Origin of the sequence: Yoonia litorea, assembly GCF_900114675.1 — a bacterium.
GTDB classification, from domain to species: Bacteria; Pseudomonadota; Alphaproteobacteria; order Rhodobacterales; family Rhodobacteraceae; genus Yoonia; species Yoonia litorea.
In genome coordinates this window covers 227,111-340,939 of the sequence record NZ_FOZM01000003.1, presented here as the reverse complement: position 1 = coordinate 340,939, position 113,829 = coordinate 227,111, and the positions used below count along the sequence as shown (strand labels likewise).

Annotated in this window: 113 protein-coding genes, 1 pseudogene and 1 riboswitch (1 of these 115 running past the window's edge); of the genes and pseudogenes, 65 read left to right on the top strand and 49 right to left on the bottom strand. The window is 58.0% G+C overall.

Features of this window, described 5'->3' with window-relative positions:
• The 3 genes from BM316_RS14825 to trxB form a co-directional block, all read right to left on the bottom strand.
• On the bottom strand, window positions 1–485 hold the start of the coding sequence (locus tag BM316_RS14825; protein ID WP_090210153.1) for a bifunctional sulfate adenylyltransferase/adenylylsulfate kinase. The gene continues 1,225 nt to the left of window position 1, outside the view; the window shows 485 of its 1,710 coding nt (coding positions 1–485); its start codon is at window positions 483–485; the stop codon falls past the left edge of the window.
• A 163-nt stretch (window positions 486–648) separates the two neighbouring features.
• Entirely contained in the window at window positions 649–1,173 is a 525-nt protein-coding gene (locus BM316_RS14820; RefSeq protein ID WP_090210151.1) for an RES family NAD+ phosphorylase, read from the bottom strand.
• A gap of 3 nt (window positions 1,174–1,176) precedes the next feature.
• On the bottom strand, window positions 1,177–2,145 hold the full coding sequence (trxB, locus tag BM316_RS14815; RefSeq protein WP_090210150.1) for a thioredoxin-disulfide reductase: 969 nt from the start codon (window positions 2,143–2,145) through the stop codon (window positions 1,177–1,179).
• 167 nt (window positions 2,146–2,312) lie between these two features.
• Here trxB and BM316_RS14810 point away from each other — a divergent pair, with 167 nt between their 5' ends.
• Window positions 2,313–2,813 carry an Lrp/AsnC family transcriptional regulator gene (locus tag BM316_RS14810; protein WP_090210148.1) on the top strand — a complete coding sequence of 167 codons (501 nt, stop codon included), beginning with the start codon at window positions 2,313–2,315 and terminating at the stop codon, window positions 2,811–2,813.
• A gap of 14 nt (window positions 2,814–2,827) precedes the next feature.
• Here BM316_RS14810 and BM316_RS14805 read toward each other — a convergent pair whose 3' ends face one another.
• From BM316_RS14805 to BM316_RS14770, 8 genes are all read right to left on the bottom strand, one after another.
• Window positions 2,828–3,283: a YtoQ family protein gene (locus BM316_RS14805; protein WP_090210146.1), complete on the bottom strand. Its 456-nt coding sequence runs from the start codon at window positions 3,281–3,283 to the stop codon at window positions 2,828–2,830.
• 16 nt (window positions 3,284–3,299) lie between these two features.
• Window positions 3,300–3,719: a GNAT family N-acetyltransferase gene (locus BM316_RS14800; protein ID WP_090210144.1), complete on the bottom strand. Its 420-nt coding sequence runs from the start codon at window positions 3,717–3,719 to the stop codon at window positions 3,300–3,302.
• Window positions 3,716–6,112: a phenylalanine--tRNA ligase subunit beta gene (pheT, locus tag BM316_RS14795; RefSeq protein ID WP_090210142.1), complete on the bottom strand. Its 2,397-nt coding sequence runs from the start codon at window positions 6,110–6,112 to the stop codon at window positions 3,716–3,718. The genes BM316_RS14800 and pheT overlap by 4 nt, the downstream gene beginning before the upstream one ends.
• 179 nt (window positions 6,113–6,291) lie before the next feature.
• Complete coding sequence (locus BM316_RS14790) at window positions 6,292–6,486, bottom strand: phenylalanyl-tRNA synthetase subunit beta (protein ID WP_090210140.1); 195 nt, start codon at window positions 6,484–6,486, stop codon at window positions 6,292–6,294.
• Window positions 6,486–6,920 carry an ASCH domain-containing protein gene (locus tag BM316_RS14785; protein WP_090210139.1) on the bottom strand — a complete coding sequence of 145 codons (435 nt, stop codon included), beginning with the start codon at window positions 6,918–6,920 and terminating at the stop codon, window positions 6,486–6,488. The genes BM316_RS14790 and BM316_RS14785 overlap by 1 nt, the downstream gene beginning before the upstream one ends.
• Before the next feature lie 180 nt (window positions 6,921–7,100).
• Window positions 7,101–8,174, bottom strand: coding sequence for a phenylalanine--tRNA ligase subunit alpha (pheS, locus tag BM316_RS14780; RefSeq protein WP_090210137.1), 1,074 nt, complete (start codon window positions 8,172–8,174; stop codon window positions 7,101–7,103).
• An 81-nt stretch (window positions 8,175–8,255) separates the two neighbouring features.
• Window positions 8,256–9,218, bottom strand: coding sequence for a hypothetical protein (locus tag BM316_RS14775; RefSeq protein ID WP_090210135.1), 963 nt, complete (start codon window positions 9,216–9,218; stop codon window positions 8,256–8,258).
• Between the two features lie 425 nt (window positions 9,219–9,643).
• Window positions 9,644–10,339 carry an RraA family protein gene (locus tag BM316_RS14770; RefSeq protein ID WP_090210133.1) on the bottom strand — a complete coding sequence of 232 codons (696 nt, stop codon included), beginning with the start codon at window positions 10,337–10,339 and terminating at the stop codon, window positions 9,644–9,646.
• 195 nt (window positions 10,340–10,534) lie between these two features.
• Here BM316_RS14770 and BM316_RS14765 point away from each other — a divergent pair, with 195 nt between their 5' ends.
• On the top strand, window positions 10,535–11,404 hold the full coding sequence (locus tag BM316_RS14765; protein ID WP_090210131.1) for an amidohydrolase family protein: 870 nt from the start codon (window positions 10,535–10,537) through the stop codon (window positions 11,402–11,404).
• 103 nt (window positions 11,405–11,507) lie between these two features.
• Here the strand turns inward: BM316_RS14765 and BM316_RS16760 are convergent, their stop codons facing one another.
• The 6 genes from BM316_RS16760 to pyk form a co-directional block, all read right to left on the bottom strand.
• Window positions 11,508–11,675, bottom strand: a complete 168-nt coding sequence (locus tag BM316_RS16760; protein WP_165606611.1) for a hypothetical protein — start codon at window positions 11,673–11,675, stop codon at window positions 11,508–11,510.
• A 471-nt stretch (window positions 11,676–12,146) separates the two neighbouring features.
• Window positions 12,147–12,509, bottom strand: a complete 363-nt coding sequence (gene rplT / locus BM316_RS14760) for a 50S ribosomal protein L20 (protein ID WP_090210129.1) — start codon at window positions 12,507–12,509, stop codon at window positions 12,147–12,149.
• Between the two features lie 18 nt (window positions 12,510–12,527).
• Window positions 12,528–12,728, bottom strand: coding sequence for a 50S ribosomal protein L35 (rpmI, locus tag BM316_RS14755; protein ID WP_090210127.1), 201 nt, complete (start codon window positions 12,726–12,728; stop codon window positions 12,528–12,530).
• Between the two features lie 150 nt (window positions 12,729–12,878).
• On the bottom strand, window positions 12,879–13,508 hold the full coding sequence (locus BM316_RS14750; protein ID WP_090210125.1) for a LysE family translocator: 630 nt from the start codon (window positions 13,506–13,508) through the stop codon (window positions 12,879–12,881).
• A gap of 84 nt (window positions 13,509–13,592) precedes the next feature.
• Entirely contained in the window at window positions 13,593–13,817 is a 225-nt protein-coding gene (locus BM316_RS14745; protein WP_090210123.1) for a hypothetical protein, read from the bottom strand.
• A gap of 33 nt (window positions 13,818–13,850) precedes the next feature.
• Window positions 13,851–15,296 (bottom strand): pyruvate kinase, encoded by a 1,446-nt coding sequence (gene pyk, locus BM316_RS14740; protein ID WP_090210121.1) that lies wholly within the window; start codon window positions 15,294–15,296, stop codon window positions 13,851–13,853.
• Window positions 15,297–15,529: 233 nt separating this feature from the next.
• On the opposite strand from pyk, the gene BM316_RS14735 reads away from it, so the two are divergent.
• Genes BM316_RS14735 through BM316_RS16850 form a run of 4 tightly spaced genes read left to right on the top strand, consistent with a single transcriptional unit; the run spans window position 15,530 to window position 17,203 of the window.
• Window positions 15,530–16,267, top strand: a complete 738-nt coding sequence (locus tag BM316_RS14735; protein ID WP_090210119.1) for an N-formylglutamate amidohydrolase — start codon at window positions 15,530–15,532, stop codon at window positions 16,265–16,267.
• A gap of 10 nt (window positions 16,268–16,277) precedes the next feature.
• The gene (locus BM316_RS14730; RefSeq protein WP_090210117.1) at window positions 16,278–16,571 is read left to right on the top strand and encodes a DUF1244 domain-containing protein; all 294 of its coding nucleotides are present in this window, start codon (window positions 16,278–16,280) and stop codon (window positions 16,569–16,571) included.
• Window positions 16,572–16,575: 4 nt separating this feature from the next.
• A complete protein-coding gene (locus tag BM316_RS14725) occupies window positions 16,576–17,025 on the top strand; it encodes a tellurite resistance TerB family protein (protein WP_090210116.1) in 450 nt (149 codons plus the stop codon).
• 49 nt (window positions 17,026–17,074) lie between these two features.
• Complete coding sequence (locus BM316_RS16850) at window positions 17,075–17,203, top strand: hypothetical protein (RefSeq protein WP_278246880.1); 129 nt, start codon at window positions 17,075–17,077, stop codon at window positions 17,201–17,203.
• A 2-nt stretch (window positions 17,204–17,205) separates the two neighbouring features.
• Here BM316_RS16850 and BM316_RS14720 read toward each other — a convergent pair whose 3' ends face one another.
• Window positions 17,206–17,910, bottom strand: coding sequence for an endonuclease/exonuclease/phosphatase family protein (locus tag BM316_RS14720; RefSeq protein WP_090210114.1), 705 nt, complete (start codon window positions 17,908–17,910; stop codon window positions 17,206–17,208).
• A gap of 46 nt (window positions 17,911–17,956) precedes the next feature.
• Between BM316_RS14720 and BM316_RS14715 the strand changes: the two genes are divergently transcribed.
• Complete coding sequence (locus BM316_RS14715; RefSeq protein WP_090210112.1) at window positions 17,957–18,598, top strand: DUF2238 domain-containing protein; 642 nt, start codon at window positions 17,957–17,959, stop codon at window positions 18,596–18,598.
• Here BM316_RS14715 and BM316_RS14710 read toward each other — a convergent pair.
• From BM316_RS14710 to BM316_RS14690, 5 genes are all read right to left on the bottom strand, one after another.
• Entirely contained in the window at window positions 18,595–19,461 is an 867-nt protein-coding gene (locus tag BM316_RS14710) for a D-amino-acid transaminase (RefSeq protein ID WP_090210110.1), read from the bottom strand. The genes BM316_RS14715 and BM316_RS14710 overlap by 4 nt on opposite strands.
• On the bottom strand, window positions 19,458–20,417 hold the full coding sequence (dgcA, locus tag BM316_RS14705) for an N-acetyl-D-Glu racemase DgcA (RefSeq protein ID WP_090210108.1): 960 nt from the start codon (window positions 20,415–20,417) through the stop codon (window positions 19,458–19,460). Before dgcA ends, BM316_RS14710 begins: the two co-directional genes overlap by 4 nt.
• A gap of 42 nt (window positions 20,418–20,459) precedes the next feature.
• Window positions 20,460–21,461: an N-acetyltransferase DgcN gene (gene dgcN / locus BM316_RS14700; protein WP_090210107.1), complete on the bottom strand. Its 1,002-nt coding sequence runs from the start codon at window positions 21,459–21,461 to the stop codon at window positions 20,460–20,462.
• Between the two features lie 234 nt (window positions 21,462–21,695).
• Window positions 21,696–23,003 carry an ammonium transporter AmtB gene (gene amtB, locus BM316_RS14695; RefSeq protein ID WP_090210105.1) on the bottom strand — a complete coding sequence of 436 codons (1,308 nt, stop codon included), beginning with the start codon at window positions 23,001–23,003 and terminating at the stop codon, window positions 21,696–21,698.
• Between the two features lie 25 nt (window positions 23,004–23,028).
• Entirely contained in the window at window positions 23,029–23,367 is a 339-nt protein-coding gene (locus BM316_RS14690) for a P-II family nitrogen regulator (protein WP_090210104.1), read from the bottom strand.
• 270 nt (window positions 23,368–23,637) lie between these two features.
• Between BM316_RS14690 and BM316_RS14685 the strand changes: the two genes are divergently transcribed.
• Window positions 23,638–25,797: a transglycosylase domain-containing protein gene (locus tag BM316_RS14685; protein ID WP_090210102.1), complete on the top strand. Its 2,160-nt coding sequence runs from the start codon at window positions 23,638–23,640 to the stop codon at window positions 25,795–25,797.
• Between the two features lie 3 nt (window positions 25,798–25,800).
• Here BM316_RS14685 and BM316_RS14680 read toward each other — a convergent pair whose 3' ends face one another.
• On the bottom strand, window positions 25,801–26,169 hold the full coding sequence (locus BM316_RS14680; protein ID WP_090210424.1) for a hypothetical protein: 369 nt from the start codon (window positions 26,167–26,169) through the stop codon (window positions 25,801–25,803).
• Between the two features lie 135 nt (window positions 26,170–26,304).
• Here BM316_RS14680 and BM316_RS14675 point away from each other — a divergent pair, with 135 nt between their 5' ends.
• From BM316_RS14675 to BM316_RS14645, 7 genes are all read left to right on the top strand, one after another.
• Window positions 26,305–28,044 (top strand): type I secretion system permease/ATPase, encoded by a 1,740-nt coding sequence (locus BM316_RS14675; RefSeq protein WP_090210100.1) that lies wholly within the window; start codon window positions 26,305–26,307, stop codon window positions 28,042–28,044.
• A complete protein-coding gene (locus BM316_RS14670; protein ID WP_090210098.1) occupies window positions 28,041–29,342 on the top strand; it encodes an HlyD family type I secretion periplasmic adaptor subunit in 1,302 nt (433 codons plus the stop codon). Before BM316_RS14675 ends, BM316_RS14670 begins: the two co-directional genes overlap by 4 nt.
• 57 nt (window positions 29,343–29,399) lie before the next feature.
• Complete coding sequence (locus tag BM316_RS14665; protein ID WP_090210096.1) at window positions 29,400–29,861, top strand: RidA family protein; 462 nt, start codon at window positions 29,400–29,402, stop codon at window positions 29,859–29,861.
• The gene (locus BM316_RS14660) at window positions 29,858–30,610 is read left to right on the top strand and encodes a glycerophosphodiester phosphodiesterase family protein (RefSeq protein ID WP_090210094.1); all 753 of its coding nucleotides are present in this window, start codon (window positions 29,858–29,860) and stop codon (window positions 30,608–30,610) included. The genes BM316_RS14665 and BM316_RS14660 overlap by 4 nt, the downstream gene beginning before the upstream one ends.
• Before the next feature lie 31 nt (window positions 30,611–30,641).
• Complete coding sequence (locus BM316_RS14655) at window positions 30,642–31,829, top strand: GNAT family N-acetyltransferase (RefSeq protein ID WP_090210092.1); 1,188 nt, start codon at window positions 30,642–30,644, stop codon at window positions 31,827–31,829.
• A complete protein-coding gene (locus BM316_RS14650; protein WP_090210090.1) occupies window positions 31,826–32,119 on the top strand; it encodes a 4a-hydroxytetrahydrobiopterin dehydratase in 294 nt (97 codons plus the stop codon). The genes BM316_RS14655 and BM316_RS14650 overlap by 4 nt, the downstream gene beginning before the upstream one ends.
• A gap of 177 nt (window positions 32,120–32,296) precedes the next feature.
• Window positions 32,297–33,766 (top strand): sensor histidine kinase, encoded by a 1,470-nt coding sequence (locus BM316_RS14645; RefSeq protein WP_090210088.1) that lies wholly within the window; start codon window positions 32,297–32,299, stop codon window positions 33,764–33,766.
• Window positions 33,767–33,889: 123 nt separating this feature from the next.
• Here BM316_RS14645 and ccoP read toward each other — a convergent pair whose 3' ends face one another.
• The 4 genes from ccoP to ccoN are packed head-to-tail and all read right to left on the bottom strand — an operon-like array spanning window position 33,890 to window position 37,342.
• Complete coding sequence (gene ccoP / locus BM316_RS14640) at window positions 33,890–34,762, bottom strand: cytochrome-c oxidase, cbb3-type subunit III (RefSeq protein WP_090210087.1); 873 nt, start codon at window positions 34,760–34,762, stop codon at window positions 33,890–33,892.
• Window positions 34,759–34,965, bottom strand: coding sequence for a cbb3-type cytochrome c oxidase subunit 3 (locus tag BM316_RS14635; RefSeq protein WP_090210085.1), 207 nt, complete (start codon window positions 34,963–34,965; stop codon window positions 34,759–34,761). Before BM316_RS14635 ends, ccoP begins: the two co-directional genes overlap by 4 nt.
• Before the next feature lie 12 nt (window positions 34,966–34,977).
• Entirely contained in the window at window positions 34,978–35,733 is a 756-nt protein-coding gene (gene ccoO / locus BM316_RS14630; protein ID WP_090210083.1) for a cytochrome-c oxidase, cbb3-type subunit II, read from the bottom strand.
• Between the two features lie 13 nt (window positions 35,734–35,746).
• Window positions 35,747–37,342: a cytochrome-c oxidase, cbb3-type subunit I gene (gene ccoN / locus BM316_RS14625; RefSeq protein ID WP_090210081.1), complete on the bottom strand. Its 1,596-nt coding sequence runs from the start codon at window positions 37,340–37,342 to the stop codon at window positions 35,747–35,749.
• 190 nt (window positions 37,343–37,532) lie between these two features.
• Between ccoN and BM316_RS14620 the strand changes: the two genes are divergently transcribed.
• Both BM316_RS14620 and BM316_RS14615 read left to right on the top strand, forming a co-directional pair.
• Window positions 37,533–38,393, top strand: a complete 861-nt coding sequence (locus BM316_RS14620; RefSeq protein WP_242649926.1) for a universal stress protein — start codon at window positions 37,533–37,535, stop codon at window positions 38,391–38,393.
• Between the two features lie 47 nt (window positions 38,394–38,440).
• Window positions 38,441–39,787 carry an MATE family efflux transporter gene (locus BM316_RS14615; protein WP_090210079.1) on the top strand — a complete coding sequence of 449 codons (1,347 nt, stop codon included), beginning with the start codon at window positions 38,441–38,443 and terminating at the stop codon, window positions 39,785–39,787.
• Here BM316_RS14615 and fnrL read toward each other — a convergent pair.
• Complete coding sequence (fnrL, locus tag BM316_RS14610; RefSeq protein WP_090210077.1) at window positions 39,784–40,503, bottom strand: transcriptional regulator FnrL; 720 nt, start codon at window positions 40,501–40,503, stop codon at window positions 39,784–39,786. The two genes, BM316_RS14615 and fnrL, sit on opposite strands and share 4 nt — an antisense overlap.
• A gap of 241 nt (window positions 40,504–40,744) precedes the next feature.
• A complete protein-coding gene (locus BM316_RS14605; RefSeq protein WP_090210421.1) occupies window positions 40,745–41,521 on the bottom strand; it encodes an IclR family transcriptional regulator in 777 nt (258 codons plus the stop codon).
• A 303-nt stretch (window positions 41,522–41,824) separates the two neighbouring features.
• Here BM316_RS14605 and BM316_RS14600 point away from each other — a divergent pair, with 303 nt between their 5' ends.
• The 5 genes from BM316_RS14600 (at window position 41,825) to BM316_RS14580 (ending at window position 46,982) form a co-directional block, all read left to right on the top strand.
• Entirely contained in the window at window positions 41,825–43,420 is a 1,596-nt protein-coding gene (locus BM316_RS14600) for a GMC family oxidoreductase (RefSeq protein WP_090210075.1), read from the top strand.
• A gap of 57 nt (window positions 43,421–43,477) precedes the next feature.
• Window positions 43,478–43,696: riboswitch (cobalamin riboswitch) on the top strand.
• Between the two features lie 99 nt (window positions 43,697–43,795).
• On the top strand, window positions 43,796–44,203 hold the full coding sequence (locus tag BM316_RS14595) for a DUF1636 family protein (protein WP_090210073.1): 408 nt from the start codon (window positions 43,796–43,798) through the stop codon (window positions 44,201–44,203).
• Complete coding sequence (locus BM316_RS14590) at window positions 44,200–44,985, top strand: ABC transporter ATP-binding protein (RefSeq protein WP_090210072.1); 786 nt, start codon at window positions 44,200–44,202, stop codon at window positions 44,983–44,985. The genes BM316_RS14595 and BM316_RS14590 overlap by 4 nt, the downstream gene beginning before the upstream one ends.
• A 6-nt stretch (window positions 44,986–44,991) precedes the next feature.
• Window positions 44,992–45,927, top strand: coding sequence for an ABC transporter substrate-binding protein (locus BM316_RS14585; protein ID WP_090210070.1), 936 nt, complete (start codon window positions 44,992–44,994; stop codon window positions 45,925–45,927).
• Window positions 45,927–46,982 carry a FecCD family ABC transporter permease gene (locus tag BM316_RS14580; RefSeq protein WP_090210068.1) on the top strand — a complete coding sequence of 352 codons (1,056 nt, stop codon included), beginning with the start codon at window positions 45,927–45,929 and terminating at the stop codon, window positions 46,980–46,982. The genes BM316_RS14585 and BM316_RS14580 overlap by 1 nt, the downstream gene beginning before the upstream one ends.
• Here BM316_RS14580 and BM316_RS14575 read toward each other — a convergent pair.
• On the bottom strand, window positions 46,979–49,306 hold the full coding sequence (locus BM316_RS14575) for an adenosylcobalamin-dependent ribonucleoside-diphosphate reductase (RefSeq protein ID WP_090210066.1): 2,328 nt from the start codon (window positions 49,304–49,306) through the stop codon (window positions 46,979–46,981). The genes BM316_RS14580 and BM316_RS14575 overlap by 4 nt on opposite strands.
• A gap of 115 nt (window positions 49,307–49,421) precedes the next feature.
• On the opposite strand from BM316_RS14575, the gene BM316_RS14570 reads away from it, so the two are divergent.
• Genes BM316_RS14570 through BM316_RS14560 form a run of 3 tightly spaced genes read left to right on the top strand, consistent with a single transcriptional unit; the run spans window position 49,422 to window position 52,271 of the window.
• Window positions 49,422–49,853: a DUF1489 family protein gene (locus BM316_RS14570; RefSeq protein WP_090210064.1), complete on the top strand. Its 432-nt coding sequence runs from the start codon at window positions 49,422–49,424 to the stop codon at window positions 49,851–49,853.
• 45 nt (window positions 49,854–49,898) lie between these two features.
• Entirely contained in the window at window positions 49,899–51,431 is a 1,533-nt protein-coding gene (locus tag BM316_RS14565; RefSeq protein ID WP_090210419.1) for an AMP-binding protein, read from the top strand.
• A 60-nt stretch (window positions 51,432–51,491) separates the two neighbouring features.
• Window positions 51,492–52,271, top strand: a complete 780-nt coding sequence (locus BM316_RS14560) for a YkgJ family cysteine cluster protein (RefSeq protein WP_090210062.1) — start codon at window positions 51,492–51,494, stop codon at window positions 52,269–52,271.
• On the opposite strand, the gene hisG is transcribed toward BM316_RS14560, so the two are convergent.
• The 3 genes from hisG to hisS are packed head-to-tail and all read right to left on the bottom strand — an operon-like array spanning window position 52,268 to window position 55,640.
• Window positions 52,268–52,957, bottom strand: coding sequence for an ATP phosphoribosyltransferase (gene hisG / locus BM316_RS14555; RefSeq protein ID WP_090210060.1), 690 nt, complete (start codon window positions 52,955–52,957; stop codon window positions 52,268–52,270). The two genes, BM316_RS14560 and hisG, sit on opposite strands and share 4 nt — an antisense overlap.
• Complete coding sequence (locus BM316_RS14550; protein ID WP_090210059.1) at window positions 52,957–54,030, bottom strand: ATP phosphoribosyltransferase regulatory subunit; 1,074 nt, start codon at window positions 54,028–54,030, stop codon at window positions 52,957–52,959. Before BM316_RS14550 ends, hisG begins: the two co-directional genes overlap by 1 nt.
• On the bottom strand, window positions 54,030–55,640 hold the full coding sequence (gene hisS, locus BM316_RS14545; protein WP_090210057.1) for a histidine--tRNA ligase: 1,611 nt from the start codon (window positions 55,638–55,640) through the stop codon (window positions 54,030–54,032). The genes BM316_RS14550 and hisS overlap by 1 nt, the downstream gene beginning before the upstream one ends.
• Window positions 55,641–55,829: 189 nt before the next feature.
• Here hisS and BM316_RS14540 point away from each other — a divergent pair, with 189 nt between their 5' ends.
• The 3 genes from BM316_RS14540 (at window position 55,830) to BM316_RS14530 (ending at window position 59,010) form a co-directional block, all read left to right on the top strand.
• Window positions 55,830–56,033, top strand: coding sequence for a SlyX family protein (locus BM316_RS14540; protein WP_090210055.1), 204 nt, complete (start codon window positions 55,830–55,832; stop codon window positions 56,031–56,033).
• A gap of 133 nt (window positions 56,034–56,166) precedes the next feature.
• Window positions 56,167–58,662 carry a GcvT family protein gene (locus tag BM316_RS14535; protein ID WP_090210053.1) on the top strand — a complete coding sequence of 832 codons (2,496 nt, stop codon included), beginning with the start codon at window positions 56,167–56,169 and terminating at the stop codon, window positions 58,660–58,662.
• Window positions 58,663–58,719: 57 nt separating this feature from the next.
• Entirely contained in the window at window positions 58,720–59,010 is a 291-nt protein-coding gene (locus tag BM316_RS14530) for a DUF6958 family protein (protein ID WP_090210051.1), read from the top strand.
• On the opposite strand, the gene BM316_RS14525 is transcribed toward BM316_RS14530, so the two are convergent.
• From BM316_RS14525 to BM316_RS14510, 4 genes are all read right to left on the bottom strand, one after another.
• Window positions 59,001–59,210, bottom strand: coding sequence for a hypothetical protein (locus BM316_RS14525; protein ID WP_242649925.1), 210 nt, complete (start codon window positions 59,208–59,210; stop codon window positions 59,001–59,003). The genes BM316_RS14530 and BM316_RS14525 overlap by 10 nt on opposite strands.
• Before the next feature lie 156 nt (window positions 59,211–59,366).
• A complete protein-coding gene (locus tag BM316_RS14520; protein ID WP_090210047.1) occupies window positions 59,367–60,449 on the bottom strand; it encodes an NAD(P)/FAD-dependent oxidoreductase in 1,083 nt (360 codons plus the stop codon).
• Window positions 60,446–61,378: an aldo/keto reductase gene (locus BM316_RS14515; RefSeq protein WP_090210045.1), complete on the bottom strand. Its 933-nt coding sequence runs from the start codon at window positions 61,376–61,378 to the stop codon at window positions 60,446–60,448. The genes BM316_RS14520 and BM316_RS14515 overlap by 4 nt, the downstream gene beginning before the upstream one ends.
• Entirely contained in the window at window positions 61,375–62,034 is a 660-nt protein-coding gene (locus BM316_RS14510) for a DUF2306 domain-containing protein (protein WP_090210043.1), read from the bottom strand. The genes BM316_RS14515 and BM316_RS14510 overlap by 4 nt, the downstream gene beginning before the upstream one ends.
• A 225-nt stretch (window positions 62,035–62,259) precedes the next feature.
• On the opposite strand from BM316_RS14510, the gene BM316_RS14505 reads away from it, so the two are divergent.
• Together BM316_RS14505 and dacB are read left to right on the top strand one after the other, a co-directional pair.
• Window positions 62,260–62,844 (top strand): nicotinate-nucleotide adenylyltransferase, encoded by a 585-nt coding sequence (locus BM316_RS14505; protein WP_090210418.1) that lies wholly within the window; start codon window positions 62,260–62,262, stop codon window positions 62,842–62,844.
• The gene (dacB, locus tag BM316_RS14500) at window positions 62,844–64,313 is read left to right on the top strand and encodes a D-alanyl-D-alanine carboxypeptidase/D-alanyl-D-alanine endopeptidase (RefSeq protein WP_311135672.1); all 1,470 of its coding nucleotides are present in this window, start codon (window positions 62,844–62,846) and stop codon (window positions 64,311–64,313) included. Before BM316_RS14505 ends, dacB begins: the two co-directional genes overlap by 1 nt.
• Here dacB and BM316_RS14495 read toward each other — a convergent pair.
• Entirely contained in the window at window positions 64,310–64,729 is a 420-nt protein-coding gene (locus BM316_RS14495; protein ID WP_090210039.1) for a tellurite resistance TerB family protein, read from the bottom strand. The genes dacB and BM316_RS14495 overlap by 4 nt on opposite strands.
• A 115-nt stretch (window positions 64,730–64,844) precedes the next feature.
• Here BM316_RS14495 and BM316_RS14490 point away from each other — a divergent pair, with 115 nt between their 5' ends.
• The 15 genes from BM316_RS14490 (at window position 64,845) to BM316_RS14415 (ending at window position 80,020) form a co-directional block, all read left to right on the top strand.
• Window positions 64,845–66,413: a lysine--tRNA ligase gene (locus BM316_RS14490; protein ID WP_090210037.1), complete on the top strand. Its 1,569-nt coding sequence runs from the start codon at window positions 64,845–64,847 to the stop codon at window positions 66,411–66,413.
• 72 nt (window positions 66,414–66,485) lie between these two features.
• Window positions 66,486–66,887, top strand: a complete 402-nt coding sequence (locus BM316_RS14485) for a DUF4864 domain-containing protein (RefSeq protein WP_090210035.1) — start codon at window positions 66,486–66,488, stop codon at window positions 66,885–66,887.
• 129 nt (window positions 66,888–67,016) lie between these two features.
• A complete protein-coding gene (locus tag BM316_RS14480; RefSeq protein WP_090210033.1) occupies window positions 67,017–69,305 on the top strand; it encodes a glycosyl hydrolase family 28-related protein in 2,289 nt (762 codons plus the stop codon).
• Between the two features lie 216 nt (window positions 69,306–69,521).
• Window positions 69,522–70,292: an urease accessory protein UreD gene (locus tag BM316_RS14475; RefSeq protein ID WP_242649924.1), complete on the top strand. Its 771-nt coding sequence runs from the start codon at window positions 69,522–69,524 to the stop codon at window positions 70,290–70,292.
• A 3-nt stretch (window positions 70,293–70,295) separates the two neighbouring features.
• A complete protein-coding gene (locus BM316_RS14470; RefSeq protein WP_090210029.1) occupies window positions 70,296–70,598 on the top strand; it encodes an urease subunit gamma in 303 nt (100 codons plus the stop codon).
• 38 nt (window positions 70,599–70,636) lie between these two features.
• Complete coding sequence (locus BM316_RS14465; protein WP_090210026.1) at window positions 70,637–70,942, top strand: urease subunit beta; 306 nt, start codon at window positions 70,637–70,639, stop codon at window positions 70,940–70,942.
• A gap of 103 nt (window positions 70,943–71,045) precedes the next feature.
• Complete coding sequence (locus tag BM316_RS16785; protein ID WP_207493717.1) at window positions 71,046–71,840, top strand: hypothetical protein; 795 nt, start codon at window positions 71,046–71,048, stop codon at window positions 71,838–71,840.
• A 16-nt stretch (window positions 71,841–71,856) separates the two neighbouring features.
• Window positions 71,857–73,617 carry an urease subunit alpha gene (gene ureC, locus BM316_RS14455; protein WP_090210022.1) on the top strand — a complete coding sequence of 587 codons (1,761 nt, stop codon included), beginning with the start codon at window positions 71,857–71,859 and terminating at the stop codon, window positions 73,615–73,617.
• 120 nt (window positions 73,618–73,737) lie between these two features.
• A complete protein-coding gene (locus BM316_RS14450) occupies window positions 73,738–73,962 on the top strand; it encodes a DUF1127 domain-containing protein (protein WP_090210020.1) in 225 nt (74 codons plus the stop codon).
• Window positions 73,963–73,984: 22 nt separating this feature from the next.
• Window positions 73,985–74,434: an urease accessory protein UreE gene (locus BM316_RS14445; protein WP_090210018.1), complete on the top strand. Its 450-nt coding sequence runs from the start codon at window positions 73,985–73,987 to the stop codon at window positions 74,432–74,434.
• The gene (locus BM316_RS14440) at window positions 74,385–75,062 is read left to right on the top strand and encodes an urease accessory protein UreF (RefSeq protein ID WP_242649920.1); all 678 of its coding nucleotides are present in this window, start codon (window positions 74,385–74,387) and stop codon (window positions 75,060–75,062) included. Before BM316_RS14445 ends, BM316_RS14440 begins: the two co-directional genes overlap by 50 nt.
• A 9-nt stretch (window positions 75,063–75,071) precedes the next feature.
• On the top strand, window positions 75,072–75,695 hold the full coding sequence (gene ureG / locus BM316_RS14435) for an urease accessory protein UreG (protein WP_090210015.1): 624 nt from the start codon (window positions 75,072–75,074) through the stop codon (window positions 75,693–75,695).
• A 150-nt stretch (window positions 75,696–75,845) separates the two neighbouring features.
• Window positions 75,846–77,804, top strand: a complete 1,959-nt coding sequence (acs, locus tag BM316_RS14430; RefSeq protein WP_090210013.1) for an acetate--CoA ligase — start codon at window positions 75,846–75,848, stop codon at window positions 77,802–77,804.
• Window positions 77,805–78,052: 248 nt separating this feature from the next.
• Window positions 78,053–78,448, top strand: coding sequence for a TadE/TadG family type IV pilus assembly protein (locus BM316_RS14420; RefSeq protein ID WP_131802597.1), 396 nt, complete (start codon window positions 78,053–78,055; stop codon window positions 78,446–78,448).
• A gap of 3 nt (window positions 78,449–78,451) precedes the next feature.
• Complete coding sequence (locus tag BM316_RS14415) at window positions 78,452–80,020, top strand: pilus assembly protein TadG-related protein (RefSeq protein WP_090210006.1); 1,569 nt, start codon at window positions 78,452–78,454, stop codon at window positions 80,018–80,020.
• A 5-nt stretch (window positions 80,021–80,025) separates the two neighbouring features.
• Here BM316_RS14415 and dnaE read toward each other — a convergent pair whose 3' ends face one another.
• A complete protein-coding gene (dnaE, locus tag BM316_RS14410; protein WP_090210004.1) occupies window positions 80,026–83,523 on the bottom strand; it encodes a DNA polymerase III subunit alpha in 3,498 nt (1,165 codons plus the stop codon).
• A gap of 113 nt (window positions 83,524–83,636) precedes the next feature.
• On the opposite strand from dnaE, the gene BM316_RS14405 reads away from it, so the two are divergent.
• The 15 genes and pseudogenes from BM316_RS14405 (at window position 83,637) to BM316_RS14335 (ending at window position 98,934) form a co-directional block, all read left to right on the top strand.
• A complete protein-coding gene (locus BM316_RS14405; RefSeq protein WP_090210001.1) occupies window positions 83,637–83,966 on the top strand; it encodes an ArsR/SmtB family transcription factor in 330 nt (109 codons plus the stop codon).
• Window positions 83,929–84,075, top strand: a pseudogene (locus BM316_RS16900) (SRPBCC domain-containing protein); the annotation flags it as partial. The gene BM316_RS14405 and the pseudogene BM316_RS16900, both read left to right, overlap by 38 nt.
• A gap of 14 nt (window positions 84,076–84,089) precedes the next feature.
• Entirely contained in the window at window positions 84,090–84,431 is a 342-nt protein-coding gene (locus BM316_RS16820) for an SRPBCC domain-containing protein (protein ID WP_278246882.1), read from the top strand.
• 179 nt (window positions 84,432–84,610) lie between these two features.
• The gene (gene xdhA / locus BM316_RS14395; RefSeq protein WP_090209997.1) at window positions 84,611–85,966 is read left to right on the top strand and encodes a xanthine dehydrogenase small subunit; all 1,356 of its coding nucleotides are present in this window, start codon (window positions 84,611–84,613) and stop codon (window positions 85,964–85,966) included.
• Entirely contained in the window at window positions 85,963–88,353 is a 2,391-nt protein-coding gene (gene xdhB, locus BM316_RS14390; protein WP_090209995.1) for a xanthine dehydrogenase molybdopterin binding subunit, read from the top strand. The genes xdhA and xdhB overlap by 4 nt, the downstream gene beginning before the upstream one ends.
• A complete protein-coding gene (gene xdhC, locus BM316_RS14385) occupies window positions 88,350–89,090 on the top strand; it encodes a xanthine dehydrogenase accessory protein XdhC (RefSeq protein ID WP_090209993.1) in 741 nt (246 codons plus the stop codon). Before xdhB ends, xdhC begins: the two co-directional genes overlap by 4 nt.
• A complete protein-coding gene (locus BM316_RS14380) occupies window positions 89,087–90,610 on the top strand; it encodes an ABC transporter ATP-binding protein (RefSeq protein WP_090209991.1) in 1,524 nt (507 codons plus the stop codon). Before xdhC ends, BM316_RS14380 begins: the two co-directional genes overlap by 4 nt.
• 93 nt (window positions 90,611–90,703) lie before the next feature.
• Window positions 90,704–91,786: an ABC transporter permease gene (locus BM316_RS14375; RefSeq protein WP_090209989.1), complete on the top strand. Its 1,083-nt coding sequence runs from the start codon at window positions 90,704–90,706 to the stop codon at window positions 91,784–91,786.
• 301 nt (window positions 91,787–92,087) lie between these two features.
• Window positions 92,088–93,002 (top strand): ABC transporter permease, encoded by a 915-nt coding sequence (locus tag BM316_RS14365; protein ID WP_090209983.1) that lies wholly within the window; start codon window positions 92,088–92,090, stop codon window positions 93,000–93,002.
• 29 nt (window positions 93,003–93,031) lie between these two features.
• Window positions 93,032–94,111 carry a BMP family ABC transporter substrate-binding protein gene (locus BM316_RS14360; protein WP_090210416.1) on the top strand — a complete coding sequence of 360 codons (1,080 nt, stop codon included), beginning with the start codon at window positions 93,032–93,034 and terminating at the stop codon, window positions 94,109–94,111.
• A 282-nt stretch (window positions 94,112–94,393) separates the two neighbouring features.
• Entirely contained in the window at window positions 94,394–95,332 is a 939-nt protein-coding gene (locus tag BM316_RS14355; protein WP_165606608.1) for a type IV pili methyl-accepting chemotaxis transducer N-terminal domain-containing protein, read from the top strand.
• 99 nt (window positions 95,333–95,431) lie between these two features.
• Window positions 95,432–96,280: an MBL fold metallo-hydrolase gene (locus BM316_RS14350; protein ID WP_242649919.1), complete on the top strand. Its 849-nt coding sequence runs from the start codon at window positions 95,432–95,434 to the stop codon at window positions 96,278–96,280.
• Window positions 96,281–96,357: 77 nt separating this feature from the next.
• Window positions 96,358–98,013 carry an energy-dependent translational throttle protein EttA gene (gene ettA / locus BM316_RS14345; protein ID WP_090209977.1) on the top strand — a complete coding sequence of 552 codons (1,656 nt, stop codon included), beginning with the start codon at window positions 96,358–96,360 and terminating at the stop codon, window positions 98,011–98,013.
• A gap of 317 nt (window positions 98,014–98,330) precedes the next feature.
• A complete protein-coding gene (locus BM316_RS14340; RefSeq protein WP_090209975.1) occupies window positions 98,331–98,537 on the top strand; it encodes a cold-shock protein in 207 nt (68 codons plus the stop codon).
• A 187-nt stretch (window positions 98,538–98,724) separates the two neighbouring features.
• Window positions 98,725–98,934, top strand: a complete 210-nt coding sequence (locus BM316_RS14335) for a cold-shock protein (RefSeq protein WP_090209973.1) — start codon at window positions 98,725–98,727, stop codon at window positions 98,932–98,934.
• 56 nt (window positions 98,935–98,990) lie between these two features.
• Here the strand turns inward: BM316_RS14335 and BM316_RS14330 are convergent, their stop codons facing one another.
• Genes BM316_RS14330 through BM316_RS14320 form a run of 3 tightly spaced genes read right to left on the bottom strand, consistent with a single transcriptional unit; the run spans window position 98,991 to window position 100,484 of the window.
• On the bottom strand, window positions 98,991–99,194 hold the full coding sequence (locus tag BM316_RS14330; RefSeq protein WP_090209971.1) for a dodecin family protein: 204 nt from the start codon (window positions 99,192–99,194) through the stop codon (window positions 98,991–98,993).
• Window positions 99,195–99,236: 42 nt separating this feature from the next.
• On the bottom strand, window positions 99,237–99,818 hold the full coding sequence (locus BM316_RS14325; RefSeq protein ID WP_090209969.1) for an SOS response-associated peptidase: 582 nt from the start codon (window positions 99,816–99,818) through the stop codon (window positions 99,237–99,239).
• Window positions 99,819–99,821: 3 nt separating this feature from the next.
• Entirely contained in the window at window positions 99,822–100,484 is a 663-nt protein-coding gene (locus tag BM316_RS14320) for an arylesterase (protein WP_090209967.1), read from the bottom strand.
• A gap of 19 nt (window positions 100,485–100,503) precedes the next feature.
• Between BM316_RS14320 and BM316_RS14315 the strand changes: the two genes are divergently transcribed.
• From BM316_RS14315 to BM316_RS14305, 3 genes are read left to right on the top strand one after another with little or no spacing between them, the layout of a single operon-like run.
• Window positions 100,504–101,196 carry an ABC transporter ATP-binding protein gene (locus BM316_RS14315; protein WP_090209965.1) on the top strand — a complete coding sequence of 231 codons (693 nt, stop codon included), beginning with the start codon at window positions 100,504–100,506 and terminating at the stop codon, window positions 101,194–101,196.
• Window positions 101,193–103,709, top strand: coding sequence for an ABC transporter permease (locus tag BM316_RS14310; protein WP_090209963.1), 2,517 nt, complete (start codon window positions 101,193–101,195; stop codon window positions 103,707–103,709). The genes BM316_RS14315 and BM316_RS14310 overlap by 4 nt, the downstream gene beginning before the upstream one ends.
• Window positions 103,706–104,251, top strand: a complete 546-nt coding sequence (locus BM316_RS14305; RefSeq protein ID WP_090209962.1) for a gamma-glutamylcyclotransferase family protein — start codon at window positions 103,706–103,708, stop codon at window positions 104,249–104,251. Before BM316_RS14310 ends, BM316_RS14305 begins: the two co-directional genes overlap by 4 nt.
• A 12-nt stretch (window positions 104,252–104,263) precedes the next feature.
• Here BM316_RS14305 and gltX read toward each other — a convergent pair whose 3' ends face one another.
• From gltX to BM316_RS14290, 4 genes are all read right to left on the bottom strand, one after another.
• Complete coding sequence (gene gltX / locus BM316_RS14300; protein WP_090209960.1) at window positions 104,264–105,583, bottom strand: glutamate--tRNA ligase; 1,320 nt, start codon at window positions 105,581–105,583, stop codon at window positions 104,264–104,266.
• A gap of 108 nt (window positions 105,584–105,691) precedes the next feature.
• Window positions 105,692–106,120, bottom strand: coding sequence for a DUF1801 domain-containing protein (locus tag BM316_RS14295; RefSeq protein ID WP_090209958.1), 429 nt, complete (start codon window positions 106,118–106,120; stop codon window positions 105,692–105,694).
• 36 nt (window positions 106,121–106,156) lie between these two features.
• Window positions 106,157–106,333 carry a hypothetical protein gene (locus tag BM316_RS16755; RefSeq protein WP_165606607.1) on the bottom strand — a complete coding sequence of 59 codons (177 nt, stop codon included), beginning with the start codon at window positions 106,331–106,333 and terminating at the stop codon, window positions 106,157–106,159.
• A 4-nt stretch (window positions 106,334–106,337) separates the two neighbouring features.
• Complete coding sequence (locus BM316_RS14290) at window positions 106,338–107,999, bottom strand: NAD+ synthase (RefSeq protein WP_090209957.1); 1,662 nt, start codon at window positions 107,997–107,999, stop codon at window positions 106,338–106,340.
• Between the two features lie 143 nt (window positions 108,000–108,142).
• Here BM316_RS14290 and BM316_RS14285 point away from each other — a divergent pair, with 143 nt between their 5' ends.
• Window positions 108,143–109,555 carry an MORN repeat-containing protein gene (locus tag BM316_RS14285; protein ID WP_090209955.1) on the top strand — a complete coding sequence of 471 codons (1,413 nt, stop codon included), beginning with the start codon at window positions 108,143–108,145 and terminating at the stop codon, window positions 109,553–109,555.
• Window positions 109,556–109,618: 63 nt separating this feature from the next.
• Here the strand turns inward: BM316_RS14285 and BM316_RS14280 are convergent, their stop codons facing one another.
• Entirely contained in the window at window positions 109,619–111,145 is a 1,527-nt protein-coding gene (locus BM316_RS14280; protein WP_090209953.1) for a cryptochrome/photolyase family protein, read from the bottom strand.
• Window positions 111,139–111,819: an SDR family NAD(P)-dependent oxidoreductase gene (locus BM316_RS14275; RefSeq protein ID WP_090209951.1), complete on the bottom strand. Its 681-nt coding sequence runs from the start codon at window positions 111,817–111,819 to the stop codon at window positions 111,139–111,141. Before BM316_RS14275 ends, BM316_RS14280 begins: the two co-directional genes overlap by 7 nt.
• 282 nt (window positions 111,820–112,101) lie before the next feature.
• On the opposite strand from BM316_RS14275, the gene BM316_RS14270 reads away from it, so the two are divergent.
• The gene (locus tag BM316_RS14270; RefSeq protein ID WP_090209949.1) at window positions 112,102–113,658 is read left to right on the top strand and encodes a 2-isopropylmalate synthase; all 1,557 of its coding nucleotides are present in this window, start codon (window positions 112,102–112,104) and stop codon (window positions 113,656–113,658) included.
• Window positions 113,659–113,829 lie beyond the last annotated feature (171 nt).

The following is a 113,829-nucleotide window of genomic DNA, read 5'->3' as shown; positions in this document are numbered from 1 at the left end:
ACCGGCTGCTGGATGCCCGTCACAGGACCACCCAGATAGACCTTGCCAGCAGTATGATGGAGATAGTTCACCGCCGGATGGGCCACGTCATCAGCGCCAAAGACCTTTTCGGCTTCGCGCGATTTGTTGGGCACCCATTTGTCGGTGACCGTCATCGTGGCGAGGATCACACCTTCCTGATCGCGCAGGGCAATGTCCTGTCCGACTTCAATCGTCTCGGCTTCTTTCTCGGAGACATCCAGAGTGATCGGCATCGGCCAGAGCGTGCCGTCTGCCAGACGCATGGCCTCGACCACGCTGTCATAATCCGCCTCTGACAGGAAACCTTTGAGCGGGTTGAACCCGCCGTTCATCAATAGCTCCAGATCACAGATCTGACGCGGTGTCAGATCGTGCGACGGCAGGTCAGCGGCCTCCACCTTCAGTTTCTGCGCGCTCTCGTAAGAGACATAAAGTTCAGGAATGGGGGAAAGGTCTTGGGCCATAGCGGTCACATCTCAATGGATTGTCGAATTGCGCGTGGCATAGACGGGCGGCGTGGCGAATGTCCAGCGGACAAAGGGCAGAAAGGGGGAACGTTCCTGCATTTGCCGCGTGAAACGCGTCCTTGTTGCGATCTGCGCGCCAGATGCACCATGCTGTTCCGCGTTAAACGCCCGAACCACCCGCGGCGTTGAGGGGGAGATGCGGTCCGGCGAGCGACACACGGGCATCTGTGCCGGGTTCGTTCCATCGAAACAGTGTCAGGTGAGTCTTCGACGGATCACTGCGCGAGGCATAAAGCATCCCGTCCAGCCCCAAGGCCCTGACCCGATCCGCCAGATCCCATGTCGGCGAAGGCAGCCCCTTAGACCGCAGGCTCTGCCATTCGATCGCGCGATGTGTGGTGTCGATGCCCAACGCTGAGGTTGCCGCGTCATCACGCAAATCAACCACGCGCGCCGCTGTGACCTGAAGCGGAAAGATCGCCTGTTCCGGCGTATCACCGGTGACGTAGCGGCGGGTTGCAACAACGCAGCCCTCCGGTGTCAGCGAAAGATAAAGTGCCCGCTGTCCATCGCGGTGCGATCGGCCCTCAGGTGCGTGGGCAGGCGCCAGAACGTCGGCGGCATCAGCAAGGTTTTTCAGCCGGTAGGCCGTGTCATTGAAGGTCAGGACGTGGGCCGTGCCCACCGCCTACTCGGCCGCCTGAACAGTGCCTTCGGCTTCCATCTCTGCGATGAATTTCTCGGCATCAAGTGCGGCCATGCAGCCCATTCCCGCGGACGTCACCGCCTGACGGTAGACATGATCTGTCAGATCGCCGGCAGCAAAGACACCGGGGATCGCCGTGCGCGTCGTGCCGGGCTCGACTTTCACATAGCCGCCGTTGTGTGTCTCCAACTGGTCTTTGACCAATTCATTGGCAGGGGCGTGGCCGATGGCGACAAAGACACCCTTCGCCGGGATTTCCGTCAAGGCGCCGGTCTTGGTGTGTTTGACCCGCACGCCTTCGACACCCAGCGGACTGTCTGCACCGTACACCTCGTCGATCTCATGGAACCAGAGCGGTTCGATCTTGGGGTTCTTGAACAAACGGTCCTGCAGGATTTTCTCTGCCCGCAGTTCATCGCGGCGGTGGATCAGTGTGACCTTGCTGGCAAAGTTTGTGAGGAAAAGCGCCTCTTCCACAGCCGTGTTGCCGCCGCCGACAACAACGATCTCTTGGCCGCGATAAAAGAACCCGTCACAGGTCGCACAGGCACTGACACCAAACCCTTTGAATTTTTCCTCGGATGGCAGGCCAAGCCACTTGGCACGCGCACCGGTGCACAGGATCACCGCATCAGCGGTATAGACCGCGCCGCTGTCACAGGTCGCGGTGAAGGGGCGGTTTTGCAGATCAAGCTTGGTGACAATATCGCCGACGATCTCGCAGCCCATGGCACGGGCATGGGCTTCCATCCGGACCATGAGATCGGGGCCTTGCACCTCGGTGTCGCCCGGCCAGTTCTCGACCTCTGTGGTTGTGGTCAGCTGGCCGCCGGGCTCAATGCCCTGGATCAACACCGGCGAAAGCATGGCCCGTGAGGCATAGACACCGGCCGTATATCCCGCAGGTCCGGACCCGATGATCAGTACCTTGGTGTGACGTGTGTCGGTCATTGCAGCCCCCTCAAATGCAGATTCCGCCTAGATATACCCTTGCTGGAACGGCGTTGAAAGGCGACCGTCGCGCAAATCCGCCAAGTTATTTTCTTGCTTGAACGCGAAACAATATTGCGCTCCGGATCAAGACAGCGTAGTATTTGCAAAAATAGGGCGGAGACAACATGCCGGGCACGAAACTCGACGAAATTGACAGAATGATTCTGGCAGAGCTACAGGCCGATGGCAGGATGACCAACGTCGAACTGGCCAAACGCGTGGGAATTTCTGCACCACCCTGCCTGCGCCGCGTCAGAACGCTGGAAGAGCAGGGATTTATTCAAGGCTATCATGCAGATGTCAACGCCCGCGAGCTTGGATTTGAGGTGCAGGTCTTTGCCATGGTGGGTCTTGTCAGTCAGGCCGAGGCCGACCTGTCGGCCTTTGAGCGCCGTTGTCAGGGTTGGCCGCTTGTCCGTGAGTGCCACATGCTCAATGGCGAGGTGGATTTCATCCTCAAATGTGTGGCCCCCGATCTGCGCACGTTCCAGCGGTTCCTGACCGAAGAACTGACCAGCGCCGAAAACGTGGCATCGGTCAAGACATCGCTGGTGATCCGTGGTGCCAAGGATGAACCCGGCGTGCCGTTTGATGTGCTCGAAGCGCGGCTGGCCCAAGAGGCCTAGACTGCCAGTGCCGGCTAGTCCGGCAGCACACCATTGATGACATAGTTCAGGATCTGGACCACCTGCAAAGGTGTTTCCACCACGGCCAATGCCGCGGCATCCACCTCTTTGAGCGGGTGCTGATGATCGGGGCCGTGCATGACGATCAATGATTTGCCAAGGGCGGCAGCATAGCCTGCATCGAAGGCCGCATTCCACTGTTTGTATTTCTCGCCAAAGCGGACGACCACAATGTCAGCGTTCTGGATACCGTGACGTGTGCGGATGGCGTTGAGGTTGGCACCCTTGTTGTCGTGCCAGAACTTCTTGTCTTCAGCCCCCATGATCGCAACACCGCAATCATCAGACGCATCATGATCCGTCACAGGGCTGTCGAATGTCACATCCAGTCTGGCCTGCTCCACCCCTTCGGTGATCTGGTCGCGCCAGTCGGTATGAATTTCGCCGGAGAGATAGACTTTCATGGTCATGGGGCTGGTCCTTTTCTTACAGGTCTTTCTTGAAGTAGGCCCGTAGCCCTTCGTGACCAGTCTCGATCCAGCCCAGCCGCCGATAGAAGGCCTGCGTTTCCGTCATTCCGACATGGGTCGCAAGGCCGATCTCTTCGAAGCCAGCACAGCGGGCCAGATCACAGGCCTTGCTGATCAGCGCTGACCCGATCCCCTGCCCGCCTGCATCAGGATGCACAGCGAGGTTTGCGATATAGGCGTCACCGCTCATGATCAGGACGATCCCGCCGCGCACGACGCCAGCGACTTCGGCCACCCAGACGTAATGGCGTGTGATATCATCAGCCACACCCTCTGCTACCGGTGGCAGACCGAGGTGCTGGTAGGGCGCATAGGCGGCGGTGATCAGCGCGGTCAGCGCCTCTGCATCATCGTCAGAGGCGCGCCGGATGATCATCCCCGCAACGTGCCGCCAGTGGCCTTTGTCACCTTCTCGACGATCTTGGCGCTGACGGCTTCGATATCGGCGTCCTTCAGCGTCTTTTCCGTCGGTTGCAGGCGCACGGTGACGGCAAGGCTCTTTTTGCCCTCGCCAAGCGAACCGCCGATGAACTCGTCAAAGACGCGCACATCCGTGATCAACGCCTTGTCAGCACCTGCGGCGGCATTGACCAGCGTCAGCGCCTCGACGTCCGCATCGACCACAAAGGCAAAGTCACGCTCAACCGCTTGCAGGTCGGTGACCGCAAGGGCGCCACGGTTGGTGGTCTTGTTTTTGGGCAGCGGCACTTCGTCAGGGTAAATCACGAAAGCAACCACAGGGCCCTTTACATCCATCTCGCGCAGGACCTTGGGGTGAAGCTCGCCAAAGATGCCAAGCACCTTTTTCGGGCCGAGGCAGATTTTGCCATGACGGCCCGGGTGCCACCAGTCATCCGCCCCGCGCAAGATCTGCACCTTGGCAGGTGCGCCGATGGCGGCCAGAACGGCCTCTGCATCGGCTTTGACATCGTAAACATCGACAGGACGTGCGGTGCCATGCACATCTTTTGGTCCCGTGCGCCCGATCAGGACACCTGTGACCAGATTGTGCTGCTCGCCCGGCTCGCCGCCGTGGAAACCTGCGCCGACCTCAAAGAGGGCCATATCCATGAAACCCCGCGCCTGATTGCGTACCGCAGCGCGCAGCAGACCGGGCAAAAGTCCGGGGCGCATATGCGACATTTCAGAGCTGATCGGGTTCTCCAGCATGGTCGCATCATCGCCACCGCCAAAGAGCTTGGCTGCTGCCTCGTCAATGAAGCTGTAGGTCACGCATTCGTTGTAGCCCAATGCCGCAGCCGTGCGCTTGGCGGCCTGCTGGCGTTGCTGGGTGGCCGTCAGGATCGGCTTGGGAACACCTGCATTCACCCGCGCCATCGGCTTGCCTTGCAGCTTGGTCAATGAGGCGATGCGCGCGACCTCTTCCACCAGATCGGCTTCGCCCTGCACGTCAGGACGCCAGCTTGGCACATGGGCCATATCGCCTTCCATGCGGAAACCGAGTGCTGTCAGCGTGCTTCTCTGCGTGGCCTCTGGAATATCCATGCCCACGAGCGAGGAACACCGCGCGGCGTCCAGTTTGTAGGCGCGTGAGGTATCTGGCACGTCGCCTGCCTGAATGACCTCGGACACCTCGCCACCGGCGTGATCGACGATCATGCGCACGGCATGTTCCAGCCCTTCTGGCGTGAAGGCCGGATCAACGCCACGCTCGAAGCGATAGCGCGCGTCGGAATTGATCTTGAGCGCGCGACCGGCATAGGCGATCTGCACCGGGTCCCAGTAGGCGCTTTCGACAAAGACATTCACCGTCTCTTCGGTGCAGCCTGTGTGGTCGCCGCCCATGATGCCTGCGATGCTTTCAGGGCCGTTATCATCGGAAATGACCATTTGGCCCTTTTCAAATGTGTATTCCTTGTCATCGAGTGCGACGAGGGTCTCGCTACCTGCTGCGCGATGCACTCGCAGGTTGCCAGCCACCTTGTCGGCGTCAAAGACGTGCAGCGGGCGGTTCAGGTCGTAGGTGAACCAGTTGGTCACATCGACCAGAAAGCTGATCGGTCGCAGGCCGATCGCGCGCAACTGCTGCTGCAACCACGCAGGGCTGGGTCCGTTCTTGACGCCTTTGATCAGACGCCCACAGAAGACAGGGCAGCCGTCGCGCGTATCGGCGTCGATGCTGACGGTCAGATCGGAAGAAATGGTGGCCGGGACAGGCTCAACAGACAGCGGCTTGAGCGTGCCAAGGCCGCGCGCCGCGAGATCGCGTGCCACACCGCGCACACCCAGCGCATCGGGACGGTTGGGGGTAATCGCAATCTCGATCACGGGGTCCACGGTGTCAGGGCGGTTTGCGGCCAGCCAGTCGGTGAAGCGCTCACCTACCTCGCCGGAGGGCAGTTCGATGATGCCGTCGTGTTCGTCAGACAGCTCCATTTCGCGTTCCGATGCCATCATACCATAGCTTTCGATCCCGCGGATCTTGCCCACGCCAATCGTGGTGTCGATGCCGGGGACGTAGGTGCCCGGGGAGGCGATGACGACGGTGATACCAGCACGCGCATTCGGCGCACCGCAGATGATCTGGGTGGGGCCATCCTTGGTGTCGACCTGACAGACCTTCAGCTTGTCCGCATCGGGGTGCTTTTCAGCCGAGATCACCTTGCCGATGGTGAAATCGGCAAGCTTTTCGGCCGGGTTTTCGACCCCCTCGACCTCAAGGCCAAGGTCGGTCAGCGCCTCGGCGATCTCTTCCACAGAGGCCTCGGTTTCAAGGTGGTGTTTCAGCCAGGACAGGGTGAATTTCATCGCGTGCTCTCAGCAGGTGATTTCGGGTTGGAAGGGGATTAGCGGATATGGGGCGGAGGGGGAAGGCCCCAAGGTGGATTGGGGGGCAACGAGAGGGGAGTGCCCGACCTCGGGAGGAAGCGAAGCGCCCTCCCTGGGGGGAGGTCGGGCGCTGCCCGGGCAAGCCCGGGCGAAGTCAGTCATTCAGCGTCCCGCCGCGCATGCGCCGCCGCCCAGCGCCCCACGAGCCAAACCCCACCAAGGATCACGCCCCAGCCTGTGGCGTTGATGAGGGTCAACTTCAGCGCCAGATCACGCGGCATGTCCGAGGTCCACATGGCGATATGGGCAAGGATGATGAAGGTGATGAGCGCGATGATCCAGAGGCGTTGCATCACGGCGCGCCTTCTGACGTGGCGAGGTCTTCGACCAGTTCAAAATGCTCAAAGACCAGCATCATCTGAGGATCAAATCCGCCGTTGCGGGCAAAGAAGGCCTCGTGATCGGCCCGCCAACCCGCCAGATCGTCGTTTTCGCCCTCCGCCAGCGCCATTTCTTCGGTGACATCGCAAAAGCGGACGTGGGCCATGTTTGTCGTGCGCATGACCAGCGCTGGCGTGCCATCCCAATGCAGGGCAATGTCTTTGCGGCCCACCACCGGCATCTCGTCAGGGCTCTCAGCATAGTCTGACAGCGCGCCACAGGTTGCGGTCTTTTTGCCATCGCGCACCAACGCGATCAGCCGCGCCGAAAGAGCGGCACTGTCACCGAAGGTGAAAGTCTGTGCGCCGGGGTAACGCGCCTGAAGTGTGGCAAGAGCTGCTTTCATAGCCCGCAAGGTAGCGGTTGAGGTGCGGGGTGCAAAGCAAGGCGAGGTCCGTGCAATCGGCAAGGCCTGGATTTTGAGTATTTACGGCAAAATGATGGGGGCGCCTGCGAAGGTAGGGTGTGACCACGCAGGCCGGCCGACGGGCGCGGCACCTCAGCGAACCGGGGCGGCCCTGCAGACCTACCTACTCAACCCGCCATGCAACGTCGGCTGCTCAAGTGCTGCAAACCCGTAGTGCCGCAGCCACCGCAGGTCGCTGTCGAAGAACGCGCGCAGATCGGGGATGCCGTATTTCAGCATTGCGATCCGGTCGATGCCCATGCCGAAGGCAAAGCCTTGCCATTCTGCCGGATCAATCCCGCCCGCCTGCAGCACTTTGGGATGCACCATGCCGGAGCCGAGGATTTCCAGCCAGTCGTCACCCTCGCCCACTTTCAGGGTTCCGCCTTCCCATGAGCAGCGGATATCGACCTCGGCCGACGGCTCGGTGAAGGGGAAGTGGGACGCACGGAAGCGGATGTCGACGTGATCGACCTCGAAGTAGGCTTTTACAAACTCTTCAAGCACCCATTTGAGGTTCGCCATCGAGATGTCTTTGTCGATCGCCAGCCCCTCGACCTGATGGAACATCGGGGTATGCGTCTGGTCGTAGTCGGCGCGATAAACGCGACCCGGGCAAATGATGCGGGTGGGGGCGCCTGTGGCCTCCATGCTGCGGATCTGCACAGGGGACGTATGCGTGCGCAGCACATGGGGCGGGCGGTTATCGCCATCGGCACGGTGGGTGTAAAACGTGTCCATCTCGGCCCGCGCGGGGTGGTGGCCGGGGATGTTGAGCGCATCGAAGTTATACCAGTCGCTTTCGATCTGCGGGCCTTCGGCCACCGAGAACCCCATATCGGCAAAGATCGCGGTGACTTCCTCGGTCACCTGCGAAATCGGGTGGATGGTGCCCTGACGACGGGCGCGTGACGGCAGCGTCACGTCCAGCCATTCGCCGCGCAGACGTTCATCCAATGCGGCATCTGCCAGTGCCATCTTCTTGGCTGCAAGTGCGCTGTTGATTTCGTCCTTGAGCGCGTTGAGCGCAGGGCCTGCGACCTGCCGTTCCTCGGGGCTCATCTTGCCAAGCTCGCGCATTTTCAGGCTGATCTCGCCCTTTTTGCCCACGGCCTGCACACGCAGGTCTTCGATGGCGGCTTCGTCAGCGGCATCGGCAATCAGGCTGAGATATTTGTACTTCAGATCATCCATCGCGGGGGCCTCTTGAAAAGGTTTCCGCTCTGCTATCCAAACTGGCGCAGCGGCGCAAGCGCGGGGCGGCATCTCAGCCGTCTATTCAGCCCGATCCGCGTAAAAGACACCCGGACCCAGCAGGCGCAGCGCCACCCCGTCATCTTCGCGCACGAAGGTCGCGTCTGACATGATCAGACCTGAAATGCGGCTGCCGTCTGCACCATAGACCGCGCCGCCAATTGCAAGACTGCCAGTGCAACTGGTCACGCCAAGGCAGGTCTCAAACACCATCTGGCCTTCAAATCCATTGCCGTCGAGTGAGGTGTCAGCGATATGGCCGAAGACATTCTCTGCATAGATGCCGACATTGTCGCCGATCTGCGCAGTACCGGCAAAGTCACCTGAGACCCGCGCATCATCATAGCCGACGGTCAGGTTCAAAGTTCCGTTGAAAGGCCGGTAGTTGTTCTCTGGCGTCCCGCCGTCAATCGAAGGCCAGGTGTCGATGTTGAACCGCCCTGCATAATTGACTGTCCCGCCGGGCAATTGAGCGGGGTCGGTCTCAAACCCCGTAACAAAGACCGCATATTCATGGAAATCGTCAGGGAATCCGTTTGTGACGATTGCGATTTCATGCCGTGCCGCCGGAATCGTGGGCGACCCGTATTCACGGTCCGTGTGGCGTGTCGTGGTGTTGTTCACGGTGACCGCGCCATTGGTCAGCCTATGGGTCACACCATCAAGCGTGAAACTGGAGGGTTGGTAGAACCCCTCATAGAAGCCTGCTGGCAAGGTGACAGTCTCGTTGCTGAAGAAAAATCTGGTGGCGCTGCCGTCGCGCTGCATCCGGCCCATACGCACGGTCACCGGCAAAGTCTCGAGGTCGCGGACATCCTGCCCGGGCTTGGCGAATTCCAAACCACTTGCAGGAGCGGCACCGGCGGCCGTCCCCATGCCGATGGCATCAACATCTTCAACCGCCACTATGCCTGAGGCCCCGCCAGCCCCGCACGCGCCCAAGGTCGTCAAAAGGAGAATCGGGGAAATCTGCCGTGGTTTCATTGTCTGCTCGCCTCTATGGCGGGCAGAAGCATGGCTGACATGGCACAAATAGGGCGCGGCTGCGAAGAAATCCGGACTGTTGTTCGGAGGGTTGCGACCGCCCTAGCGGAACGCGCGAAATCGCAGCACAAATGGCCCGGCGGCCCTTCCGTTCCGGGGCAGCCAGGCGCTGATTGCTGTTGTCAGTCTTTATAGATCAAGAAGGGACGGGCCCGCCTCATACGGTCTCTGATTCCGGCAAACCTTTCAGCCTGCCGAAGCAATCGCCTGACCCTGCACCCATGCGGGTGGTCTTTGGGTCAAAGTCGAAACCTGATCTTGTCGGGGTGGTGTCACACCCCTGCGGTTGGATATCCGGGAACGAGACTAACCCGCATTTGCTTGCAAACCGCTTACCGCACCGTGCGTTGCCCGCGTCGGGCGTCTCAGGTGCGCTCTTTTTCAAACTGCGCCCATGCTGTTGCAAAACGCGCGAAGTCGAAGTCGGGCTCGCGGGCGGCGGACAGAACGATTTGTTCGGTCTTGAGGAGCTTCTGAATGGCTGCGCCAAGTTCGGGCAGGTAGGCTTCGTCGATGACAACGGCACCGTGCCGGTCCGCATGGACAAGCTCCCCGTCCGCGATCGTCAGCCCAAAGAGCTGCACCGGCGTGCCGATTTCCCTGACGTGCACAAAGGCATGGCTGGGGCCGATCTGACCTGCAACGACAGGAAAGCCTGCAGGCAGATCGCCGAGGTCCCGCATCACGCCATTTGTCAGCGCACCTGAAAGCCCCAGACCTTTGTGGACCGTCGTGTTGATCTCGCCCCAGAAGGCACCGACGGCTGCCTCACCGTCGAGGTCCTCGACCACCGCGATGCCGGGGCGCGGGCCTTCGGACATATGTTTGTAGTAGGCCATGCGGCGTTCCTTGATGACCTCTGGCGCTTCGGTCGGAGGTGCGATTGCCGAAATCTTGGCGGTACGCGCATAGCCGATCATCGCGCCCCCTGCAGGGTCCGAGCACTGCACGGTGCCGCGCGTGTAGCGGTCGAACCCGCGTTTACCTTCCACAACTTCGATGGCGTTGCAGACCGTTGGGGTGTCGACCTCGGTCAGAAGTTTCAGCAGCGCGTCATCCATGGGGCCTCTCCTTGATGGTACCGTCTGATCGCCGCCCCCGCTTTCGAGGTGAGGCTTGCGATCCTTGCACCGTTTTGCATACGTTTGCAGAAACGTAGACACGCGATCCGGCGTTGGGCAAGGTCTTTTTGGTGCTGACATCCGACCAGCCCGTTTGCCAAGCGCGTCACCCTGACAACCAAGGATACCTTCGCGATGAGAATTGATGCCCACCACCATCTTTGGGATTTGAACGCGGTCAGCTATCCGTGGCTGATGGAGCGGGGTGCCGTGCGGTTTTTCGGCGATCCGACGCCCATTCAACGCGATTACCTGATTGATGAATTCAGGGCCGATGCGGATTGGTTTGACGGCTCGGTCCATATTCAGGTGGGCGCAGCTGACCCTTGTGACGAGGCCGCCTGGGTGCAGAAGGTCGCCGACGCCAACGCAGACTGGCCCATGACGCAGGTGGTGTTTTGCGATGTCACGGCGGATGATCTTGATGGCCAGCTTGATCGCTTTCAGACCCTCTCGACCGTGCGGGGCGTGCGACAGATTGTTGGGCGCGCACCCGGTGAGGACGCGAAAACAGGCACGAACGGTTTATTGGCCGATCCGCGCTTTGCCGAAGGGCTGCGGCGTGCGGGAGCGCGCGGGCTGTCTTTTGATCTGCAACTGATCCCCGACCTCTACAGCGATATGGCCCGTGTGCTCGATCATGCGCCAGAAACAGCGATTGCGCTGTGTCACTGCGGTTCACCGACAGACCGGAGTGCGGCTGGCCATGCAGCATGGGCGGAGGCGCTCAGGCTGTTGTCAGAGCGACCACAGGTCACTTGCAAACTTTCGGGGCTTGGCATGTTTGACCACGATTGGACGGTCGAGACGATCAGACCGTTTGTGGAAACCTGTCTGGACCAGTTCGGCCCGACGCGATGCATGTTCGGGTCAAATTTTCCGGTCGATTCGCTTTATTCCGACTATGCGATCCTGTTGTCAGCGATGCGCCAGATTGTGCCAGCCGACATGCACGAGGCGGTCTTTGGGGCAACGGCGGCCGCGTTCTATCGGATGGGTGTCTAGAGGCATCACATCAGACAAAAAGCGCCCCGCAGCGGGGGCGCTTTGACAGTGCGTTTGCACCTGCAAGAAACGACGAGAGGAGCGGTCTAACCCCCCAGACCGCTTACATATTGTTTAATTCAGCTTCGGTGCGATTGGCCAAGCCTTCGGCACCGCTGCTGATCACCGCGCCGACGACGAGGCCGAGCGTGACGATTGCTGCAGTGAGTACGACAAAATCGACGGAAATTGCGCCGTCTTCGTCATTAAAGAATTTCCGTACAAAGGTCACTTCACCTACTCCTTACCGGTCAAATATGCGCCTCAAATACAGAATGAGGCAGTGTTATGAATAATTTGCGACTTTCTCGAAACTAGCAAACATCCGCCGATGTGTCACTTCACATATGATTCATACTTCTGATTCTGATCAAATCTGCCGCCACGTAAGCTACTGTTGTGAAACGAGAAACGAATTGTGGCAGAACCAAGGCGACCTTGCCCCAAAATGGCCTTGAGAGGGCCACCCGACCTGGCAGAACTGATTCCTGAGGCCGGAAATCACAGATCAGAGATTCGCAGGGCGCGATTTCGGCTCAGGCAGCGGGGCGCGGGCTGGACCCGCCGCCATCGGGTTCAGATGCGGGCTTTTTGAAATCACTTCCCATGCGCGCGGGCACCCCCTGCCATAAGACGCAATGGCCCAAACAAAAAGCCGCACGGCGAAGCGTGCGGCTTTGAAAGTCTTGTGGGGCGCGGCTGCTTATGCAGGCAGCGCGTCCTTTGCTTTGCCGACGATTGTCGCAAATGCTTCCGGCTCATTGACAGCCAGATCAGCGAGAACCTTACGGTCAACTTCGATACCGGCGAGGTTCAGACCGTTGATGAATTTGGAGTAGTTCAGGTTCTCGTCCACGGCACGGACGCCTGCGTTGATCCGCTGAATCCACAGCGCACGGAAGTTGCGCTTGCGGTTATGACGGTCGCGGGTCGCATACTGGTTGGCTTTGTCGACGGCCTGCTTGGCAACCTTGAAGGTCTTGGAGCGGCGGTCATAGTAACCTTTCGCTGCGTCCAGGACTTTCTTGTGACGACGATGAGTGACGGTTCCACCTTTAACGCGCATGTCTCAAATCCTTTCGTATCAGCGTGAATAGGGCATCATTGGCTTGATGATCTGTTCATCAGCCTTTGCCAGAACGGTTGTCCCGCGAGCATCACGAATGAATTTCTTGGTACGCTTGATCATGCCGTGGCGCTTGCCTGCCTGACCTGCTTTGATGCGGCCGGAGGCCGTCACCTTGAACCGCTTTTTGCAGCTCGATTTTGTCTTCATCTTTGGCATTTCCGTCTCCTCTTTAGATCGGTCGGAACACGCGACTCGGCATGCCATATCGGCCGGACGCGCGGGTGAAGGCTGCGCTATAAGACGGGACTTGCTGTAGCGCAAGCGGAAAAAGCCATAAAATACGGCTGTGGCTGCGTCATGTGCCCTCTAGGGGGCCTGCACTTTCGACGTCAGAATTTTCAAGCTCGCGGCACTGAAGCCCAGTGCAAATGCGGCTTCGAACCAGCGCCGCAGCTTCAGATACATCTTTGTCATCGTTTGCGAGGAAAAGACGATGGCGTATCCGTGAAACATCAGTGCGCTCTGCAAGCCGACTGCGGCGATCACGACTGCCAGCACCTCTGGTTTGGTGCCCGGAGGAATGCCCAAGGAGAACAGTGAGCCGAAGAACAAAATCGCTTTGGGATTGGTCAGGTGCAATGCCAGCCCTTTGGCATAAAGGGTGCGCTTGCCGCCCTTGAATGATCTGGTAGCCAGATCTTTGGCGGTCAGCGCTGAACGGGCTGCTTTGTAGGCAAGATACATCAAGTAAGCTGCACCGAAGTAACGGATCGTCTCGAAGACCCAGGCATTCGCAAGCATCACCGCACCAAGCCCTAGCGCCGCCGCGACTGACCACATCAGCGAGCCGGTCGTGATCCCAGAGGCCAGCGCCAGACCTGACCGTCGACCGGACGCCATGGACGTACCGGCAAGCGCAAGCGTTGCTGGTCCGGGGCTGATTGCCGCCACAAGGGCTGCGAGCAAAATCAGTGGCAGGTTGATTTCAGGTGGCATCGGAAAACCTCTCAGGCGTGCTGCCAGCCTTGTGCAATCTGCCCGAGAAGTCAATTTCGCCTTTGAGCTGGAGAGGCGCGGGGGTCAGTTGATATACCGACCCAGCACTTCGACCACGATGGTGTCAGCGTTCTCGACGGTGTAGCGGCTGGCATCTTCCTGCACCGTGTAGGCGATGGCGACGCCTGCGATAACAAGCATGACCACCCCGTTGACGGGCCAGCGCTTGTCAGACAGGGCACTGACGATCAAAGGCAGGGCAAACACACCGACCAGCAATGCAATCACAAAGATCAAATCGAGGTCCAACTGCCCTGCCCGCCTGTTGTGTTTGCCGGAAGGTTACTCTGACGCGGCGGCGTAAATCAAATCCTCGGCGCACGGTGCGACACGCAGGATGTTGGTCGACCCCGGTGTGTTGAATGGCACACCTGCGGTGACAACGATCATATCCTCTTCGGTGGCCAGATCTTGCGCACGGGCGGCGCGCACCGCCGCAATCACAGCATCCTTGAAGCGGTCCACCGGCCCTGAGAGCGCACAATTGGTGCCCCAAGACAGACACAGGCGGCGTGCCGTTTCGATATGGTTGGTCAATGCGATGATCGGCACACGCGGACGTTCACGCGAAACCAGAAGCGCCGTTGTCCCCGATTGCGAGAAACAGCAGATCGCCTTGACGTCGGTCTTTTCAGCAATCTCGCGCGCGGCGGACACGATGCCGTCGGCCACCGTCACACCGCCGGCCTTGCGGGAGGCTTCGATGATCTCGGTGTAGGTCGGATCGGATTCCACTTCGGCGGCAACGTTGCTCATCGTTGTGACGGCTTCGATCGGATAAGACCCGGCGGCTGATTCTGCCGACAGCATGATGGCATCTGCGCCTTCATAAATCGCCGTTGCCACGTCAGAGACCTCCGCCCGTGTTGGCATCGGGGATTCGATCATGGATTCGAGCATCTGCGTCGCGACGATGACCGGCTTGGCCGCCGCACGGCACTTGCGCACAAGCTGCTTCTGGATCGGGGGCACATTCTGGACGGGCAATTCAACACCAAGATCGCCGCGCGCCACCATGACGCCGTCAGAAACTTTCAGGATCTCATCAAAGACTTTCACAGCATTCGGCTTTTCGATCTTCGACAGGATCGCAGCACGGCCCTTGGCCAGTTCGCGTGCTTCCTCTACGTCGGCAGGACGCTGCACGAAAGACAGGGCCAGCCAGTCGACACCCAGATCGCAGACAAACTCAAGGTCCTTGCGGTCCTTGGGCGAGAGCGCGGCCAAAGGCAGCGTCACATCCGGCACGTTGACGCCCTTGCGGTTCGAGATAGTCCCGCCAACGACAACTTCGCAGTCAGCAAACGTCGCGCCGCAGTCCTTGACCCGCAGTTTGATCTTGCCGTCGTTGACCAGCAAATGTGCGCCGGGTTCAAGCGCGTCAAAGATTTCCTTGTGGGGCAGCTTCACGCGGGTTGCGTCGCCTTCGGCATCGTCAAGGTCCAGACGGAAGGCAGCCCCTTCGACCAGTTCCTCCTCACCGTTCTTGAAAACACCCACCCGCAGCTTGGGTCCCTGCAGGTCCGCCAGAATCGCTATCGGGCTGTCGAGGTCCTTTTCCACCTTGCGGATGATCTCGTGCCGGCGCTTGATTTCGGCATGATCACCATGAGACATGTTCAGGCGGAACACGTCGGCCCCTGCCTCATGCAGGGCACGGATCATTTCGTAATCGTCAGAGGCAGGGCCCAGCGTGGCGACGATTTTTACATTGCGGTGGCGTTTCATATCATATCCTTCGTCCGTCGGTGCCGTTAGCGGTAACAGCACAAGTTGCGCCCTTATTGCGCAAAACCCTCGCTGCTTCAACTCACGCTGTTTGAGAAAATGCGACTTGTGCGCTTTTTCCAAATTGAAGACGCGAGCGGGTCGTTTGCAGCCTCAAGGCGCGCATTTCCTGATTCAGTCTTGGTTCCCGAGACGCTCTAGCCTATGTGCCGTGACAAAGGAATGACACGACAATGACTGACGACCCATTTGAGGTAGAGGGCGCTGATCGCCCCGGCAGGTGGCTTGTGGCGTGCGACCACGCCACGAATATTGTGCCTGACTGGATCAATGGCGGTGATCTGGGCTTGCCGCCAGAGGATATGAACCGCCATATCGCATATGACATCGGTGCCGCAGGTGTGACGCGCAAGCTGGCCGCGCTGCTGGATAGTCCGGCCATTCTTTCACGGTTTTCGCGGCTGGTCTGTGATCCCAACCGTGGCGAGGATGATCCCACCATCATGATGCGTCTTTATGACGGCACGATTATTCCGGCCAACAAGAACGCCGATGACGCTGAAAAAGAGGAGCGCCTGCGCCGCCTCTATCGCCCCTATCACGCAGCCTATGCGGATCTGGCAAACAAGATCGACAATCCGGTCATTTGCGCCGTCCACAGCTTTACCCCGCGCCTGCGCGGGCGCCATCCGCGCCCGTGGGAAGTCGGCATTCTTCACGCTGACAACGACCCGTTCTCAACTGCCATCATCGCGGCCTGCCGCGAGATGGGCTGGTGCACCGGTGACAATGAACCCTATGCGGGCCACCTGCCAGGGGACGCCGTTGACCGCCACGCGCTGCAACAGGGACGGCCGAATGTGCTTATTGAGTTACGCCATGACCTGATTGCGGATGAGGCGGGGCAGACACTCTGGGCAAACCGGCTGGCCAAGATATTATCGCAGGTATTGGAAGACACCGGCCTGTGAAGGAACAGAGATGGACGCCCAAACCCAGATTGAACTCGAAGCTGCCGCCTTTCGTCGTTTGCAAAAGCATCTGATGGAAGATCGCACTGATGTGCAGAACATTGATATGATGAACCTTGCCGGATTTTGCCGGAATTGCCTGTCCCGCTGGTATCAGGAGGCTGCGAACGAACGCGGCATCGAGATGTCCAAAGAAGAGGGCCGAGAGGCGTTCTACGGGATGACCTCTGCGGAGTGGAAGGCCAACTACCAGACAGAAGCATCAGCCAAGGCGCAGGACGCCTTCAAGAAAAGCCACGGGTAAACCCATGCTGGAGCGGCTCAAAGCGTTTTTCCGAAATCCGTCCGGCTATCACACACCCTTGCCTGAGGCTGATGCCAGCCACGCGATGGGGGCCCTTCTGGTCCGAGCGGCCAAGGCGGATCATGCCTATGTCTTCGAGGAGATCGCAGCGATCGACAAGGTGCTGGCAAAGCGCCACGGCTTGAACCCGGTCGCGGCGGCCAAGATGCGCGCCGAGTGTGAATTGCTAGAAGCTACGATCCCTGAAACCGAGGATGTCGCGGTCATCCTCAATAAGGCGATCAGCACTGAAGAAAAGGAAGCGGTGCTTCTGGCCCTCTGGGAGGTCGTCTATGCGGATGGCTACAAGCATGAAATCGAGGATGGGTTGATGCACCGTGTGGAAGACCTATTCGGCGTCACAGCAGAACGGGCGAAAGAGTTGCAAGGACAGGTCAACGCGGACAACCCGTAACCGGAGGGCGTTCCGGTGAGGTGTTTTGCAAGCAAAGAGGAAACGGCTGATGCAAAAAACCGAAATGACAGGTGATGTGCAGGGTTTTGAACTGCCGCGTGGGTGCTTTTTTACCAGTGTCGTCATATTGATGATGATCACGACGTTTGCAGCGGCGCTGATCGGGGTGCTCTACTAAGTCTAGCCCGCTGCCACGGAAACATCGGCCCAGATCGGCAAATGGTCCGAAACACGACTGGCCCGCGGGCTTTCATCGACACCCGCGTCCATAAGGGCCACATTCACCCCGATCGCGATACGGTCCAATGCAGCGATCGGGCGTGCTGCGTGGAAACTTCGACCGGGGCTATGCACGGTCAGGTGCCCATCCAGCGGCTCGAACCCGCGCGTGTTGGCCCACTCGTTCATATCACCGATCATCACAGTCTGCGCGGGATCGCCAATTTGGGACATGATCGCGCTGAGCTGCTGTCGCCGTGAATGGCGCATCAATCCAAGATGGACACCGACGATGGTGGTTTTGCCATTGAGCGTAACCGCAACCGCGCCGCGCGGCTCCAACCCCGGCAGGCGCAACCGTCGCGGCTGCGAAACGTCAAGGCCACGGCGCACAAGGATCGCGTTGCCATGCCATCCAAGGCTCACATCGTTTGCAGCAAGAGGAACAACATCAAAATCTGTGCCAGAGGTGATCATCTGATACGGCAAAGCCGCTGGCCGCGCACCTAGACGATGATCCGCTTCCTGCAAGGCGACCACATCCGCCTCAAGCGCATTTAGTACGTCAATGACCTGTCCGGGGTTGCGCTTGCCGTCCAATCCTTTGGTTTTACGGATGTTATAGCTGGCGATGCGTAGATCGCGGGGCTTGTGTGCCTGTCTCATGCTACGCATATAAGTATTGAACCCGTTTGTTGACAGGGGTGGAGGGATGCTCGCGCAACTCAGACAACAAAGCCTGTTCGTCAAAATGGTCTGGGCGCTCTTGCTGCTTGCAGCGGCAACAGCCGCTCTCGAAGGGCGCTGGTCACTCAGTTTCGTGGCCGTCGCAACCTTGGCGCTGTCGCTTGCCCCGATCATGCTGGCACGTTGGTTTGATATCACGCTGCCTCTGGCCTTTGTGGCCGCGACAACCGTTTTCGTTGTGGCCTCGATCTTCATGGGCGAGGCGTTTGATTTCTACGAAAGGGTCTGGTGGTGGGATATCGCACTCCATGGCTCATCGGCCTTAGGCTTCGGCCTTGTCGGCTTCCTCTTTGTGCTGATGATGTTTGAAGGGGACAGATTTGCAGCCCCGCATTGGGCGATCTGTTTTCTGGCCTTTGCCATCGCCGTCGCGATTGGTGCCATCTGGGAGGTCTTTGAATTCCTGATGGATCAGTGGTTCGGGCTGAATATGCAGAAATCAGGGTTGAACGATACAATGGGCGATCTGATCGTCGATGTGATCGGTGCGGCCTCTGCAAGCTGGATCGGTTATGCCTATCTGCGCGCACAGGACAGGTCCTTCTGGACCTGGCCCGTCGACCGCTTCGTCGCGCTCAACAAAAAGCTGTTTCGCAAGCTGCGTTAGACTGCCGCCTTGCGGCTTTCGTCGAGGTAAATCTCGCGCAGGCGTGTGGCCACTGACCCGGGCGTGCCCTCACCCACCTGCGCGCCGTCAATCTCGACCACCGGCATCACAAAGGTGCTGGCCGAGGTAATGAAGGCCTCGTCAGCGTCTTTTGCCTCGTCAATAGTGAAGCTGCGTTCTTCGACCTGCATCTGCGCTTCGCGCGCGAAACGCAGGACCGCCGCACGGGTGATGCCGTGCAGGATTTCGTTGCCAAGGTGACGAGTGATTATCGTGTTGCCTTTGACGATATAGGCGTTGTTAGAGGTGCCTTCGGTGACGAAACCATCCTCGACCATCCATGCGTCATCGACGCCAGCGGCCTTGGCCATCATCTTGCCCATCGACGGGTAGAGCAACTGCACAGTCTTGATATCGCGACGTGCCCAGCGCGCGTCCTCGATCGAAATGACCTTGATCCCCTTCTTGGCGGCAGGGCTATCGGCCAGTCCCGGCTTGTTCTGGGTGAACAGCACCACGGTCGGTGCGGTGGTTTCAGGATCGGGGAAAACGAAATCGCGATCACCTGGGGCACCGCGTGTGATCTGCAGATAGATCATGCCTTCTTCGATGCCGTTCAGACGCACCAGCTCGCGGTGGACCTCCAGAAGGTCAGGCAGGACAGCAGGGTGTGGCATGTCGAGTTCATTGAGCGAGCGCTCAAGACGCTTGGAATGGCCGTCAAAGTCGATCAGCTTGCCGTCCAGCACGCTCGTCACCTCATAGACGCCATCGGCCATCAGGAAACCGCGGTCAAAGATCGAGATCTTGGCTTCATTTTCTGGCAGGTACTCGCCGTTGACGTAGACTGTGCGCATGGTCATCCCCAAAGTGCTGCAGACGGTGGATGCACCCCGTCCTGATCGAATTTCAAAGGTTGGTCACGGTCTTCGGCCAATAGCAGCGGGCCGTCAAGGTCCGTATAGGCCACGCCCTGCGCCAGAATGGTGGCAGGCGCCATCGCCAGTGACGATCCGACCATGCAACCGACCATCACACCGTAGCCTTCGGCCAGTGCCTGCCGCTTGAGCGCCAGGGCTTCGGTCAGGCCCCCGGTCTTGTCCAGCTTGATATTCACCATGTCATATTTGCCCTTGCAGGCAGGCAGGCTCGCGCGGTCATGGCAGCTTTCATCCGCGCAAACCGGCAAGGGCCGCGCGATCTCGCCCAGCATGTCGTCCTGTCCGGCAGGCAGAGGCTGCTCCACCATCTGCACCCCAAGACCCATCAAATGGGGGGCAAGGTCGGCGTAAACGTCGGCGGTCCAGCCTTCATTGGCGTCGATGATGATCGGCACATCCGGCGCACCACGGCGCACGGCCTCAAGCCTTGGCATATCATCGGGCGTGCCCAGCTTGATCTTCAAAAGGGGACGCGCGGCGTTCTTGCGCGCCTGCGCCTCCATCGCCTCAGGCGTATCAAGGGAAAGCGTGTAAGCGGTGATCTCTGGTTGTGGGACAGGTACACCCAAAAGATCCCAGACCCGCTTGCCAGCACGTTTCGCGGCATGATCCCAAAAGGCACAATCCAGCGCATTTCGCGCCGCCCCTGCCGGCAGCGCATCGGGCAAATCTGGCCAGGCACCGTCAAAGCCCGTGATCTGGTCGGTGACACTCTCAAGCGTCTCACCATAGCGCGCATAAGGCACACACTCGCCCTGCCCGCGCGCGCCAAAGCCCTCGACAGTGACCGTCAGAACCTGGGCTTCGGTCCGCGACCCGCGGCTGATGGTAAAGACCTGCGCCAGTCGGAAGACATCTCGCGTGACGCTAATCTTCATCGCACCCTCATCATTTTGCCAAAAATACTCAATTTCCGCCGTCTAGATCGCAAGCAAGGCATCGACCAGACGTGCCGCACCCTGACGGAAGGTATCCACCGTTGGCAGACCCATACGCTTTTCGACTTCCGCCAGATAGTCCAGCGCTTCGTCTTCTGACAAATGCTGGGTGTTCACCGAAATGCCGACGATCTGACAATCCGGGTTGGCGATCCGCGCGATGGGTAGCGCCATGTCGCGTAAGGCCTCGAGGCTGGGCAAATCGTAATCAGGTAAGCCGCGCATATGGGTGCGGGTCGGTTCATGCGCCAGCACCAGTGCGTCAGGCTGACCACCATGGATCAGCGCCATCGTTACGCCGGAATAGGAGACATGGAAAAGGCTCCCCTGCCCTTCGATGTGATCCCAGTGGTCGGGATCATTGTCCGGCGTCAGGTATTCCACCGCGCCTGCCATGAAATCGGCGATCACGGCGTCCAGCGGCACACCGCCACCGGTGATCAGGATGCCGGTCTGGCCTGTCGGGCGGAATGTGGACTTGAGCCCACGCTTCTGCATTTCGGCATCCATGGCAAGGCCGGTATACATCTTGCCCACTGAACAGTCCGTCCCGATGGCCAGACACCGTTTGCCCGCGCGCTTCTTGCCGTTGGCGATCGGATAGGCAACAGACGGAATCCGCACATCAAAGAGGGTCCGGCCATTCACGCGGGCTGCGGCCATCAGCTCTTTTTCGTCGCGCAACAGATTATGCAGACCTGACGCGATGTCATAGCCCATCTGCAGCGCCTCGACCAAGACATCCTTCCATGCCTGCGAAATCACCCCGCCACGGTTTGCCACGCCGATCACAAGCGTCCTGGCGCCGGCGGCAAGGCCATCCTCAAGGCTCATATCCGTGATCTTGAGGTCGGCCCCACAGCCCGCCATGCGGAACTGGCCAACGGCATTTTCGGGACGCCAGTCCTTGATCCCTTGGGCCACTTTCGCGGCAAGCTGATCAGGGGCATCGCCAAGGAATAAAAGGTAAGGTGTCTGGATCATGTTGTGCTCCGTATCGCTGGACTCAGGCTTTGATGGCGATTTTCACGTATCATGACGCAATTTCTTCGCAGAAAGTGACACTAGAGAACCTTATTTCGGGGATTTCTTGCATCATAGTCTTCTTTTGCCAGACAATATCCCGGTGCCATTCTGCGTTTGAGCGATTTCTTGCGCGCATAGAAAAACCCGGGCGCGAACGCCCGGGTTCAAGCTCACTCGGCTATCAGGGAGAGATTAGCCTTTGGAGAAGTCAGGGTAGGCTTCCATGCCCAGCTCAGCCATATCGAGACCGTTGATCTCGGCTTCTTCGCTGACGCGGATACCCATTGTGGCCTTCAGGATGACCCAAACAACAAGCGCGATCACGAAGGTGAAGACACCGTAGGCGATGATACCTGTGATCTGTGCACCCCAGTTGCCTGTGTAGAAGGCGACAGCCAGCGTGCCCCAGATACCTGCGAAGAGGTGGACAGGGATCGCACCAACAACGTCGTCGATCTTGAACTTGTCGAGCATTGGGACGGTGAAGACCACGATCACACCACCGATGGCACCGGTGATCAGCGCACCGAAGAGGGATGGTGCAAGCGGCTCAGCTGTGATGGACACCAGACCTGCCAGCGCGCCGTTCAGAACCATGGTCAGATCGACCTTCTTGTAGAGGATCTGGGTCAGGATCAGGGCAGCAACTGCGCCGGATGCAGCGGCCATGTTGGTGTTGGCGAAGATACGGCCAACGTCTGTGATGTCGCCAACGGTACCGGCCGCAAGCTGCGAACCGCCGTTAAAGCCGAACCAACCCAGCCACAGGATGAATGTACCCAGTGTGGCCAGTGCAAGGTTTGAACCCGGCATTGGAACAGTGCGGCCATCCTTGTACTTGCCCAGACGTGGGCCAAGGATCAGCGCACCGGCCAGAGCAGCCCAGCCACCAACAGAGTGTACGATTGTCGAACCGGCGAAGTCAGAGAAGCCCATTTCGGACAACCAGCCGCCGCCCCACTGCCAGGACCCGGAAATCGGATACATGAAGCCAGTCAGGACGATCACGAAGATCAGGAACGGCCAAAGCTTGATCCGCTCGGCCAATGCACCCGAAACGATCGACGCTGTTGCAGCCACGAACATCAACTGGAAGAAGAAGTCGGATGCAACGGAGGCGTAATCAAGGGCTGCTTCGTCAGCGGCAAGGCCAACAGGCTCAAGCACAGTTGGCACGAAGTTCGGCGCGAAATAGCCGTTGAATTCACCTGGATACATCAGGTTGAAGCCAACCAGCCAATACATGATCGCGGCAATGGAGAAGAGCGCGATGTTCTTGGTCAGCTGCATCGCCACGTTCTTGGACCGCACGAGGCCCGCTTCGAGCATGGCAAAGCCTGCTGCCATCCAGAACACCAGAAAGCCACCCACGAGGAACAGCAGTGTGGTCATGATATAAGGGCCGATTTCATCAAAGCCCGCTGCGGCGTCTTGCGCCAGCGCAAAGGTCGGAAGCAGCGTCAGCGCGGCACCAACCGAAAGATACTTGGTCATTTTCATTGGTTTGTCCCTTGAGTTCACACGCTTACAGCGCGTCATCATTGGTTTCGCCGGTGCGGACGCGCAGTGCGCTTTCCACGTCGAGGACGAAGATCTTGCCGTCGCCGATCTTGTCGGTCTTGGCGGTCGAGGCGATCGTGGAGACGACCTGATCGGCCATGCTGTCCTGCACGACGATCTCGAGCTTGACCTTCGGGACGAAGTTCACGGCGTATTCGGCGCCACGGTAGATTTCGGTGTGACCTGACTGAGAGCCGAAGCCTTTGATCTCGGACACCATCATGCCGCGCACGCCAACGGTGGTCAGCGCCTCGCGGACCTCCTCAAGCTTGAACGGTTTGATTGTTGCAATGATGAGTTTCACTGTCTTCCCCTTGCAAATTCCATGCGGGACACCTTGGGCAGCACCCGCTCGCACCGGAACAAAGAGCCTGCACACCCGCGTTGGACAAGAATGCTGCAGGTGCAAAATAAACAGTTTTCAGATCAATTTGCACAATTTTTGCACAAATTGACTGATTTGCTTATTTTTTAGGCGCACATAAAAGGGCCAATCGGCAATTCTCCGCGCTCTACATCCGTGTCGAGTCGGGTTAGACTGCCGCAAAAGAGACAAACCTCAGTCGGGCAGACCATGAGTGGAAACAACAAGAAGCGGTCACCTTTGGTGGCTGAAAAGCGCTATCCTGCAGGCAGCGCCGCCAAAAAGAAGAAGGCGGCACCGAAAAAGCCAGCGAAGACGCGTCGGACACGCAGAGCAGCAACCCGCCGGTCAAAGCCGAAGGGATTCATCGGCTATCTGCTTTTGCCATTCCGTTGGCTGTTCTCCCTGATCTGGGCCTTCACCTGGCGTATTGGCATGGTGGTCGCGCTGATTGTTGCCGGTTTCTCATTCTATTTCGCCTCGACCTTACCGCCGGTTGATGAATTGATTGACGGGCGCGCACGCGGGTCGGTGACGATGACCGACCGTTCCGGAGAGGTCTTTGCATGGCGCGGAGACCAATTCGGCGGGATGGTGACGGCAGAGACCGTGTCAGAGCATCTGCACGACGCGGTGATTGCGACAGAGGACAAGCGGTTCTACCGCCACTTCGGCATTTCCCCGCGCGGGATCGCTTCGGCTGTACGGATCAACCTGCGTGAAGGCCGCGGCCCCCTTTCAGGCCATGGTGGGTCCACCATCACACAGCAGACAGCAAAGCTGCTCTGCCTCGGCGTTCCTTATGATCCTGATGACTGGGAAGACGAAGCCGCCTATGAGGCCGACTGTCGCCGCACGACACTTTGGCGCAAGGCCCGCGAAGCTGTCTTCGCCATCGGGATGGAGATTGCCTACACCAAAGAGGAAATCCTGACCCTTTACCTCAACCGCTCTTATCTTGGTGCAGGGAGCCGCGGATTTGAGGCTGCAGCCCAGCGCTACTTCGGTATCTCCGCCGCAGAGGTGAACGTCGCACAATCCGCGATGCTGGCGGGTCTTTTGACGGCCCCGTCCGCCAATGCCCCAACGCGCAGTCTTGAGCGCGCGCAGAACCGCGCCGCTGTCGTCATCGGATTGATGGAAGAACAGGGCTATCTTTCGGAAGGCGAGGCACTTGAAGCGCTCGTTAATCCAGCCACCCTATCCGAGGCCGCACGCGCGCAATCGGGCGGATTCTTTGCCGATTGGGTGATGGACAGCGGGCCGGAGTTCTTCACCCGCAACACGACCGAAGATGTGATCATCAGGACAACACTCGACCAGCGCATCCAGTCGGCCGCCGAAGAGGCCTTGATCACCGTCTTCGAGCGCGATGTGCGGGAAGGGTCCGAAGCACAGGCCGCAATTGTTGTGATGTCCGCAGATGGGGCCGTCCGCGCCATGGTCGGTGGTCGCAATATCAGTGCCACCGGCGCGTTCAACCGCGCCACACAGGCCCTGCGCCAGACCGGTTCGGCCTTCAAACCGTTTATCTATGCCGCCGCGCTTGATCTGGGCATGTCGCCCTATGCGATGATTGACGACCGACGCACCTGCTGGCAGCGCAGAGGCAGCCCAGAATGGTGCCCTGAAAACTATGACCGTGAATTCAAGGGCCCTGTCACGATGGTGCAGGCCCTGGCCGAGAGCCGAAACATCCCCGCCATTCTTGTCTCTGAAGAGGTCGGACGCGGTCTGGTCAGCGAGGTCGCAAGCGGCTTTGGCGTTGATCGCGAATTCGCCGCTGGTCCTGCCTTGGCCTTGGGTGTCACAGAAAGCACGCTGCTGGAAATGACAGGCGCATTTGCCGGTATCCTGAATGGCGGTTCTCAGGTTGAGCCATACGGCCTGACCGACTTACGCTTTATGGGCGATGATACGACGCTGATGGATGCAAGCTCTGTCGGGATCGGCGAAAGGGTTATCCGCGAGGAGGCCGCGCGCCAGTTGACGTGGATGATGACAAAGGTTGTCGAAGAAGGCACTGGGCGGCGGGCACAGATCGACGGTTGGCAGATTGCGGGCAAGTCAGGCACGACCCAAGGATCGCGCGACGCTTGGTTTATCGGCTTCACGGGTGATTACGTCACCGGTGTCTGGATGGGCTATGACGATAACCGCCGTCTGACGGGTGTGACAGGGGGCGGCCTGCCTGCCCAGATCTGGCGCGAAACGATGGTACGCATCCTTGAAGGGCAAACACCGACACCGCTGCCGATGATGGTGCCGCAACAGCCGTTGAGCACGGGTCTCTTGCAAAGTCAGGGGGGTGAGGTCGTTGACCAGCAGGTTCTCAACCTTCTGGACAACATCCTAGGCGGAACAGACTAGAGGCTATTCGCCAGGGTCTTCGCACCGTTCATAGCGGAAGGCATAGCCATCCCAGATCATGTAAATGCCGGGGTCCTGGGCATCGAGCATCATGATGACGCGCTCTTCCCAGGTGGAACCTTCGCCGATGCAGGCCATGTCAAAGACCGTGGCTTGCATGTCTTCAATCATCACGGGGTTTGTCATCCGGCATTCGACCTCGACGCCATAGAAAATGTCGTCTTCGATGCGGAGTGACCCGCCATCGACACCGACAAGCGCACATTCTGCATTTGCCGTCTGTTTGTAGGTGCCGTCGAACGGCCCTGCATGGAGGGCCAATGGCATGATCGTCAGGGCTGCCCCGAGACGGGCAAGAGTAGTCCTTTTCATACCGGTGGTTTTGAGGCAAACGGGCATCCAGATCAATCTTTTATGCGGTCGGTGGCAAATTGAGGTTTACCGATTACCTATTCGCGATATTGCGTTAGGGTATCCCGCAACACATCAGGCAAGACGGCAGACATAATGGCAAGCGAAGCATTCAAGCGCGGCAAGGCGGAGTTACAGGCAGAGCGCCGCAAGAGTCGCGGGCTTTATTGGGGGGTTGGGATTTTCAGCTTCTTTGTGAACCTGTTGATGCTGACAGGCCCGCTCTACATGCTCAATATCTATGACCGCGTGTTGAGTTCGCGGTCGTTTGAGACCCTTGTGGCACTATCTGTTCTGGTCGCCTTTCTTTACGGGATGATGGGCATCCTTGACTACGTGCGCGGGCGCGTGATGGGACGCGTCGGTGCGCGTTTCCAATCCGGTCTGGACCGGCGGGTCTTTGCTGCGGTGCTCAAGGCCACATCCCTGAACCGCGCCCCCAAGGAAGCGGCCACAGGTTTGCGCGATCTTGAGGCTGTGCAACGTCTGATCACATCGCCTGCGTTGATGGCGCTCTTTGATCTGCCTTGGGTGCCATTGTTCTTTTTCGGGATTTTTCTGTTCCATCCCCTGATGGGGATCCTCGCCGTTGTCGGGGCTGTGATCCTGTTGGCTGTCGCGCTGATCAACCGCATGGTGTCACGCAAACCCCTTGAAGCTGCAAATGCGGCAGGCTTCGCCGCCGAACAGCTTGGTGCGCAAATCCGCAACGAAAGCGAGATGGTGCAGTCACTGGGTATGCGCAATGCCGCGTTTGACCGGTGGCAGGTTGCCCGTGGCAAGTCGCTGGATACGACCATCGCGGCGGCAGATACCTCTGGCAGCTATACCGCCATGACGAAGGCATTCCGCCTGTTCTTGCAGTCTGCGATGCTTGGTCTTGGGGCGTATCTTGTGCTGAACGGCGAGTTGACACCAGGTGCCATGATTGCAGGCTCGATCCTCTTGGGCCGTGCGCTTGCGCCTGTTGAATTGCTGGTGAACCAGTGGGCGCTGTTCCAGCGGGGCCGCGAGGCATGGAACAACCTTGCCGTGCTTTTGGGAGAAATTCCGCCGGACGAGCCGCGCACAGCCCTGCCGCAACCCAAGGCGCATTTGCTGGCACAGCAGTTGACGGTTATCCCGCCAGGCGAACAGCAGGCCGCACTGCGCATGGTCAGCTTTGAGGTGCATCCCGGTCAGGCCGTCGGTGTGATCGGCGCCTCCGGCGCAGGTAAATCGACATTGGCGCGTGTGCTCACCGGTGTCTGGCACCCTGCCGCCGGTAAGGTGCGTCTGGATGGTGCCGCACTTGACCAGTATGACCCTGACAGGCTGGGGCAACTGGTTGGATACCTGCCGCAGCGCGTCCAGCTTTTTGACGGCACGATCAAAGAAAACATCGCACGGATGTCAATGACACCTGACGACAAACAGGTAGTCGCTGCGGCTCAGGCTGCTGCCGCACATGAGATGATCCTGAAGTTGCCGGATGGCTACGACACGCGTGTCTCGGCCACCTCAGGACGGTTGTCTGGTGGGCAAATCCAGCGGATCGGACTGGCCCGCGCACTTTACGGCGATCCTGTTATGGTCGTGCTGGACGAGCCGAACTCTAACCTCGACAACGAAGGGTCTGTCGCACTCAACAAGGCGATCAAGGCCGCCAAGGCAGCAGGCAAGATCGTCTTTATCATGGCCCACAGACCGTCAGCGATCCAGGAGTGTGATCTCTTGCTTTATATTGAGGGTGGCGCGAGACGGGCGTTTGGTCCGAAGGACGATGTTCTCAAAGAAATTGTGAAGAACCATGCGGAAATCCAGCGCAACACCGGCAAGTCGGGAGGTGTGTCATGAGCAATGATGCAAAGCGCTGGTCAGCGACCAAACATCTGACAATCGGGGTTGTTGGGCTGCTCATCCTTGTTGGCGGTTTCGGGTCTTGGGCGATTTTTGCGCAGATCAGCGGGGCGGTCATTACAAGCGGGCAAATCGAGGTCGATCGCAACCGACAGGTTGTGCAGCACCCTGACGGGGGTGTCGTTGAAGAAATCCTCGTGCAAGAGGGCGACACCGTCATGGCCGGCGACCTTTTGGTGCGTCTGGATGCAAGCACCCTGCAGTCAGAGCTAGCTGTGGTCGAAGGCCAGCTTTACGAAATCCTTGCCCGCCGCGCACGTATGGAAGCCGAACGGGATGGCGATGATGAACTGACGTTCAGCCCGATCCTGCTTGATGCCGGCACAGAAGAGGCGCGCGACCTGATGGACGGACAGATCCGTCTGTTCGAGGCACGCCGCGAGACAAATATGCGCGCCGTTGAACAGCTCACGCAGCAGCGTGCGCAGATTGCCAGCCAGCTTTCAGGGTTTGATGCCCAGCGCGAGGCGCTTGAGCGGCAAAGTGCGCTGATCAGTCAGGAACTGGCCGACCAGCAGAGCCTTTTTGATCGTGGTCTTGCGCAAGCCACCCGCGTTCTTGCATTGCAGCGCGACGAGGCGGCCTTGCAAGGGCAACTGGGGGAACTCGCGGCAAGCCTTGGCCAAGCCGCCGAGCGCATGACGGAAATTGATATCCAGATCCTCGGCCTGTCATCGACACGTCGCGAAGAAGCGATTGCGAGCCTGCGGGACCTTCAGTTCAACGAACTGGAATTGTCAGAACGCCGCCGCACGTTGCAGCGCCAACTGGACCGGCTTGATATTCGTGCCCCTGTCGCCGGCATTGTCTACGGGATGCAGGTCTTTGCGCAGCAATCGGTCATCCGCGCTGCAGACCCTGTGCTTTACATCATCCCGCAAGACCGGCCCTTGGTTATCGCGACGCAAGTCCAGCCGATTGACGTTGATCAGATCTTCGTGGGGCAGGATGTAACTTTGCGTTTCGCGGCCTTTGACCAGCGCCGCACGCCAGAACTGCAAGGAACGGTGACACTGGTTTCGGCTGACGCCTTCCAAAACGAGAATTCGGGACAATCCTATTACCGTGCTGAGGTCGAGTTGAACCCCGGTGAAGCAGAGCGTCTGCCAGAAGGCATGACACTAATTCCAGGGATGCCGGTTGATGCCTTTGTGCGCACCGCAGAACGCAGCCCGATCAACTATCTCATCAAACCGCTGTCAGACTATTTTACCCGCGCCTTCCGCGAGTCCTGATTGCAGATATGCCGATTGGTGGGTAGCGTCCCTGACGAAGAAAACGGGAGACCTGCCATGAGCGCGATTGAGACAAAACTTGCCGAACTGGGCGTAACCTTGCCCGATGCCCCTGCCCCTGCGGCCAATTACGTCCCATACGTGATCGCTGGCGATATGGTCTACGTGTCAGGACAGATTTCGGCAGATGCCGATGGCATGATCAAGGGCAAGCTAGGTGACGACATGGACGCCGAAGCGGGTGCTCAGGCGGCCAAGGCCTGTGCGATCAGCCTTCTCGCACAGTTGAAAGCCGCCTGTGACGGCGACATCGACCGGCTGGTGCGGGTGGTCAAACTCGTGGGCTTTGTGAACTCCACAGCCGATTTCGGTGATCAGCCAAAGGTGATCAACGGGGCGTCCGATTTCATGGTTGCGGCTTTGGGTGACAAAGGGCGTCACGCGCGCTCTGCCGTCAGTGCCGCAAGCCTGCCATTCGGCGTCGCGGTCGAGATCGAAGCGATTTTCCAGATCGCATGATGCTGCCTGAAAGCCTACTACGCATCCCTCTCGCCCACCGCGCGCTCCATGATCGTAAGGCAGGGCGGGTCGAGAACAGTCGCAATTCCATTGAGGCCGCGATCAAGGCTGGCTACGGGATCGAGATTGACCTGCAACTGTCCTCGGACGGACACGCGATGGTGTTCCATGACGATCTTTTGGACAGGCTGACAGGGGAAACAGGGCCGGTGCGGGACCGGACGCGGGCTGCACTGTCGCAGATTGCGCTGACGGACGACGGCAGCATGATCCCTTCTCTCGATGACGTTTTGGCGATGGTTGCAGGGCAGGTTCCGCTTCTGATCGAGTTGAAGGATCAGGACGGCGCGATGGGACCGGACGTCGGCACACTGGAACGTGCAACCGTCAAGGCCCTCAAAGGCTACAGTGGCGACGTGGCGCTGATGTCATTCAATCCGCATAGTGTGGCAGTTCTCGCAGAGATAGCGCCGGACATCCCGCGCGGGATCACCACCTCAAGCTATGAGGCCGTCTGGTGGCCCGAGGTGCCCGAAGAGACCCGGGACAAGCTGCGTGAGATTCCAGATTACGACCGCGTGGACGCCTGTTTCATCAGTCACGAATCCACCGATCTGGACCGCCCGCGCGTGGCCGAACTGAAGGCAGGCGGTGCCGCGATCCTGACTTGGACGATCCGCTCTGCCAAAGCCGAGGCCGAGGCCCGCAGGATTGTCGATAATGTGACTTTCGAAGGCTATCTGGCTTGACCCGTGGGCGACCGCACCCACGTTGCAGCCTATGAGTGACGCCCCTATCGAAATCACCGCACATCCGACACTCGCTGCCATTGAGGCCAGTGATTGGGATGCGTGCGCCTGTCCTGAGACCGTCACCGGCGACCGCCCTGTCGATCCTTTCACGACGCACCGGTTTCTGAAAGCGCTCGAAGATAGCGGATCGGTCGGCACAGGGTCGGGTTGGCAACCGCGTTACCTGACGGCACGGCAAGACGGGCAAGTGATTGCCGTGGCACCGCTCTATGCCAAAGGTCACAGTCAGGGCGAATATATCTTCGATCACAACTGGGCCCATGCCTATGAGAACGCTGGCGGACGCTATTACCCGAAGTTACAGATCGCGGTCCCCTTTACGCCAGCGACAGGTCGCCGGTTTCTGACACGCCCGGGCCACGAGGCGACAGGTATGTCGGCCCTCATTCAGGGTGCGGTCCAGATCGCGGCGGATAACCAGCTTTCGTCAGTTCACGCGACGTTTTGCACTGAAGCCGAAGCACTGGCCGGTGCTGAGATGGGATTGCTGCACAGGATCGGCCAGCAATACCATTGGGTGAATGACGGGTATGCCGACTTCGACGGATTTCTTGCTGCACTGTCGAGCCGCAAAAGAAAGACACTTCGCAAAGAGCGCGCGCAAGCCAATGATTTTGGCGGCGAGATCGTCGCGCTGACAGGCGATGCGATCAGACCAGAACACTGGGATGCGTTCTGGGTGTTTTATCAGGACACCGGCGCGCGCAAATGGGGACAGCCCTATCTGACCCGCAAGTTCTTCGATCTGGCGCATGAGATCCTGCGCGATGATATGCTTATGGTTCTGGCAATTCGTGATGATCGGCCGGTTGCAGGGGCGTTGAATTTTATCGGTCGCGATACGCTTTACGGTCGCTACTGGGGCTGCACAGAGCATCATCCCTTCCTGCATTTCGAGCTTTGCTATTATCGCGCAATCGGCTTTGCCATCGCACATGGCATGCAGAAGGTCGAAGCCGGCGCACAAGGCGAGCACAAACTTGCCAGAGGATATTTGCCGGTGCCGACACATTCGCTGCATTGGTTTGGTGATTCTGGTTTCAAAGACGCGGTTGCGCGCTATCTGGAGGCTGAGCGCGAGGCTGTGGACCACGAAATCGAAGTTCTTACGAGCTATGGCCCGTTCCGCAAAACTGAAATCGAGGAACAGCAATGACAGACAAACTCAACGACGCCGACCGCGACATGATGATTGCCCCGCTGATCGAAAATGGCTGGCGCATGTCCTCTGATCGCGACGCCATCGAAAAGACGTTTACCTTTGACAACTTCGTTGAGGCTTTCGGCTTTATGTCGAAAGCTGCAATCTGGGCGGAAAAGATGGGGCATCATCCCGAATGGTCGAATGTTTACAAGACCGTAGAGGTGACGCTGACCACGCATGATGTTGACGGTCTCAGTGAACTCGACGCTAAATTGGCCGCCAAGATGGACGATCTGGCGTGACCTTTGGAACCCTCAGATAAATTGCGCGTTGCAGCACTTTGCGGCGTCAATGCCTGTAAGTAGTAGTGATTGCGCAAACATATGCGTTCGACGCCGATATCCTGATTTTTCGCTTTTCCATCGTGACTTCGCGGCATAACGTTTTATGTCATGTGACATCGTAGCGTGGGGGTTTTCATGGAAGACGTCTTCGGCTTGCAGGACTTCAATTTGCAGTCAGCGTCAGTTGTTTCGGCAGCACTTGGTCAGGCGCCGATTGCCGCGCTATTGTTTCTCCCCGATGACGATTTCACCCTTCTCTGGCGGAACGATGCGCATGCGAGGATGTCACAATCGGTGGGGATCGATGTTGTTGGCAAAGGCATGTTTGAGGCCTTTGCTGCAAATGAAACCGATGATGGCGATGCAGCGAGAGGCGCAATTCAGGATGCCGTTGGAGAGATCCTGAAGACGTCAAAGCCTGTAGAAATCGGCCCTTATCGTTACGATTTGCGGTCACCATCCGGCGAGTTTGTCGAACATCACTGGCATATCCGTATGTCCCCAGTCTCTGAGGACGGAACGATTATTGCGATTCTGCAGCTTGGTCAGGATGTCACACGACAAGTGCTGGACCAAAAATTTTCCGCTTCTCTACAACGGTCTGCTTACTCGACCGCGGCAGTCAGCTTCTTCAATTACGATCCGGAAACCGACAAGTTTGAAAGAGCCGCAGCGGTTGACGAGATGTTCGGCTTCGCACCCGACGAGGCCGGCGATTTCGCAGCGCCGTTTTTCGAACGCGTGCACAAGGACGATATCCAGGCAGTCTACGATGAAGTGGAACGCATTTTTGCGGCACCACAGGGCGAAATTGCAGCCTTTGATTACCGCGTGCCACAATCCGACGGCACAGAGCGTTTCTTGCGCATCAGGGCAGAGGTGACGCTTGATCCCAAGGACCGCCGGCCGCGGTTGGTGGGAACGTTTGTTGATCTGACTGACGTGGAAACTGCGCGTCAGCAGCTTGAGCGCGAACTGCAACTGCGCAAATCCGTGGTGCAGGAAGCGAATCATCGCATCAAGAACTCGCTTGCCATTGCCGCGTCGATGCTGCGGATGGACAGAAACGAAATCAAGCGCGGTGGCGGTGAGGCATCAAAAGCGGCGATTGAAGCGCTTGATGCCTTTGAATCGCGGATCAGTGCGATTTCCGGCGCACATGGTTTGATGCAACTGTCCGAAGAAAAGACCGATGTTTCCCTGCGCGACCTGCTGGATCAGCTGGTGTCCCAGATGGGATCAACCGTCGACATGGATCCAGACACGATCAAGGCCTCCTTTGAGGGTGAGGACAAACGCATCAACAGCGATTTGGCAACGACACTTGCGATGATCGTCAACGAGCTTGTCACAAACGGCCTCAAATACGGGCTGAACAAATCCGGTGACCTTGACCTGAGCGTCCAGACTGTCACCTCCGATGATCAAGTTGTCATCGTCGTAAAGAACAAGATCGAGCGCCTGACGCCCATTGATGCGATCAAGTCATCGCGCCTTGGGTCCATGTTGGTGCAACAGCTTGCCAACGATCACAATGCCACGGTCGAAGCGACAACGGACGACACGTTCTATACCGTCAAGTTTGTTTTGCCACTGGTCGATTGATCTGAAAACCCGATGGCGCAGTTGATCGCCGCAATATGAAAAGGGCGCCCACCGCCGTGGACGCCCTTCCCTTCACCAAACCCCAAACTGATGCGCGAACAGGTCGTTTGGGGGTTGTGATCCTTACTCGCCGCCGCCCAGTTGGTGGACGTATGCGGTCACCGCCTTGATTTCGGCTTCTGTCAGACGCTCACCCCAGGGTGGCATGACACCGAAGCGGGCATAGCGGACGGTTTCTTCGAGCGATTCAACATCGCCGCCGTAGAGCCAGATGGCATCGGTCAGGTTCGGCGCGCCGAGGTCACGATTGCCGGCACCGTCATCACCGTGACACGCGGTGCAGTTATCGATGAAGAGCCCCTCACCGGCTGCTGCCAAGGCTTCGTCATGTGGCTGACCGGAGATCAGGCGCACGTATTGCACAACCTGGTCGATTTCCTGGTTTGAGAAGATGTCGTCATAAGCCGTCATCTCGGACCAACGTGCGTCCCAGTCTTCCTCGTTCCGGATACCGTGGCGGATGGTGTATTCGATATTGTCGAAATCGCCGCCCCACAGCCAATCATCGTCGAGCAGGTTGGGATAACCAACTGCACCGGCGGCGCCAGAGCCGTGACACTGGGAACAGTTGTTGCGGAAGACCGCACCACCTGCCGATGTCGCAAACCGCGCCAGAGTTTCATTCTCTGACAGGGTGCTGAGATCAGCGGCGGCCAGTTCTGCCGCGATCTCGGCATTGGCATCCTCGAACCGGGCAATCTCGGATGCGACTTCGGCGCGTGTCGAGTACCCCAGAACACCTGATGTTGCACTGGAGATCAAAGGCCAGGCGGGATAGGCGATCGTGTAGGCAATGCCCCAGACGATGGTGATGTAGAATGTCCACAACCACCAGCGCGGCAGCGGGCTGTTCAGTTCCTTGATCCCGTCCCAGGCGTGACCGGTTGTGTCTGTGCCTGTGACTTCATCAATGTCTTTTTGATCATTGCTGCTCATGGTTGCAGCTCCTCAGTCTGAGATGACCGGTCCTGGCGTGATGCCGGATAGTCCTCGTTACGGAATGGGATGTTCGATGTTTCCTGATGGACCGCGCGACTGCCTGGGCGGAATGCCCAGAGGATCGCGATCACAAACAGGCTGAACATACCGACGAGCAGCCAGTTATCTGCCAGTTCGCGCAAGAGAGAAGTCTCGTTCATGTCACTTCCTCCTTAGCGGCTTGCATCTGGTGTGAAGGTCGAGAAATCGACCAACGTGCCCAGCATCTGCATGTAGGCGATCAGCGCATCCATTTCGGAGACACCGGGTGCCCCGTCGAAGTTGCGGATCTGCGCGCCCGGATAACGTTCAAGCAGATCGTCATAGGCCTCCGTGTCAGGGTCGGCCTGTGCCAGAACGTCTGCGGCGGCCACTTCGACCATCGCTTCGGTGTAAGGCACACCGACGAAGCGGTGGGTCGAGACCAGATCAGCGGTATACTCTGCATTAACCATGTTGTTCATCAGGTGGCTGTAGCCGGGCATGATGGACTCGGGGACAACCGATTGCGGGTTCAGCAGGTGATCCACGTGCCATGCATCGGAGTATTTGCCGCCGACCCGGGCCAGATCAGGCCCTGTCCGCTTGGACCCCCACTGGAACGGGTGGTCATACATCGACTCCGCTGCCAGTGAGTAGTGTCCATAGCGTTCAACCTCGTCACGCATCGGGCGGATCATCTGGCTATGGCAGACGTAGCAGCCTTCACGGATGTAGACTTCACGTCCTGCCAGCTCCAGTGGCGAGTAGGGTCGCATCCCGTCTACCTCTTCAATGGTATTTTCGAGGTAGAAGAGAGGTGCGATTTCTACGATGCCGCCGACAGTGACAACCAGCAAAGAGGACACCAGAAGAAGCGTTGGGCTTTTTTCAAGCAGCGCGTGCTTGGCGAGAAAACCCTTGGCTGGTGAGTTTGTTGTATCAGACATATCTCAGTCCTCCTTATTCAGCCGGTACGCCAACCGGTGCCTGGACTTTCGCCCCGCCACGGATGGTCATCCACATGTTCCAGACCATGATCACTCCGCCTGCGAGGTAGAGAACCCCACCAAGGCCACGGACCACATACATCGGGAATTTCGCGGAGACGGTGTCTGCAAAGCTGTTCACAAGGAAACCGTTTGCATCGACTTCACGCCACATCAGACCTTCCATGATCCCTGTGACCCACATGGAGGCCGCATAGAGGATGATGCCGATCGTGGCCAACCAGAAGTGCCAGTTGATCGCGGACATCGAATACATCTGCGCACGACCCCAGAGCTTTGGTGTCAGGAAGTAGAGTGCGGCAAAGGTAATCATACCGTTCCAACCAAGCGCACCGGAATGCACGTGACCAATGGTCCAGTCGGTGTAGTGTGACAGGCTGTTGACGGCCTTGATGGACATCATCGGACCTTCGAATGTGGACATACCGTAGAACGCAAGGCTGATGACCATCATGCGGATGATCGGATCGGTCCGCAGCTTGTCCCATGCGCCTTGCAGCGTCATCAGACCGTTGATCATGCCACCCCAGCTCGGCATCCACAGGATGATCGAGAAGACCATACCCAAGGTCGATGCCCAATCAGGCAGCGCTGTGTAATGCAGGTGGTGTGGACCAGCCCAGATATACAGGAAGATCAGCGCCCAGAAGTGGATGATCGACAGCTTGTATGAGAACACCGGACGACCGGCCTGCTTGGGCACGAAGTAGTACATCATGCCAAGGAAGCCCGCTGTCAGGAAGAAGCCCACAGCGTTGTGACCATACCACCACTGCACCATCGCGTCCTGCACACCAGAGAAGACCTGAACGGACTTGCTGCCCCAGATGCTGACAGGAATGCTGATGTTATTGACCAGATGCAGCATCGCCACGGTGACGATGAAGCTCAGCAAGAACCAGTTTGCCACGTAGATGTGCTTTTCCTGGCGCTTGAAGATTGTTCCGAGGAATACGGCGAGGAAGGCAACCCAAACAACTGTCAGCCAGATGTCGACGTACCATTCAGGTTCTGCGTATTCCTTGCCTTGCGTCGCGCCGAGCAGATAGCCGGTGGCCGCAAGAATGATGAAGAGGTTGTAGCCCCAGAAAACAAACCAAGCGAGGTTGCCACCCCACAGGCGCGCGCCGCAAGTGCGCTGCACAATGTAGAACGTCGACATGATCAGCGCGTTACCGCCAAACGCAAAAATCACCGCACTTGTGTGCAGTGGGCGCAAACGACCAAAATTGCCGAATGGTTCGAGAGGTTGGAAATTCAGCTGCGGAAAGGCCAGCTGGAAGGCGATAACCACCCCGACCAGAAATCCGACAACGCCCCAGAACCCTGTTGCAATCACACCGGCGCGGATGACGTCATCCATGTACCCTTCCGGTGTGGCGTAAACAGGCTTGTCCATGCTGCGCAGTACACGCACGAACATGAATGCCGAGACACCCATGATGATGATGGCGTGTACGATATACGCAAGATCACGCCCCCAGTTTGCTGCAACCGCGGCAAAGAGCGTTATCAGCCCCAGCACGATCAGCTTCACATAGTTCCCCATAAGAGATCCCCTTCTTTCGCCGGATCACAAACGGGCCCGACAGCTACTTGGTAAGTGTGCTTATGGAATCTGTGCGGCGCAGCTTCCTTGATGTGGATCAACGGCGCAGTTGATGTGGATCAAGACACGATCTCCGGACGCCTGTCATAGTCGCACTGAGAGGAGCGGTTTGCGCGAACGATCGCCCCCCATGAGCACCGAATTGGGGAAATCGACGATGACCTATCGAATCATTGCGACGATCTTGACTGACACGGACCAGTCCACAGAAGGGCTGGATGCCGCGATAGCCCTTGCCGATCGCATGAATGCGCATCTGGACATCTATATCGTCACCGTCAGCCACACCGAGACCAACAACTACTACATCGGGGCCGAAGCCCTGATGATTGCTGAACAAACCCGCGATGCCATGGAACAGCGCGACAAGATCGAAGCTTGGCTGAAAGACCGGATGCACGGCGAAATGAAACGCTGGGCCAGCCATACCGCAACCGTACAGGGGCCGGCGCTGACCGGTTTTCTGGCCCGAAAACTGCGGTTTTCCGATCTGGTCGTTTTGCCAAGACCCTATCAGGACAACCCGGAAGCGGCCGCGCTTGTCGAAGCCTGCCTCTTTGCGGCGGAACGCCCTGTCTTGATGATTCCCAAAGGGTGCAAGGCACCTGAAGTTGGAGGTCATATCCTGATGGGTTGGAATGACGCCGCTGAGGCACTTGCTGCCGCGCGCGCGGCCCTGCCCTTGCTTGAACAGGCTGATGTCGCAGATATCTGCATCATCGACCCACCGGCCCATAGCGCGGAACGCTCTGATCCGGGTGGGGCAATGGCACAGTATCTTTTGCGCCATGGCACAAGGTCAGAGGTCGCCGTTCTTGCAAAGTCCGATCTGCCCATCTGCGAAACGCTCCTCAAGCGCGCCAAAGAAGTCGGCGCACAGATGATCGTCAGTGGTGCCTACGGACATTCGCGGCTCAGAGAAGCTGTCTTTGGCGGCGCGACCCGCAATCTGCTGGAGCGCGCCGACATTCCAATACTCATGTCACGCTAGGTCAGCAGACAGATTGACAGTTCTGCGCAGGTCTTTAAGGCCTGCGTATGCAAGTTGACGATCACAGCATTGGTGAAACACAGTCGGTTCCGGCAGAGATGCGCGCCCTCGCGCGTCTAGGTTTTCCGATTGTGATTTCCCTTGCCGCCGCAACCCTGATCGGGGTTGTGGATACGGTGATGATCGCGCCCTTGGGCACGCTTTCACTCGCGGCGGCCTCAATCACGACATTTGTGCTGATCATCTTCTATTCAGGGCTTTACGGGTTTGTCTCAGCCATCGGCGTGCGCATGGCAGAGGCGCGCGGCAAGAACGATGCCACCGACCTGTCGGTGGCCACGCGCACAGGTCTGTGGATCGCGGCGGTCACAGGCGGGATTGGTGCCTTGCTGATGCTGGCGTTGCGCCCTGCACTGCCATTTTTGGGACAACCGCCAGAGGTCGTCGCCCTGATCAGCGGATACTGGACCGCGATGAGTCTTTTGCTGATCCCGTTCACCGTTTTTTATGCATTAAAGGGGCTATTCGATGCGATTGACGCGCCTTGGGTCGGGGTCATCCTTGCTTTTACGGCTGTCGCACTGAATATTCCGGCCAATTGGGTTCTGATCCACGGCATCGGCAACTGGGAGGGCTTTGGCCTTCTCGGAGCTGGATTGGCGAGCCTGTTTTCCCAAACTGCGGCGCTGGTTATCGCGTGGATCATCTGGCAAAGGTCGGTGCTCACCAAAGATGCGCGCGCGCCCGGCCACCCCACGCGTGCCGAGGTCAGAACGCAGTTGAGAGAGGGTGCAACGATTGCCACAGGCTATATCGGTGAGGGCGGGGCGTATTCCTTTGCCGGTTTGATGATGGGCTGGTTCAGCGCTGCAGCCCTTGCCGCAAACCAGATCGTCAACGCGGTCGGCGGGGTGCTTTATATGGTCCCATTGGGCGTTTCCATCGCCGTCTCGATCCGTATCGGTCAGGCCATTGGCGCCGACCAGCGAAAGCGCCTCAAAACCATCGGGTACGCAGCACTGGCTGTGATTATCGCGTGGATGACCCTGGTGATGCTGGGTCTTTTGTGGGGCGGTGGACGCCTTGCAGCGCTTTTGTCTGACGATCCTGCAGTAGTCACGCTCGCCACAGGCATGTTCATCGTGATTGCGGCAATGCAGGTCGCCGACGGCGTGCAAGGGACGATGCTGGGTGCAGCACGCGGGATGACTGACAACGTCGTCCCGGTGGCCATTACGATGGTCTGCTACTGGGTCGTGGCCCTGCCGGTCGGCTACCTGTTAGGGTTCACCTTGGGTTGGGGCCCCAACGGCGTGTGGATCGGCTATGGCGTCGGGCTGGCTTTAGCCGCGATTGCGGTCACGCTGCGTTTCTTTGCCAGAGCGGGCCGCTAGGCGATTTCGCCTGTTTCGGCTTTCAGTGCAGCAAGATCAGGCACACGAATGTCCCGTCGCTCGTCGAACGCAATCAACCCGTCTTTCTTGAGCGCCGACATCTGACGGCTAACGGTCTCGATTGTGAGCCCCAGATAGTTGGCCATGGTTTCGCGGGTGATTGGCAAAGTAAACGTGGCTTCCGCAGTTTCACCCGGCTTGAGAGATGCCATACGCGTGGCGATCATATGCAGAAGCGATGCAATCTTTTCACGGGCGGTCTTGCGCCCCAAGACAAGCATCCATTCGCGGGCCGCATCCAGTTCGTCCAAGGTCATCTCAAGCAAACGCTGACCGACGTGGGGTGTCTCATCAATGATCCGCTCAAATGGTTTGCGCCGGAAGCAGCACAGCATCACATCCGTTTCGGCCACGACGTCACAGTCAATCGTGTCGCGATTTGGCCGTCCCATGAAATCGCCGGGCAAAAGCAGACCCACCATCTGGATCCGCCCGTCGGGCAAGGTGCGCGTCAGACTGCTGACACCGGAGACGATGGAGCCGACAAATTCGAGCGGGTCGCCACCGAAGAACACCGTCTGGCCCGCCGCGTAAGAGCGGTAATACTTGATCTCTTCAAGGTCTTGCAGCTCTTCCGGATCGCATTTGGAGCACACCGCATTGTAGCGAATTGGACAGTCCTCGCAGGACCGGATCTTTGGCACAGATAGCGACACGTGACCCCTCCCTTGGCTCTTTGACTGAGTATGACGCGCAAGAATTTCTTTGGCTAGCGCGATAGATGTCGGTGCCGCAGCGGTGACGCGGCGGAAACCAAACGGATTTGAATTCAGATTTGTCCATTTATTTCAATATCTTATGGGCATATCGATCAAAATTACATATTTTTCAGTGGGTTAGCGCTAAGACTCTTCTGGTTGCGCCCAATGGACGCAGGTGGTCCGCCTGCTTAATATTTCATCGCCCTACGACGTCTGCCAGTTCATCAGCAGCCGAGCGCAGCGGGTCGAGGAAGGCGATCAGATCGACGATATCGCGGCGTTGCTCGGGGGCGTGAATGGAAAGTGTCGAAAGAAGCCGCCCACGCGGATCAAGGACGGGTACCGCGATTGCGGTCATGCCGGGCATAAATTCCTGATCGTCGGTCGCAAAGCCGCGCTCGCGCACCTGTGCGACTTCGTCTTTCAGCGCGGTTGGATCGGTGATGGTGCGCTCGGTCAATTTTGTCAGCTCATAGTTTTGCAAAAAACGACTGAGGTAGTCGGTCCGCAAGGACGACAGATACATCTTGCCACTTGCCGTACAGTGGAACGGCACTTGCGTGCCCACAGGCAGCTGAATGCGCAGCGGCCAATGCGTTTCAACGCGGTCCAGATAGAACATCCCCTCACGCTCGGGGATCGCCAAATTGCAGGTCTCCCCTACATGGGTGGCCAGTTTGCGGATAATCGCGACACGGACAGTGCGGATGCGTTCTGAAGACAGGGTATTGTTCGCCAGAAGGCGCATCCGCCGTCCGGGACTGTATGACCGCCCATCGAGATCGCGTTGCAGGAACCCTTCGGCCTCTGCCGTGGCAAAGAGCCTGTGAATTGTGGGCTTGGGCAGCCCCAAGACTTCGTTCACCACGGCTGGGGTTACCGGCACGCCGGCTTTCGCGACCTCCTCAAGCAACAGCAACAGCCGAAGGTTCGTCGGAATTTGGCCGGAGCCCGCGTTGTCGTCGTCTGCCATTGCCGTCCATTGTCTTGCAGGCACCGTTGCGAAAGCCGCTGCCAAATCCATTGTCACAAAACTCAGACCGCAGATGCCACGGTCGGGCTGCCTAAGATGTAGCGCAGCCGACGACCCGATGGAACAATGATCACGTTACACTCAAATTTCAGTCAGCGGTGCGCCTCTGGGCATTGCGACAGAAATGCGCCTGCCGTTTTGCGCACGCCTAAACGCCATAGATCATAGCCTGTGTCGCACAAAACCGCTGTATGGACTTTAGCCTGCACTTGCAGTCTGCTCACATCATGGGAGACGGCGATCGTGGAAGCTGATTTTATCGTTGTAGGCGCGGGATCGGCGGGCTGTGTATTGGCCAACCGTCTCAGCGCCAATCCCAGAAACAAGGTCATACTGCTGGAGGCCGGTGGCCGCGATCTGAACCCTTGGATCCACATTCCGGTCGGATATTTCAAGACGATCCACAATCCATCTGTCGACTGGTGCTATAAAACCGAACCCGATCCAGGGCTGAACGGGCGGTCCATTGAATGGCCGCGCGGTAAGGTTCTGGGCGGGTCATCATCGCTGAATGGCTTGCTTTACGTGCGTGGGCAACCGCAGGATTACGACCGTTGGCGGCAAATGGGGAACACCGGTTGGGGCTGGGACGATGTGCTGCCACTCTTCAAGCGTGCCGAAAGGAACGAGCGCGGCGCTGATGCATACCATGGCGATCAGGGGCCACTCTCGGTGTCCAACATGCGCATCCAGCGCCCGATTACCGATGCCTGGGTCGCCGCAGCGCAGGCTGCGGGTTATCCCTTTAACCCGGACTACAATGCCGCCGAGCAGGAAGGCGTCGGCTTCTTCCAACTGACCGCAAAGAACGGCAGAAGGTGCAGCGCCGCTGTCGCCTATCTTCATCCGGTCAAATCGCGCGAAAACCTACAAGTCATTACGCACGCACTGGCCGAGAAGATCGTGCTTGATGGAAAACGCGCGACGGCTGTCACCTTCACGGACCGGAGCGGAAAACGCCAAACCGTAAAGGCGCGTAAAGAGATCATCCTCTCAGGCGGGTCGATCAACTCGCCCCAACTCCTGATGCTGTCAGGCATCGGCGAAGCGGCACAGCTCATCAAGAATGGTATCGACGTGGCGCATGATCTGCAGGGCGTCGGCAAAAACCTGCAAGATCATCTACAAGCCCGCCTTGTATACAAATGCAACGAACCAACCCTGAATGATGAAGTCAGCACACTTCGGGGTCAGGCACGGATCGGGTTGAAGTATCTGATGTTTCGCTCTGGCCCGATGACGATGGCCGCAAGTCTTGCGACAGGCTTTCTCAAGACGCGCGAAGATGTCGCGACACCCGACATCCAGTTCCACGTCCAGCCGCTTTCTGCGGAAAACCCCGGCAAAGGTGCCGACAAGTTTTCGGCTTTCACGATGTCAGTCTGCCAGTTGCGGCCCGAAAGCCGGGGCGAGATCCGGCTGGCGGGCAGAGACCCGAAAACCTACCCGAAGATTATTCCCAATTACCTATCCACAGAAACGGACTGCCGCACGATTGTCGAGGGCGTCAAGATCGCGAGGCGCATCGCAAGACATGCACCGCTGACCAGCAAGATCAGCGAGGAATACCGCCCCGATCCGTCACTTGGTATGGACGACGACGAAGGCACGCTCGATTGGGTGCGCAATAACACCGCGTCGATCTATCACCCCACAGGCACTTGCAGGATGGGCAACGGCAAGGATGCTGTGGTTGACGCCCGCCTGAGAGTTCATGGCATCACCGGTTTGCGTGTGGCCGATTGCTCCATCATGCCAGAGATCGTTTCAGGGAATACCAATGCACCGGCCATCATGATTGGCGAGAAAGCGTCTGATATGATCCTTGAGGATCACTGAACGTCGCGTTTTGCAGGCTTGCGTCGCTCTGTGCCCTTGACCGCTTGCGCAGAATCCCGAATGCTGTTCAGCGATGGTTCTCGTGCGGCGAAAAAGCGTACGGGATGAAAAGGGAATACGGTGAGGAACAGCCTCAAGGGCGCCAAAACCGTGACTGCCCCCGCAACTGTGAGCGGCGAGCGACCCCGAAGATCACCACTGGACCAAAGGGTTCGGGAAGGATCGGGAAAGCTGTGACCCGCAAGTCAGGAGACCTGCCATCAGGACGTTAACTCACACCGGGCGGGGTGCCTGGAATGGAGACCATGATGGTGAAGACGGCTTGCGCCACTGAACACATGCTCAATCTGCCCCCGCAATATCGCGGAGGGCGACATGGACCGGACAACAAAGCACCGTATCACGGTCTGCACTTCTTGTAGGCATAAAGGCAGCGACTGCCGCCCCGGATACGAATTGATCGAAAAACTGCGCAAGGCGATTGCAGCAGCCGGTGACACAATTGCCGAGGATTTCGCGATTTCAGGCGTGGCCTGCATGGCCGGATGCGACCGCCCATGCACTGTCGCCTATCACGGCACGCAGAAGGCCACCTATCTTTTCGGCGATATCACCCCGGATGACGACATCGACGATCTGGTCGCATTCGCCCGCCAGTATGCCGTGCTGCACGATGGTTGGTGTTCCTCTGTCGATCGCCCTGGCAAGCTACGCAAAACCACACTCGCCCGTGTGCCAGCCGCCATGATCGCCATCGAAGACAGCAAGGCGTTGGCATCATGAGCGGTGCAGCACTCTGCGTGAACGGCGTGACATGGCGCCCCCGCAAGAAAGCACCGCTGATCCTGCATCCGACGTCCTTTACCGTTGCGACCGGCCGCGTCCTTGGTGTCGTTGGCCCCAACGGCGCAGGTAAATCGACGCTTCTTCGCCTTCTCTATCGTTTTCAGGCGCCCAGCAGCGGAACCATCGAAATCGACGGCGCAAATCTCTGGACGATGCCCGCGCGCCTTGCTGCGCAAAACGTTGCAGCCGTTCTGCAGGAACAGGCTGCGGCATTCGGTTTGTCCGTGCGCGAAATCGTGGCCTTGGGCCGTTCACCGCATTTGACGGGGCTTGCCAAGCCCGGACCCAATGACCGGCTGATCGTTGACCAGATGCTTGACCTGCTTGACCTCACGCATCTTGCGCACCGCGACTTTGGCACGCTTTCAGGTGGTGAGCGGCAACGGGTGATGGTGGCCCGCGCGCTCACACAACAGCCCAAAGTGCTGGTTCTGGATGAACCCACAAATCACCTTGATATCCGCCATCAGCTTGAGGTGCTGGCACTGATCAAGCAACTTGATCTGACGATTGTCGTCTCTCTCCATGATCTGAATATGGCTGCGAATATCTGCGACGAAATCCTGATGCTGGAAGACGGGCATCCGCGCGGCTTCGGGGCCCCGGATGACCTTCTGACAGAGGCGCTGGTTTCAAATACCTTCCGCGTCGATGCTCGCCGCGAGCGCCTTGCGCCAAGTGACGCCCACCATCTTTCTTTCCATCTGCCTACGATCTGAACACACATGAAACTGATCACGACTACCCTCGCCCTTGGCGTGCTGGCCTGTGCGGCCACTGCGCAAACATCCGTGCAAAGCTGCAACCGGACAGTGACCTTTGACGCACCGCCGCAGGCCGCAGTGTCCAATGACGTGAACCTGACCGAGATGATGCTGGTCCTTGGTCTGACAGACCACATGGTCGGCTACACCGGGATTTCGGGCTGGAACAAGCTGGATGCTGAAATGACCGCAGGCGTGGCTGCACTGCCGGAACTATCCGAGCAATACCCTTCCAAAGAGGTCCTAATCGGCGCGGATGCCGATTTCTATTTTGCCGGCTGGAATTACGGGATGCGGGTTGGTGGCGAAGTCACGCCCGAGACGCTCGCACCCTTTGGCATTCAGGTTTACGAACTGACCGAGAGTTGCAGCCACATCAGTGAGACTGATGCGGCATCGATGGATGACATGTATAACGACCTGCGCAATCTGGGTGCCATTTTCGGCGTACCTGAACGGGCAGAGGCGCTGATTGCCGGCTATCAGGAAGAGCTTGCCGGTTTTCTGACAGATCTGCCTGCTCTTGACGCAGCCCCGCGGGTTTTTGTCTATGACAGCGGCGAGGATGCCCCTTTCACGGCGGGACTTTATGCGATGCCAAATGCGCTGATCGAGGCGGCAGGTGGCACCAACATCATGAATGATTTCGAGAAAAGCTGGGGCACCGTGGGATGGGAGGCCGTCGTCGCGCGCGACCCGCAGGTCATTGTGATCGTGAATTACGGCGAGGTGACAGCAGAAGAAAAGCGCAACTTCATGCGCTCCAACCCAGCCTTTGCCGAGATCGACGCGGTGAAGAATGACCGTTTCGTGGTGCTTGAATATGTCGAGGCAACACCGGGGCCGCGCAACATCGCAGCCGTCAAGACGCTCGCGGCGGCATTCCGCGCCCAGTGATGGAACCTGCCGACCGCCAGATCACTGCCCGCGCCACGCAAGCAGTTAAACTGCGTGTCACGCTCGGCGCAGCACTGGCGGCTTTATTTGTGTCGGTTTCAGTCGCTGTCAGTGTGGGGGCCGTATCGGTGCCGCTGCACACAGTCTGGGGCATCATCGCCAACAAGATGATCCCGGGGCTGGTGACACCAGACTGGTCCGCTGGGCGCGAGGCGATTGTCTGGGACATCCGCCTGCCTCGTGCAATCCTTGCCTGCTTTGTCGGCGCGGGTTTGGCGGTGGTCGGCGCGAGCCTGCAAGCGGTCACACGTAACCCGCTGGCCGACCCGCACCTGCTAGGTATTTCATCTGGTGGCGCGTTCGGTGCGATCTTGGCCCTGTTGCATACCGGATTGTTCCTTGGCCTTCTGACCGTACCGCTTTTTGCATTCCTTGGCGCGCTTGGCGCGACGTTGATCGTGCTTGGCGTATCGCAGTTCGCAGGGGCCACCAGCGCTGATCGGCTCGTGCTGGCAGGCGTCGCCGTTTCGTTCATTGTGATGTCGGCGGCCAACGTGCTGATCTTTCTTGGCGACCCAAGAGCAGCGCACACCGTCGTTTTCTGGATGCTCGGCGGCCTTGGCCTCGCTCAGTGGAGCCACCTTGCCTATCCTTTGATCATCCTGATCGTCTGTGGGGCCTATTTTGCCGTGAACACGCGCAATCTCAACGCCATGACAATCGGAGATGAAACCGCAGCCACCTTGGGTATTGCCGTTGGCCGCTTTCGCTTGACGGTCTTTGCGGTGGGCGCGTTGATCACAGGTGTGATGGTCGCCTTTTCCGGCATCATCGGCTTTGTCGGCCTGATGATCCCGCACATCGTGCGACTGATCGTCGGCGGAGATTACGCGCGCGTCTTGCCGGTCTCCTTCCTTGTCGGAGCAATCTTTCTGGTCTGGGCCGATATTTTTGCACGGACCGTGATGGCACCCGATGACATCCCCATCGGGATTGTCACCGGGCTGATTGGCGGAGTGTTCTTTATCTGGCTACTCCGGCGGAAACCGGTCTAGCCACATTTGGAATAGCCGCAGGACCGGCAGGTCATGCAGCCTTCTACCATCTGCAACTCGTATTGGCCGCAGCTTGAGCAGGCCTTGCCGCGCCCGCCACCGTTGATGGCCACAACATCTGCCTGTGGATCACCTTTGAGCCCCATGCCTTCACCGGCCAGAAAACCCGTCGCAATCATGTGCTTTTCGATGACGCCGCCGATTGCCGCAAGAATGGACGGGACATACTTGCCCTGCATCCATGCCCCGCCGCGCGGATCGAACACCGCTTTAAGTTCCTCGACCACAAACGACACATCACCACCGCGCCGGAACACGGCCGAAATCATCCGTGTCAGCGCCACGGTCCAGGCAAAGTGTTCCATGTTCTTTGAGTTGATAAAGACCTCGAACGGGCGTCTGTGCCCGCCCACGATGAGGTCATTGACGGTGATGTAGATCGCATGTTCGCTGTCTGGCCACTTCAGCTTGTAGGTGGCCCCTTCCAACTCCTGCGGACGATCGAGGGGTTCTGACATGTAGACGACCTCGCCCTCCGTCGGGAAGGCTGTGCCACCTTCACCGTCGGAGCCTCCGGCGGGAGTTTTCTGACCAAGATGAAGCGAGGAGCTATCCTCCGATGGTTTATCTTCGCTGACGCTCAAGACAGAACCCGTCACATCGTTTGGTCGATAGGTGGTGCAGCCTTTGCAGCCCTGATCCCAGGCGGCCATATAGACCTCTTTGAAATCGTCAAAGCTGATATCTTCGGGGCAGTTGATTGTCTTGGAGATGGAGCTGTCGATCCATTTCTGTGCCGCCGCCTGCATCCGGACGTGATCAAGGGGCGCGAGGGTCTGGGCGTTCACGAAATAATCCGGCAGCGGGGCATCACCATTGAGATCACGCCAGAGTTGCACAGCGTAATCGACGACCTCTTCCTCGGTCCGTGATCCGTCTTTCTGCAAGACCTTCCGCGTATAGGCGTAGGCAAAAACAGGTTCGATGCCTGAGGACACGTTGCCTGCATAAAGGCTGATCGTCCCTGTCGGCGCAATCGATGTCAGCAACGCGTTGCGGATGCCGTGTTCGGCGATCGCGTCGCGGACATCAGCGTCCATCCCTTCCATCGCGCCGCTTGCAAGAAACTTCTCGGCATCAAAAAGCGGAAAAGCCCCCTTTTCCTTGGCCAGATCGACCGAGGCGAGATAGGCCGCGCGGGCGATCTGGTGCATCCACTTGTCGGTCTGGGCGGCAGCTTCTTCGCTGCCATAGCGCAGACCCATCATCAAAAGCGCATCCGCCAGACCTGTGACACCAAGGCCGATGCGGCGTTTGGCTTGCGCTTCTTGCGCCTGCGCCTCAAGCGGGAAGCGGCTGGCATCAACGACGTTGTCCATCATCCGCACAGCAGTTGCGACCAGTTCGGTCAGGGCGGCTTCGCCAAGCGCGGCTGTGTCTGCAAAAGGGTCGCTCACGAGTTTGGCCAGATTGATCGACCCAAGCAGACATGCGCCATAGGGTGGCAACGGCTGCTCGCCACATGGGTTGGTGGCGGCAATTGTTTCGCAGTAGTTGAGGTTGTTCATCTGGTTGATGCGGTCGATGAAGATCACGCCGGGTTCGGCGTAGTCATAGGTCGACTGCATGATCTTGTTCCACAGATCGCGCGCTTGCACCGTGCGGAAGACCTTGCCGCCAAAAACCAGATCCCAAGACCCGTCGGATTTCACCGCCTCCATGAAAGGATCGGTCACCAGCACCGACATATTGAACATGCGCAGGCGCGCAGGGTCGGATTTGGCGGTGATGAAATCCTCGATGTCAGGGTGATCACACCGCATCGTTGCCATCATCGCCCCACGGCGCGAGCCTGCCGACATGATCGTGCGGCACATCGCATCCCAGACATCCATGAACGACAGCGGCCCGGAGGCATCGGCGGCGACGCCATGCACGCTCGCGCCTTTGGGGCGGATGGTCGAGAAGTCATAGCCGATCCCGCCGCCCTGCTGCATCGTCAGCGCGGCCTCTTTGAGCATGTCGAAGATCCCGCCCATGCTGTCGGGCACTGTGCCCATGACAAAACAGTTGAAAAGCGTCACCGACCGTGCGGTGCCTGCGCCTGCCGTGATGCGCCCCGCTGGCAAGTATTTGAAATCTGCGAGTGCGTCATAGAATTTGCCTTCCCAAGCGGCAGGGTCGTCTTCAACAGCGGCCAGCGCATTGGCGATCCGCCGCCATGTATCCTCGACGGTGACGTCAATCGGCGTCCCGTCGGCCTCTTTGAAGCGATACTTCATATCCCAGATTTGTTCGGCAATCGGGGCGGAAAAGGCGGACATTTGCGGGGTTCTCCAGTCAGGTATTGCAGGGAAGGCCTCCATCTTACGGAAACGTGACGGCGCTGACCAGTCGCAAGATTGCGGCCTTCCGCCACTGCAGCTAAACACTTGCGCCATGACAGGCACTGTTCATCTTCTCAAACTCTCGGTCGGGACCGAGGATATTGCTGGCCTTGCGGACTGGCAGGCCACCAAGCGCGCCCAGACTGACGACGGTTTGCCGCGCCACATCACGCGTATGTGGCCCAAGCGCGGCGATGAAATTCTCAATGGAGGGTCGATCTTCTGGGTGATCAAAGGTGTGATCCTTTGCCGCCAACCTGTCTTGCGACTGGATGAATATCTCAGCGCCGACGGCATCCGTCGCTGTGCCATCGTCTGCAAGCCCGGTCTGACCCGGGTCGAGGCAACACCGAAACGCGCCTTTCAGGGGTGGCGCTACCTGCCTGTCGCTGATGCGCCGCGCGATCTGCCAGAGGGCCGTCAGGACGAAGACCCGCTGCCGCCCGAATTGTCAAAAGCGCTTGCCGCGATCGGAGTCCGCTAGGCAGATTGCCCTGCCCGTGCCATGATCGGCGCGGGAGGACCTGCCATGACCATTTTCACAAGCCCTTATCCGGACGTTGCCACGCGCGACCTGAGCGTCACCGAACATGTCTTTGCAGATCTGGAGAACCGACCGGATGACGTGGTGCTGACCGACGGGCCGACAGGCCGCACGCTGACCGCCGCCCAGTTTATGCATCAGGTAAAGCAGATGGCGGGCGGGCTGGCCGCTGCGGGATTTGGCGCAGGCAAGACCGTCGCCTTGATGGCCCCCAATATGCCCGAATATGCTGTGGTATTTCACGCAGTCGCTTGGGGAGGGGCGACGATCACCACGCTCAATCCAACCTACACAGCCAGCGAGGTCGCCCACCAACTGCAAGACGCACGCGCCGATCTTTTGATCACGATCCCTGACTTCATGGATACGGCCAAGGAAGGGGCCGGAGACCTGCCCATAATTGCGATCGGGACGCAGGAATACGACGCCCTCTTCGGTGATCCAATCAACGAACAGGTGCCTGTCGATCTCGACAGCTTTACGGTGGTGCTGCCTTATTCGTCCGGCACCACAGGGCTGCCGAAGGGCGTGATGCTGTCGCACCGGAACCTTGTCATCAATGCGGATCAATCGATTGTTGCCGCTGATTTTCAGCCCGGAGAAGTAACCGCGGCCTTTCTGCCCTTCTTTCATATCTACGGGATGGTGGTGTTGATGAATATCCACCTTGCCGGTGGCGGCGCTTTGGTGACGATGCCGCGCTTCGATCTGCCGCTCTTTTTGCAAATCAGTCAGGACTACAAGTGTCAGCGGATGTGGGTTGTTCCGCCAGTCGCACTTGCATTGGCCAAGCATCCGTTGGTCGAAGAGTACGATCTGTCCGCACTCCGCGAGGTCTTTATCGCCGCCGCACCTTCCGGTCCGGAACTTTCGGACGCGATCGCGTCACGGCTGGGATGCACGGCCTTGCAAGGGTACGGCATGACGGAACTGAGCCCTGTCAGCCACGTCGTGCCGCGCAAGGCACCCAAGTCCGGCGCCGCAGGGGTGCTGACGCCCAACACGTCCTGCAAGATTGTTGATATCGAAAGCGGTGCTGAACTTGGACCCGAGGAGGAAGGCGAGCTTTGGATCAAGGGCCCGCAGATCATGCAAGGCTACCTCAATCGCCCGGATGCCACAGCCGAGACCGTCACCCCAGACGGTTGGCTACGCACGGGCGACATCGCGAAAGTGGACCAAGACGGCTACATGTTCATCACCGACAGGCTGAAGGAGCTGATTAAATACAAGGGCTTTCAGGTCGCACCTGCCGAACTGGAAGCCACTTTGGTTGCTATGGAAGGCGTCACAGATGCTGCGGTGATTGGCAGACCTGATGATGAGGCGGGCGAACTGCCGATTGCCTTTGTCGTCGCTGCTGACCCCGCCCCGACGGAAGAGGCGATCAAAGCCCATGTTGCGGCGCAACTGGCCACATACAAGCAACTCCATGAAGTGCATTTCGTAGATGCAATTCCGAAATCCGCCTCAGGTAAAATCCTGCGGCGGTTCCTGCGCGACGGGCTTAAGTCTTAGCGGCTGGACGCTACGGGGCGGGTCTCTATAGTGACGGCGAACCGCAATCCGAGGACGCTCATGAAGCCCACGTCACCCCGCGCCGCCCGCCGTCAGGCTGCCAAATTCGGCAAAGGCGCGCTCACGCTCGAAGAGCTCGCCCAGCGCGTCGCGAAGGCGCGGGTGTCGGGGGTCGACAAGGCACGCGTGGAACGGGCGCGACGCATCCTGACGTCTTATTTGCAGACCGCTTTCGCACACCAGATTCCGGCCAAGGATGTTCTGGCCGAAATGGCCAGCGGCAAAGCCGCGTGGCGGCTGGGCATGGCCGTGCGGGATGAATTGATGAAGTCGCCCCCGAAGGTCGTCCAAGAGGCCGCCTGTGCCGAGGGCTGCGCCTTTTGCTGTATCCTGAATGGCGGCGAAGGCGGTGTGATTACGGCATTCGAAGCCGAGCAACTCCACACCGCGTTGACACCCCTAGCAGGGCAACCGGACGGCCGCGCGTGGCATCCAAAAGGCTGCCCTGCCCTCGATCCAGACACCCGCAGTTGCCGCGCCTATGACGCCCGCCCGATGATCTGCCGGTCATTTATCTCAACCGATGCGGCGGCCTGTGAGATCAATGCCGAAGGCGGCAAGGAAATGGGCGCTGGGCTTTTGGGCAACCACCTTGATTATCTTTTGGTGCTTGCGCTTTGCCGCGCGGCCTTGAAAGGGATCACGCAGGTGCAAACCTATTCGCTGGCGGACACCGCGGCCTTGGGCGTTGCAGGGGCTGACGGGATCGCAGATGCACGCCAGAAAACCAGCGCGTTGGAGATTGCCTGCCACGATGCACTGGTGGCTGCGACGGCCTAGATTCCAAGCACCGCTTGCAGCGTCTTGAGCGTCTGGCGCTGCTCATCGGTCCAATTCAAACGCCGTCCACGGAAAAGCGTCGCCTGCGATGCGTGGATTAGCCCGTCATCAAGGATCTTGAGCCCGTTGGCGCGCAAGGTCTCGCCGGTCGAGGTGATATCTGCGATCGCCTCAGCCGTTTCATTCTTGACGGTGCCTTCGGTCGCGCCTTGGCTGTCCACCAGTTGATAGTCCGCCACGCCATGTTCGCGCAGGAAATCCCTGACGAGACGATGATATTTTGTCGCGATCCGAAGGCGGAACCCATGCCGCCGCCGAAAGGCCGCTGCTGCCGCATCCAGATCATCCAACGTATGCACATCGACCCAGAACTTCGGGACCGCGATGATCAGATCGGCTCCGCCGAAACCCATTGGTGCCAGCTCTGCGACGCGGGCATCCCAGTTGGCCAGCTTCTCGCGCACCAGATCAGAGCCGGTCACTCCAAGATGAATGGTGCCAGAGGCCAATTCGCGCGGGATCTCTCCGGCGGAAAGCAGCACAAGCTCGACCCCATCAATGCCGTCAACGGCACCGGCGTATTCGCGATCAGACCCTGATTTGCGCAGGCTGATGCCCCGACTGCCGAACCAGTCGAAGGTCTTTTCCATCAATCGCCCCTTGGACGGCACACCCAGCTTCAGCATCACGTCAACTCCAAAGCCAGATCAGGACGGATCACACCGCCGACGGCTGGCACTACGCGCCCCTGCCCCAGCCGGGCCGTCAGCGCGTCATAGCGTCCGCCTGTGGCGACAGGTGGCAAATCGGGGCGGTCGCTGGCGTAAAAACCGAAGACAAACCCGTCGTAATATTCAAGCGACGTGCGTCCGTAGCTGCCTTCGAACGGCAAGGCATCCACATCCACAGCCCGGTCAGCCAACGCCCCGAGACGGGCATCCAACCGCCCCACGGCACCGCCGATTGCGGGCATGTCCACTGCGATATCACGCAGATGACTGAGCACATTTGTCGATGTCTCGCGCAGGTTCAAAATGGCGTCGATCAAGGCAATTTCTTCGCCGGAAATCGGGGCGGCATCAGCATCCGCGCGCAGCGCATCAATCCTGGCTGTAACCTCTTCGCGGGTGCGCAACCCAATCTCCGGGCCTGCCTCTACAAAGGGGTCTTCTGCGGCCAGAAGCGCGGCCCGCGCCGGTGGCACCTGATCCGACCCGAACCGCTTGAGAAGCGCACGGAACCGGGCTGGCCGCCAGATATGCCGCAATAGAGCGGCCTTGCGGTCATCGGTGGTTTGCAGACCGCGCACCGCGTCCATCAATACGCCAATGTCGCCAGTGGCAGCGCGCAGTGGCAGCCCTTCCAAGCCTTGCGCCACGGCGGCAAAGACCTCTGCATCAGCGGCAGCCGGGTTCTGGCCGTCAAAGACCTCGTAACCGACTTGCACGTATTCGTTCGCGCGGGCCTCATCGGTTTCCTGCTTGCGGAACACCTTGCCTGAGTAGGTGTAGCGCGCAGGTTCGGCGTGGGCGTCCATATGCATCTGCACCACAGGGACGGTGAAGTCCGGGCGCAGCACCATTTCACCGCGCAGCGGGTCCGATGTGACGTAGGACCGCGCGCGGATATCCTCGCCATAGAGGTCAAGCAACGTGCCAGCCGATTGCAGCACATCCGCCTTGATCACCAAAGCCCCTCTGGCAGCGAAGAGGTCGCGCAAACGGCGCGCCTCGGTCTGTGTGGCCTGCGAGGTTGGCATCAGCCCTGCCCGTCCAGAATTTCGCGTACCTTCGCGACCATCTGGGCACGCGGCACTTCGTATTGGCTGGGGCGGTCCTTCCATTCCTCAAGCGTGGCGTTCTTGGCGATTTCGGCCCCGAGGATCAGATCCTTGATCTGGACAATCCCCTGATCAAATTCATCCGCACCGGCAATAATGGCGACCGGCGAATTGCGCTTGTCTGCGTATTTGAGCTGATTGCCAAAGTTCTTGGGGTTTCCAAGATAGACTTCGGAACGGATGCCAGCCGCGCGCAACTCGGCAACCATGGACTGATAGTCAGCCATCCGGTCTCGATCCATTACTGTGACGACCACTGGCCCCCGCTCAGCGCTTTCAATCCTGCCCTTGGCCCGCAGTGCGGCCAGAAGACGGTCCACGCCGATCGAAACACCAGTGGCAGGCACGGCCTGTCCGGTGAAGCGCTTGACCAGATCGTCATAGCGCCCGCCCCCTGCGACCGAGCCGAAGTTGCGGGGACGCCCCTTTTCGTCGGTGACTTCGAAGGTCAATTCAGCCTCGTAGACGGGGCCGGTGTAGTAACCGAGGCCGCGGACGACGGAAGGGTCGATGATGATCCTGTCAGAAAAATAACCTTGTGACTCCAACATCAATACAATTTCACGGAGTTCGGAAACACCTGCGGTACCAACTTCAGAGTCCCGCACAAGTTCTTCTAAGTGAGCCAACACAACAGTGTTGCGAACTTCGCTAGCGCCAATGTCGCGCCCAAAAAGAGCTGTGAACGGACTGTCGTAGGCGTTCGACAAGGCGTTTACATTCTCACTTCCCAATACCGAAGCAACTTCTGCGGCATTGCGAAGCTTCTCGTCGATACCGGCATTTGCATCGACAAACCCCATCACCACATCGGCTTGCGCATCGCTCAGGCCCGCGCCCTTGGTAAAGTCACCGCTCTCGTCCTTGCGGCCCTCACCAAGCAAAGCGCGCACGCCATCGACGCCCAGACGATCCAGCTTATCAATTGCACGAAGCACGATCCCGCGCTCGACCTCTTTGTCGTCACCTGACAGTCCTGCGACCTCTAAGACACCGTTCAGCACTTTGCGGTTGTTCACGCGGATGATGTAGTCGCCGCGGGGGATACCGACTTCTTCCAATGTGTCAGACAGCATCGCGCAAATCTCGGCATCGGCCGCAACACTCGGCGCGCCGACAGTATCGGCATCGCACTGATAAAACTGGCGAAACCGACCCGGTCCGGGTTTTTCGTTGCGCCAGACAGGGCCCATCGCATAACGGCGATAGGGGCTGGGCAGGTCATTGCGGAACTGGGCCGCGACGCGCGCTAGCGGCGCTGTCAGATCATAGCGCAGCGCCAGCCAGTCGTTGTCTTCCTGCCAGGCAAAAACGCCCTCATTCGGGCGATCCACGTCAGGCAGGAACTTGCCCAGCGCCTCGACCGTCTCAACAGCGGAGGTTTCCAGCGCATCAAAGCCGTAGCGATGGTAAACAGCCGCAATCTTGCTCAGCATTTCGTTCCGGGCGGTGACATCCGCGCCGAAGTAATCCTGAAACCCTTTTGGCGTTTGCGCCTTGGGACGGGGCTGTTTCTTTTGCTTGGCCATCACTTGGTCCTGCGATCACAATGTTTGAGGGGCGTTTAGCGCGGCAAGCCCAGCGGGGCAATGCAGCTTGCCTGCCAAAAGCTGCTGTGCCGCCGCCATCTTGCCTAAAAATCCCACATTCCTGGGCTTTCATGTTTTCCGGCACAGTCGCCCCTTCCGCAGGAAGGTGGCAAAGCTTATGTTCGCCGCATGACTGATATCACCCATCTTGAAGAACAAATCGCCTATCTGACTCGCACCGTTGACGAATTGTCAGACGTGGTTGCGCGGCAGGAAAAGGAGCTCGCCATTGCCCAAAGGCGCGTTGCGATGTTGATGGAACGTGAGGCCCAGCGCGAGATAGACTCAGGCGGGACCGTTCCGCTTGCCGATCAGAAACCACCCCACTGGTAAACCCGCAGAGCACTGGCCACGCCACCCAAATAGGGCGCTTGTCGCTTTCGCACCTAAACGCGTCGGCTGGCTCTGACGTGGGCTGCGGTTTTCGCGCAAATTATGGCGCAAGAACCCAAGGGAGTCGCAGGTCATGAAAACTGAAGTCAAAGCTCTGGTCGTCGGTGGTGGCGCAGTCGGCACATCCATCGCCTATCATCTGGCCAAAGCTGGCTGGGACGATGTGATGCTGCTTGAGCGTGACGAGCTGACGTCTGGCTCCACATGGCACGCAGCGGGCCTGCTGCCGCTTTTCAACATGTCTTTTGCGACGACCCATATCCACAAATACTCGGTTGATTTCTACAAGTCGCTTGAGGCCGAAACAGGTCTGAACGCGGGCTTTGCCGTTGTGGGCAACCTGCGCATGGCGCAGACCCAAGAGCGTATGGACGAATATATGCTCTATGCTTCGACCGCCGAAACCTGTGATGTCCCCTATGTCTGGATGACGCCAGAGGAGATCAAGGAAAAGTGGCCACTGATCCGGACCGAAGACCTCAAAGGCGCACTTTACCACCACACCGACGGCTACATTAACCCTGCCGATGTGACACAGGCGATGGCCAAAGGCGCCCGTCAGCGCGGCGTGATGATCGAACGCAAATGGCAGGCGGATGCCTTCCACTGGAACGGCGAAGCTTGGGAAGTCACCTGCACCAAGATGGTCGAGAAAGGCGGCAACCTCGTCCCCTCTGACGAGCAGGTCGTGATCACTGCCGAGCATGTCGTCACCGCCTCAGGAAACCACGCACAGACTACTGCGAAGAAGCTGGGCATTAAAATTCCAGCGATCCCGGTCGAACACCAGTTCATTGTCATGGATCAGGATCCGGCCTTGGTCGAGTTCCGCGCTGCCGGAAATGTCGAGCACCCCGTCGTGCGTGATGCGGACGCGCAATCTTATGTGCGTGAAGAACGCGGCGGCTGGATTCTGGGGGTCTATGAAAAGAATGCACCTGCCGTTTTTGAATACGGTGTGCCAGACAGCTTCCGCGCTGACCTCTTCCCGCTCGATCTGGAACGGATCGAGGAACAGTATATGGCGATGATCCACCGGATTCCGTCGGTTGAGGAAATCGGGCTGAAAGACGATTTCAACGGCCCGATCTGCTACACGCCAGACGGCAACCCTCTGGTCGGACCGGCCCCCGGGCTGCGCAACATGTGGCTGGCCGAAGGTTTCAGCTTCGGCATCACGGCCGCTGGTGGCACGGGATATTACCTTGCGCAGATGATGGTCGATGGCGAGGCCGAGATCGACATGGCCTCCCTTGATCCCAAGCGTTACGGCGACTGGATGACAACCGAGTTTGCAGCCCGCAAGAACGAGGAATGCTACGACCACGTCTATATCCTGCACCACCCTGACGAAGAGCGGCCTGCTTGCCGTCCGTTGCGCACGTCACCCGCCTACGACCGTCAGGCCGCGCGCGGCGCGCAATTCGGTTTCGTGAATGGCTGGGAGCGCCCCAATTACTTCGCCCCAATGGGCTTTAACGATCACGACAGCCGCTCTTTCCGTCGCGGTGGCTGGTGGCAATATGCCGTGGAAGAGGCCAAGGCGATCCGCGAAGGTGTTGGCCTGATCGACGCAACCGCCTTTACCAAGCACATCGTCAAAGGTCCCGGAGCGACCGCTTTCCTCGACTGGTTCACCACCAACAAGCTGCCACGCGTCGGTCGTATCAACCTGACCTATGCGCTCACTAGCCACGGCACGACCCGTACCGAATACACCATCGTCCGCCTGAAGGATGACGAATACTACCTCGTCTCGGCGGGTGCTTGGTCAGACTATGACGCAGATTTCCTGCGCAAGGCCGTCGAGGATAAAGAACCTGAGTTTGGCCGTATCGACGTGCAGAATGTCACGACGCAATGGGGTGTGTTCGCCATTGCTGGTCCGAAATCACGTGATGTGTTGAACGCGGTGATCAAGGACGCTGATCCGGCGACAGCGCTGTCGAACAAGCGCTTCCCTTGGCTGTCTGCCAAACAGATCGAACTGGGTATGTGCCCGGTCAACGCGATCCGTGTCGCATACACAGGCGAACTCGGCTGGGAGCTGCACCACCCCATCGAGATGCAGAACTACCTTTTTGATCTGCTTGAGAAGGCAGGCGAGTCCCACGGAATGAAGCTGGTCGGCGCGCGCGCGCAAAACTGGCTGCGTCAGGAAAAATCCTACCGCGCCTTCGGCACCGAGCTTGGCCGCGACGCCACCCCGTTGGAGGCCGATCTGCCGCGCTTTGTGGACCTCTCCAAGGATTTCCACGGCAAGGCTGAGATGGAGGCCAAGGGAATCCGGTCCAAATGCGTCACATTGCTGATTGATGGCCCGGAAGATGCTGATCCATGGGGTCGTGAGGCGCTCTATGATATGGACGGTAACCGTGTCGGGCGTCTGACCTCTGGCGGCTATTCTGTTGCCTTTGAAAAGTCGATCGGGATGGGCTACGTGAAACCGGAACTGGCCACGGTCGGTACGAAGCTGCAGGTCAAGATGCTCGACCAACTCTGGGCCTGCGAAGTCGTCGAAGATAGCCCCTACGATCCAACCAACGCCAAAATCAGGATTGACGGGTAACCCCTCTCGGGGCGTAGGCTGAGACCCAACCGACCTATGCCCTGAAAGGACTGTCAGATGTCTGAGAAGATCGCTGTCGAGAACGTGAATGTTCCCGGTCATGTCACCAATGTGGACAAGGCAAAATACGATGCGATGAAATCCGCCATGCTTGCGACATTGCCGAAATCCGCGCCGGGCATGACGGCCAAGGAAAGCAAGGAAGCGGCGAAAGCGCATTTGCCGGAAGATTTGTTTCCCGGTGGGGCGACATCAGGTTGGTGGCAAAAATGCGTGCAGCTTGATCTTGAGGCAAAGGGCGTGGTGGTGCGCGAAAACACCAAACCACTGCGTTTTCATCAGGCCTGACGGCGAAACCACGTCCGACGGATGTTTTCGGCCCGCCGCCTGCCAAAGATGATCCCGCGTGTGACGGGCCCTCGCAGGATTGGCAGGTCAATTGCCAGCAACAGCAGACCAACCGGAATCATCCATACGTTCAGCACCGGAAGGATCGCCAGCATCCCGCCGATGACCAGAAAAAATCCGACGATTATTCTTGCAATCATCCAACCAGGTTTGCGCAGACCTTCGAGCATTGGCACACGATCCGAAAAAAATCGGAACTGCCGCTCAAACCGGGCTTTGGCTATTTCTCTGTGATTGCGCTTCATCCCGCTCAAATAGGCGCTATTTGCCGAAATTGAAGTCCGGCTGCCGCAAATTTAAGCGTGGTGCGCCCGCAGGCGTTGCGGTGTCAGCGCTTTAACGGTGCTGGCAGGAAGCTCTGGCTGCCGCCCCGCGACCAGATCCGCCAGAAGCTGACTTGCCGCAGGGGCCGATTGCATCCCGTAGCCGCCCTGACCCGCACACCAGATGAAGTTTTCTACGGCAGGATCGGGGCCCAGAACAAGCGTCCGGTCCGGTGTAAAGGTCCGCAAACCCGCCCACGATGACAAAAGCCGCGTGACCGGTTCTGTGACATTTGCTTCATACCGGGCCAGACCTTCGGCGAGCACCATGTCATCAGCGAACGCATCATGGGGCGTGACCGGATCCTCGTCCGCCGGAGAGACGATCAACGCCCCTGCATCTGGCTTTGCATACCACGTCTCGCCAGCGCCAAAGACCATGGGCCACCGGCTGACATCGTGGCCACCTGGTGCCGGGATCCGCGCCATCGAACGCCGCAAAGGTGTCAAACCGATAGGTGCGATGCCGGCCATTTTGGCGATTTCATCCCCCCACGCACCGGCCGCATTGACAATATTGCGTGCGGTATAGTCGGTTCCCCCAACCTGAACGATCCAACCCGTCCCGTCGCGCGAAATCGCCGTAACCAATGCTTTGGGAACGATCTCTGCTCCGTTTTGGCGCGCCATACGGACGAATGTCTGGACCAGCTTGTCGGTATCAATATCCCAGGCGTGAGGATCATGAGCGGCGCGGTCCACCGCGTCCGTTCGTAAAATCGGGATCATCGACCGGGCGTCAGAGGTCGAGATTTCTTCAAGTTTCATGGTCTCCAGATCGTGCGCAAAGGCATCTGCATCCTGCTTGCCGCCAATGAGCATTAGCCCGCGTGGACCAAGGACCTCTGCGCCCTGATGAAATGCCCGGCTGGCACGATTAAGCTCAATCGTCGAGGGCTTGCCGTAGTTTTCCTCAAACATTGCCGCTGACCGACCTGATGCGTGATAAGCGAGTGCGTCTTCGCCTTCCAACAGCACAACTTGTCCCACTTCAGACAGACGCGCTGCCGCTGAAACACCGGCGATACCGCCGCCAATCACCAGAAAGTCGATCATGCTTCTTCCAAGCGGTCCGTCGCTGGTGGTGGGGTGACGCTCAGTGCGGTGATCCGGTCATAGAGCGCGTCGTCCATCTCAAAACCGGCGGCGGCCAGCGACGGCGCAAGTTGTCCGGCCGAACGGGCCGAGATAATGGGGTGCGGCTGCGCAGGGTGACGCGCGACCCATGCCACCGCGAGGGTCGCAGGGTCTGCCCCGATTTCTTTGGCAAATGCAGACAGTTTCGCCGCGCTCTCATGCATCCAGCCTTGCGCGTAACGACTGGTATAACGCTCGTCCTCTTTCAGACGGCCCTCTGCGCCTTCAGCATATTTACCCGTCAACAAACCGCCACCGAGCGGTGAATAGGGGAAAATCGAAATCTGTTGATCAGTGGCCATCGGGAAGATTTCGACCTCTGCCTGCCGCTTCACAAGGTTATACATGGGTTGGATTGCATCAATGCGGGTGCCGAGACGCTGCGCAACAGACTGGGCCTTCATTACCTGCCATGCGGCATAGTTTGACACTCCGATATAGCGTATCGCGCCCGACTGCTGCAGTTCGGCAAGTGCCGTGAAGGTTTCCTCAAGTTCGGTCTCATCATCAAAGCGATGCAGATAGAGCAGATCGACCATGTCGGCATCTTGCTGCGCGCGGATCCTGTCGAACTGTGCCATGATATTCGCGCGGCCCGCCCCACTCACATAGCCGACCTTGCTGGCGATGAAGAGGTTTTCACGATCGGCTTTGATCATAGGACCGAGCAGTGTCTCGGATGCGCCATCGGTATAGCCGACCGCCGTATCGAAATGGTTGATGCCTGCCGCACGGCAATCTTCGAACATCGCCTGACTGGCGGCAGCGTCGGCCTTGCCGCCAAATTGCATTGTACCGAAGGCAAAGCGTGACAGCGGCCTGCCACTTTGCGTTGTCATATGTGTCATGCCGTCCCCCGTAAGACTGAATCAGTGTTTCCCTTTTTCATGCGAAGGTAAATCTCAACACCGATCAGGTAAGGCAGATAGAACGCAAAATTCATCGCCAGATCAAAGCTGCCCGAAAAGTCCGGTTCGGACCAAAGACCATCTGTCGCCAGATACCAGAGCCCGTATTGCACGCGGTAAAGCCATGATCCGATGGCCAGCCAGAAAAACCGCAACGCCCATGCACGGTGCCTTTCAAAGTCACCTTGCCGCGCCATGCGCCATGCCATGCCAGCAGTCAGCAGCAAGAGTGCCCCGTAAAGCGCGAAGCCTGCATCCATTACCGCGCCCCCGATGGTGCCTTTGAGAGTGATAAAGACCAGCCCGCCGAAGGCTGTCACAAGTGCGGACAGGGCAATCAGTCTGCCGGACCAGCGGTGCGCCTGCGGGTATCTGTCCCGCAGCCGTCCGATAAGCTGAAAGGGCACGAGGCATGTGACGATCCCCCCGAGGATCATGTGGCTAAATAACGCGAGATTTGCCGATGCGCTGTCTGTCTGCAGGTAATGCGGCTCAGCCAGACGGTCGCGTAACCCGCCTTGCCCGAAATCAACGGAATAAAGCGCAAACGGCAGCATCAGCAGTGCAAGCAAACTCATGGTGATGATGCGCGTCATGTGCAGCCTTTCCTTCGCTCGAAAGATGCTAGCATGCAGCAAGCGGCTCCGACACCCGCCGCGGGTCACAAGGAACTCGCATTTCCGCATTGGCGTTGCACCTTGCGAGATTGACACCTGCGGCTGTCGAACTGACTATGGCCGCCGAATTGACCGTAAGAGACAACGCTTGCCAGACGTGCCCGAAAATCCAACCGCACTTGGGGCCACCCCATAATGTCGAAAATGCCACACGCGCGCGCCGGACAGGTCGTGGGCCTTTTGGGGGGATCGTTCGATCCCCCGCACAGCGGCCATGTGCATATTTCGAAAGCAGCGCTCAAACGGTTCGGGCTGGACCGTCTTTGGTGGCTTGTCACACCCGGCAACCCGTTGAAAGCGCGCGGGCCAGCCCCATTGGCTGAAAGGATGCGGGCGGCAAAGGCAATGATGCAGCACCCCCGCGTCACGGTCACGGATATCGAGGCCCATTTAGGGACGCGGTATACAGCCCAAACGATTGCGGCCTTGCGGCAACGCTATCCTGCTGTCCGTTTTGTTTGGGTCATGGGGGCCGACAATCTCTCACAGTTTCACCGCTGGCAGGATTGGCGTTGGATCATGGAAACCGTGCCAGTTGGTGTGATTGCGCGCCCCGGAGACCGGATTTCCGCGCGATTGTCCAAAGCGGCTCGCATCTACCGCGACGACCGGATTACAGGCCGCGCGTCACATATTCTCGGCCACCTTGAGGCTCCGGCGTGGTCGTTTATCAACGTGCCGATGACCGATCAGTCCTCAACAGCAATCAGAGCAAGAGGGGAATGGTGATGCGCCTGACACGACGTGCCCTGCTGGCCGGAGCGGGATCGACTTTTGCGAGTGCGGCCCTTGCTGAAGCGCCGCTGACGTCGCTGCGTCCACGTGCGCGCGTGGCCGCCAGCGATGTCATCACCCGCCTTGTCGCGAATGCGGGGTTGAGTGGCGAAACCGGCGTTGCTGTTATGGACCTCGCAACCGGTGCCATGATCGAAGATGTCGCCGCCGACGTCCAGCAGCCCCCCGCAAGTGTGACCAAAGCCGTCACCGCCCTTTATGCGCTTGAGGCAATGGGCCCCAATCATCGCTTTACCACACGGGTTTTTGCAGACGGTCCGGTGGTGAATGGCGTTCTTGATGGCAATCTTATTCTGGCGGGCGGTGGTGATCCTGATCTGGCGACGGATGACATTGCCACGCTGGCCGCGCGCCTCAAAGATACTGGCCTGCGTGAAGTGCGTGGTGATTTTCTGGTGTGGGATGAGGCGCTACGAAATGTCGATGAGATCGACCCCGGGCAGCTCGATCATTTCGGCTATAACCCGACGATCACGGGCCTGAACCTCAACTACAATCGCGTCCACTTCGAATGGCGTCGCGAGCAAGACGGTTTTGCCACCGCGATTGATGCCCGCAGCGAGAACTACCGGCCCGCCGTCTCGATTGCCGAGGTTGATCTGGTCGATCGGGATGCACCTGTCTTTACCTACCGCAAATCCGGCAATGTCGACCGCTGGACCGTGGCGCGCGGGTCCCTCAATGACGAGGGATCACGTTGGCTCCCTGTGCGCCATCCGGCGCTCTATGCCGGCGAAGTTTTCGCGACCTTCATGCGCAGCCACGGTATTGTTCTCTCTAAACCGCAAGAAACCCCTGTAACGCCAAGCGGCGTGGTCTTGGCGCAGTTCCAAAGCGCACCGCTGACAGAGCAGTTACGGTTCATGCTGCGCAACTCCATCAATCTGTCCGCCGAGGTCACCGGTATGGCTGCCACCAAGGCGATCACTGACCGCGTACAGGGGATGCGGACATCCGCCTTACGCATGTCACGCTGGACCTATGAGCGTTGCGGAGGCGTGACGCCATTATTTGTCGATCATTCCGGACTTGGGGATGAATCGCGGATCAGCCCTGCGGAAATGGTGGGCATCCTTGGCGCGCCCAATGTCGAACCGCAGCTTTATCCGGTTTTGCGCCGTCGACGCGTGTTTGACAGTGCGGGGCAAGAGGTCGTGCGGGACGGGATTGCTGTGCAGGCCAAAACGGGGACACTGAACTTCGTCTCATCACTGGCGGGCTACGTCAGAACGGACAAGGGCCGCAGGCTTGCGTTTGCGATTTTTTCCGCTGATCTGGAACAACGCGCAGCAGGCATTCTCAGTGGTGCAGAAAGCCCGCAAGGCGCACGCGGTTGGGGCCGCCGTGCGCGGACGCTTCAGCGCGACATCATCAGTCACCTGGCGCTGAGACTGCCAGCCTAAAGGGGCATATGCCGCGCACGCGACCCGCGTTCGATGGCAGCCGCGTGAAGACGGTCGAGGTTCAATTCGTCGCGAATCTCTTCCAGCATCCGCACTTCGGGACCGACCACGCGCCCGTCAGCGGCGGCGACGTCACATGACAGCGCGTAGGCTGTTTCATAGAGGCGCTCCGGCAACGCGTCACGGATCAAACCGAATAGCGCATCAAGGCCGTCCACCTGTTCCAGCAGATCGAAAACCATGCGTGAGATTTGCGGCAGACGTTCGGCGTCATAGCCGGCAAAAACAGGCAAGTTGTTGATTGCGTTGCTCATCTTGACCAGTTCAGCTGTGCGGATGTCTTCGTCTGACGCGGACACTGCGATCATCAGTGCTGCCAGCGCGTCTTGCGCGGTAAGAGAGGCGTCTTCAAGCATGGTGCAATTCCTTTGTGGTTGCGTGTCATTTATTGACGCTGTGCCTGTCTCGCAATAGGGAGTGCCCGTTCCGGCGGCCAATCCGGCAGCCCTTCAACAAGATGTGAGAATCCCAATGAGCACCTTTCGTGACGCCGCGATGACATCAAAGGCCTGGCCTTTTGAAGAGGCGCGCGCCCTGCTCAAACGGTATGAGAAAAAAGACCCCGAAAAAGGATATGTGCTGTTCGAAACCGGCTATGGCCCCTCGGGTCTGCCGCATATCGGGACCTTTGGCGAAGTTCTTCGCACAACGATGATCCGTCGTGCATTCGAGGTGATTTCTGACATCCCGACCAAGCTGATCTGCTTCTCTGATGATCTCGACGGCATGCGCAAGGTTCCCGGCAACGTCCCCCAGCAGGAAATGCTGGTCGAACACATGCACCAGCCGCTGACGGCAGTGCCTGATCCGTTTGGCGAGTTTGAAAGCTTCGGCCATCATAATAACGCGATGTTGCGCCGTTTCCTTGATACATTCGGGTTTGAGTATGAGTTCTATTCGGCGCGTGAGTTTTATCGCACCGGGCAGTTTGATGAGATCCTTTTGCGTGCCGCTGAACGCTACGACGACATCATGGCGGTGATGCTGAAATCATTGCGAGAGGAGCGCCGTGAGACATACTCGATCTTCTTGCCGATCCACCCTGAGACCGGCCGTGTCCTTTACGTTCCGATGAAGAATGTTGATGCCGAAAAGGGTGAAATCACGTTTGACGACGATGATGGCCGCGAATGGACGCTGCCGGTGACCGGCGGCAATGTGAAATTGCAATGGAAGCCTGACTTTGGCGCGCGCTGGGCCGCGCTGGATGTCGATTTCGAGATGTACGGCAAGGAACATGCGACAAATACCGCGATCTATGACCGGATTTGTGAGATTTTGGGCGGGCGCAAGCCAAACCATTTCTCTTACGAGCTGTTTCTGGACGAGAACGGCCAGAAGATTTCAAAGTCTTCCGGCAATGGTATCTCGATCGACGAATGGCTGACGTATGCCGCGACGGAGAGCCTGTCATATTTCATGTACCAGAAGCCCAAGACGGCAAAGCGGATGCATTTCGATGTGATTCCGAAAGCGGTGGATGAATACCACCAGCAACTGCGTGCTTATGCGACACAGGATGATGCTGGCCGCGCCAATAACCCTGTTTTCCATATTCACGGCCACAACGTACCTGCCTCAGACATGGTCGTGCCGTTTGCGATGCTTTTGAACCTCGCCTCTGTTTCCGGGGCTGAGGACAAGGAGACGCTCTGGGGCTTTATCCAGCGCTACGCACCTGAGGCATCTGCGGAGAACAACCCGCAGATGGATCAGGCGGCAGGGTTTGCGATCCGCTACTACAATGACTTCGTCAAGCCGACGAAGGTCTATCGTGCCCCGACCCCACAAGAGCGCGCGGCGCTGGAAGACCTCTCGGCCCGACTGAAATCATGGGACGGCGGGTTGGATGCCGAGGAGCTGCAATCCATGGTGTTTGCCGTTGGGAAAGAGCACGGGTTCGAGCCGCTTCGGACCTGGTTCACAGCCCTTTACGAAGTTCTGCTGGGCGCAAGTCAAGGCCCACGGTTTGGCGGTTTCATCGCACTTTATGGTGTCAATGAAACGATCGCGCTGATTGACGAGAAACTGAACCAGTAAACGAAAAACAAAACTGACCCGCGCCTTCCTGCGTATCCAGATAAGAAGGATATGGCATAGGAGGCGCGGGTGATGCGTTTTTTCGGGTTCATTCTGGCGATTTGGATGGCTGCGTCCGCTGCCTTTGCGCAGGATTCTCAGGCGATTGAAGATGTGATCGGCTCGCAGCTCGAGGCGTTCAACGACCGCGATGTGCCAAGTGCGTGGCAATATGCCAGCCCCAACATCAAGCGGCTTTTCGGCAATCCCGGGAATTTCGGCATGATGGTCCAACAAGGCTATCCGATGGTCTGGGATAACGCCGAGGTGCGGTTCCTTGAGTTGCGCGATATCAACGGGTTCTTATGGCAGAAGATCATGCTGCGCGACAAAACAGGCAATTTGCACGTACTTGACTACCAGATGGTTCAGACCGCGGACGGGTGGCAAATCAACGGCGTCAGGCTGTTGCCGATGCCTGATGTGGGCGCCTGATCAGGCCGTTGCCTGCCCCACCGTGACGGTGGTCTAGGCAGTCCTTTACCGGTCGAAGGTAGTCTTTTTGGCAAGTCAGCGGGCAGTTCTGTGATGCCCTTTGTTTCTTTGCCAAGAGGTCGCCTTTCCATGAATAAAGCCATTACCGACGGGATCGTTTTCGATCCTTTACCGTTTTCTGCGGGACTTTCGCTGTGGTCGAGCGGCGATGGCACCCCAGGGTCTGATACCTATGCCCTCAGCGGTTCTGGCAACTTCGTGGCTGCCGATCAGGATTTTGGGGGGTGTCTGGAAATCCTCAAGACCGACAGTGTGCAGAAGCTGCGCTACATGGGGGAAACCCCTATTCTGCCGGGCTGCTATCTGAAGGTGACAGCGCTTGTGAAAGCTGTGGCTGGCCCGTTGCCCGCCGTGGCGATTGCTGGATGGGCGGGGATGGCTGGAGGTCTGCCTGTCAGCGGGTTGCCTGCGTCTGGTCCATCCAAGCAACTGACAACCTATGGAGAGATCGTCGAGGTGACGGCGATCGTGGCAACCGCGGACCGTCAAGGCGTCGAGCTTGCCTGGCAAGGGGCGCAATACGGCCACTTTGGCTTGGACCTGACAGGACCGGACGGGGGACTGGTCAGGGTCGATGACATGCGCATCGAAGATGTCTCATCGCTTTTCACCCGCGATCTGGTTGGGCTGGTTGATGTCCGCGACTATGGGGCAATCGGTGACGGTGTGACTGATGATAGTGCAGCCTTTAATGCGGCTGATGCAGCCGCAGACGGGCAGACTGTGATGGTGCCTGAGGGGAACTACCGGATCGCGGCAAACGTCACCATGCAAAGCCCCGTCCGCTTTCAAGGGCGGATCGTGCAAGAACCGCAATACCGCTTCATTCTGCAGCGCGACTTTGACTATGACAGCTATCTTGCGGCATTTCAGGACGAGGAGTTGGCTTTCAAAAAGGCCTATCAGGCACTGATCAACTTTGCCGATCACGCTGATCTGGACTTATGCGGCCGTCGCGTCCTGCTGACAGAACCTGTCGATATGCAGGCGGCTGACCCGTCTCGCACGCGATTTGAAACCCGCCGCGTGATCCGCAATGGCCAGTTCCAGCCAGCCGACGGGGCAGCTTGGGATACTGTGGTCGTCACATCACAGGCTACCTATTCGGCGGCTGATGACAATCGTCTCACAAATGTGGTCAATGCCTCCAGCATTCCAGTGGGTGCGCTTGTTACTGGCAACGGCGTCGGACGTGAAATCTACGTGACTTCTGTCAACGAGACAGCGCAGACCGTCGAGTTGAACAGGCCGCTTTTTGACGCCGAAGGCAGTCAGGTTTTCACATTTACGCGGTTCAAATACATGCTGGATTTCTCAGGCTATGAAAAACTCAGCCAGTTCATTCTTGATGATATCGAGTTTCAGGGGCGCGGCGTTGCCAGTGGCATCATGATGGCACCGGATGGTTTTACCTTTCATGTCCGTGATTGCTTCATCAACAAACCAAAGGACCGCGGGATCACATCTCCGGGGCGGGGCTGTCAGGGGATGATGCTGGATCGTTGCCAACTGATTTCAGACGAACAAGCCGTCCCTGTGGCCGACCGCGTCAGCATCGGCTTCAACGCGACCGCCAATGACGTCAAAATCCGTGCGAACCGTGTGAGCAAATTCAAGCACTTCTGCATCCTCGCGGGGTCTGGCAATCTGATCACGGGCAACCACTGGTTTCATGGTGATGATGAGGTCAATGGCGTGCGAAAGGGTGGCATCGTCATCACCCAACCGAACCCCAAAACCATCTTTACCGGCAACTATTGCGACAACAATTTCATCGAGTGGACAAACGAGCATGATGCAACGCCTGCCTTCGGCAATCAGTTTTCGTTTGGCGGCCTGACGATCACCGGCAACATGTTCACCACCAACGATGTCGCAAGCTGGTTTAATTTCATCGTCATCAAGCCTTTCGGTCCGGGCCACTACATCAACGGTTTTGCGGTGGTCGGGAACGTCTTTCGCTCGCTCAATGGCCGCATTGACCGGGTTGAGCACGTGGACACGACCTTTGCCGATCTCGACTATGAAAAGACACGCAGCTTTGTGTTCGAGGCGAATACGTTTCACAATGTGAATGAGCCTGTCGCAAACCCGGCCTATCTGACCCATGAGCAGACGACCGAAGATGCGACCTGGGTGATGGAGACCCGTGCCGCCCTGCCCTTTGCCGGCGTTGCGCGTTCTGTCGAACATGTCATGCCTGCAGGCCCAGTTACTGACAATGGCGGTGTCCCTGTCTTTGACCTGCCGTGGTCGCGCGGGGAAGAAGGGCCAGACGGGCGTGACGTCCACCTTCACTGGAGCAAACCGGTCAAAGGCGCGGTGCGCTATGCGGTGCGGATGGACGCGACCGGGTGATATACCGACATGATGCAGTTTTAGGCTTCATGCTTAAATCTTAGGCGCGCGGCGAGGAATCTCGGGGCAATCGGTTCATCGTGTCGTTTCAAACTGGCCAATCTCCGGTGATCTGGACAGCCTTTCTGCGAATATCAATCGCGGAGCCGCAAGATCACACTCTCTGCCCCTGTCCCCACAGCAGATGCAACGCCTGTACAACCTCGTGCGAGGGGCGTGCTGCGTCTTTCCGCCAAGCGCCGCAGCGCAGACACGGTCATTGCTGACCTGCGTCAGGAAGGATCGCTGAAGGCGCTTTTTCCTAAGGTGCGCGGCACTGCCCTCGATACGGTTTTTCTCAATACTGCCGGTGGGCTTACAGGCGGCGACCGGATGGAACTTGACGTTTCCGCCCAAGAGGCCGCCCATGTGGTTGTGTCATCACAGGCCGCTGAACGCGGATATCGTGCCCAGTCTGGCGAAATTGCAGAGGTCGCCGTCACGCTGCGGGCCGCTGCGGGGTCAAGGATTGACTGGATGCCCCAGGAAACAATCCTGTTTGATCAAGCTGCGGTCTCGCGCCGGATGAACGTTCACCTGCAGGAAGCTGCTTCGGTCCTTTTGGTCGAACCGATCATACTGGGACGGCGGGCCATGGGCGAGACGGTGCGCGATGTTCACTTTCGTGACCAGTGGCGCGTCTGGCGGGACGATGCATTGATCTTTGCCGACGCAATCAGGCTTTCGGGCGATGCTGATGCCCTCATGGCGCGGGCGGCGACAGGTCAGGGTGCGAGTGCCATGTCAACGATCCTTCTGGCGGGAGCGGATGCGGCGCAGCGCGCTTCGGCCCTGTCTCTGACCGGATTGTCCGGCGCAAGCCTGATTGACGACAATTTATTGTTGGTGCGCCTTCTGGCGGAGGATGGGTACGCGCTGCGCCAGCAAATGCTTGCTGTTCTCGCACGTCTGTCGGATGTGCCAATCCCCCGTGTCTGGAGACTTTAAGACATGCAATTGACCCCCCGTGAAAAAGACAAGCTTCTGGTGGCCATGGCGGCCGAGGTTGCGCGCAAACGCATGCAAAGAGGTGTGAAGCTGAACTACCCCGAAGCAATCGCCCTGATCACGGATGCTGTCGTCGAAGGTGCGAGAGATGGCCGGTCAGTCGCCGACATGATGCAGGCCGGTGCCGAAGTGCTGACCCGGGATCAGGTCATGGACGGGATCGCCGAGATGATTCACGAAGTGCAGGTCGAGGCGACATTTCCTGATGGTACAAAGCTGGTGACGGTCCATGATCCGATCCGTTGAGACTTTCGATCAAAAGACGATGACTCTGGAGGCACGCAATGAAACCCGGTGAAATTCTGGTGGCAGAGGGAAGTTTGACCCTCAATGCCCATGCTGAGGCCGTGACGCTAGAAGTCGCCAATACAGGTGACAGGCCCGTGCAGGTAGGCTCACATTATCATTTTGCCGAGACGAATCCTGCGCTGTCATTTGACAGGGACGCGGCCTATGGAATGCGACTCGACATCGCGGCAGGAACCGCTGTTCGGTTTGAGCCAGGACAACGTCGTGACGTGCAACTTATTCCCATCTCAGGCGCGCGCGAGGTTTTTGGGTTTAATGCCAAGGTGATGGGGCCGTTGTGATCAGTTACCCGCTCATACTTTCTGCGTCGCAGAATTATGCTGCGCTGCCGCAAGAACTGCCTTATAATCAACCTATAGTAAACTCTATTGGATGGGGAAAACCATGACACCCGCAATTACACTTTCCATGTCTGCTCAGGCTATGCAGGTCGCCAGCGCAATGTTCGGCCAGCAAATGCGGCTGACTGATGCGTGGATTGATCAATCACAGGTTGCACATCGTGCGCTGATGACACCATACTATTCGCTTGTTGCCACACAGAAAAAATCCACAACTGTCACGCCGGTCAAAAAACCCGCTGCGAAGCCGGTGGCCAAAAAGGTCGCGCCGAAACTGGTAAAATCGGAAGCACCTAAGCCTGAGAAGCCCGCAACGGTCGCTAAGATCGAAGCAGTGGCACCGGCAAAAGCCGACGCACCCAAAAAGAAAGCCGCCGCCAAAGCGGCACCGGCCAAGAAGCAAGCCGCTAAACCGACGCCAGCCAAGAAAGCTGCGGCACCCAAGGCGGCAAAGACAACTCAAGCACCAGCGAAGCAAGCTGCCAAAACCAAGGCACCTGCCAAGGCTGCGACGCCAAAGAAGGCAGCCACCGCCAAAGCCGCTCCGGTGAAGTCGGACGTCAAAGCCAAGCCCGCTGCTCCAACTGCCGCCAAGGCTGAGGCACCGGCGAAAGCAAAGGCCCCTGAAACGGCGCCAAAGGCAGCCGCGGCAACACAAGCAATAGCACCGAAAGCCAAGGTAGAGGCCCCAGCATCCAAGCCAGCGCCTGCGCCCGCAACGACACCAGCGGCCGCGAAGACGGAAGCCCCAATTGCGCCGAAGACGGCCCCGCGCAAGAAGCCTGTGACCGTCTCCGATGCACCTTGGGACGGCAAGCCCGCGACTGCCAAGACCTGATAACGGAGAGCCCTGAATGCCAGCCACGATCTCACGCGCCGATTACGCCGCAATGTTTGGCCCCACGGTGGGGGATCGTGTCAGGCTTGCCGATACAGAGCTGATCATCGAAGTCGAGCGTGACCTGACCGCAGAACGCGCCGGCGCCGCAATGAGTGACGGTGAAGGCAAGAACGCCATGACCTATGGCGAAGAGGTCAAGTTCGGTGGCGGTAAAGTCATTCGCGACGGCATGGGCCAGAGCCAGCGCACGCGGGCAGAAGGGGCGGTCGATACGGTCATCACCAATGCGTTGATCGTCGATTGGACAGGTATCTACAAAGCTGACGTCGGCCTCAAAGACGGGCAGATCGCAGCGATTGGCAAGGCTGGCAATCCTGACACACAGCCAGGCGTCGATATCATCATCGGGCCTGGCACCGAGGCAATCGCAGGCGAGGGCCGCATCCTGACTGCCGGGGGGATCGACAGCCATATCCACTTTATCTGTCCGCAGCAGATCGAAGATGCGCTTCATTCCGGCCTGACGACCATGATTGGTGGCGGCACGGGGCCTGCGCATGGCACGCTTGCGACAACCTGCACCCCGGGTCCTTGGCATATCGGCCGGATGTTGCAAGCCGCTGACGCCTTCCCGATGAACCTTGCTTTCGCTGGTAAAGGCAACGCGGCCCTGCCAGCGGCATTGGAAGAACAGGTGCTGGCCGGCGCGTCCTGCCTGAAACTGCATGAGGACTGGGGAACGACACCCGCAGCCATCGATACCTGCCTATCTGTCGCGGATGCGTGGGACGTGCAGGTGATGATCCACACCGACACGCTCAACGAAAGCGGCTTTGTCGAGAACACCGTTGCCGCCATGAAAGGCCGCACAATCCACGCCTTTCATACTGAGGGTGCGGGGGGCGGTCATGCGCCAGACATCATCAAGATTTGCGGCGAAAGCCACGTCCTGCCATCCTCGACCAATCCGACGCGGCCTTTCACCGTCAACACGGTGGACGAGCATCTCGATATGCTGATGGTGTGCCATCACCTCGACAAATCCATCCCCGAGGATGTGGCCTTTGCCGAAAGCCGTATCCGCCGCGAAACCATCGCTGCGGAAGACATCCTGCATGACATGGGGGCCTTCAGCATCATCGCGTCTGACAGTCAGGCGATGGGCCGCGTTGGCGAGGTGATCATCCGCACCTGGCAGACGGCGCATAAGATGAAAGTGCAGCGCGGCGCACTGTCCGAGGAGCAGGGCGACAATGATAACCTACGGGTCCGGCGCTACATCGCGAAATACACGATCAACCCTGCGATTGCGCATGGGATCTCGCAGCACGTGGGATCGATAGAAGTCGGCAAACGCGCTGATCTGGTGCTTTGGGATACGGCCTTTTTCGGCGTGAAACCCGAGATGGTCCTGTTGGGCGGGACGATTGTGGCCGCCCAGATGGGTGACCCGAACGCATCGATCCCGACACCACAGCCGGTTTATACGCGGCCGATGTTCGGCGCTTACGGGCGCTCGGTCGAGAATAACGCCGTGACCTTTGTAAGCGCGACTGCTCAGGACGCGCGCATTGGCGAAACCCTTGGCCTTGCCAAAAAGACGCTGCCGGTCGTCAACACACGCGGGATCGGCAAGACAGACCTCAAGCTGAATAGTGCGATGCCGCAGGTCGACGTGAATCCAGAAACCTACGAAGTGCGCGCCGACGGTGAGTTGTTGACCTGTGAGCCAGCAACGGAACTGCCGATGGCGCAGCGATACTTCCTGTTTTGACGCAAGGGCAGCTTTGCATGACGCGCATGATGGCAATGCAGGTTTGGCCGTTGATGGTCCAAGAGGCGCATCCTAGCTCTGTCTCAGGGGGGAGAACGATCCAATCCCGAGAGGCTATCTATGTCGTTAAGACCCGACAACACTTTGATTACAAACCGCGAAATGCTGACCGAACTGGTGCTGGCACCTTTCTATGCGCTGGCACGCGGTATCGAACGCCTTGCCGAGAGCAATGCGCGCACGCAAGCGCTTCGCGCTGTGTCCGACATGACCGACGCCGAGCTGAAAGCAAAGGGGCTGACCCGCGCCGAGGCGGCCGCAATGGTGTTCCATCACGACGCATAAGCATTGATCAGGATGGCCGCGAATGACGGTCGCCCACGAGATCATCCACTTTCACGGCACGCCTGATGATACGGTCAGCCTGACTTACGATGCGCGATTGCTGCGCCGTAAGAAGCTGATCACGGATCAGGGCGTGCCGTTTCTTGTTGATCTGGCGCAGACGACATCGGTCACAGGTCACGACGCATTTCTGCTGACCGACGGGCGCAAGATCGCTGTCATTGCCGCTGATGAGCCGCTGATGCGTGTCACTGGAGATCTGACACGGCTTGCATGGCATATCGGCAATCGACATGCGCCCTGTGCAATTTCTGATGACGGGCTTTTCGTTCAGCGCGAAAAAGTTATGCGCTCTATGCTAGAGCAACTGGGTGCCACTGTTGAGGACGTGACCGCGCCATTCACGCCGGAAGGTGGGGCCTATGGCCACGGGCGAACAATGGGTCACGATCACAGCCATTCCCATGCGTGACCTTGATCTCCTGACCCTGACGCAATGGCTGTCACCGGCTTACCCCGTCGGCGCTTTTGCCTGGTCGCACGGGCTTGAGCAGGCGATCGCCCGTGGTGATATCAGTGGCCGCGATGGGTTGGCGGATTGGCTGGCCGCTGTGTTGACACATGGCGCGGGCCGGAGCGATGCAATCCTTCTGGCCGAAGCCTACCGTTCCGATGATGTCACTGAAGTCGCTTCGCTGGCAGCAGCCCTTTCGCCGTCGAAAGAACGCCGGATGGAAACACTTCAGCAAGGGGCGGCCTTTGTTGCCACCACCCGCGAGGTCTGGGCATTACCGCTTCCCAATATGGCGTTTCCAGTTGCGGTCGGGCGTGCTGCCGCGCTTGCGGACTTGCCTCTGACGCCGGTGTTGCAGGTCTGGCTTCAGGCGTTCGCCTCGAACCTTGTGCAAGCGGCGCAACGCCTGATGCGGCTTGGACAAACCGACGGCCAGCGCATATTGGCACAGCTGCATCCCATCATTCTGGCGGTCGCGGCAGAGGCAGAGGCTGCAAGCCTTGACGATATCGGCAGCGCCACATTTGCCGTCGATACCGCTTCGATGCAGCATGAGGCGATGGCCTCGCGGATTTTCCGGTCTTAAGGAGAAGACATGTCACCAAACGGACCATTGCGTGTTGGAATTGGCGGGCCGGTCGGCGCTGGCAAAACAACGCTCACAGCCGAACTGGCCAAAGCACTTAAGGATCAGGTCAGCCTCGCGGTGATCACCAATGACATCTACACGCAAGAGGACGCCGAAGCCCTGATGCGGATGCAAATCTTGCCGGCCGATCGTGTGATGGGTGTCGAAACGGGCGGCTGCCCTCATACGGCAATCCGTGAGGATGCCTCAATCAATCTGGCTGCGGTTTCAGAATTGCGAGCCCGCCATGCCGATCTGGATCTGATCTTGATTGAAAGCGGCGGGGATAACCTTTCCGCGACTTTCAGCCCGGAACTTGCCGATGTGACGATCTATGTGATCGACGTTGCTGCGGGCGAGGAAATACCGCGCAAGGGTGGGCCCGCCATTACGCGCTCTGATATTCTGGTAATTAACAAGACAGACCTTGCACCGCATGTCGGAGCGTCGCTTGAAGTGATGGAAAGGGATGCGACACGGATGCGTGGGGACTTGCCATTCATTTTCGCTCAACTGCGTCAGGGCCATGGGGTCGGGGAAATCGTTGAACTGATCAAGGACATTGGCGGCTTAAGCCCCTCACCCTCTTGACGCAGATCAAAGCGGCGACAGGCCAGCCCGTCGCATATTCGCGCACGAACGCGCGAAAGGGTTGGATTCAGGACTGAATTCGGTTTCACTTTACGCGGAGGAGACCTGCACGCGTGCGTGTGGGAAAGCCAAGACAAAGGGAGCTTGTGAATGACCGAATATCCAGCCGATACCTATGCACCATCTGCCGAAATGGCCGCCGGCGCGCATGCCGACAAAGCAAAATACGAAGAAATGTATGCTGCCTCCATCTCCGATCCGGAAGCCTTCTGGGGTGAGCACGGCAAGAGGCTCGACTGGATCAAGCCCTATACCAAGGTCAAGAACACCAGCTTCGCCCCCGGCAATGTCGATATCCGCTGGTACGAAGACGGCACGCTGAATGTCAGCGCCAACTGCATTGACCGCCATTTGGCCACACGCGGCGATCAGACAGCAATCATCTGGGAGCCGGACAGCCCCGACGATGAAGCGCAACACATCACTTACAAAATGCTGCACGAAAAAACCTCGATCATGGCGAACACGCTCAAAGAGCTCGGCGTGAGCAAAGGTGATCGCGTTGTCCTCTATCTGCCAATGATCCCTGAGGCAGCCTATGCCATGTTGGCCTGCGCGCGTATCGGCGCGATCCATTCGATCGTCTTCGCCGGTTTCTCTTCAGATGCATTGGCCGCAAGGATAAATGGATCGCAGGCGAAGGTCGTCATTACGGCTGACGGTGCGCCACGCGGCGGACGCGTCACCAACCTCAAGGACAGTGTCGACAAGGCACTGAGCGCGGTCGAGCACGATTGCAAATGTCTGTGTGTCAAACGGACCGGTCAGGATATCGGCTGGACAGAAGGCCGTGACTTCTGGCTCGACGATCTGGCAGCAAAAGTCAGCGCGGACTGCCCCCCAGAAGAGATGAACGCAGAAGATCCGCTCTTTATCCTTTATACCTCTGGTTCGACCGGCCAGCCGAAGGGCGTGGTCCACACAACCGGTGGCTACCTCGTCTATGCGTCGATGACACAGGAATACGTGTTCGACTATCACGACGGAGATATCTTCTGGTGCACCGCCGACGTCGGCTGGGTGACGGGCCACAGCTATATCGTCTATGGACCGCTCGCGAATGGCGCGACCACGTTGATGTTTGAAGGTGTGCCGACTTATCCCGATGCGGGCCGCTTCTGGGCCACTTGTGAAAAGCACAAGGTCAACCAGTTCTATACAGCACCTACCGCGATCCGTGCGCTGATGGGTCAGGGAAACGGATTTGTCGAGAAATACGATCTTTCCGATCTTAAAGTGCTGGGGACGGTCGGGGAGCCGATCAACCCCGAAGCTTGGAACTGGTACAACGATGTCGTTGGCAAGGGAAACTGCCCGATTGTCGATACCTGGTGGCAGACCGAGACAGGGGGGCACTTGCTGACGCCTCTGCCTGGTGCCGTGGCGACCAAGCCTGGCTCAGCCACGCTGCCATTCTTCGGTGTGCAACCTGTCATCCTTGAACCGACCTCTGGCGAGGAAATCCACGAAACCGCAGCAGAAGGCGTGCTTTGCATCAAGGACAGCTGGCCGTCACAGATGCGCACGGTCTGGGGCGATCACGAGCGTTTTGAGAAAACCTACTTCGCTGACTACAAGAACTACTACTTCACCGGCGATGGCTGCCGCCGCGATGCGGACGGCTATTACTGGATCACTGGTCGCGTGGATGACGTGATCAACGTCTCTGGCCACAGGATGGGTACGGCAGAGGTCGAGAGTGCCCTTGTCGCGCATCCAAAAGTCGCAGAAAGCGCCGTTGTGGGGTATCCGCATGACATTAAAGGTCAGGGCATCTACGCCTATGTGACCCTGATGTCCGGCGAAGAGCCATCTGATGAGTTGCGCAAAGAGCTTGAGACCTGGGTTCGTTCGGAGATCGGCCCCATTGCAAAGCCGGATCTCATTCAGTGGGCGCCGGGGCTACCCAAAACCCGTTCAGGAAAGATCATGCGCCGCATCCTGCGCAAGATTGCTGAGGACGATTTTGGTGCACTTGGTGATACTTCGACCCTTGCAGACCCGTCAGTCGTCGACGAGCTGATCGAGAATCGCATGAACCGCAGCTAAGCGACTCATCAGCTGACACGAAAAGGGCCGCACCATTGGTGCGGCCCTTTTGATTGGCGCGCATCGCATGAAACCATGCGATCTTTGACGACAATTTTGCAAGAAAGCGCGTGTGAGACCGCCTCTGTTCCCGTATTGGTGACAAACCCAGATGTTTCCAGAAACAGGTCACACAAAAGACTGGACCCCATCACAAAAGTGGCCGAATATGAACGGTATTTAAACGCGTCATAAAGGGAGCGTTCATAATGCCAACACATTTCATAAGACGATTTCAGGGAGATGAGCGTGGAACAGCCACAGTCGAGTCCCTTCTCTGGATGCCGCTGTTCTTCTATCTTTTTGTTTTGATTACAGACGTTTCATTCATCTTTTACGGTAAAGCTGAGGCGCTCCGGATCATTCAGGACGGCAATCGGGCGTACTCCGTAAACTCTCTTGAAACTGACACTGAGACCAGCGCCTATATCAAGAGCAGGCTTGTTGCTTTGGCACCCGCCAGCGAGGTCACGACATCCGTTGTGAACGGCGTCATCATTACGACAGCGACGATGCAGGCCAGCGATCTTATGGCAGTTGGCTCAATCCCTACTTTTGTTGACACCGAAATCAGCATCACCTCCCAGCACTACATGGAGAACTGAGTAATGGCTGATCCTCGGTTCGCGCATACGCGCCGTTTCGCCAAGAAGTTTAAAGAAGACACTGACGGCAGCATGACCGTGCTGGGGCTGTTTTTATTTGTTGTGTCGGGCATTCTCGGTGCGCTCGCACTTGATGTAACTGCAATGTATGCCAACCGCACCCACCTTCAGGTGGCTGCTGATCAGGCGGCACATGCCGCACTTTATAATTTGCGGATTGGTGGCAAGGACCACGACGAAGCCAAGACTGCCGCGATTGATGTCGTGCAGGCCACATTACCGATTGCCGGAAACGGGATCACAGTTGATGCGGACGATATTGAGTTCGGCATTTACGACCCAGCCACCGAGACCTTTACAGCGGACCCTACCTCGCGCGTCGCAGTCAGGGTCATCACATCCTTCAGTGATGAGAGATCGAATGCGGCAACAACGTTCCTTTTCCGTCTGATTGGGCGAGACAGTTTTCAGATTTTCGCGCAGTCGACTTTCGCGACATACACACCCGACTGCTTCAGCGACGGATTCTTGGCTGAAGGTATTGTCGACATGCAGAACCAGAACTTCTTCGGCGCAGGCTTATGTGTGCACTCCAATATCGAAGTGCAGCTTCAGGTGAATAACGAATTTGAAAACGGGGCGATCGTCTCGATGCCAGGCGGCGCGAACACGGTGGTGGTACCTGGCGACAAGATCGACGATGTGAGCGGCTTGTCAGATGCCCTTGCCGATGATGAATTCGATCTGCGTGTGCTCTCGCGTATTGAGAACATGCTCTATCAGTATCAAAACCCCACTGGCACCGACTTCCCCCATCCTGGTGTGTCAGGCGATGAAATCGGTTGGCCATCCTATATCACCGACAAAATCATGCGGGACCTTGGGACTGTCAGCGAGATTGACAGCACAACCCTGACCGCGGGCGGTGTGTATTATGTGAATTGCTCACAACCGAATAAGGGACTGACCATTTCAAGCGGAAACGGGAGCAGTGCCCAAGCCTCCGTATCAGATGACACCAGCGCGACCAGACAAGGCAAGCGTGCCGGATCTGAGGATACGCGTATGCAAAAAAACGAAAACAATAACGGTCGTAACAATCGGGACGATGATACCACAGATGGCGATACCGGTCGTGGCAGTGAAGACGCGCTACCAGTCTTGAGCGAAGTGATTGTCATCACACCTTGTGACGTGAAGTTCGGCGAGGGCAGCGTGATTGAGAATGCGCGCGTCATCTCGCTGTCTCAGGGCGACAAGAGTTTTCAAGCGCCGCATGGGCTTTCGCTCGGGTCTCTGGACTCTGAGGGGTGTGAGCAAAACGGGGCGCAGCTTGTCACGATGGGTGGCGTCAGCTTTGCAGCCGATTTCGCGGCCTTCGGGTCGCAAATCTTTACGATGGGCGACATCAAGTTCGCTGCAACTCCGGGAAAGCCCAATGACTTCAAGGGCACATCAATGGTGTCTAACGGCGTGATTGATATGGCCTCTCACGTCAATGCGCAGGCGGGCTGCAACTCGGCCAGCGATGACAACGACATCCAAGCCACATTCCTGAAAATGGTGAGGTAGCGGGCTTAAGCGTCCTCAACCTCGATGACGCCGCCAAGACTGCGTAGCGCGCCCTTGATCTGCGGATTCACAGGAAAATCGTCGCCGAGGTCCAGTTCGACTTCGCCGGGCAGGCCGTCGCCCATCAGGCAAAAATAGATCGGTCCTCGACCGCGCACACCATCGCGCGCGGCATTGGACAGGATAGACTGGACAGAGGTGATGACATCGGGCGCGTCGATGAAGACGCGCAGTCCTGCTCCGCCCGCATCCGCCACCATAGCGTCGATCGGTGTGACGGATCGCGCGAGCAGCTTGAGCTGGTCCGCCTCCATCGTGGCCTCGCAAGTGATGACAACTCTTGCGCCAGTTTCAAGATGTTCGCGCGCCTTTTCCAGCGTGTCAGAGAACATCGTCACTTCGTATTGGCCCGTCGGGTCGGAAAGCTGCACAAAGGCAAAGCGGTTGCCCCGCGCCGACTTGCGTTCTTGCCGGCCTGAAACAGTGCCAGCCATTTTGACGATGGCGGCACCGCGCTCTGCCTTTGCCATCACATCATCCAGCGTCATTACCTGCTTGCGCTTGAGTGGCCCCATGTAATCATCAAGTGGATGGCCAGAGAGATAGAAACCGATGGCTTTGAATTCTTCCGCCAGGCGTTCAGCCGGCAGCCAATCGTCGCCAGCAATCAGACGGGGTTCCGGCAGGTCCTCACCGGCCTCACCAAAGAGCGAAACCTGATTGGAGGATTTCTGATCGTGGATCGCGGCCGAATAGCTGGTCAGCGCATCAATGCTCATCAAAACGCGGCGGCGGTTAGGGTCGAGCACGTCGAAGGCCCCTGCCCGCGCAAGCATCTCAAGCGGGCGTTTGCCGATGCGTTTCAGATCACAGCGGCGGGCAAAGTCGAACAGATTGACGAACTCGCGATCCCCGCGTCCATCAACGATCAGTTTCATCGCCTCGACGCCGACATTCTTCAGCGCGCCCAGCGCATAGACCAGCTTTTGATCCTTTACATCAAATGTCGCCTGACTGCGGTTCACGCATGGCGGGATGTAGTCGATCCCGAGGCCCTTTTTCACCTCTTGGAAGTAGACGCCCAGCTTGTCAGTCAGATGGATATCGCAATTCATCACACCGGCCATAAACTCGACCGGATGGTTCGCCTTGAGCCAGGCGGTCTGGTAGCTGACCACCGCATAGGCCGCAGCGTGCGACTTGTTGAAACCGTAGTTGGCGAATTTCTCAAGTAAGTCGAAAACTTCGCGTGCCTTTTTGGCGTCGATCCCGTTTTCCTTGGCGCCCGCCTCGAATTTTGGGCGTTCGGCGTCCATCGCCTCTTTGATCTTTTTCCCCATCGCGCGGCGCAGCAGGTCTGCACCGCCAAGGCTGTAACCCGCCATGACCTGCGCGATCTGCATCACCTGTTCCTGATAGACGATGATGCCTTGGGTTTCCTCCAGAATGTAGTCGATGGAAGGGTGGATCGATTCCAGTTCCTTCTTGCCGTTCTTGACGTCGCAATAAGTCGGGATGTTCTCCATCGGTCCGGGGCGGTAGAGCGCCACAAGCGCCACGATGTCTTCGATACAGGTAGGTTTCATGCGCTTAAGCGCATCCATCATGCCCGAGCTTTCCACCTGAAATACGGCAATGGTTTTTGCCGCCGAGTACAGATCGTAGGATTTCTCATCATCCAGCGGGATTGCACCGATGTCGTATTCAAAACCCGCTGGCGCATCGTAAAGCTTGGTGCCGTCAGCAGCGATGTTCAGCGGGCGCCCCGCTTGTCTGATCAACTCGACTGCGTTCTGGATCACGGTCAGGGTTTTCAGACCAAGAAAGTCGAACTTGACCAATCCGGCCTGTTCCACCCACTTCATGTTGAACTGGGTGGCTGGCATGTCCGAGCGCGGGTCTTGGTACAGCGGAACCAGTTCGTCCAAGGGCCGGTCCCCGATCACCACACCAGCAGCGTGGGTCGAGGCATTGCGCAACAGGCCCTCGACCTGTTGGGCATAGGTCAGGAGACGATCTACGACCTCTTCTGCCTTGGCCTCTTCGCGCAGGCGCGGTTCATCAGCCAACGCCTTTTCGATACTGACAGGTTTGACGCCCTCTACAGGAATCATCTTGGACAGGCGATCCACCTGCCCATAAGGCATCTGCAACACGCGACCCACGTCACGGACAGCCGCCTTGGACAACAGCGCACCAAAAGTGATGATCTGCCCTACCTTGTCGCGGCCGTATTTCTCTTGCACGTAGCGGATCACTTCTTCGCGCCGGTCCATGCAGAAGTCGATGTCGAAGTCAGGCATCGAGACACGCTCAGGGTTCAGGAAGCGTTCGAACAGCAGCGAGTAGCGCAGGGGATCAAGGTCGGTGATCAAGAGCGCATAGGCCACAAGCGAGCCCGCACCGGACCCCCGCCCCGGACCTACAGGAATGCCATTTTCCTTGGCCCATTTGATAAAGTCCGCAACGATCAGGAAGTAGCCGGGGAAGCCCATCCCTTCGATAATCCCCAGCTCGAACTCAAGGCGCTTTTCGTATTCCTCGACAGGGGCGGCATGGGGGATGACTGCAAGGCGTGCTTTCAAGCCTTCCTGCGCCTGTCGGCGGAGTTCGGCGACTTCGTCGCCAGCAAATCTGGGCAGGATCGGATCGCGCTTGTACGCCTTGAATGCGCAGCGCTTTGCGATTTCGACCGTGTTCTCGACCGCCTCCGGCAAATCCGCAAAAAGGGTCACCATCTCTTGTGGCGATTTCAGGTAATGTTGCGCTGTCAGACGACGGCGGGGTTCCTGTTGGTCAACATATGCCCCCTCCGAAATGCAGATCAGCGCGTCATGCGCTTCGTAAAGTTCCGGCTTTGGAAAGTAAGCGTCATTTGTCGCCACAAGCGGCAAGCCTTTGGCGTAGGCCATTTCGATGTGTCCACGCTCTGACAGACGCTCTGCTTCCGGCAGGCCACCGTCGCCGGGATGGCGCTGCAGTTCGACATAAAGGCGGTCAGGGTAGATAACCGCCAGGCGATCCATCAGCGCCTCGGCTTTGGGGCGCTGGCCCTGCCGCAAAAGCCGTCCAATCGGGCCATCTGGTCCGCCAGACAGACAGATCAGCCCCTCGGCATGGGCGGCCAGTTCCTCGACTGTGACCTGTGGGAGTTGACCTGCCGCATCCAGATAGGCGCAGGAGTTCAGCTTCATCAGGTTCATATACCCCTGCTCGGACTGGGCCAGCAGGACGATGGGTGCAGGTGCTTCAGGGCGCTTTCCCGGCTCAGGCTCAAGGTAGGTCACATCGACCTGACAGCCGATGATAGGCTGAATCCCCGCTTTCGATGCGCCTTCCGAGAATTCCAAGGCGCAAAACATGTTGTTGCTGTCAGTGACCGCCACGGCTGGCATATCCATGCCAGCAGCCAAAGCGGGCAGTTTCTTGACAGGAATCGCGCCTTCCAGAAGTGAGTATTCTGTGTGAACGCGCAGGTGAATGAATCGGGGATCAGATGCCATAGGCGCAGGGTAGCCGAACACCCATTGTGAGCAAGCTGGATTCGGCTCAAATTTAGTTAGCCATATTGCTAAGTGTATTGACAGTATGATGCAGATGGGACGATGTTGACGTCATGACTCATCCTCTTGATTCCTTTTTTGGCGCTATGTCCGACCCGACACGCCGCGCCGTTATTGAACGTCTCGCCTCTGGTCCGGCCAGCGTCAGTGAACTGCACGCGCCACACAAAATGGCACTGCCAACGTTCATGCGTCATCTCAAGGTGCTTGAAGAAACCGGTATCGTCAGGTCGATCAAGAAAGGACGGGTCAGAACCTGCCATATCGAACCGGAACCGCTGATCGCAGCACAAGGTTGGCTCGCATGGCAGAAAGAGATTTGGGAAAACCGGTTAGACAGCATGGATGCGGTTGCCGCTTCGCTGGAGCAATTCAAGGACTGAGACAATACTTTCTTTTACCCGGGAACTCGCAGTTTCTCCGCACAGTGTCTGGAGGTGCTGGACTGAGCCCGAATTGCTGAAGCAATGGTTTGCGCCACGCCCTGTATCGACGACTGAACCAAAATCGAAGCATTCTCCGGCGGGGCGTTTGATACGACGATGGTTATCCCTGATATGCCTGAACCGACGTCGGGGCAGGGCTGCGTGCTTGCAGCAGAAGAGGACCGTCGCTTTGCATTTACCAACATGATGACCGCGGGTTTCCATCCGCAAGACACATCAGGTGAGGGGCAGTTTCCATTCACAGCAGAGATCAAAATCACGCCGAAAGACACTGGTTGCACATATACGGTGACGGCCCGCCACGTTGATGCGGCCGGCGCGGAACAGCACAAGGCTATGGGTTTTTTCGAAGGCTGGGGCACTGCGGCCGATCAAATGGTCGAGGTCGCAGCAACATTATAACGAAAAGAAAGCTGAAGAATCCGGCATCTGCGTCTGTGAGCGCAGATTCTTGGAAAGATTTCCTTGCCAAAGACGATTCCCGCCGCTTTCATGGGCTTCAGCTTACGCGGATGGTGTCTACGTCGCATCGACACCTCTTCCACCGCGCAACCGATGGTAAGGCGACGGTCAATTGAACAATGAACGTCACGTTTCTTCTCAATGGGGAAACCGTGCAGGTGGAGGCGGAGCCAACCCGTACCCTGCTTGACTGGCTGCGCGAGGATCGTGGTCTTTGCGGCACCAAAGAGGGCTGCAACGAGGGGGACTGCGGGGCCTGCACTGTCATGGTCTCTGACAAGGATGGCGCCAAGGCGCTGAACGCCTGCATTCTATTTATGCCGCAACTGCACGGCAAAACTGTACGCACAGTCGAAGGGATGAGCGGTCCTGACGGCCAGATGCATCCGGTTCAGCAAGCGATGGTCGATCATCATGGGTCGCAGTGCGGTTTTTGCACCCCCGGCTTTGTCGTTTCGATGGCTGTGGCTCACGCAAATGGCCGCAAAGACCACGACGATGTTTTGGCCGGTAATCTGTGTCGCTGCACTGGCTATGTACCGATCATCCGGGCAGCCGAGGCCGCAGCTGATGCCGCGGTGCCGGACTGGCTCAATGAGGCGACACCCGATGTCGAAACCCCAGAATTTGCGCCAGAGACGCTTGATGACCTTGCTGACTGGTATGCGGCAAATCCGGACGCAACAATTATCGCCGGCGCGACCGATGTTGGTCTTTGGGTGACCAAACAGTTGCGCGATCTGCCGAAGGTCGTTTTCCTCAATCGCTGCCGTGATCTGCAGCACATCGAGGTCGGTGAAGAGACCATCTCAATCGGTGCAGGTGTCACCATGGCAGATGTCCATGACGCGATGAAACAGTTTCACCCTTCTTACGCTGAAATGATCCGCCGCTATGGGTCCGAGCAGGTCAGAAGTGCCGCGACGATCGGCGGCAATATCGCCAATGGCTCGCCGATCGGGGACAACCCGCCTGCGCTGATCGCGTTGGGTGCAACGCTTCATCTGCGCCATGGAACAGATACGCGTGATTTGCCGATTGAGGACCTCTTTGTCGCCTACGGTCAGCAGGACCGCAAAGCAGGTGAATTGGTCACCGGCGTAACTTTCCCGAAATCGGCGCCTGCCTTGCGGTGCTACAAGATTTCAAAGCGGTTTGATCAGGATATCTCTGCAGTTTGCGGATGCTTTAACGTGACTGTCGAGGACGGTGTCGTCGCAACAGCACGTATCGCGTTCGGCGGCATGGCTGGCACACCGCATCGCGCCGAAACTGTCGAGGCAGCTCTCATCGGAAAGCCTTGGTCGCAGCAAACAGTCACCGACGCGGCTGACAAATTCGGCGCTGACTATACGCCGATGTCAGACATGCGCGCCTCTGCCGACTACAGGTTGGAAACTGCGCGCAACCTTCTGTTGCGGTATTTCGCCGAACTGCAGGGCGATGAGGTGAGTGTCCTGGAGGTGAAGGCATGAGCGTCGCGAAACCCCTGCCCCACGATGCTGCTGCCCTGCATGTGACGGGCGCTGCGCGCTATATTGATGATATCCCGACGCCAAACGGCACGTTGCATCTGGCCTTCGGCATGTCAGAGATCGCTTGCGGCCGGATTACTGAATTGGATCTGATGAAGGTCAAAGCAGCAGAGGGCGTCATCGACGTGTTGGTCGCAGATGACCTGCCATTCGCGAATGATGTCTCACCCTCGATTCATGATGAGCCTTTGCTGTCTGACGGAACAATTCATTACCTTGGACAGCCAATTTTCCTGGTTATTGCTACTTCGCATCACGCAGCAAGGAAGGCCGCGCGACTGGCAGAGATCAACTATGATGAATATCATCCCATCCTGACCTTTGACGAGGCAATGGATGCCGGGTCGCATTTTGAAGAAGCACCGCGCGTCTGGGCCAAAGGCGATATTGACGCAGCGCTTGCATCAGCACCGCACCGCCTGCAAGGGCAGATCGAGATGGGCGGGCAGGAACACTTCTATCTCGAAGGACAAGCCGCCCTCGCACTGCCGCAGGAAGGCGGCGACATGGTGGTTCACTCTTCGACGCAGCATCCTACTGAAATTCAGCATAAGGTGGCAGAGGCCATAGGTAAGCCGATGCACGCCGTTCGCTGTGAGGTGCGCCGGATGGGCGGCGGTTTCGGTGGCAAGGAAAGCCAAGGCAACGCTTTGGCCGTCGCCTGTGCGGTCGCGGCTGGCGCCACTGGCAGGCCTTGCAAGATGCGTTACGACCGCGATGACGACATGATCATCACTGGCAAACGTCACGACTTTCGTATCACATATGATGTTGGTTTTGGTGATGATGGCCAGATCGCCGGGGTAGGTTTCACCCAAATGACACGCTGTGGCTGGGCGCTTGATTTGTCATTACCTGTCGCTGACCGCGCAATGCTGCATGCCGACAATGCCTATCATCTGCCCGCCGCGCGTATCACGTCACACAGGTTGCGGACAAACACCCAATCGGCAACCGCGTTCCGCGGGTTTGGCGGACCGCAAGGTGTCGTTGGGATCGAGCGCGTGATGGACCATATCGCAGCCACGCTCGGGCTGGACCCGGTGTTGGTGCGTCAGCGCAATTTCTATGAGGCGATGGACAAAGTGGGGCTATCAGCGCCCGACGCGTCGGCTCAATCGCAAGATGCTTCGGATCATCAGGTGCAAGCGGGGCGCGGCCGCCGCTATGGTGGTGAATTCTCGCCGAAGCCTGTCGTTCAGACCACACCCTATCACATGCCGGTCACGGACTTCATTCTGCATGAGATGACTGACGCACTGCTTGAAAAGGCTGACTACGCAGACCGGCGCGCCGCAATCTCGGAATGGAATCAAAATCAACCGATCCTGAAGCGCGGGATCGCGTTTTCTCCGGTGAAATTCGGGATTTCCTTTACCCTGACGCACCTCAATCAAGCGGGTGCATTGGTGCATGTCTATCAGGATGGCTCAGTCCATATGAACCATGGCGGCACCGAAATGGGCCAAGGGCTATTCCAGAAGGTGGCGCAGGTCGCCGCCAGCCGGTTCGGCATAGATGTCTCTGCGGTCAAGATCACTGCGACAGATACCGGAAAAGTGCCAAACACCTCGGCGACTGCTGCATCATCGGGATCAGATCTGAACGGTATGGCGGTGGCCAATGCCTGCGACACGATCCGCGGTCGAATTGCGGAATGTCTGGCGGGCCTCCACGACGTATCTCCCGAACAGATAAAATTCGCAAATGGCAAGGTTTCGTTTGGCGATATTGAGCTTCCCTTCGCGGAGGCTGTTCAGACCGCCTATCTCAATCGCGTCAGTCTCTCGGCCACAGGGTTTTACAAAACACCGGATCTGTCCTGGGACCGGATCAAGGGTGAGGGTCGGCCATTCTTCTATTTCGCGCAAGGTGCTGCGATCACGGAAGTCGTGATCGATACGCTCACCGGCGAAAACCGTATTCTACGGACGGACATCCTGCATGATGCCGGTGCCTCTCTGAACCCAGCACTCGATATCGGGCAAGTAGAAGGCGGTTACGTGCAGGGCGCGGGTTGGCTGACGACAGAAGAGCTGGTTTGGGACGACAAGGGCCGCCTGCGGACTCATGCGCCGTCAACCTACAAGATTCCAGCCTGTTCTGACCGGCCTGACGTTTTCAATGTCGAACTCTGGGACGCACCAAACCCTGCACAGACGATCTATCGCTCGAAAGCCGTGGGTGAGCCACCGTTCATGCTCGGAATTTCGGCCTTTCTTGCCTTGTCAGACGCGTGCGCGGCCTGTGGTCAGAACTATCCCGACCTGCAAGCACCAGCGACTGCAGAAGCCGTTCTGGCGGCCGTCAAAAGGGCACGTGGATGAGCGCGGCTATCCGCATCACGGTGAGCCGCACAGCCGGCTCTGTGCCGCGAGAAGCTGGCACGCAGATGCTCGTCTACAATGATAGGATCGAAGGCACCATTGGCGGCGGGACACTCGAATGGCAGGCGATGACCGAAGCAAGGCGCATGCTTGCCGAGGGGCGCAAAACGTTTTCGATGACTTACCCGCTTGGACCCGCTTTGGGACAATGCTGCGGTGGGTCTGTCACACTCGACTATGAAGCGGCTGAAACTATCGAGACACCCCAAAGCCGTCCATTGTGGATCTATGGTGCTGGTCACGTCGGGCGCGCCATCGTGAATGTGATGGCGCCTCTGCCGCAGTTTGACATCACATGGGTCGATACTTCCGCAGATCGTTTTCCCGATACCGAAGTAACGGTGCTCGTCGCCTCCGATCCGGTTCATGTCGTCAAACACGCGCCCGAGAATGCCGACCATCTGATTCTGACTTACAGCCACGAAATTGATTTGGCGCTTTGCCATGCTCTGCTCTCACAGCGGTTCGGCAGTATCGGGTTGATTGGATCGGCGACAAAATGGGCCCGTTTCAAGCGCAGGCTCGCCGCTTTGGGGCATTCCCCTGAACAGATTGCACGTATCGCGTGCCCTATCGGGGATCCGGTCCTTGGAAAGCACCCTGCCGAGATTGCACTTGGTGTCGGTGCTGCCATGATCACCCAGAGCAGAGAGCAATCAAAGGATCGCACGGCATGACAGAACCGCTTTTGCGCCTTTCGGGTTTGACCAAGGCTTATCCTGGCGTGGTTGCCAACAAAGATGTGTCATTCGACATCGGGTATGGCGAAGTTCACGCGCTTCTTGGTGAGAACGGCGCCGGCAAGTCAACGCTGGTCAAGACGATCTATGGTTTGGTGAAACCCGATGCCGGGTCGATGACGCTTGAGGGCCAACCTTTCGCGCCACAGGAACCCCGCATTGCGAGAGCATCCGGGATAGCCATGGTGTTCCAGCACTTCTCGCTTTTCGATGCGATGAATGTGGCCGAAAACATCGCGCTGGGCATGGAGAACCCGCCTCCACAGGCCGAGATCGCGGCGCGGGTGCGGCAGGTCTCTGACCAATACGGGCTTCCGCTTGACCCTGACAGGATCGTCGGGGAGTTGTCGGCTGGCGAGCGCCAACGTGTTGAAATCATTCGTTGCCTGCTACAGGACCCCAAGCTGCTCATCATGGATGAACCCACATCGGTGTTGACGCCGCAGGAAGTCCAAATTCTTTTCGAAACCTTGCGCAAGCTTTCATCCGAGGGGACAGCAATCCTCTATATCTCGCACAAGCTCGAAGAAATCCGCGCCTTGTGTGAAAATGCGACAGTGCTGCGTCTCGGACAGGTGGTTGGCACCTGTGACCCACGCGAAACATCGGCGCGGGACATGGCCGAACTGATGGTCGGCACCAAACTGCATGTGCCAGAAAAAGCCCCACGCCCGGTCGGTGACGTGATCCTAGCGCTCAAAGGACTCTCCGCCCCCGCGCCACACCGCTTTGGCACACCCTTGCGTGATATCAACCTTGAGGTCCGCAAAGGCGAGGTACTGGGGATTGGTGGAGTGGCTGGCAATGGGCAGGATGAACTGGTAGCGGCCCTTTCGGGAGAGCTGCGGACGAAACGCGCGATGGTGCGTTTTCAAGATAAGGATATCGGGCATCTGCCTCCAAACGCGCGCCGGAAGGCCGGACTTCTTGCTGCACCTGAAGAGCGGATGGGTCATGCAGCCGCCCCAGACATGAGCTTGACAGAAAACGCGATCCTTACAGCGACCACGCGCGAAGGACTGGCTAAGAAGGGGTTTCTACAGTGGGGCAAGGCACGCACTTTTGCCGAAGGTGTCATCAAAGCCTTCGACGTGCGCACGCCCGGGCCACAAAACGCCGCTCGCTCGCTTTCCGGCGGTAACTTACAGAAATTTGTGATTGGTCGGGAGATCATGCAGCGCCCTGATGTGCTGGTTGTGAACCAGCCAACCTGGGGCGTCGATGCCTCAGCTGCCGCGGCGATCAGGCAGGCCCTGCTGGATCTGGCGGCGAATGGCTCGGCCGTCATCGTGATCAGTCAGGATCTTGATGAACTCATGGAAATCTCTGACCGGTTTGCCGCCTTGAATGAGGGGCGTCTTTCGTCTCCACGCGCGGCGACCGGACTGACCGTCGAAGAGATTGGCCTGATGCTGGGCGGCGCACATGACATGGAGGTGGCGCATGTCGATGCATAAGAAGACTTTCAGAAAGGGTCTTCAACCCGAAACGCAAGACAACACACTGCGGCGCATATCCGTTTTGATCCAATCACTTTCAGAGGGTGGGCAATGATACGACTTGAAAAACGCCCTCAGCCATCCCGCCCTTGGGTTTTTGCCACGCCAGTGCTTGCTGTTCTTCTGACAATGCTTTTCGGCGGACTGCTTTTTGCAGCGCTTGGTCAAAATCCCTTTGAGACGATCAGAACAATCTTCTTCGATCCGCTCTTTTCAGAATTCGCCTGGTTCTATCGCCCGCAGCTTCTGATCAAGGGGGCGCCACTTGTCCTGATTGCAATGGGTCTCTCTTTTGGCTTCCGCGCGGGAATTTGGAACATCGGGGCTGAAGGCCAATACATCGTAGGCGCAATTTGCGGCGCTGCGGTTGGTCTGGCTTTCTATCCGATGGAAAGTTTCATCATCTTCCCTCTCATGGTCGTCGCCGGTGCCTTGGGCGGCTTTGCTTGGGCAATGATCCCCGGCTTTTTGCGGGTGCGGTTTGGGACGAATGAAATTCTAGTGTCGCTGATGCTGGTCTATGTGGCTGAACAGCTATTGGCCTCAATGGCGCTTGGCGCGTTGCGAAACCCCGATGGCATGGGCTTTCCGGGCAGCCGGAACCTTGCTCAATACGACAGCGCGAGCAGCTGGATCAGTCAGAGTGCCGGCATGCACTGGGGCGTCGTCGCGGCCCTGATTGCTGTGATCGTGGCCTACATTGCCCTTTCGCGGCACATCTTTGGGTTCAATGTCAAACTGTCGGGGCAAAGCCCGCGTGCAGCCCGCTTTGCAGGCGTGAACCCCGCGCGTCTTGTTTTGGTCTGCATGGGGATCTCTGGTGTCCTAGCGGGGCTTGCTGGTCTTTTTGAGATCGCAGGACCGGCAGGGCAGGTCAGCATCGACTTCAATGTCGGCTACGGTTTCACCGCGATCATTGTTGCCTTCCTTGGACGGCTTCATCCCGTGGGGATTTTGCTGGCGGGTGGATTGATGGCACTGACCTACATTGGTGGCGAAATTGCCCAATCAAACCTCGGGCTGCCACTTGCAGCGATCCAGCTCTTGCAGGGGATGCTTCTGTTCTTTCTGCTCGCCGTCGATGTTTTGACGAATTTCCGCGTGCAGTTCGGTCGCAAGGAGGTGGCATCGTGAGAAGCATAGCCACACCCTTTGTAGCCGGTGCCTTGATGGGACCGATGATGCTGTCGATGCTGCATAAGACCCTGAGCGGCGGGACAAGTCCTGTGTCCGCAATAACAACATTTGTCGTGGGGCATTTCGCAGTCTTATTGGCGCTTCTCGCCTCATTTGCAGTTGCGCGGCGTTTCATCCCGCAATTACGGAACAGACTTGGTCGTATGCACACCCCAAGGGCCAGGCATGTCGGTGTCATGGTCATGTCCGCCGGAGCGACGGCCTCTGTCGTTCATCTCGCAATTCATGGAGGCTTCTGATGGATCTGTCCTCTATTAATCCGATCCTCCTCCTTGCCTCGCTCATGGTTGCAGCCACACCGATCCTGCTTGCGGCGATTGGCGAATTGGTCGTCGAGCGGGCTGGCGTTTTGAACCTTGGCGTTGAGGGGATGATGATTACCGGTGCCGTCTGCGGTTTTGTTGTTGCCGTCAACAGCGGCTCACCCTGGCTCGGCTTTGTTGGGGCTGCGGTTGGAGGTGCGCTGCTTTCTGTTGTTTTTGGTGTCCTCACCCAATTCCTTTTGTCCAATCAAGTGGCGACGGGCCTTGCCCTGACGCTTTTCGGGTTGGGCCTCTCGGCGCTGCTGGGACAAGGCTACATCGGGATCAAGGCACCGTCCTTTCCTGACTGGGATATCCCCCTTCTCGGCGACATCCCAATCGTCGGACCTATCGTCTTCCAGCACGACCCGATGGTTTATGTGGGGCTGATCATCGTTGCGGGTGTCTGGGCGTTTCTCAAATACAGTCGCGCGGGCTTGATCCTGCGAGCCGTTGGCGAGAACCATGAAGCCGCCCATGCATTGGGCTACCACGTCGTGCGTGTGCGTATGCTCGCCATCATGTTCGGCGGGGCCTGTGCCGGGCTCGGCGGCGCATACCTGAGCCTGGTGCGCGTCCCGCAATGGACCGAAGGCATGACTGCCGGTGCTGGCTGGATCGCCCTTGCCATCGTCGTCTTCGCCAGCTGGCGGCCATGGCGGCTTTTGCTGGGCGCTTATTTGTTTGGCGGCGTCACTGTTTTGCAGTTGAACTTACAGGCAGCCGGCGCGGCAATTGCAGTCGAGTATCTTTCAATGGCACCCTATCTGGCCACCATCGCGGTTCTGGTTATTATGCGGGCCGGACGTGCGCCCGGGTCACTGGGGCAATCTTTCCACGCCTCACGCTAGGGGCACTTAACACCACCAAGGGGATGAAGATGACAATTAAGAATATTCTGGCAGGTGCGACGGTCGCACTTGGCATGGCAACAGGGGCTGTCGCTGACGGGCACGAGCCTGTCAAAGTCGGCTTTGTCTACGTCGGGCCGGTCGGCGACGGCGGCTGGACATACGAACACGATCAGGGCCGTCTGGCCGTGGAAGAGGCTTTGGGCGACCAGGTCGAAACCGTCTATGTCGAAAGCGTGCCTGAGGGCCCGGACGCTGTGCGCGTCATGACACAGATGGCGCTGCAAGGTGCTGACCTGATCTTCACCACATCTTTCGGTTACATGGACCAGACCATCGAGGTTGCATCCCAGTTCCCCGATGTGAAGTTCGAACACGCCACCGGCTACAAGCGCGCTGACAACGTCTCGACCTATTCGGCCCGCTTCTATGAAGGCCGCGCGGTTCAGGGACATATCGCCGGACACATGACAGAGAGCAATATCATCGGATACATCGCCTCCTTCCCGATCCCGGAAGTCATCCGCGGCATCAACTCTGCATTCATCCATGCACGTGAGGTGAATCCGGATGTCGAGTTCAAGATCGTCTGGGCCTACACATGGTTCGACCCTGCAAAAGAAGCTGAAGCAGCAAACGTTCTGATCGAACAGGGTGCCGATGTGATCCTGCAGCACACAGACTCGACCGCACCACAAGCGGCTGCACAAGCTGCGGGCAATGTTGTCACCTTCGGTCAGGCTTCGGATATGGCCGAGTTTGCGCCATTCCCGCGCGTTTCCTCAATCATTGATGACTGGGCACCTTACTACATCGCCCGCACCCAAGCTGTCATCGACGGCACCTGGGAAAGCATGGACACATGGGACGGCATCGGGCCTGGCATGGTGAAGATCGGTGAAATCACCGACGCCGTACCTGCAGAGGTCAAAGCTTCGGCTGAGGACATGATCGAGCGCCTGCGCACCGGTGAATACCATGCCTTCACAGGACCTCTGAATCGTCAGGACGGATCGGTCTGGCTTGCTGACGGCGAGGTTGCCGATGATGGCACGCTTGCTGGCATGAACTTCTACGTCGAGGGAATCGACGCAGAGATTCCTCAGTAAAATAGGGCAAAATTGTGTCAAAGGGCTGCGGTTTCGCGGCCCTTTTTTATGTTCCGTTCACGTAAATATGGCTTTTTGCAAATGTTTTGCAGAAATGCTTGACCCATCAATTCTTTTGCGGCCATGTGAATGCACCACGGTGGGGGCTGTGGCGAATTTAGCGAAGCTAGATTTCGTTTTGTGAGACCGAGGCATGCCATCCGGCAGAAGGTGTGTCAGTTTAAGAGTAACCAATTTCGTGCGATCACGCAGGGTCGCCAAGCCAGAGGAAAGTCCCCCAAAATGTTTAAGAGTATGCCCTTTGGGCGCTGTGCAAATCTGCTCGGCGCGGTTGTTGTTTCTACGTTTGCCACAGCAGCATTGGCTGAAGACGCCGCGCAGCCGGTTCCAGACATGCAACTTGCTGCGGCTAATATGCTTGAAGACGATGGTGCGAGTGAACGGATCAATCAGTCAGGCAAGCTACGGATGTTGAGCCAGCAGGTTGTTGCCGCAGGCTGCTACGTCCGCGCCGGTGTTGATACGTCAGCCACTTGGCCCACGCTGATCAATGCGTCGAAGGAATTTAACGATATCCTATACGCACTTGAATTTGGTGATCCAAGCCGCGGCATTTTTGATCCAGAAGAACGCCGCCGCACACTGGTCGGTCTGACCATGTTGAATGAGCATTGGGGTCCGGTCGAAGAACAGGCCCGTCTGATTTCTGTCGGCGCCGGTGATGCAACGACCGTCGCGGAACTGGCCGCACTGAGCGTGCCTCTTCTGGAGTTCGCGCAGCGCATGACTGCTGAAATTACCGCGCAATATTCCAACCCTGCAGTGCTGGTACAGGCTGATGCCTTGCTGATCGACATCGCAGGTCGCCAGCGTATGTTGTCGCAGCGCATTTCCAAGAATGCCTGCCTGACTGGCACAGGTCTTGGTAGCGAAACTGTTTCTGCTGAACTTCAGGCGGCATCGGAATTGTTCGAAAACTCTCTCTATGCGCTCGCGAATGGCATGTCAGCCGCAGGTGTTCGCCCGCCGCCAACCGAAGAGATTGCAGATGCACTTGCCGGCGTGACTGCTCGCTGGGAGGCGCTGAAACCCATTCTTGCGTCAATTGAGCAAGCCGATTCCGAGACACTCGCGATTGTCTTTGCACAGACTTCCGCCATGACGGCTGAGATGAATAGCATTGTCGGGCTTTACAGCGACGCATCGAAGACGGGCATCTAGTTCGCTTCGCAGCAGACAAAGTGGGGTTTGTCTGCTGCGCGGATGGCTGGGCAATTCTGTTTCTTCGGTGCAAAGTGATCCCATGATGAGGATCGATTTGTGACCGACAGTCTTGCCCTGATGGGGGTCAAGGGTGGCCCCGCCATTCGCCCCGGCTCTCAAATGCCGGTTTCCATGCTCTTGCGCATGGATGGTAAAAATATCGTCGTCGACTGCGGACTCGGGGTGACCCGGGGTATTTGTGATCAGGGCGTCGCGCTGACCCAGATCGACATGATCGTGATCACGCACCTTCACTCTGATCATTATCTGGAGCTTGGTCCCCTTTTTCATACCGCGTGGACAGCAGGCCTCAATCGGACAATTCCAGTCATCGGACCCAAGGGTTTGGATGACTACTGGCACGCCTTTCAAGAAAGCATGCGGTTCGACATCGACTTGCGGATCAGGGATGAGGGGCGCTGCGATTTCGATAGCCTTGCTGCAATTTCCGTCATTGGCGACAGCCATGACTTTGGCGGCATCACCATGCGCGCAATGCGCAACGTGCATCCGCCAATCGTCGATACATTCGCACTGCGTTTTGACGGGCAGCACAGCAGCGTCACCTTGTCAGGCGACACCGCCTACATGCCAGAAATGGCCGAATTCGCGCGCGGGTCTGATCTTCTGGTTCACGAGGCCATGCTTCGAGACGGAGTTGAGGCACTCTGCGCGCGCATGACCAACGGTGACGAACGCCTTCGCACCCATATCTTGCGCAGCCATACAGATGCAGAGGACGTGGGACGCATCGCAAAAGATGCAGGTGTAAAACAACTCGCCCTCAACCATATGGTCCCAGACGGCGATCCTGACTTCACTGATCAGAATTGGACCGATGCCGTGCGCAAACATTGGGACGGCCCGTTCTTTTTAGGGAAAGACGGCTTGCAGATCACGCTCTAGACACAGCGACGGATTGCCCCTGCCCCCCAGCCCCGCTATTGAAGCGCAAACGAAATTCCCAAGCGGAGCGTCCCAGCATGGCTGCCTATCAATTTGTCTACTTCATGGACGGCGTGTCCAAGACCTATCCCGGTGGCAAGAAGGTCTTTGAGAACATCCGTCTGAACTTCCTGCCCGGTGTGAAAATTGGTGTCGTCGGTGTGAACGGCACCGGTAAATCAACCCTGATGCGCATTATGGCAGGACAGGACAAGGATTTTGCTGGCGAGGCATGGGCGGCAGAAGGCGCACGCGTTGGCTATCTGCCTCAGGAGCCGGAACTCGATCCCAACCTGACGGTGCGGGAAAACGTCATGCTCGGCGTGGCCGAGAAAAAGGCGATCCTTGATCGCTATAACGAAGTGGCGATGAACTACTCCGAAGAAACCGCCGACGAGATGGCCCAATTGCAGGATCAGATCGACAGCATGAACCTGTGGGATCTGGATGCGCAGATCGATATCTCCATGGAGGCGCTGCGCTGCCCGCCAGACGATGCGGATGTGACAACACTTTCCGGCGGTGAAAAACGCCGCGTGGCGCTTTGCAAACTGTTGCTTGAAGCGCCCGATATGTTGCTGCTCGACGAACCAACCAACCACCTCGACGCAGAAACCATCGCTTGGCTGCAGCAGCACCTGATTGACTACAAAGGCACCTGCCTGATCGTCACCCACGACCGCTATTTCCTTGATGCAATCACTGGATGGATTCTCGAACTCGACCGCGGTTCGGGCATTCCGCATGAGGGGAATTACTCGTCTTGGCTCGAAGCCAAGGCGAAGCGGCTCGAACGTGAAGCAAAAGAAGACAAATCCAAGCAGCGCACGCTGGCCCGCGAACTCGAATGGATGCGACAGGGCGCCAAAGCACGTCAAGCCAAGTCCAAGGCACGGATCGCCGCCTACAACGAGATGGCAAATCAGTCGGAACGCGAGAAAATCGGTCGCGCCCAGATCATCATTCCAAATGGTCCACGACTCGGCTCGAAAGTGATCGAGGTCGAAGGTCTGAAAAAGGCGATGGGTGACAAACTCCTGATTGAAGATCTGGAATTCAGCCTGCCACCGGGTGGGATCGTTGGTGTCATCGGACCCAACGGCGCGGGTAAGTCGACGCTATTCTCGATGCTGACTGGACAATTGGAGCCCGACGCAGGCTCCGTGGAATACGGTGACACCGTAAAACTCGCCTATGTCGACCAGTCCCGCGACGCGCTGAACCCTGACGCCACTGTGTGGGAGGAAATCAGCGGTGGGGCCGAGATCATCGAACTTGGCGATGCTTCCATGAATAGCCGCGCGTATTGCTCCGCTTTCAACTTCAAAGGTGGTGACCAGCAGAAGAAAGTTGGCCTCTTGTCAGGGGGCGAGCGCAACCGCGTGCATATGGCCAAGCTGCTGAAGTCAGGTGGCAACGTGCTGCTGCTCGACGAACCGACCAACGATCTGGATGTGGAGACGTTGAGGGCGCTCGAAGATGCGCTGGTCGATTTTGCAGGTTGCGCGGTGGTGATCAGCCACGACCGCTTTTTCCTCGACAGGATCTGCACCCATATCCTTGCGTTTGAAGGTGACGCCCATGTGGAGTGGTTCCAGGGTGGCTTTACCGACTACGAAGAAGACAAACGATCCCGACTAGGTGCTGATGCACTCGAGCCTAAGCGGATGAAGCATAAGAAGTTCGTGCGCTGACTTTCTAAGTGTCGAGATGTAGGGGATAGCCCAGAAAGTGCTGCGTCGGCCGACCCATAAACCGTCGGCCGATTGGAGGTCTCAAGCTGTATTCGCACGATAGAATCGGCGTCAACTGTTCTGCGTGAAAACAGTCACACAGTTCACAATTTGCACTGTCAGCCTTGATTTACACAGGATTCAGCCCACGTGTAAGGGCGCGAACGTTACCCATCTCGACCACTGCCTGCTTTTCATCGGCGACAGCTTTCGATTTTTACTGACACCGCCACACTGCCGCAATCTCGCGGGCAGACTGAAAAGAGAGGAATATTACGATGGCCACTGGCACCGTAAAATGGTTCAATACAACAAAGGGTTACGGGTTTATTGCCCCTGACGGCGGATCAAAGGATGTGTTTGTTCACATCACCGCATTAGAGCGCGCCGGTTTGACCGGCCTGAAAGATGATCAAAAGGTCAGCTATGACATTGAGTCCGGCCGTGACGGTCGCGAAGCTGCGATTAATCTAGCTCTCGTCTAAGATCAAAAACTTATCGTTGCCGCGATTTATGCTCTGCTAAAGGGTTGAATTTTTTGTCCCGTGTGGCAGAATGTCGCGGCAACGTTGACCTCACGTCCACTGCCCGCTTCACGGCCCAGTTCACTGAATCGTCTGACCGCGCCGCGCCGCTGCATCTTCGCGAGCGGTTACTTTGGAGGAATGTGAAATGGCTTCTGGAACCGTAAAATGGTTTAATGCAACGAAGGGCTATGGTTTCATCGCCCCTGAAGGCGGATCAAAAGATGTGTTTGTTCACATCTCCGCTGTTGAACGCGCTGGTCTGACGACACTGCGCGATGATCAGAAAATCGATTTCGATGTTGAGGCAGGACGTGACGGACGCGAAAGCGCGGTCAATCTTGTTCTTGCAAGCTAAACGACGCTCAAACGAATTTTGAAAGCGGCCACCCCCGGGTGGCCGCTTTTTTCTTTTTAGTCTTCCAGCACAAACGTCACTTTCAGGACGACGCGATATTCCGCGATCTTACCATCTTCGACAGTGACCTTTTGATCGGACACCCAAGCACCAGTAATGCCCTTGAGTGTTTCTGACGCCCGTTCAATTCCGGTCGTTACTGCATCATCAAAGGATTTATCGGATGATGCGATTATTTCGGTTACTTTTGCGACTGACATGTTTCTCCCTTTCGCTTTGGATAACAACACAACGGTCGCGCCTCAGGTGGAGTTCCAGTCGACGTCATCGGCTTTCTCGACGAACAGTCGCCCGTCCGGAAAAGGTTTCAGCAGTGTGCTGGCTTTGCTTTCGTCCGCATCAAGCCAAGTCGGCACATCAGAAAGTTCCAGAATAAAGCCCATGCGGTGATGAATATCGATCACGTCAGCAGATGGTGGACATGTGACCGTCGCGACTTGCGGAACCTCTTGCCCGCCGGGTGCCTTCCATACATCAAAGACAGCCGCGAAGAGAATTTGTACCCCATCTTTCCGGCTGATGCGCCATGGCTGTTTGCGTCCCTTTTGTCCTGTCCACTCATACCAACCGCTTGCTGGTACGACCGCGCGACGAAGGCCTTCAAATGCCGATTTGTCAAAGATGGTTTCTGACCGGACGTTGATGATCGTCTCCAAAACCGGCCGCCCTCGCGCATTGACGCGCCCATTCGGGATGAGCCCCCAACGCATGAGGCGCGGGCCCGCCTTCGTTATGACTGCGACCTCCTCACCTGGCGCGATGTTTCGCCTTGGCGGATTATCAAGACCTGCAACCGGATCGGTGAGATAGTAGCGACCCGGCATGATCTAATTCAGTTCCCCAAGAAACGCAGCAATTTCTGGCCCCATCGCATTGACGATGATCTTCACGCCTTCCGCATTTGGATGGATCCCGTCAGGCTGCAAGAATTCCGTAAATCCTTCGCTCATACCGGCCGCGGCGCGCAATCCTGCCGCGAAATCAGAGTAGAGCGGAACATCGTGGGTCTCTGCCAACGCCACATACATCCCTTCAAAAGCTTCTTTGTAGTCCCGTCCATAGTTGGTGCCGACCGCCAGGCCGACCAAAAAGACAGGAACGTCTGCTCCCGCGGCCTGAGCCAAAATGCCATCCAGATTTGCTTTGCTTACTGTCGGATCAATCCCGCGAAGATAGTCGTTGCCGCCAAGCGCGACGATCATCGCGTCGACGTCGGGCGAGAGTGTCCATCCAACCCGTGACAGCCCGCCTGCTGTGGTGTCACCTGATACGCCCGCGTTGATGACGCTGACATCGTAGCCTTCCTCAACCAGCCACGCTTGTAGCTGCGGCACAAACCCAGCTTCCTGCGGCAGCCCGTATCCAGCCGTAAGGCTGTCGCCGAGCGCCGCGACAGTGATCTCCTCTGCGTGCAGCGCCGTATGAGACAGTAAGATCGCTGTGCCGAGCTTGGCACACTGCGAAAAGAACCCATATGCAAGTGAACTCATTCGTTCAAAGGCCGCACCGATGACCGCACCAGTCCTTTCCATCGCGAACGCAAACCTGTCACTCGATGGCAACGCCGGGCGTGTCGACATCCTCCATGATATCTCGCTTGACGTCGCCATGGGCGAAACGCTGGGTCTGATCGGGCCAAGTGGATCTGGCAAGTCATCTCTCCTGATGTTGATGGGCGGACTGGAACAGGCTTCATCTGGTAAGATCATGGCACTTGGTCAGGACCTGACGACGATGAATGAAGACCAGCTAGCCCTCTTTCGTAGAGACAATATGGGGGTCGTCTTTCAGTCTTTCCACCTGATCCCCACAATGACCGCACTTGAAAACGTCGCAACGCCACTTGAATTGGCAGGAGCAAAAGATGCTTTCGACCGCGCTGAAGCGGAGCTCAAGGCAGTCGGGCTGTCAGATCGGCTCGACCACTATCCCAGCCAGATGTCTGGCGGCGAACAACAACGCGTGGCTCTCGCGCGTGCGTCAGCCCCCCGACCAAAACTCCTGCTTGCGGATGAACCGACTGGCAATCTTGATGAGACAAACGGCAAGGCAATTGTCGAGCTGCTTTTTGATCTCCGCGACCGTCACGGAGCCACCCTCATCATGGTGACACACTCCAATGAGCTGGCAAATCGTTGCGATCGGATCATCCGGTTGCGCGGAGGCCGGATCGACACTCCTGTGGCGAAGGCTGCAGAATGAGTTTGCGAACTGCGAGGCGTTTTGCGTGGCGTGAACTGCGGGGCGGTTTGCGTGGTTTTCGCGTGTTCCTTGCCTGTCTGGCTTTGGGTGTCGCGGCCATAGCCGCCGTAGGCACTGTCAGGGCCGGGATCGAGGCAGGATTGCAACGCGATGGCGCGGCCCTTCTCGGCGGAGATGCTGAGGTCGAATTCACCTACCGCTTTGCCAGAGATGAAGAGTTGGCCTGGCTCGAAAGCATCGCCGATGAAGTCTCCGAAACGGTCGATTTTCGGTCGATGGTGGTGGTCGATCGCGATGGCGGCACGGAACGCGGTCTGACACAAGTTCGGGCCGTCGACGATCTTTATCCATTGATTGGGACAGTCCGGCTTGATCCACCTATGCTGCTTGAGGATGCGTTGGCTGATGTTGGCGGCGTGATGGAACGCGTCTTGGCGGATCGGCTTGGCTTGCAGGCTGGTGATAGCTTTCGTTTGGGCGAGCAGGATTTCACACTGCGCGCAATTCTTGACCGCTATCCCGACAACGCCGCCGCCGGGTTTGGCCTTGGGCCGCGCACCATTGTCTTGACCGATGACCTTTCGCAGTCGGGCCTGATCTCCGAAGGGACGCTATTCTCAACCCAATATCGGCTGGACCTGCCTGCTGATGCAGACTTGGCAACGCTTGAGGCGGAAGCGGACGCGCAATTCCGCGACAGCGGTTTGCGATGGCGCGACAGCCGACGCGGCGCCGGTGGTGTTGCACAGTTCGTTGACCGGATCGGAGCATTCCTGATTCTTGTTGGCCTTTCAGGCCTTGCCGTTGGTGGGGTCGGCGTGTCGGCTGCGGTCCGTGCCTATCTCGCGGGCAAGATGGGGGTAATCGCAACGCTGAAGACACTTGGTGCGACCCGCGCGATTATCTTCCAGACCTATTTCATTCAGGTAGGGATGCTGACGATATTGGGGATTGCTTTGGGGCTTCTGATCGGCGGCAGTTTACCTGTACTCTTCGCGCCACTCATCGAGGCACGATTGCCTATCCCCGCTGTCTTTACAGTTTATCCCGCACCACTGTTCGAGGCGGCGGTCTACGGGGTGCTGGCAGCGCTTGTCTTCACGCTATGGCCCTTGGCAAAGACTGAGGACATCCGTGCAGCGACACTCTTCCGCGATGCATTTGCTGCGGCTGGTGGCCTGCCTTCAACACGATATCTCATCGCGATTGCCGTGCTTATCGCGGCGCTTGTCGGCGCGGCAAGCTGGTTTTCAGGCACCGTTTATCTGACACTTTGGACCGCGGGTGGGATTATCGCAGCTTTAGCGCTTCTCGTGCTTTCTGCGTTCGCGATCCGCTGGATTGTACGACGCTTCCGCAAGCCCGCGCGCGGACGCCCCGCATTGAGACTTGCGTTTGGCGCAATCGGTGCGCGTGGCGGCGAAACGACATCTGTTGTTCTTTCCTTGGGGCTTGGCCTGACTGTCTTGGCAGCTGTCGGGCAGATTGATGGTAACCTGCGCAGTGCATTTGCAGACGAGTTACCCGAAGTCGCGCCAAGCTATTTCTTTGTTGATATCCAGCCAGACCAGATCGACGGGTTCCGTGCGCGTCTCGACGAAGACGATGCCGTCAGCCGTGTCGATACGGCGCCCATGCTGCGCGGAATCATCACGCAGATTAACGGTGAGCCCGCAGAAGAGGTCACCGGTGGTCATTGGGTGACGCAAGGCGATCGCGGGATCACATACGCAGATGAGCAACCACAAGGCACCGTTGTCACAGATGGGTCGTGGTGGGAAGAGGACTATAGCGGGCCTCCGCAAATCAGTTTTTCCGCTGAAGAAGCCGCCGAGATGGGATTGCAGCTTGGCGATATGATGACGGTGAACGTCCTTGGTCGCGACATTACCGCTGAAGTCACAAGCTTTCGCGAGGTGAGCTGGGAAGACGCAGGGATCGGATTTGTGCTTGCTATGAACCAAAGCGCGCTTGCCGGCGCGCCGCATAGCTGGATTTCAACCGTCTATGCAGAAGAAGAGGCCGAGGCAGCGATCCTGCGCGATCTGGCCACGGCTTATCCCAACATCACTGCGATCCGGATCAGGGATGCAATTGATCAGGTGATCGAACTGGTTGGCGGCATATCTGCTGCCACCCGATACGGAGCCTTGATCACTCTTATAACAGGCTTCCTTGTTCTGATTGGGGCTGCAGCCGCCGGTGAACGTGCCCGCACTTTCGAATCTGCCGTGCTGAAAACCATCGGCGCATCGCGTGGTCGTATTCTCGCCAGCTTCGCGCTCAGAGCTGCGATCCTCGGCTTTGCGGCAGGGCTTGTCGCCCTTGTTGCGGGAATCCTCGGCGGGTGGGCGGTTTCCACGTTTGTCATGGATACCGACTACACGGTGATTTGGGCAAATGCCCTGCTGATCGTCGGGGGCGGTGTTATCGCAACAACGGCTGCCGGACTTGCTTTTGCTTGGCGGCCCCTTGCGGCCCGTCCGGCACAGGTGCTACGCGCCAGAGAATGAGCCACCCTTCGTTTTTCGGCTATGGCAGCCTCGTTAATCTGGCAACACACAGCTACGCCGATCCGCGGACCGCGACACTGCGGGGGTGGCGACGTGTCTGGCGTGGCACAGCATTAAGAGAAGTCAGCTACCTTTCCGTCATTCCGGACGGTGCAACCACATTAAAAGGCGTGATCGCCGGGGTACCCAATGATGACTGGGCAGCCCTTGATCAGCGAGAGGCCGCGTACGCCCGACACGATGTCAGCCATTTGGTCGATCATATAGGGCAGACCGCCGTCTATCAGGTAAAGCCGGAGCATGTCTCATCAGCAGGCACGCACCCAATCCTGCTCAGCTATGTTGATGTGGTCGCGCAAGGCTACCTGCGTCTCTATGGCGAAGATGGTGTCGGCCATTTCTTTGACACCACTGATGGCTGGGGAGTCCCGCTCCTGAACGATCGCGCTGACCCGATTTACCCACGCCACCAAGCGTTGACGTCATATGAAACGGATCTCGTCACCGCTCATCTGGAACGGATTAGAAACGCCGCCCTCTAAGCCAATCTCTGATCAGAGCGCGGGTTTCTTTTGCAGCAGCGGCATGACCTCAGCCATCTCCGGCCCGCGTTCGCGGCCTGTGACGGCTTTCCGCAACGGCATGAAAAGACCCTTGCCCTTGCGGCCGGTCGCCTCTTTCACCACGGCAGTCCATTCGGCCCATGTTGCCGCGTTATATGGCGGCGACGGCAGCAAGCCGAATGCATCAGCAACGAACGCGCGATCCTCATCGGCAACCAAAGGCTCTGCACCATCGCGGAAAAGCGCCCACCAATCGGCTACCTCATCAAGGCTGTTGATGTTCTCGCGCACCACACCCCAGAACGCAGCCGCCTGTTCAACCGGCACACCAGCAGCGTCCAAAGTGTCGCTGACATCAGGTGCCTCAAGTGTCGCCAGATGGCGAGCCGTCAGCGGGACAAGATCAGCTGCATCAAACTTCGTTGGCGCTGATCCGAACTTTGACAGGTCAAAGCCCGCGACCACGCATTCGATATTTGCGCGCAATTCAATAGGATCGGATGACCCAAGCCGGGCCATGAGCGAAAGGATTGCCTGAGGCGCGATACCTTTCGCGCGCAGGTCGCGCAGTGCAAGCGTGCCGAGACGCTTTGACAGCGCCTCGCCCTGCGGGCCTGTCAGCAGCGAATGGTGCGCAAAACGAGGCACCTCACCGCCCAGCGCCTTGATCATCTGAATTTGCGTCGCGGTATTCGTCACGTGATCAGAGCCACGCACGACGTCCGTGATCCCCATCTCTGTATCATCAACGACAGATGCCAGCGTATAGAGAATCTGGCCATCGTTTTTGAACAGGACCGGATCGCTGACCGAGGCTGCGTCAATGGAAATGTCGCCGATAATTCCGTCGGTCCATTCGATCCGCTCGTGATCCAGTAGGAAGCGCCAGTGCGATCCCCGCTCGGCCCGCAGGGCGTCCTTTTCGTCCTCTGACAGTGCCAGAGCTGCACGATCATAGACCGGCGGTTTGCCCATATTGAGCTGCTTCTTGCGCTTCAGTTCCAATTCCGTCGGGGTCTCGAAACATTCGTAGAGCCGACCCATATCAATCAGCTTTTGCTTGGCTTCCAGATAGCGGTCCATGCGGGCGGACTGATGCTCAACACGATCCCATGTAATGCCGAGCCAAGTAAGATCATCCTTGATCCCGGCGATATATTCGTCCTTTGAACGCTCCGCGTCGGTGTCGTCGATGCGCAGGATGAAGGTACCGCCGTTCTGCCGGGCAATCGCATAATTAAAGAGCGCGGCACGCAGGTTGCCGATGTGCAGCCAGCCGGTCGGCGAAGGGGCGAATCTGGTTGTCGTCATGGTGCGTCTCCTGTTGAGGCGCTTTGATCATGCATGCGCAGACTTGTCCAGTTTTCGCCGGTAGCCGCAGAGGCTGCACAATGAACAGATTGGGGCACTGATAATGTATCAGGTCGGCTCTACCGGCCACTTGCTATCAAGGTCCTGCAGGCCAGCGCGCACAAGCTCTTCAAGAACGTCCAAGTCGATGTCAGAAAGCTTGTTGATATAGAGACAGGACTTTCCGATTTTGTGCTTGCCGAGGCGGGAGAGTATTTCACTGAAATCGGTGTATCCCGGCATGATATAGACCGAGAGGTTTGCTTTGCGGGGGCTGAAGCCTGTCGCAAGGAAGTCGCCTTCGCGCCCACTGTCATAGACGTAATGATATTTGCCATAGCCGATCAGACTGGGACCCCACATCTGTGGTTTGAAACCAGTTACGCGGCGAAACAGATCATCAAGCGTTGCCGCATCTTGTCGCCGTGTCGGATGATCTACGGCGGCAATGAACGCGGTCACGGACTGATCAGTTGCTTGTGTCTTGTTCTCGGCCATGTCGCAAACTAGCGCGAGTTGGCTTGCCTTGTGAAGTCAGCCCTTCGTTCGGCGAAAGATCAGAACTGCGCCTAAACCGACGAAGGCCAGTGCAGAGAACGGCACCCACGGCGGGGCACCGAAGCGCAGGCCGACAAGCAAGAGCAAACCACCAAGAACGATAAGCACAGCCCCAAATGCGCTGCGCGCAGAAATACCATCACCACGAGCCATGCGGTCAGCTTGGATCGCGCCATCGGTTGACGATCGGATACCGCCGATCCAGCCAAAATGCACGGTTTGACAGTCGCGGACCCGGTGCTGACTGGAATCGCTTGTATTCACTGATGTAAAGCAAGTGTTCCACACGCTTGACTGTCTCACGGTCATAGCCAGCCGCGACGCAGTCGGCAACGGATGCTTCTTCGTCGACGAGCTTCGTAAGAATGCCATCCAGGACCTCGTAGGGCGGCAGGCTATCGGAGTCCTTCTGATCCGGTCTAAGCTCGGCAGATGGCGGTTTATCAATGATCGCAACCGGCACGACTTCTCCCTTTGGGCCCTTCATCCAGTCACGGTGATGATCATTGCGCCATCGGGCAATCTCGAAAACGCGGGTCTTATACAGGTCTTTGATGGGATTATACCCACCGGCCATGTCACCGTAGATCGTGGCATAGCCCACCGCGACTTCGGATTTGTTACCCGTAGTCAGCAGCATTTCACCAAATTTATTCGACTGCGCCATGAGCAACAGGCCCCGAATACGTGATTGGATGTTCTCTTCCGTCAAATCTGCGGGCCGATCACCAAAGAGAGGTGCCAATGCCTCAGTCACGGCCGCTCTCGGGCCGGCAATGCTGACGATGTCGTAGTGACAGCCAAGAGCCTCCGCCGCGGCAGCCGCATCATCAAGCGAGGCCTGAGAGGTATATTCCGACGGCAGCATGACACAGCGGACACAGTCTGACCCCAATGCATCAACTGCAATCGCTGCAACAATCGCACTGTCGATCCCGCCAGACAGTCCCAGCACCACCTTCTTGAAGCCCGTTTTGGCCATGTAATCGCGCAAGGCTTCGACCATCACACGGTAGTCCTGTTCAAAACTATCGGGCAGCGTCGCCTTTTCAGCATCGTGAGCAAACCACCCATTTTCGCCAACTTCGAAGGTCAAATGAGCCATCGCCTCCTCAAAAACCGGGAGTTGTGCGGCTAATTTGCCACCCCTGTTCAGGACAAACGACCCGCCATCAAACATCTGATCGTCTTGGCCGCCAACCATGTTGAGATAGACCATCGGCACGTCATTCTCGATCACGCGCGAGACCATCGTGTTCATTCTGATCGCAAACTTGTCGCGAAAATAGGGCGACCCGTTCGGAACAATGAGGATCTCCGCGCCGCTTTCGGTCATGGCCTCGCACACATCCGGGTACCACGCGTCTTCGCAGATCGGATTGCCGATACGGGCGCCGTTGTTGATTGAATATGGCCCGCCGATACCGGCACTCTTGAACAAACGCACCTCATCGAAGACATTGAAATTCGGCAGAAAATGCTTCTTGGTCACCGCATGCAGCTGCCCTCGGTGCAGCGTGTAATACGCATTATAAAGACGCTCATCTTCGACGAGTGGACCGCCGATCGACAGCGCTGGTCCTTCTGCGGTTACCAACATCAGTTCATCAAGATGCCGCATAAAATCAGCAATAAATGCAGGTTTCGCGATGAGGTCCTGGGTTTGATACCCCACAAGAAACATCTCGGGCAAAGCGACCAGATCAGATCCTGCATCCTTGCCTGCTTCCCAAGCTTCCAGGGCTTTTTGCGCATTACCAGCGATATCTCCAACAGTCGGATTCAGCTGTGCGATTGTGAGGCGAAAAATTTTTGTCATAGTTTTGTCCCAATGCCCTGCAAAGCATGTAGCAGACTGACCGGCAGTGGAAAGCCGTTTGCCGCCATCTGACACCTTAGGCGTTGTCAGGGACGGCGCGCTTTCCTAAGCTGATGGTCGGGGAGATATGATGGGAGATACACATGGCCATGTTTGGCACACATAGGGGCGTCGCGCTGGCTGCATTGCTTGCAGGCCTTGCGACTACTGCCCATGCGCAGGATATCCAAACAAAACAGTACGATGATGGCGGTGTGTATGAGGGAACCTTCCTCAATGGATTGCAGCATGGCCAAGGGACATATCGTCTGCCGAACGGCTATGAATATACTGGTGAATGGGTCGAAGGCGAGATTCGCGGCCAAGGGACAGCCGTCTTTCCGAACGGGTCTGTCTATGAAGGATCTTTCGTCGCCGGAAAGCCCGAAGGTCAGGGTCGAATCACCTTTGCCGACGGCGGAACCTATGAAGGAGAATGGCTCGACGGCAACATTACCGGTACCGGCGTCGCAACCTACGCAAATGGCGTGGTCTATGAAGGTGAATTCCGCAACGCGATGCACCACGGCACCGGCACCATGACAAGCCCCGGCGGATATACATATGCTGGCGCATGGGAAAACGGCCAAAAACAAGGTGAAGGTCGGATCACGTACCCAGACGGTTCAGTTTATGAAGGCACCCTGGTCGCGGGAGAGCGCGAAGGCACCGGCACACTGACAATGGCTGACGGTCTGATTTATGCCGGCGCATGGGTCGACGGCGAAATTCAGGGCCTGGGAACACTGACCCAGCCCAATGGCGATGTCTACGAAGGCAATCTGGTCGATGGCCGCCGCGAAGGCGAGGGCCGGTCAGTCTACGCAAATGGCGACGTTTATGAGGGTGAATTCCTCAATGACCGCAGACATGGCATGGGCTCATTTACCGCGACCGATGGCTATACATATGTCGGCCAATGGGTCGATGGGCAGATCGACGGCGAAGGTGAAGTCACCTATCCTGACGGCTCCGTCTATGTCGGCAGCTTTACCGCTGATCTCGCTGACGGGACCGGCAAAATCAGCTATCCCAACGGGGCCACTTATGAAGGTGACTGGGAAAACGGCGTCATAACCGGCTCAGGCACAGCGACTTTCGAAAACGGGTTAACCTACGTCGGCGAATTCGTAGATGGAAAGCACCACGGTCAGGGGACGATGACCTACCCCGACGGCTACGTTTATGAGGGGCAGTGGTCCGAGGGACAGCGTAACGGCCTCGGTCGCGCGACCTATGCCGATGGCACCGTCTATATTGGCGCATTCCTGAACGGCCAGCGCCATGGCCAAGGCGAGATCAACTTGCCTGACGGATTTACCTACGTTGGCACCTGGCAAGACGGGGAAATCAACGGTGAAGGTGTCGCGACATATGCGAACGGCGACGTCTACGAAGGCAGCTTCGTCCGCGGTCGTCGTGAAGGCGAAGGCACGATGACCTATGCAAGCGGACAGGAAGCCGTCGGGACATGGTCAAACGGCGCGCTGGTATCCGAGACAAACGGCGACAACTGAGCATTACGAACAATTGATTGAAGCCCGCCAGTTTTCGGCGGGCTTTGTCGTTTCATCAGACAGCTAGACCGCTTCGCCTGCTGACAGACGATCGAGAAAATCATCAGCCTCTGACAGGATTGTCTTTCGCTTTTCTTCATCCATGCGGTCCCAAACCCGATACATGTTCCCCATACGACCGTTTTCGGAAAAGCGTTCGCGATGGCGGTCAAGAAAGTGCCAGTAAAGCAGATTGAAGGGGCACGCATCTTCGCCGGTCTTGTCTTGCACACGATAGGCGCAATCACCGCAGTAGTCGGACATCTTCTTGATGTAGTTGCCTGACGAAATGTATGGTTTCGACGCGATGATGCCTCCGTCGGCAAACTGACTCATCCCGATCACGTTGGGTGCCTCGACCCATTCGTAGGCATCCGCGTAAACAGCCAAATACCACTCGTGCACCTCTGATGGATCAATGCCTGCCAACAGTGCAAAGTTGCCTGTGACCATGAGCCTCTGAATGTGATGGGCGTAGGCCTCGTCTCTTGTCTGGGCGACAGTTCTCTCCATGCAACGCATCTTGGTTTCACCACCCCAATAGACAGGTGGAAGCTTGCGCTGCGCATTTAGCTGATTTCGCCGCGTGTAATCGGGACCTTCGCGGAAGTAGATACCGCGCACATATTCCCGCCATCCGACAATCTGCCGAATGAAGCCTTCAACCGCATTCAGCGGTGCGTCTCCTGACTTATAGGCCTCTTCAACACGCTGACAGACCTCAAGAGGATCAAGCAATCCAGCGTTGATATAAAGGCCGATCACCGCATGATACAGGAAACGATTGTCCCCCAGCATCGCATCCTGAAAGTCACCAAACTTTGGCAGCCCCCCCTTCAACCAGTGTGCAAGTTGTCTCTTGGCCTGCCCGGCATCAGTGGCGAACCAGAAATCCTCGAGTGAGCCGAAATTGTCTCCGAACCGAGCGGCGACCAGATCAAGAACCTCTTGCACGGTTTCGTCCGGTGTAAATTGCATCGGCCCACCAAATGAGACCTCGTCAGGGGCTGGTTTACGGTTTTCGTGGTCATAGTTCCATTTGCCGCCTTCGGGTTGATCATCGTCCATGAGCAACCCCGTCTTGCGGCGCATTTCGCGATAGAAATACTCCATCCGGAGCGCCTTGCGCCCATCGGCCCAGTCATCAAATTCATCGTGCGAGGCAATGAAACGATTGTCTGGAAGACTGTGAGATTTGATCGGCAGATCGCCCAACGCTTCGATCAGACGCCACTCTCCGGGTTCCGTGTAAACCACGCCAGCCGCATCATATTCTTCGGCGCGACGCAGCAGCTCGCCTGTAATGCTGCCGGAATTGTCCGGATCATCCAACTTGGTGTAGGCCACGGTCCAGCCATCAGAGCGTAGGCTCTCGGCAAACTTGCGCATGGCAGCAAAGGTGAAGGCAATCTTCTTGGGATGGTGCGGGACGTAGCTTGCTTCATCAGCAACCTCGGCCATGACCACCACGTCATTACTTTTATCTGTCTTTTGCAACGCGGTAAGATCAGGCGACAGCTGATCTCCAAGAACCAGAACAAGTCTCACCAGACGATCTCCTTTCCCGCATAGTCGAAGAATTTTCCGGTTTGATCGGGGGTCAGACCTTCCACCAATGCGATCAGGTTCTTCGCCGCCTCAACAGCCGGCACAGTCTTGTGTCGGCCAGCATATTTGGCGGTAAACGGCGTTTCGACGGTGCCTGGGTGAAGTGCTACGCAAATGGCCTGTTTGTGTGTCCGGCCAAGCTCAATTGCCGCGCCGTGAACGATCTGGTTCAAAGCAGCTTTAGATGCACGGTAGCTGTACCATCCACCAATTTTATTGTCGCCGATAGATCCAACCCGCGCTGAAAGCGTCGCAATCACGCCGCGCCGGTCACGAGACAGAAGATCAGCGGCATGCCGTAGAATAAGGGCCGGCCCGATCGTATTGACCGCGAAAACCTGCTGCATGCTTTCCGCCTCAATGGCATCCAGGCTTTTCTCTGGTGCACCGTCGGGGGCGGCCAGAATACCCACCGCGACAAAGATCAGATCAAATGTGCCTTGGAGACCTTCGAGTGCCTCGGCAACGCGATTGGGATCAGTGACATCAAATCGGTGTTCCCGCCGCGATAGGCGCACGACGTCCCAGCCGCGCCCTTCAAGCGAGCCTGCAACCGCAGAACCAATGCCACCACTCGCGCCGATGACCAGCGCCCGCTTGTTCAAATCATCCGTCATAACGCAGTGAGCTAGTGCGGGTTCGGACGCCTTCCACCAATGCTCCCCCTTCATCTTGGCCAAAAAACTCCCGCGCGGAGCGCATATGAGGCTTTTCAAGCGGCTTCAGGATTGTATAGTCGCGCACATGATGAACTGCGCACATATCACATCGTCGGCCCTTTCTGGGCTGCTTCTGCGCGACATCCTACTCCTTAGCAGCCTCTGAGCGTGCCATTCGGCGCGACCGCTCAGAGGGGACCAGCGCCGGAAATTTCACGCTAAGGACAAAGGAATTCAGAGATGACAAAAGACCGTGTGTTGATCTTCGACACGACATTGCGCGATGGCGAGCAATCGCCTGGCGCGACCATGACTCATGCCGAAAAATTGGAAATCGCTGAACTGCTCGACGAAATGGGCGTCGACATCATCGAAGCAGGTTTCCCTATTGCCTCTGAAGGTGACTTCAAGGCAGTCAGCGAGATTGCAGCAAATGCGAAATCGGCGACGATCTGCGGATTGGCCCGGGCGAACTACAAGGATATCGACCGCTGCTGGGAAGCAGTGAAGAACGCAAAATCGCCGCGCATTCACACTTTTATCGGAACTTCGCCACTACATCGCGCCATCCCGAACCTCACGCAGGACGAAATGGCAGAGCGCATCCACGATACCGTGACCCACGCACGCAATCTCTGTGACAATGTGCAATGGTCACCAATGGATGCCACGCGCACCGAATGGGATTACCTCTGCCGCGTCGTTGAAATCGCGATCAAGGCAGGTGCCACAACGATCAACATCCCCGACACGGTCGGCTATACCGCTCCGGCTGAAAGCGCCGACTTGATCAAGCGTCTTATTGCCGAGGTTCCGGGCGCTGGAGATGTCGTCTTTGCGACGCACTGTCACAACGATTTGGGTATGGCGACCGCGAATTCGCTGGCCGCCGTCGCAGGTGGCGCGCGTCAGGTGGAGTGCACGATCAACGGTCTGGGCGAACGCGCTGGTAACACCGCTTTGGAAGAGGTCGTGATGGCCCTCAAAGTACGCGGCGATATCATGCCCTACGACACCGGCGTCGATACACGCAAGATCATGAATATCTCTCGGCGGGTCGCGACCGTCTCTGGGTTTGCTGTTCAGTTCAACAAGGCCATTGTCGGCAAGAACGCATTCGCACATGAAAGCGGTATCCATCAGGATGGCATGCTGAAGAACCGCGAGACCTTTGAGGTTATGAAGCCGGAAGATATTGGTCTGTCGGGGACGTCTCTGCCCTTGGGCAAGCACTCCGGTCGTGCAGCATTGCGCGCAAAGTTGAACGAACTCGGCTTCGATCTGGCTGATAATCAACTCAACGACGTATTTGTGCGCTTCAAGGATTTGGCTGATCGCAAAAAGGAAGTCTTTGACGACGACCTGATGGCGCTTCTGAGCCAAAACGAAAGTGGCGACGACCGACTGAAACTGAAGTCCCTGCGCGTGGTCTGCGGCACTGATGGGCCCCAGACCGCAGAGATGGTCATGGAGATTGACGGCGAGGACGCAAGCACGACAGCAACAGGCGATGGACCTGTCGATGCGACATTCAACGCTGTCAAAGCGCTCTTCAACCATGGTGCGCGACTGCAACTTTATCAGGTGAGTGCGGTGACCGAAGGCACGGATGCACAAGCGACAGTGTCCGTCCGCATGGAAGAAGAAGGTCGGATTGCGACAGGTCAGTCGGCGGACACAGATACGGTCGTGGCCAGCGCCAAAGCCTATATCAACGCTCTCAACCGCTTGCTGGTCAGACGGCAGCAATCAGGTCCAGGATATGATGTGAAGGGCGTTAGCTACAAAGACGCATAGCTTCAGAAACGACTCAGCTTGATGAACGGCAGCACATAACCTGTGCTGCCGTTCTTTTGTGAGCGGCGTCTTAGAGCGTGCGTTGTTCTAGGCGGGCACCCGCGTTAAATCGCTTTCGTGCAAGTAAATCTCATCTCTGGCCATAATCCACCCTCATTAGGTTGAAAAAAT

Excerpts from the sequence above, each read along its gene's own strand:
- hisG (WP_090210060.1), bottom strand. The coding sequence starts at position 52,957 with ATGCTGAAGCTGGGTGTGCCGTCCAAGGGGCGATTGATGGAAAAGACC.
- BM316_RS14480 (WP_090210033.1), top strand. The coding sequence starts at position 67,017 with ATGAATAAAGCCATTACCGACGGGATCGTTTTCGATCCTTTACCGTTT.
- BM316_RS14605 (WP_090210421.1), bottom strand. The coding sequence starts at position 41,521 with ATGGCAGACGACGACAACGCGGGCTCCGGCCAAATTCCGACGAACCTT.
- BM316_RS14275 (WP_090209951.1), bottom strand. The coding sequence starts at position 111,819 with ATGACGGATGATTTGAACAAGCGGGCGCTGGTCATCGGCGCGAGTGGT.
- BM316_RS14310 (WP_090209963.1), top strand. The coding sequence starts at position 101,193 with ATGAGTTTGCGAACTGCGAGGCGTTTTGCGTGGCGTGAACTGCGGGGC.
- BM316_RS14335 (WP_090209973.1), top strand. The coding sequence starts at position 98,725 with ATGGCTTCTGGAACCGTAAAATGGTTTAATGCAACGAAGGGCTATGGT.
- BM316_RS14615 (WP_090210079.1), top strand. The coding sequence starts at position 38,441 with ATGCAAGTTGACGATCACAGCATTGGTGAAACACAGTCGGTTCCGGCA.
- dgcA (WP_090210108.1), bottom strand. The coding sequence starts at position 20,417 with ATGAAGATTAGCGTCACGCGAGATGTCTTCCGACTGGCGCAGGTCTTT.
- BM316_RS14765 (WP_090210131.1), top strand. The coding sequence starts at position 10,535 with ATGAGAATTGATGCCCACCACCATCTTTGGGATTTGAACGCGGTCAGC.
- BM316_RS14405 (WP_090210001.1), top strand. The coding sequence starts at position 83,637 with ATGACTCATCCTCTTGATTCCTTTTTTGGCGCTATGTCCGACCCGACA.
- BM316_RS14490 (WP_090210037.1), top strand. The coding sequence starts at position 64,845 with ATGAGCACCTTTCGTGACGCCGCGATGACATCAAAGGCCTGGCCTTTT.
- acs (WP_090210013.1), top strand. The coding sequence starts at position 75,846 with ATGACCGAATATCCAGCCGATACCTATGCACCATCTGCCGAAATGGCC.
- ccoP (WP_090210087.1), bottom strand. The coding sequence starts at position 34,762 with ATGAGCAGCAATGATCAAAAAGACATTGATGAAGTCACAGGCACAGAC.
- BM316_RS14560 (WP_090210062.1), top strand. The coding sequence starts at position 51,492 with ATGAAGCCCACGTCACCCCGCGCCGCCCGCCGTCAGGCTGCCAAATTC.
- BM316_RS16785 (WP_207493717.1), top strand. The coding sequence starts at position 71,046 with ATGACACCCGCAATTACACTTTCCATGTCTGCTCAGGCTATGCAGGTC.
- amtB (WP_090210105.1), bottom strand. The coding sequence starts at position 23,003 with ATGAAAATGACCAAGTATCTTTCGGTTGGTGCCGCGCTGACGCTGCTT.
- BM316_RS14620 (WP_242649926.1), top strand. The coding sequence starts at position 37,533 with ATGAGCACCGAATTGGGGAAATCGACGATGACCTATCGAATCATTGCG.
- BM316_RS14445 (WP_090210018.1), top strand. The coding sequence starts at position 73,985 with ATGACGGTCGCCCACGAGATCATCCACTTTCACGGCACGCCTGATGAT.
- BM316_RS14525 (WP_242649925.1), bottom strand. The coding sequence starts at position 59,210 with ATGATTGCAAGAATAATCGTCGGATTTTTTCTGGTCATCGGCGGGATG.
- xdhA (WP_090209997.1), top strand. The coding sequence starts at position 84,611 with ATGAACGTCACGTTTCTTCTCAATGGGGAAACCGTGCAGGTGGAGGCG.
- BM316_RS14450 (WP_090210020.1), top strand. The coding sequence starts at position 73,738 with ATGTCGTTAAGACCCGACAACACTTTGATTACAAACCGCGAAATGCTG.
- rpmI (WP_090210127.1), bottom strand. The coding sequence starts at position 12,728 with ATGCCAAAGATGAAGACAAAATCGAGCTGCAAAAAGCGGTTCAAGGTG.
- BM316_RS14655 (WP_090210092.1), top strand. The coding sequence starts at position 30,642 with ATGAGTGACGCCCCTATCGAAATCACCGCACATCCGACACTCGCTGCC.
- BM316_RS14465 (WP_090210026.1), top strand. The coding sequence starts at position 70,637 with ATGAAACCCGGTGAAATTCTGGTGGCAGAGGGAAGTTTGACCCTCAAT.
- BM316_RS14540 (WP_090210055.1), top strand. The coding sequence starts at position 55,830 with ATGACTGATATCACCCATCTTGAAGAACAAATCGCCTATCTGACTCGC.
- BM316_RS14330 (WP_090209971.1), bottom strand. The coding sequence starts at position 99,194 with ATGTCAGTCGCAAAAGTAACCGAAATAATCGCATCATCCGATAAATCC.
- BM316_RS14505 (WP_090210418.1), top strand. The coding sequence starts at position 62,260 with ATGCCACACGCGCGCGCCGGACAGGTCGTGGGCCTTTTGGGGGGATCG.
- BM316_RS14810 (WP_090210148.1), top strand. The coding sequence starts at position 2,313 with ATGCCGGGCACGAAACTCGACGAAATTGACAGAATGATTCTGGCAGAG.
- ureG (WP_090210015.1), top strand. The coding sequence starts at position 75,072 with ATGTCACCAAACGGACCATTGCGTGTTGGAATTGGCGGGCCGGTCGGC.
- BM316_RS16755 (WP_165606607.1), bottom strand. The coding sequence starts at position 106,333 with ATGGCTCGTGGTGATGGTATTTCTGCGCGCAGCGCATTTGGGGCTGTG.
- BM316_RS16850 (WP_278246880.1), top strand. The coding sequence starts at position 17,075 with ATGCAAAAAACCGAAATGACAGGTGATGTGCAGGGTTTTGAACTGCCG.
- BM316_RS14670 (WP_090210098.1), top strand. The coding sequence starts at position 28,041 with ATGAGCAATGATGCAAAGCGCTGGTCAGCGACCAAACATCTGACAATC.
- BM316_RS14530 (WP_090210051.1), top strand. The coding sequence starts at position 58,720 with ATGTCTGAGAAGATCGCTGTCGAGAACGTGAATGTTCCCGGTCATGTC.
- BM316_RS14515 (WP_090210045.1), bottom strand. The coding sequence starts at position 61,378 with ATGACACATATGACAACGCAAAGTGGCAGGCCGCTGTCACGCTTTGCC.
- pyk (WP_090210121.1), bottom strand. The coding sequence starts at position 15,296 with ATGAAACGCCACCGCAATGTAAAAATCGTCGCCACGCTGGGCCCTGCC.
- pheS (WP_090210137.1), bottom strand. The coding sequence starts at position 8,174 with ATGGATGATCTGAAGTACAAATATCTCAGCCTGATTGCCGATGCCGCT.
- BM316_RS14775 (WP_090210135.1), bottom strand. The coding sequence starts at position 9,218 with ATGAAACCACGGCAGATTTCCCCGATTCTCCTTTTGACGACCTTGGGC.
- BM316_RS14535 (WP_090210053.1), top strand. The coding sequence starts at position 56,167 with ATGAAAACTGAAGTCAAAGCTCTGGTCGTCGGTGGTGGCGCAGTCGGC.
- BM316_RS14380 (WP_090209991.1), top strand. The coding sequence starts at position 89,087 with ATGACAGAACCGCTTTTGCGCCTTTCGGGTTTGACCAAGGCTTATCCT.
- gltX (WP_090209960.1), bottom strand. The coding sequence starts at position 105,583 with ATGACGACAACCAGATTCGCCCCTTCGCCGACCGGCTGGCTGCACATC.
- BM316_RS14680 (WP_090210424.1), bottom strand. The coding sequence starts at position 26,169 with ATGAAAAGGACTACTCTTGCCCGTCTCGGGGCAGCCCTGACGATCATG.
- BM316_RS14355 (WP_165606608.1), top strand. The coding sequence starts at position 94,394 with ATGTTTAAGAGTATGCCCTTTGGGCGCTGTGCAAATCTGCTCGGCGCG.
- BM316_RS14800 (WP_090210144.1), bottom strand. The coding sequence starts at position 3,719 with ATGATCATCCGGCGCGCCTCTGACGATGATGCAGAGGCGCTGACCGCG.
- BM316_RS14290 (WP_090209957.1), bottom strand. The coding sequence starts at position 107,999 with ATGACAAAAATTTTTCGCCTCACAATCGCACAGCTGAATCCGACTGTT.
- dnaE (WP_090210004.1), bottom strand. The coding sequence starts at position 83,523 with ATGGCATCTGATCCCCGATTCATTCACCTGCGCGTTCACACAGAATAC.
- BM316_RS14580 (WP_090210068.1), top strand. The coding sequence starts at position 45,927 with ATGGAACCTGCCGACCGCCAGATCACTGCCCGCGCCACGCAAGCAGTT.
- ureC (WP_090210022.1), top strand. The coding sequence starts at position 71,857 with ATGCCAGCCACGATCTCACGCGCCGATTACGCCGCAATGTTTGGCCCC.
- BM316_RS14550 (WP_090210059.1), bottom strand. The coding sequence starts at position 54,030 with ATGCCAACCTCGCAGGCCACACAGACCGAGGCGCGCCGTTTGCGCGAC.
- BM316_RS14665 (WP_090210096.1), top strand. The coding sequence starts at position 29,400 with ATGAGCGCGATTGAGACAAAACTTGCCGAACTGGGCGTAACCTTGCCC.
- BM316_RS14650 (WP_090210090.1), top strand. The coding sequence starts at position 31,826 with ATGACAGACAAACTCAACGACGCCGACCGCGACATGATGATTGCCCCG.
- BM316_RS14585 (WP_090210070.1), top strand. The coding sequence starts at position 44,992 with ATGAAACTGATCACGACTACCCTCGCCCTTGGCGTGCTGGCCTGTGCG.
- BM316_RS14570 (WP_090210064.1), top strand. The coding sequence starts at position 49,422 with ATGACAGGCACTGTTCATCTTCTCAAACTCTCGGTCGGGACCGAGGAT.
- trxB (WP_090210150.1), bottom strand. The coding sequence starts at position 2,145 with ATGACCGACACACGTCACACCAAGGTACTGATCATCGGGTCCGGACCT.
- BM316_RS14420 (WP_131802597.1), top strand. The coding sequence starts at position 78,053 with ATGCCAACACATTTCATAAGACGATTTCAGGGAGATGAGCGTGGAACA.
- BM316_RS14470 (WP_090210029.1), top strand. The coding sequence starts at position 70,296 with ATGCAATTGACCCCCCGTGAAAAAGACAAGCTTCTGGTGGCCATGGCG.
- xdhC (WP_090209993.1), top strand. The coding sequence starts at position 88,350 with ATGAGCGCGGCTATCCGCATCACGGTGAGCCGCACAGCCGGCTCTGTG.
- BM316_RS14785 (WP_090210139.1), bottom strand. The coding sequence starts at position 6,920 with ATGAAAGCAGCTCTTGCCACACTTCAGGCGCGTTACCCCGGCGCACAG.
- BM316_RS14285 (WP_090209955.1), top strand. The coding sequence starts at position 108,143 with ATGGCCATGTTTGGCACACATAGGGGCGTCGCGCTGGCTGCATTGCTT.
- BM316_RS14305 (WP_090209962.1), top strand. The coding sequence starts at position 103,706 with ATGAGCCACCCTTCGTTTTTCGGCTATGGCAGCCTCGTTAATCTGGCA.
- BM316_RS14340 (WP_090209975.1), top strand. The coding sequence starts at position 98,331 with ATGGCCACTGGCACCGTAAAATGGTTCAATACAACAAAGGGTTACGGG.
- BM316_RS14595 (WP_090210073.1), top strand. The coding sequence starts at position 43,796 with ATGGACCGGACAACAAAGCACCGTATCACGGTCTGCACTTCTTGTAGG.
- BM316_RS14365 (WP_090209983.1), top strand. The coding sequence starts at position 92,088 with ATGGATCTGTCCTCTATTAATCCGATCCTCCTCCTTGCCTCGCTCATG.
- BM316_RS14715 (WP_090210112.1), top strand. The coding sequence starts at position 17,957 with ATGCTCGCGCAACTCAGACAACAAAGCCTGTTCGTCAAAATGGTCTGG.
- BM316_RS14485 (WP_090210035.1), top strand. The coding sequence starts at position 66,486 with ATGCGTTTTTTCGGGTTCATTCTGGCGATTTGGATGGCTGCGTCCGCT.
- hisS (WP_090210057.1), bottom strand. The coding sequence starts at position 55,640 with ATGGCCAAGCAAAAGAAACAGCCCCGTCCCAAGGCGCAAACGCCAAAA.
- BM316_RS14520 (WP_090210047.1), bottom strand. The coding sequence starts at position 60,449 with ATGATCGACTTTCTGGTGATTGGCGGCGGTATCGCCGGTGTTTCAGCG.
- BM316_RS14750 (WP_090210125.1), bottom strand. The coding sequence starts at position 13,508 with ATGCCACCTGAAATCAACCTGCCACTGATTTTGCTCGCAGCCCTTGTG.
- ccoO (WP_090210083.1), bottom strand. The coding sequence starts at position 35,733 with ATGTCTGATACAACAAACTCACCAGCCAAGGGTTTTCTCGCCAAGCAC.
- BM316_RS14675 (WP_090210100.1), top strand. The coding sequence starts at position 26,305 with ATGGCAAGCGAAGCATTCAAGCGCGGCAAGGCGGAGTTACAGGCAGAG.
- BM316_RS14730 (WP_090210117.1), top strand. The coding sequence starts at position 16,278 with ATGGACGCCCAAACCCAGATTGAACTCGAAGCTGCCGCCTTTCGTCGT.
- BM316_RS14295 (WP_090209958.1), bottom strand. The coding sequence starts at position 106,120 with ATGGCCGAGAACAAGACACAAGCAACTGATCAGTCCGTGACCGCGTTC.
- BM316_RS14635 (WP_090210085.1), bottom strand. The coding sequence starts at position 34,965 with ATGAACGAGACTTCTCTCTTGCGCGAACTGGCAGATAACTGGCTGCTC.
- BM316_RS14440 (WP_242649920.1), top strand. The coding sequence starts at position 74,385 with ATGGCCACGGGCGAACAATGGGTCACGATCACAGCCATTCCCATGCGT.
- dacB (WP_311135672.1), top strand. The coding sequence starts at position 62,844 with ATGCGCCTGACACGACGTGCCCTGCTGGCCGGAGCGGGATCGACTTTT.
- BM316_RS14590 (WP_090210072.1), top strand. The coding sequence starts at position 44,200 with ATGAGCGGTGCAGCACTCTGCGTGAACGGCGTGACATGGCGCCCCCGC.
- BM316_RS14415 (WP_090210006.1), top strand. The coding sequence starts at position 78,452 with ATGGCTGATCCTCGGTTCGCGCATACGCGCCGTTTCGCCAAGAAGTTT.
- BM316_RS14375 (WP_090209989.1), top strand. The coding sequence starts at position 90,704 with ATGATACGACTTGAAAAACGCCCTCAGCCATCCCGCCCTTGGGTTTTT.
- BM316_RS14325 (WP_090209969.1), bottom strand. The coding sequence starts at position 99,818 with ATGCCGGGTCGCTACTATCTCACCGATCCGGTTGCAGGTCTTGATAAT.
- BM316_RS14720 (WP_090210114.1), bottom strand. The coding sequence starts at position 17,910 with ATGAGACAGGCACACAAGCCCCGCGATCTACGCATCGCCAGCTATAAC.
- BM316_RS14645 (WP_090210088.1), top strand. The coding sequence starts at position 32,297 with ATGGAAGACGTCTTCGGCTTGCAGGACTTCAATTTGCAGTCAGCGTCA.
- BM316_RS14735 (WP_090210119.1), top strand. The coding sequence starts at position 15,530 with ATGACTGACGACCCATTTGAGGTAGAGGGCGCTGATCGCCCCGGCAGG.
- BM316_RS14320 (WP_090209967.1), bottom strand. The coding sequence starts at position 100,484 with ATGAGTTCACTTGCATATGGGTTCTTTTCGCAGTGTGCCAAGCTCGGC.
- BM316_RS14495 (WP_090210039.1), bottom strand. The coding sequence starts at position 64,729 with ATGCTTGAAGACGCCTCTCTTACCGCGCAAGACGCGCTGGCAGCACTG.
- BM316_RS14770 (WP_090210133.1), bottom strand. The coding sequence starts at position 10,339 with ATGGATGACGCGCTGCTGAAACTTCTGACCGAGGTCGACACCCCAACG.
- BM316_RS14315 (WP_090209965.1), top strand. The coding sequence starts at position 100,504 with ATGACCGCACCAGTCCTTTCCATCGCGAACGCAAACCTGTCACTCGAT.
- BM316_RS14660 (WP_090210094.1), top strand. The coding sequence starts at position 29,858 with ATGATGCTGCCTGAAAGCCTACTACGCATCCCTCTCGCCCACCGCGCG.
- rplT (WP_090210129.1), bottom strand. The coding sequence starts at position 12,509 with ATGCGCGTTAAAGGTGGAACCGTCACTCATCGTCGTCACAAGAAAGTC.
- BM316_RS14510 (WP_090210043.1), bottom strand. The coding sequence starts at position 62,034 with ATGACGCGCATCATCACCATGAGTTTGCTTGCACTGCTGATGCTGCCG.
- BM316_RS14725 (WP_090210116.1), top strand. The coding sequence starts at position 16,576 with ATGCTGGAGCGGCTCAAAGCGTTTTTCCGAAATCCGTCCGGCTATCAC.
- BM316_RS14360 (WP_090210416.1), top strand. The coding sequence starts at position 93,032 with ATGACAATTAAGAATATTCTGGCAGGTGCGACGGTCGCACTTGGCATG.
- BM316_RS14270 (WP_090209949.1), top strand. The coding sequence starts at position 112,102 with ATGACAAAAGACCGTGTGTTGATCTTCGACACGACATTGCGCGATGGC.
- BM316_RS14710 (WP_090210110.1), bottom strand. The coding sequence starts at position 19,461 with ATGACCATGCGCACAGTCTACGTCAACGGCGAGTACCTGCCAGAAAAT.
- ccoN (WP_090210081.1), bottom strand. The coding sequence starts at position 37,342 with ATGGGGAACTATGTGAAGCTGATCGTGCTGGGGCTGATAACGCTCTTT.
- BM316_RS14790 (WP_090210140.1), bottom strand. The coding sequence starts at position 6,486 with ATGCAACGCCTCTGGATCATCGCGCTCATCACCTTCATCATCCTTGCC.
- BM316_RS14685 (WP_090210102.1), top strand. The coding sequence starts at position 23,638 with ATGAGTGGAAACAACAAGAAGCGGTCACCTTTGGTGGCTGAAAAGCGC.
- BM316_RS14565 (WP_090210419.1), top strand. The coding sequence starts at position 49,899 with ATGACCATTTTCACAAGCCCTTATCCGGACGTTGCCACGCGCGACCTG.
- ettA (WP_090209977.1), top strand. The coding sequence starts at position 96,358 with ATGGCTGCCTATCAATTTGTCTACTTCATGGACGGCGTGTCCAAGACC.
- BM316_RS14805 (WP_090210146.1), bottom strand. The coding sequence starts at position 3,283 with ATGACCATGAAAGTCTATCTCTCCGGCGAAATTCATACCGACTGGCGC.
- xdhB (WP_090209995.1), top strand. The coding sequence starts at position 85,963 with ATGAGCGTCGCGAAACCCCTGCCCCACGATGCTGCTGCCCTGCATGTG.
- BM316_RS14575 (WP_090210066.1), bottom strand. The coding sequence starts at position 49,306 with ATGTCCGCCTTTTCCGCCCCGATTGCCGAACAAATCTGGGATATGAAG.
- dgcN (WP_090210107.1), bottom strand. The coding sequence starts at position 21,461 with ATGATCCAGACACCTTACCTTTTATTCCTTGGCGATGCCCCTGATCAG.
- pheT (WP_090210142.1), bottom strand. The coding sequence starts at position 6,112 with ATGAAATTCACCCTGTCCTGGCTGAAACACCACCTTGAAACCGAGGCC.